The sequence below is a fragment of the Chryseobacterium aquifrigidense genome, assembly GCF_006716485.1.
In the GTDB taxonomy this organism is placed as follows: domain Bacteria; phylum Bacteroidota; class Bacteroidia; order Flavobacteriales; family Weeksellaceae; genus Chryseobacterium; species Chryseobacterium vietnamense.
Map to the genome: position 1 here is coordinate 3079081 of NZ_VFPD01000001.1, position 115343 is coordinate 3194423.

Consider the following 115343-nt stretch of genomic DNA (forward strand, 5'->3'; position numbering starts at 1 on the left):
CAAATTCATATGGGACACCGGAGTTAAAGTAAGAATCATTCCCGATTTTCTGGAAGTTTATTTCCCGATACAATCTTCTTTGGGATTTGAGCCTTCATTCAAGGATTATGGCAAGCGTATCAGATACACTTTGATTCTTAATCTCGGGTCAATTATTAATGCAGCGAGAAGAGGTTGGTATTAAGACTCTGAAAATAAAAAAAAAGGACAGCCTGTTATCGGTTGTCCTTTTTTATTTAAAAACTAATCTTTTATAATTTTCTGCGAAATAGGGATATTGTTAATCGTTCCTGTTACAATATAAGTTCCTTTCGGAAGTTCTGCAATATCAAGAGCTGAAGCCAGTTTAGTAGGTGATTTTTTAACAACCTGTCTGAATGTATCGTAAACTTTCACGTCTTTCACCTCTGTTCCGAATACTATTTTACTGTCTTTTATAAATGGATTCTGTACAAAGCCGGACTTCACGCTACCTTCGAGAGAGAAGTCTTCCCTATTATCATTATTTCCTACTAAATTTCTTTTGATAGCCGTGCTGGTAGTGGGAGAAGGAGCTGGCCCATCTCCTTTAAATTGATCTGCATTGGATCCATATCCTACAAAATCCAGAACATTAGATGCAGATGGTCCGGTAACCTGTACGATGTTTCCTGCTAACGCAACTTTTCCTGATACGTTGGATATTTTTAACCCGGAAGATTTGTTGGGAGTTCCATCAAAATTTACGATGGTAGTTGCAATGAAATCCGGTGTTGGCAGATTTTCTACGCCTCCTTCAATCGCTGATTCCTGAATTAAATAGGTTTCTTCCGGCCCTAAAGTAAAATCAGGCAGCGTGTGATATTCTGTAAAAGCACCTATCGCCGGAGCATATTGAATACTTGCTCCCGTTAAAGAAACCAAGGTATTTCCGATATTTTTAAGGACGATATAATTATTTTTCAAGACAGAGCCTGAATTGGCATCCCCACCATAGATTTCATTGATCACAATCTGGGCGTTTGAAAAAGAAACTAATACGGTAAGACCAACAAGAGTAAAGATTTTTTTCATCGTAATAATTTTAGAAATGGATTGTTTATAAAACATCAAAAACAATACCACCAAATTAAGAAAATATATAAGATAAAAATCTAAAAATCAGGAAATCATCACATAAAAAACCAGCTGGCTCAATTGAACCAGCTGGTTATATTTATTTAAAAGAGATTAATCTTTAAGTACTTTCTGAGAAACAGGCTTGTTGTTTACGGTACCTGTAATGATATAGTTTCCTTTTGCCAGTTCAGCAACGCTTACAGCTTCGTTTTGTTTTACAGAAGCTTCTTTTACAAGTTGTCCGAACGTATTGAAAACTTTCACATCTTTTACATCAGCTCCGAAAATGATCTCATTGTTTTTAACGAAAGAGTTCTTTACAAAGTTTCCTGATTTTACGTTTTTAGCATCAATAACAGCTAAAGTGGCACTGGACGAAGTCACCGTTAAAGAAATATCATCTATTCTCCAGTTGGCAGTACCCAAAGATGGAGTTCCTGTACCAGGACTGTCGCTTCCATAGATTCTTAAAGTAACCGGAGCAGATTCGGCACCTATAAGATTAGCCCCTGAAAAAGTAATACTATTCAATGTCCATGTACTGTTATTGTTAACATTTACAGTACCTATCGCCGTTGCATAGTTATCAATACTTGAATATACTGTGATCTTTCCAGGTCCTGTAGATGTTCCTCTTGATCCTAAATTTAAAGAATTTAAAGTTACTTTATTACCCGCAACCGGAGTAACAGTTACACTGAAATATGTACTTGTTGCAGTGGAAAGAGCCTCTTTAAAAGCTGCAGCACCAAAATTACTGGATCCGCTTGCTCCTGTATATCCCGAAGACACAGATGTAGTAGTAATTAAATTAGTAGTACCATTATTATTTCCCTGAGTTGCTGCAAATGCTACGCTTGAAATATTAGCATTGGTACCGGAAATGGGATTTACAGAACTACCATCCCAAAGGTAAATTGTTTGTGCAAAAGCAACCGCACTCATTACAATTGTTGCAAAAAGAGAATAAAGTTTTTTCATGATTTAATTTTTTTGTTAATAATTTTCTTTTCATAACAAAACTACATTCTAATTTTATTTTTGAGACAATAAAGAGGTTAAGTTTTTGTTAATTATAGTTGACCTCTTAATGTTAACATTTTTTAATTATTTTTACGAATTATTTTTAAAAGTTGCGGAATTTTATCATTCTTTTCGTTTTGTTCTTCTTAGGCATATTTTCAGGAAATGCTCAGGTATTTTCATGGAAAAATCCCAACGTGCCTGAAGACAGTATTAAAAGGGATAGTATTCTGGCAGCAAAGCTTGAACAGGACATCTTTGCAAAGGATACTCTGGATTTCATAAGAACGCACAATAAGATTATTATTGATGAAGCTGTACTGGCAAAAAATGACAAAAAAAGATTTTTAGGAGAGCTTAATTCAAAAGGGTCTATTATCCGTGGAATTACTTTTGGTAATAATCAGGGGCAATCTGTACAAAGTTCTATGGATCTTCAGATTTCGGGACGATTATCAAAAGACGTTACGATTTTGGCGAGTATTTCAGATCACAACCTACCGATTCAGGCTGATGGTTATACTCAAACTTTAGAGGAGTTTGACAAAATCTATATGCAGCTTAATATTAAGGATAAATCTATCCTCAGAGCAGGACATCTTGACCTTGTAGAAGCTAAGAATTATTTTGCCAAATACCAGAGAAGAAGTATGGGACTTCAGTTCCAGACAGAATTCGGGAAGGAGAACAAGACATTTGTAGATATCTCTGCTGGTGTTGCACGAAGTGAATTCCACAGAATCCGTTTTCAGGGGGTAGAAGGTAACCAGGGACCTTATCGTCTGACTGGTAAAAACGGAGAACAATTTATCACACTAATCTCTGGTTCTGAACAGGTTTTTATTGATGGAATTTTAATGAAGCGTGGTGAAAACCAGGATTATATTATCAATTACAATACCGGTGAAGTTACTTTTACCAGTTTCCGCCCTATTTTTCAGCAAAATTTCATCACGATTTCTTATAACTACGCCAACAGGAATTATTCAAGATATCTGTTTACAGGAAAGCTTGAGCATCAGAGAGAAAAATTCAAGGTTGGATTCAACTGGTTTATGGAAAATGACAATAAGAATGCTCCGCTTTCTTTAAATCTATCTAAAGAAGATGAGCAAATTCTTGCAGAAGCCGGAAATAATCCTGACTTAATGTATGCTCCATCAGGGGTGATAACGGAATATGATGTCAATAAAATTTTATACAAATTAAGTCCGGCAGGAAATTTCTATGAATATTCTACGGATTCAAGTTTAACACTTTATCAGGTTTCTTTTACGTATTTCGGAGCTAATCAGGGAGACTATAAAATAGCACAGACCACCAACAACGGACGTGTTTTTGAATATGTAGGCCCAAATGGTGGAGATTACAGAGCGGTAAGAAAACTTCCTTCTCCTCAGAAATCCCAGGTATATTCTCTGAATTCTGAATATCTGCTGAACGAAGGAAAAATAGGTGCTGATATCTCGTTGAGTAACTATGATGTCAATTTATTTTCTTCAAAAGATTCTGATCAGAATATGGGGTATGCATGGCGTATTTTTGGAAATAAAAGCTTCACAAAGAACACATGGAGAGGAACTCCAAGCTTTGAATATCAATATATAGACAGACAATTCCATATCCTGGACCGTATCAATGATGTGGAATTCTCCAGAGATTTCAACCTTACCCAGGAATTCAATAAAAAGACCCAGAACAGATTTATCTTCAGCTTCCTGAATAAATGGAATAATAAGTCTACTTTGAATTACCGTGTCAATTATCTGAATGAACAGGATTCTTATAAAGGGATTAAAAATGACCTTGATTTTGGCTGGCTGACAGGAAAATTCTATACTAAAGGTAATCTGTCTTATCTGAGTACCAATGCTACCCTTCAGGATACAAAGTTCATCCGCGGTGGAGTTTCAACAGAATTTACCGGTAAAAAAGGAAGCTGGGCCATTGGTGGAAGCATGGAACATAACGAGAAGAAGTATAACGATACTCAGCTTATGGATGTAACAAGTTTTAGCTGGAAAGAAATCTTTTTGCAAAAGAAAATAGGTGACAGTACAAGAACCAAATTATTGGCAAAAGTATATATGAGAGACAATGACTCGGTGCGTGATAACAGACTTCAGAATATGAACAATATTCTGGGGATCATGGCGGAAAGTCAGATTATCAAAACCGAAAGAACCAGTTTAAATGCTCTGATTCACTACCGAAAATTCTTCTATGCAGGTGCAGAAGGTGAAGTAACCCGTAATAATGATTTTGTTGTCGGAAACATTTTATACAATCAACAGCTGTTCAGAAACGGTATGCGTCTTCAGGCTTTCTATGAATTGGGTAACGGACAGGAAGCACAGAGGGAATTTCAGTACATTAAAGTAACAGACGGACAGGGTGTTTATAAATGGACGGATTATAACGGAGACGGCATTCAGCAGCTGGACGAATTTGAAATCGCTGAGTATTCTGATCTTGCCCAATACATCCGTGTATATACTAATTCTGTACGATATATTCCTTCCAATAAAAATAAACTGCAGTTAGCCTTATTTGTGAATCCGGCTATTGTTTTCAATTCTGAGAATGGATTTTTAAAACGTTGGAATTTCAATATTTCATTAAACTCTCAAAACTCATTCTACAAAAAGGAAAAAGTGCTTGTGCTGAATCCTTTTGAAAAAAACAGTGATCAGATCCTTAAAAATCAGAACATTCTTGCCTCTGTACAGTTTAATCCAACCGACAAATCAGGCTGGAACGGAAATTACAGATTCATCACCAATGACAATCTCATTAATGCCAATTTCAGTAATGAAGAACGTGAACAGACTTCTCATTTCCTGAATATAGGATATTGGTTCAATAAAGAATTCAGAGTGGATTGGGAAAACTCGGTTCATGATATCCAAAACTCTTCACAATTATTTCAAACAAGAGATTACCGTCTAAATAATTTTGAAACCAAGCCTAAAGCAACGTATAAATTTACAGATGCCATTCAGGCTGAATTATCTTCTGCCTTCCGTCAGAAACAAAGACTGGATGGCGAAGAACTTCTCAAAGCTTTTGATATTACAGGAACTATCCAATGGGAGCGCAGAAAGACATCTATCCGTGGAAACTTCTCGTTCATCAATAACAATTTTACAGGAAATAACTTCAGTATCGTAGGAAACCAGATGCTGGATGGGCTTAAGCCTGGAAAAAACCAGGTGTGGAGTGTATTTATCCAACAGGCTATCAACTCGTTTATCCAGCTGAACCTTAATTATGAAGGAAGAAACTCCGGTGACCGGACCATTCACATCGGAAGTATGCAGGTAAAAGCAAGCTTCTAGCAATGACCGTTATTTTTTACAATAAAAAAATCCCCGATAGTACTATTGGGGATTTTCTGGCTATTAGTTTATTTACTATTTTTTAATAATTTTCAAAGATTGTGATTCTTTTTCTGTATTTACTTTTACAATATAAACTCCTGCCGTGGCACCTCTCATATCTACAGAGCCTTTTTGAGCATTAATTGTTTCGCTAAGAATTCTCTGACCTGAAACATTATATACTTCCACCTCTTTGATTCTGTTATCATTATTGATATAAAGGAAATCTATAACCGGGTTTGGATAGGCGGTTACCGTGTTCTTTTTCGCTGCTTCATTTACTGCCAGTACTGTTGCCGTAAATTCAAAACTGCCGAGATCCGGTGTCAAAGCATTTCTGGTATTACCATCTGCATCTAATGTTACCTCAGCTACCGGAGTTCCCTTGTTGTCAAGAGCAGTATTTCCTGTAGCAGATAAATGGAAATCAGTTGCTGACATAAACACAGGCAGAACATTCAAAGAGTTCACATTACCTCCAAATCCTGCCTGGATATCAGCAAGAGTCGCTTTTGCGGCACCTCCGATATACCCCAGATTCGTTCCGGCAGAATAGAAATTATTATAGTTAATGGTAGAGAAAACACTGCTGGCTGCTCCGGCATAAATGGCATATCTTTCACCTGCCTGGGTTTGGGTATTGACAAAAAGATTATTTCTCACATCAATACCTCCAGCACCCGTTACCCCACTTGTGATATTTAAAGCGGATGGCCTTCCGGCAACAGTCTGGCTAACATCCATCACAACAGTATTATAATAAAGTTTATATCCACCTCCAGCGGTAATGATAATTCCGTTTCCGTTGTCATTTACACCTCCGGTGGTAGCATACCCATATCCGGCTACACCACTCACAATATTATTGGCAACCAGAGTATTGGAAGTAAGACTTGTTGTTGCTAAATATATTCCCTGTGCTCCATATCCGGATGTATTGGTATTTTTGATCCCGGTTATTTTATTATTGGTAATAGTCATGCCGGTCGTTAACGTACCTCCTGCATAAATTCCGGCAAACAGCGTTCCTGTTCCACTGGAATTAAAATTGGAGATCGTATTTCCTTTTACAATAATATTCGCAGCCGCAGAAGCTCCTGTACTCCCTGAGGTAATCGTTATTCCGGCAGCACCTCCTGCACCCGTTCCGGTATACCCAAGATTGGTAATGGTATTTGAAATAATTGAAGAATTGACTGTTGCTGTGGCAAACCAGATTCCTCTTTTAATTTCAGCATTGGTCGTTTCAAAATTACCTAACGTGTTGTTACTTACCGTTACTCCATCGGCACCCTGAACATAAATTCCTCCTAGACGGTTGGCATCTGCTCCCGAAGCACTTATATCATTACCTGTAACCAATGTATTAGCTCCATTACCAGCAGCTGTAGCAGCAAATAAATAAATTCCCATATAAGCTTTCTTCACCGCATTATTCTGAATGGTAACATTATTAAAGAAGCCTCCCGTAGGTGTTGTTGCTCCATCATACATTACCAAAGCTGACGAATTATTCATTCCGTTGATAATATTAAGATTTTTAATCATAATATTAGTATTGGCTGCTGCTGCAGAAGCTGCAATAAAGGTAATTACCTGCGGTGCCACAATAGAAGTATTGGTAAGCGTAAGATCTCTTGTTGTTCCTGAAGCTGTATTGCTTCCATCCAGGGTAATATTACTCCCCAGTATTCTTACTAAAGGGGCACTGGCAATATCACCGGAAATAGCCGCTGTAACTCCCGCTGCAGGTTTGATTGCAACTGAGGTGTAGCTTGTCGCTCCGCCGCTGGCATTCAGACTAGCGGTGGCTGTCTCTGTTGTGTTCGCTGTGATACTGATTGTAATAGCTCCCTGGTGTGTTCCCGCATTAATGGCATCAAATGCTCCTTTTAACGTGGTGTAGGTTCCTGTAGCAGTTCCTGCTGTGGCAGAAATATTCACTTGTGAATAAAAATTTGATGAAACCAAAATTGCCATCAAACAAAATAGAATTTTTCTCATGACATTAATTTTTATTATACTAAATATAAAAAATAATTATCAATAAAATTCAATAAACACTGATAATCAATTAAATATATTAATAAAAAATTAAACATAATATCATAAAATCCTTTAAATAACCTAACACAAATAAAACACAATACCACATATTAATTTATAAAATATTGTTTTTTAAGAATTTCGTAAATTTGCAGCATGATAAAAATAGGCAACATAGAACTGCCGGAATTTCCGCTTTTGCTGGCTCCAATGGAAGACGTAAGTGATCCTCCATTCAGACGTTTGTGTAAAATGCATGGTGCAGATTTAATGTATTCGGAATTTATTTCTTCCGAAGGGTTGATTCGTGACGCTATCAAGAGTCGTAAAAAACTGGATATTTTCGATTACGAAAGACCCGTTGGAATACAGATTTTTGGTGGAGACGAAGAAGCTATGGCTATGTCTGCTAGAATTGTGGAAACAGTAAATCCTGATCTGGTAGATATTAATTTCGGGTGTCCTGTAAAAAAAGTTGTCTGCAAAGGAGCAGGAGCTGGTGTTTTGAAAGATATTGACCTCATGGTACGTCTTACAAAAGCTGTTGTAAGCTCTACTCACCTTCCTGTCACGGTAAAAACCCGTTTAGGATGGGACAGTACCAGCATTAATATTGATGAAGTAGCAGAACGTTTGCAGGAAACAGGAATTAAAGCTCTTACGATCCATGCAAGAACCCGTGCTCAGATGTATAAGGGGGAAGCAGACTGGGAGCATATTTCAAGAATTAAACAAAATCCTAATATTGAGATTCCCATTTTTGGAAATGGTGATATCGACTCTGCAGAAAAAGCATTAGCGTATAAACAAAAGTATGCATGTGACGGTATTATGATCGGACGTGCTGCCATTGGATATCCATGGATCTTTAATGAAATCAAACATTTCTTTAATACAGGAGAGCATTTACCTGAACCGACCATTTCAGACCGACTGCTGGCTGTACGTCAACATGCTGAATGGAGTGCCGAATGGAAAGGAGAAAGATTAGGATTGGTAGAAATGAGACAGCATTACAGCAACTATTTCCGTGGAATCCCTCATTTTAAGGAGTTCAGAAAGAAATTCCTGGAAGTTTTCACCATGGAAGAAATGGACAGCTTGATTAAAGAAACCCATCAGTTCTACGAAGAATATCAGGCACAGCTATAAAAATAAAAACCATCAGCAAACTGATGGTTTTTTTTATATTGAGAATCTAATTTAGTATCCTTCTGATGAGGATTCGTTTTTAATTAATCCCAGCGCTGAAGAAGTTCCAATTCTTTTAACTCCCATTTTGATCATTTTCTCAGCATCTTCGGGAGTTCTTACTCCACCTGCTGCTTTTACGGGAAGTTTGCCAGCGTTGCTGAGCATAATTGTTATTCCTTCAAAGGTTGCTCCGTTTGGCTTTCCTTCGGCAGTCTGATAAAATCCTGTTGATGACTTGACAAAAATTTTCGACAATTCATTTTCAGAGAAATTTTCTTCTGCCCAGGTAGAAATCTTTTTGGTAAGATCTGCAATTTGTGCATCCGTTAATGCTGCAATTTCAATAATCCATTTTGCAATTTTATGATGCTCAAGTGATAATTGGGTACATTTTACAAATTCTTCTTTTACCAGTTCTAAATTCCCCTGTAGATAAGCCGTATAATTAATAACGAAATCTAATTCATCTGCTCCGTCTTCTATTGCTTTTAACGCTTCTGCAAGTTTCTCTTCAATAGAATACGTTCCTTCGTGGAAACCTATTACAGTTCCTACTACAACATTTGAATTTCTTTCCTGAATATATTTCTTGATCTCAGATACATAATCCGGTCGAATCATCACGGCAAAAATACCATTGTCTATTGCTTCCTGAGCAAGTTCTTTATCTTTTTGAAGTGTTTCTTCGTGGGAAATACCTGACTGTTCTGGAGTTTTCAGGTAAGTTGAATCCAAATATTGGGCTATGTTCATATTGTTATACTTTCAATTGTCTGTAAATACCTTGTTCTAAAGATATAAAAGTTTCTGTTCTCGTTACTCCCTTCAGCTTTTGAAGCTTACTAAGAATCTGCATTAAGTGATCATTGTCTTTACAAAGCACTTTCAGGAAAATAGTATAATTTCCTGTAGTATAGTGGGCCTCCACTACTTCGTTGATATCATGCAAAGACTTTACCACTTCCGGATAATGGCTTGGCTGATCCAAAAATACACCGATGTAGGAAATCACTTTGTATCCAATTTTCTTAGGGTTAAGAAATGATATTGAATTTTCAATAACTCCTGCATGTTCGAGTTTTTTGATTCTTTGATGCACTGCAGTGGTGGAAATTCCTACATTTTTTGAAATGTGGGCTAAAGAAGTTTTAGCATTATCCATCAACATGTAGATGATTTCTTTGTCAATAGAATCTAAATGGTAGCTTGTGTTGCTCGAATTTTTCATTTTCTACTTTTTTATTATTTATGTTTTTTAATGTAAATTTTTAAATTTTACAAAAACCGGAAAGTGATCGCTGTATCCTCCTAAATACCGTGTACCAGCATATGTTCGGAAAGGTCGTCCTTCAAAATTTCTGGTTCTGCTGCGGATTTTTTCAGAATTAAATATATGGGCATCCTGAAAAGCCAGCGTCTTATTATCAAGCAAAGATCTTGACATAATGATCTGATCATACAGCAATCCAGATTTATAATGAAAAGTAGAATAATTTCTTGTAGAAAACAATTGCTGAAAAGGGTTCATTAAAACCTTCTCATGGTCATTGTCATAGAGAATCTGTACTAAATTTTCATCATCCGGGTTTTCGTTAAAATCACCACACAATATAACATGCTCTTTATCAGCATTTATAATTTTCATAATCCGTTCCCGTACTTCATTCAATATAAAGGTTCTTTTAGGTTTATTGATATCTTTTTCGCGTTTAGAGGGAAGATGCGCGATAAAGACATTAATAATTTCCCCTTTATATTTTATTTTTGAAAAAAGTACGTCTCGGGTTGTGTCGTAATTTTCTGTGTTTTTATTTACTATTTCAAAAAAGAAAGTAATGGTTTCTGAGTCCAGTACCTCTACTTTATTTTTATCATATAACATGGCTACATCCACTTTTCTTTCGTCCATAGAATTGTAATGCACAATTCCATATTCCGAATTAAAGGGGTCCATCTCCACAAGATCTTCTAAGACTTTCCTTCCGGAAACTTCAGATAATCCTATTAAAAATGGTAATACATCATTCTCCTCCTTCATCAACTGAAATACGTGAGAGATCTTGAAAAGCTTATTTCTATATCTCTTTTCATCCCAATTCCTTAATCCTGACCGGGTAGGATCTAATTTGTGGACAGGTTTCGGATCGGGTAAAAATAAATTTTCAACATTATAAAAAGAGAACAGCTCCATCTACACTAATTTCTATACTTTTAATTTATTATGTTCTTTTTACTATGATGTAAATTTATTATTTTTTTTCAAATTTCCGTGATTTACCTCTAAAACGGTAAATCAATTTCCAATAAAAAACAATTCAAATATAGTAAAAAATACTAATGAAGTAAGTCATTATGAATTAATTTTTCAACTATCCTTTAGTTTCGATATATTAATCAAAATTGAGACAATATATAAAATCCGGGATAATAGAAATAAATTTTCAAATTAAAATCGAAAACATTAATATTTTTCGCACTTATCAAAATTACAACAAAAATTATTCCATTTATCTACAACAAATGGAATTAAATAAGGATGCCAAAATCAGACAAGTTCTGACAGTTTTCCTTTACAATAAATCAGGACGTTTTTCCTTTGTGATTCTTACGGCTTCATCATGGCGCCATTCTTCAATCTTTTTAAAATTCCCGCTCAGCAGGATCTTGGGAACATCCAGGCCTTTATAACTTTCAGGCCTTGTATAGATAGGTGGAGAAAGCAGATCATCCTGAAAACTGTCTGTCAATGCGCTCTGTTCATCATTCAAAACTCCGGGAAGCAATCTGATAATCGAGTCCGCCAAAACGCAGGCTGCCAGTTCTCCTCCGGTAAGAACATAATCTCCGATTGATATTTCTTTTGTAATATGAAGGTCTCTTACTCTTTGATCTATTCCCTTGTAGTGCCCGCAAAGAAAGATCAGATTGTCTTTGATAGAAAGTGAATTGGCAATTTTCTGGTTTAGAGTAACCCCATCCGGCGTCAGGTAAATAACCTCATCATAATTTCTTTGAGATTTAAGCTCTGAAATGCATTTATCCAGCGGTTCTACCATCATTACCATTCCTGCTCCGCCTCCGTACGGCTCATCATCTATCTGTCTGTGCTTATTGATTGCCCAGTCTCTCAAATGATGAAAATGTACTTCTACCAGCCCTTTATCCATTGCTCTTTTCAAAATAGAAGTTTGGAACGGACTTTCCATCAATTCCGGAAGTACGCTTATTATGTCAATTCTCATTGTAATGTTCCGTTTTTCTTAGTAGGTATAATAATTAATCTTAAAGAAGAATCTTTGTTGATATAGCTCCACATCCAGTTGAAGAATATGGCCAGCTTATTTCGAACGCTCAAAATTAGCATTAAATGGAGAAACATCCAGAAATACCATGCGAGAAATCCCTGAAATTTTATAAACGGCAGATCGACAACAGCTCTGTGCTTCCCAATAGTCGCTAATGAACCTTTGTCATCATACTCGTATTCTTTCCATTCTTCCTGACTTTTCTTTAAAAGATTTTTACCTAAATTTTTTGCCTGATTAATGGCTACGTTAGCTACCTGAGGATGTCCCTGTGGATATTTTGGTGTTTCCATATAGGCAATATCTCCGATGGCATAAATATTATCGTAACCCTGTATTTTATTATATCGATCTACAATATATCTGTTTCTTACTAATTTTTCTTCCGGGAAACCTCCTACTACATTTCCTGTCACTCCGGCTGCCCAGATGACATTATTGGATGGTATTTCTTTTCCGCTTCTGAGGTGTACTTTATCTCCGTCATAGTCTGTTACTACTTCTCCGCTCAAAAAAGTGACTCCGAGATCTTTGAGGTATTTCTCAGATTTTTCCTGTGCCTCGCTGCTCATTACAGCCAGTGGTTTTTCTGTGGAACTTACCAGGATAATCTTGAGATGATCAAAATTCATGTAAGGATAATCTCTTGGAAGGATGTCTTTTTTCATTTCAGCAAAAGCTCCTGCCAGTTCTACGCCGGTGGGGCCGCTTCCCACGATTACAATATTCCAGTTTCCGTCATCGCTCCGGCTTTTTTCAATAATCAGTTTTTCAAAGGTCGTCAAAACATGATTTCGGATACTGATGGCTTCCTGGGTATTTTTCATTCCGAAAGCTTTTCCTTCCAGATCTTTATTTCCGAAAAAATTAGTTTTACAGCCCGTTGCAATGATGAGTTTATCATAAGTAAATTCTGCTTCGTCGGTAATGACTTTATTGTTGGCAGGGTCTATTTCTTTCACCTCTGTCATACGGAACTGTGTGTTTCTGGATTGCTGAAAAATCTTTCTGAAGGGAAAAGAAATGTTGGAAGGTTCTATCCTTCCTGAGGCTACCTGATAAAAAAGCGGCTGAAACATATGGTGGTTCATCCGGTCGAGAACAATGACCTTTTTGTTCTTGTTATTCAATGTTTTTGCAAGCTGCAGCCCCGCAAATCCTCCTCCAATAATGATGATTTTTTCGCGTGTTTCCATAATACACAAATTTACTGATTTTATTTTAGCATTTGGCAGTGAAAAAAGTTAGTTTTGCAAAACTTTATGACACCTAAAAAGTACACCAAAAAAACTGCCAAACAAGTCCATAAATCGCGACGGAAGAAGTATTTTTTCCGAAGGTGGGTAATATTGGCAATTTTACTAATAGCATTAGTAGGAACAGGACTTTATTTAAGGCAGTCCGTCAGTTATTACTATGCCTTGTACTTTAATAAATTTAAGCATAAAAAACTTCATAACAGTGAAAAGGAGGCTGCAAGAATTCAGAGAATTTTGGCCAGCAACCTTGACAAGACCTACGGCTTTGATGTTTCGCATTATCAGAACCGGGAAGATATCAAATGGGACAGTCTCAGCATCGGAAATAAAACAATTCCACTGGAGTTTGTGGTAATGCGTGCAACGATGGGAAACCGAAGTGCCGACAAGCATTTTGATGAATTCTGGGAAAGTGCTAAAAAGCATGATCTGATCCGGGGTGCCTATCATTTTTACAGAGCTGATGAAGATCCTGTGATCCAGGCCAATAATTTTTTAGAGAATGTAAAACTTGAAAGTGGGGATCTTCCTCCGATTCTTGATATTGAAAAGATTCCGAAGCGTAAAACCAACAAAAAACTGATTGAAGACCTGAAAGTATGGTGTAAAATTGTAGAGGACGCCTATGGTGAAAAGCCCATCATCTATACGTACTACCATTACTATAAAGATTTTCTGAAAGGCGAGTTTGAAGGTTACCCTTTATGGCTTGCCAATTACAATGATGTTCCTTCTCCTTCACCTGATGATGAATGGGATTTCTGGCAGTTTACGGAAAACGGGATTGTTCACGGCATCAATGCTAAAGTGGATCTTGATATTTACAATGGTAATTCGTGGTCGTTAAAAAGGCTGACGCTGGATTAAAAGAAGAAAATGAAAGCAGAAAAACAGGAGTTGATAAAATTTCAATGAGTCAACTTATAGAAGCTGACTGATATCACTTCCAGCCTCCATCTTCCTGCTTCCAGCCTTTACTTATCTAATTACTTTTTCCTAAAAAATTGAGAATATCTGTATTGAGCTGATCTGCATTTTCAAAGGGAATCATATGGGTGGCATTGCTGTAGATTTTTAGTTCAGCATTGGGAATTTCTTTAGCAATAAGTTCGGTATGATCACGTTTGATAACATCATTATCACCTGCAATAACCAATACTTTATTTCCAATTTTATTTAAATCTTTCTTCGCGATACGCGGCTGTGTCAGCATAATTTTCAAAAGCCTTTGCTCATTAAACTGTTCTGGTTTTTTCAGTTCTTTCAACACCAGCATTTTATTTTCAAAATGATCCGTAAGCCTGTTGTCTACTCCATCAGGAAATGCATTGGCTCCAATTGTGATGAGCTTGTTCAGTTTTTCCGGATATTTCAGGGCAAATTCCAGTCCGGTATTTCCGCCGTCACTCCAACCTGCAATATTTACTTTATTGAGCTTTAATTGGTCTGCTACTGCTTTTACATCATCAGCAAACATTTTGTAAGTAAAATCTTTTTTAGAAGAATCGATGCTTTTCCCCTGCCCTCTCGTATCTATGGCAATTACTTTATACTGCTTTGATAAAACAGGAATCTGCTGATAGAAATCTTTAATACTTCCGGAATTGCCATGAAGCAGAATCAATGGTTCTCCTTCACCGTAGATTTCATAATACAGATTGGTATCCTGAAGTTTCAGATAATTTCCCACTGCCTTATTCTGGCCATATACTGTTTGCTCTGACTCCTGGATATATTTTGATACATCAGGCATCAGTGCTACTGCACTATCATCTACAAATCCGTTTTCATCATCCGTATTTTTATCTCCGTTTTTATCCATTTTCACGTCAATATTAATAGCAGGTGCAGCAATGGTCATTTTTTGCCAGTCACCATAAAATTCTCTTATAAATCCGGTTCTGAACAAAGCAGCACTGATTTTAATTCTTCCAGCAAAATCTTTTAAAAACTGTATCCCTATGAAAAATTTTCCATGCACCCAGATATTACGATCATTCACATCCAGTGTATAAGTTCCGTCCCTGATCATATTTTCAGTAAGTTCTACTGTAATCTCTTCTTCAAGAATATTCTTGTCCGGGAAACCGTTTTTCTCACTATAAATACTATACCTCATCAGAACCGGCTCGTTAGAAACATAACTGGCTATGTTCAGATTAATATTTTTAATTTTTGATCTCTTTTTAGCATTGAATTCCAATGCTGTTTCTCCGAGAAAATTTTTCTTATCAAATTCCGGATTAACGAAATAAGTAACGCTTTTCGTCTTTGTATTGACTCCCCAGTTTTTATCTACAAGTTTCTTCGCTTTAACGGTAATCTCTTTGATATTTTTAGTTTTCTCTGTTAAAAATATTTTTTGCTGATCATGTTTTTTAAAGTCCTGTACTGTTTCCTGATAAGAATCAAATCCCGGTACTTCTATTTTTATTTTCTGTTGGGGATCTGTATTGGAAAGATCCATTGAAAAGTTCCCTTTTTCATCTGAGATCGTTCCGATTGATTTCTTTTCAATTCCGATTTTCACATAAGGGATCGGTTGGTTTTCATTTTTAGAAATGATGGTTCCGGAAATAACCTGGGCATGGAAGGCTGAAGCTGCCAAAAGGAAGAATAAAGTATGGTATATTTTCATGTTAAAAGTTTGACGCAAACTTATTTATTTTCAACAGGCCGCTGTCACAATTCTTTATTAAATTTATTCTTCCCTTAGTTAAAATTCTTTTAAATAATTTTTGTTTTTTTACAATAATCATAAAAATATTTAAATTCCTTTCATTTAAAGAATACCCATAATTTCTTCCCATGAATGAACTCTTTCGTACGTTTCATTTTCTATCAGTTCATTATGAGGTTGGGTAAATATCAGTCTCTGCCCTGAAAAATGATCTAAATTTTTAGGATAATCATCAATCATGATATCTCCTGATACTACTTTTTTACTTCCACAAAGAACAATCTGTTCCCAGGTAATAAATGGAAAATGCTCTGCCAGCCAATCATACTTTTCTCTTAAGCTGTTCGGAAACTCCATTCCGGCCGAGACAATATAGAGTTCATATTTATTGTTCAGATATTCTATTGCTTCACGGCTTCCTTTCATTAAAGGCAGTGTTCTGAAAAACCCTATTTCGTTAACATGTTTTTTTCCATTCGGAAAAGACTCTATTTCAGGCTTACCAGCCAAATCACTGATTTCAATTTCTCTTCCGGTATCTCTTTTTTCGAATTCTACCAGCTGATGATATACATCCGCCATTACCCCGTCCATATCGACAATAACTTTTTTCATTGTTTCCATCAGATTCTTGTATTATGTATTACTGTTTTAAACTGTATATTTTATTGTTACTGATCAAATTTACTGATTAGTTTTTGCAGGCAAGGGACACAGTCTATTAAAAAATCATAAATATTCATTTTTATAAGAAGCGTTCCGGAAAGTTTTATGGCTACATTTTCGTATTTTTGCGACTTAGTTAAAAATTAAAATCAAACTATTAATTCCCAATGAATTACGTTTCTGCAGAAAATCTTACCAAATCTTACGGCATCAAAGTTTTGTTTAAAAATATTTCTTTCCACATCAATGAAGGAGATAAAATAGCTATTGTTGCCAAAAACGGAAGTGGAAAATCTACTCTTCTGAAAATATTAATGGGTAAAGAAATTGCAGACAGCGGAACTGCGATCATCAACAAAGATATCCAGGTGGTATTATTTGACCAGGAAATTGATTATGATCCAAAGCTCAGCATTGAAGAATTTATGATGGCGCTGGATTCGGAACCTATTCTTGCGCTTAAAAACTATCATCAGTCCCTTCATTCTACAGATAATGATTTTATTGAGAAAGCATTGGCTGATATGGAAGTTCATAAGGCTTGGGATCTGGAAAATGAAATGAAACAGATTCTTTCCCAGCTTAAAATTACTGACCTGAATGCTAAAATGGGCACTCTTTCCGGAGGGCAGATCAAACGTGTTGCTTTAGCTAAACTTTTAACGGAAACAAGAGCTGAGCACAGGCACACCCTTCTTATCATGGATGAACCTACCAACCACCTGGATGTGGATATGGTAGAATGGCTTGAAAATTATCTGAACAAGGCAAAAATCACCTTATTACTGGTAACCCACGACCGATATTTCCTTGACAGTGTTTGTGATATTATCTGGGAAATGGAGGATCAGAATCTTTATGTTCACAATGGTTCTTATGCTACTTACCTTGAGAACAAGATGATTCGTGAGGAAAACCTTAATGCTACAATTGACAAAGCCAACAACCTTTACCGAAAGGAACTGGAATGGATGCGCAGACAACCAAAAGCCAGAACCACTAAATCAAAAAGCAGAATTGATGCTTTCTATGAAACTGAAAAGGTTGCCAAAACCGATACCAGAAAAGACGGACTGGAACTGGATTTTGAAATGAAACGTCTCGGAAATAAAATTCTTGAACTCAAACATATTGACAAGAGCTTTGGACCTAAAGTTCTTTTAAAAGATTTCAGCTACCAGTTTCAACGTGGAGAAAAGGTGGGGATCATCGGGAAAAACGGGGCGGGAAAATCTACCCTGCTTAATATCATTCAAGGGTTGGAAAAAGCTGATAATGGTGAAATTGAAACCGGAGAAACTATTTCTTTCGGTTATTTCTCACAAAAAGGGCTTACCTATAAAGAAGATGAGCGTGTAATAGATTTCATCAAGGAAATTGCAGAATTCTATCCTTTAGCAAATGGTAAAAGCTTATCCGCATCACAGTTCTTAAGATTGTTCTTATTTGATGATCAGACACAATATTCTCCTATCTCCAAACTTTCGGGAGGTGAAAAGAGAAGACTTCACCTGATGTATATTTTGTATCAGAATCCTAATTTCCTGATTTTTGATGAGCCTACAAATGATCTTGATCTTCCCACGCTAACGGTTCTTGAAAACTTCCTTCAGCAATTCCAGGGATCTTTGATTATAGTTTCCCACGACAGATATTTCATGGACAGAATTGTAGATCATGTACTGGCTTTTGAGGGCAATGGAAAAATTCGTGATTTTGTAGGGAACTTCTCAGAATATAGAGAAGCCAGGAGCCGTGAAGAAGCATTAGAAAAAAATGCAGCGGTAAAACCTGAACCTGTAAAAGAAGCAATTTCTTCGGCAGAAGTTACTCAGTCTTCGAATTCTAAAAGAAAACTCACTTTTAAAGAGCAAAGAGAACTGGAAACCATTGAAAAAGAAATGCCTGAACTGGAAGCACAGCGCGCTAAAATTCTGGAGCAGCTCAATAACGAAGCTGATTATGAAAAAATCGCCACACTTTCTTCAGAGTTAGAAACGGTTTCAGAAAAACTGGAGAACCACGAAATGAGATGGCTGGAACTTCAGGAAATCCTTTAATAATGATGAGTTAAAAATTATGAATTATGAATGAATTTAAAGAGTTTGAGGGTTTGAGAGTAAACGAGTTGAAGGCTTCTAATCACAACCGTATCAACCTTGAACTTTAAACCTTAAACTTTGAATCTTGAATTCCTTCATAATTCATAACTTATCATTTATAATTGAATAACCCTTTCTTCTTTAGCACTTTCTAAGGAAGCATCAATGATTTTCATATTCTGAATAACTTCTTTTCCGGGAGATGGTAAAGCATATCCGAAAACAATGTGCTCGTAGATCTGCTGGTAATAATTCATATAGTTTCCCGCTTCACTGTAGGTAAGAATTCTTTCTGTTTCAGAATCATCATTCAGGTAGTTTAAAATTCCGTCCGGTTCTTTTAGCGGCTGTGTCCATTCTTTACCATATTCAGGAACGGCACCTGCAACCAGTTCATTTTCCTGATTATCGGTTCTTTCCTGCAGGAAAGTTCCTTTGTCTCCATGCACTGTATAGGCATAATGCCCTTCTTTACTGAAAACAGATGATTTCAGTCTTACTCTCAGATTATCTTTATAGAATAAGAGAATTTCAAAATAATCGTTAGCGAACTCAGCTCCTTTCATAGAAAATACATCGGCAAAAAGTTTTTCAGGATATCCAAAATACTGAACCGCCTGATCTACAAGATGTGCTCCCAGATCATGAAGTGATCCTGATCCCACCTGATCCGGACTTTCCTTATGCTGTTTTCCACTGGCAGTAGTACGGAACCTGTCAAAGCGGATTTCAGCTTCTTTAATATTCCCTGTTTTCTTATCATTCAGGATCTTTTGAACCTGTAGAAAATCACGGTCGAATCTTCTGTTTTGATATACACTCAAAAACAATCCTTTTTCTTCCGCCAATTGTACCAGCTCTTCTGCTTCGGCAACATTGACTGTAAAAGGTTTTTCTACAATAATATTTTTTCCTGCTTCCAGTGCTTTTTTGGCGTACTCATAATGGGTCTGAACCGGAGTATTGATAATCACCAATTCTACATCTGCCTGCTGAAGCATTTCTTCCACAGAACGGTAGATGGTTGCATCGGGGTATTTCTCCTTCGATTCTTCCTTACTTCTTTCTACTACCGCAGACATAAAAAATCCCGGATGTTCCTTTAAAAAGGGAGCATGGAATACTTTTCCACTCATTCCAAAGGCACAAAGCCCTGCTTTTACCAATTGCATATTATAATTTTTAAACAAATATATTCATAAAAAATTCTGTATTCCCCGGTCTAAAGGAGCTATAGAAATAATCCATCTCAGTAACTCTGAAAAATATGATTTAAATCATGAAATTATTTTTATCTATTCTAAACAAATACTTACATTTGCGCCTTATTTAAAACTGTTCTACATAAAAATAAAATGAAAAGACAATTACTTTCTTTAGGTCTTCTATTAATCGCTGTTTCAGCAAGTTCACAGCTGAAAAACGTTGAAGCAGATACTATCAGAACTCAGACCATTGAGGATATTAACCTTCACAAAACGGGAAATCCTAACCAGGCAAGACCATTATCAACAAAGTCAAATCTGACAGTAATGGAAAATCCTCAGCCTATTGCTATTGTAACGCACGAAATCATTGAGCAGCAGCAGGCAAAACAATTGAGTGATGTTCTTCAGAATGTAAACGGAATGTATGTTACTTCATCAAGAGGAAATTCTCAGGACAGCTTTGGCGGACGTGGTTTCATTTTAGGAAATGATAATATCTTCAAAAACGGAACAAGAGTAAACAGTGGGGTTTTTCCTGAAGTAAGTGGTCTGGAAAGAGTTGAAGTTTTAAAAGGGGCAAATGCAATGTTATTTGGTAATGCTGCAGCAGGTGGTATCATCAATATGATTACAAAGAAACCTAAATTCAATTTTGGAGGAAGTATTGGATTAAATGGCGGAAGCTGGAATTCTTACAAACCAACTGTTGATATTTATGGCCCTCTATCAAAAAATATTGCTTTCAGAGTAAATGGAGCTTACGAATATGCAGAAAGTTTCAGAGATGTTGTAGAATCAGAAAAATATTATTTCAATCCTTCATTCCTTTTCAATTTAAGCCCAAAATCACAATTGATCGTTGAGGCAGATTATCTTAAGAATAATTTTACTCCTGATTTCGGTCTTGGATCCATCACTAATCCTGATGGAAGTTATAAAATCAATGATCTTCTACCTAAAAATGCTTTCTTGGGAGCGGACTGGCAATATCAAAATGTAGAGCAAGTTTCTACCAATGTAACTTTTAATCACCAGTTCACTGATAAGTGGTCATTAAATGCTGTAGCTTCTTATCAGAACTATACTAAAGACTACTACTCTACTGAAAGAGTACAATGGGGATATGAAAAGAATACAAACCGTCTTTTCTGGCAAAGACCTTTAAATAAAACATTTAACGAACAAAATTACACTTCATTACAAGTTAATATTAATGGAGAGTTCAATACTGGAAAAATCAATCATAAGGTTTTAATTGGTACTGATGGAGACTACGGTGTTCAAAATAACTATACTTACACCAATCCAACAGTTTATGGGACTAATGGTAATACAGCTACCATTAATAATAACCTTTATTTAGATGATTCATCAACTTGGGCTAGTGGAAAAATGCCTGACGCATCCTTAAAAGATAGAACAAGAATCCCTACACAAAGATTTGGTATATATATTCAGGACTTCATAAGCCTTACCAAGCAACTTAAAGTAATTGCTGGTTTAAGATGGTCTTATTTGGAAACAATGACTAATACTAAAAATACATTTTCAAATGATCTTGGAGATGTTGATCAAAAAAATACAGCAATATCTGACAGAGCATTTTCGCCAAAAGCAGGTTTAGTATATATGCCAAACGATAACCTTTCCGTATTTGCAACCTATACCAATTCTTTTGCTCAAAATACAGGAAAAGATATTTATGAACAAGCATTAAAGCCTACTACTATTGATCAATATGAAGCAGGAGTAAAAAAGAATTTCTGGAATAATGCTTTAGCTGTAAACCTGACAGCATATCAAATTGTTTACAATAATTATTATCAAACCGCACCTCAATTAGCAAATGGGCAGGCCAATTCAGATTCATTCTATAAAGAATTCGCAGGAAAAATGAGAAGCCGTGGTGTTGAATTGGATATTACAGGAAACCCAACAGAAAATTTATCAATTATCGGTGGATTCTCTTATAACAACTCTGTATATCTTGATACACCAGACGGTTTTGGATATGTTGAGAAACAACGATTGGTAAGAACGCCAGCTACAACAGCAAACGCCTCTGTATTTTATAAATTCACGCGTTATGCAAAAGGACTTAAAGTAGGTGCAGGTGCATACTTTATCGGTGACAGATTAGCCGGATGGAATGATACAAAAAATGGTTCTACAGGCCTGGGTGCAAGAAACGGAATCAGCAGATCATTTGCTTTAAAGGATTACACTACCGTAATGGTATCTGTAGGATACGAGTGGAAAAAATTCTCCATCCAAGGGAAAGTGGGGAACCTGTTTAATGTCGAAAACTACAATGTTCACGAGAATTATTCAGTGAATCCGATTACACCTAGAAATTACTATTTCACATTAACATACAGACTCTAGAATTCTTTATAAAATAATTCTTTCATTAAAAGTGGAGATTGCATTTTTGCAGTTTCCACTTTTGAAATTTAAAACAAAAACAAAACAATAGGATATGGATAAGATTAAAGACACAAGAAGCTTCATGAGAATTACACACCGTTATCTGGGATATTTCCTTGCCGGAATTATGGCTGTATATTCGTTAAGCGGAATTCTTCTGGTGTACAGAGACACTGATTTTCTGAAAAGCGAAAAAAAGTATGAAAAAAATATCGCAGCCAATCTTTCAGAAAAAGAATTGAAAAAAGAGCTTAAGATGAAAGGCCTTGAAGTGGAAAAAACGGAAGGAAGCGTTCTTTATTTTAAACAGGGAACTTATGACAGTGCAACCGGAAAAGCGAAATACACTAAAAAGGAACTGCCTTTTGTATTGGATAAAATGGTTTCTCTTCACAAATCACAATCTAAAGATGCCATCTCTCCGCTAAGCGTATTCTTTGGAGTTTCCCTTTTCTTTTTCGTCATTTCAAGTTTCTGGATGTTTAATCCCAAGACAAAAGCTTTTAAACGAGGTATCAAATTTACGATTGCAGGGCTTATCATTTCTGTGATTCTTTTATTTATTTAAAAAATCAACATAAAATAAAGATTTTATATAATTAATGACATACCACCTGCTTTTATCATTTTATTCTTAAAACATTCATTTTATTTTCTTTATTATTACAACGTATGGAGTCAATAGGTTAAAAAAATAAACTATATCTCACTGAAAATCTTAACGTTTGTTTTGATAAATTACGTAAAATTAAGAGTCTGGCACATTTATTGTTTTTTCTATAATTCGTGAATAATAAACATTTAATTATTAAAATAATAAATTATGAAAAAACTTATTTTAACAGGAATATTAGCCGTAGCAGGCTTAACAGCAACTGCCAACGCTCAGATTCAAAAAGGTAATTGGATGGTAGGGGGTAACCTTGTAGGGGCAAATTTTGGTTTAAATGAAGGTGCGGGATACAACTTTGCAATTCAGCCAAAAGGAGCATATTTCATTGAAGATAATATCGCAGTTGGGGGATACGTAGATTTAGGTTTCAAAGGAGCTAAAGATGCACCCACTACTTTTACATACAATGTAGGAGCATTAGGACGTTACTATCTTAACCCGGGAGAGCAAGGAGTAAACAACTTACTACACCACGGAAGATGGTTTTTCGAAGGTAATGTAGGTGTTGGAGGAATGTCAATCTCTAAAGGAGGTTCTTCATCTAACGGACTTAACTTCGGATTCGGACCTGGTTATTCTTACTTTATCACTCCAAACATCGGATTGGAAGGTTTAGTGAAATATGATGCAAACGCGGGATTCGGAAGCGGTGGATATACTAACAAAATTACTTTTGGTTTAGGATTCCAGATTTACCTTCCAACGTCTAAAGCGAAACAAATCATCAACGACGTTAAGTAATCACAATACTTATAAAAAAATGAAAGCGCCCCGAAAAATAAATTTCGGGGCGCTTTTCGTACAAATTAAAACTAAACTATAAAAAATCAAATAAATCATGTATTGGGTTGAGGAGTATATCTCAGATACGGCTTTATTTCCGTTACCCCTTTTGGGAATATCTTCCGTGCTTCTTCTGTAGAAATCGTTGGCGGAACAATGACATCTTCTCCAGATTCCCAATTCACGGGAGTAGCCACACGATAGTTATCCACAAGCTGCAAGGAATCCAGCACTCTGAGGATTTCGTCAAAATTTCTTCCTGTAGAGGCCGGATAGGTAATAATCAGTCTTACTTTTTTGGAAGGATCAATAATAAGAAGAGACCGTACTGTAGCCGTAGCTGAAGCATTGGGATGGATAAAATCATACAGTTCTGAAACTTTTCTGTCCTTATCAGCAATAATGGGAAACTTTACTATGGTATTCTGAGTCTCATTAATGTCTTTCACCCAGTTTTGATGGTCTTCTACACCATCTACACTCAGGGCAATTACTTTTGTATTTCTGGCATCAAACTCAGACTGAAGTTTGGCGGTATATCCCAATTCCGTAGTGCATACCGGCGTATAATCTGCAGGATGCGAAAACAGAATTCCCCAGGAATCACCCAGATAATTATAAAAATTGATATCACCTGTTGATGATTCTGCCTGAAAGTTGGGTGCTGTATCTCCTAGTTTGATTGACATAATGCTTTATCTTTATAGTCTACAAATTTAGTAGACTTTTTGGAACTGGCAAATTTTTTGATGAAAATTTATATCTTTAATTAAAATTTTATTCATGGAGAAAACCGGACTCAGGTATGTTGATCTTGTTTACAAGGTATTGGAAAATTGGTACATCACATTTGCTGAACTGACCCCCAAGCTGATTGTTGGAATTTTAGTATTTACTTTTTTCCTGATTACCAGTAAATATTTAAGCCAGGCAGCCGTAAAAATCTTCCATAAATTCTTCCCGAAGAGCAAAAAAGAAAGCTCATTAGTAACCTTGATCAGTGTATTCAGATTTCTGATCATGCTGATGGGAACCTTTATTGCGCTGGAAATAATGGGCTTCAGTGGCTTCCTGTGGAAATTTATCGGAAGTTTAGGTGTTGCGGGGGTTATTGCCGGAGTCGCTCTGAAGGATCTTGTATCCAGTATTTTCTCAGGAATGCTGATTGGCATTGATAAGGCTTACAAGGTAGGAGATTATATTACTATTGGAGCCCATTCAGGAACCGTACAGGAAATCGGGTTTCTTACCACGAAAATCCTTACCGATGACGGAAAGAAAGCATATATTCCCAACCAGGTTGTTTTTAATGCTCCTTTTTACAATATTACGGCTTCTCCACAACGCAGAATTATTTTAAATTTTGAAATTCCTGCTGATGAAGATATCACTAAAGCTCAGAAAGGGATTCTTGATGTAGTTAAAAATCTCGATAATGTGGATAAGCTGGATACTGTAGAAGTAATTTTTACAGATTTAAAACAGGGTGCATTTAATCTTCAGGTAAAATTCTGGATAAAAGTAGGGGCCAATCTGGCGCAGGTAAGAAGCCAGGCTTATTTAGGAATCAAAGAGCGTTTTGATGTGGATAAAGTTCAGCTGGTAACGCCTACGAGCATCAGTATTACCAGTGGAGAGACCAACTTACCGGAAAACCATCAGGATAAGTAACAAAATAGATATAAAATAAAGATCATCTCAAACTGAGGTGGTCTTTTATATTGGTTGCTAAGCAAACCTAACAGGTTTTTGAAACCTGTTAGGTTTACGATAACACAATTCTCACTGAAGTTATAAAACTTTGCCCTTGCATTTGCACAAAAAAACCGCTCCAACAATGGAACGGTTTTCTTGTTTATTTAAAAAATTTCAGGTTATGCTAAAACTTCTTTTACTTTGTTTGCAGCTTCTTCTAAAGTAATTGCAGAGTGTACCGGAAGACCAGACTCATCAATTAATTTTTTAGCTTCTACAGCGTTAGTTCCCTGCAATCTTACGATCAATGGAACAGGAAGGCTACCCATAGCTTTGTAAGCATCTACAACCCCTTGAGCAACTCTGTCACATCTTACGATACCTCCGAAGATGTTGATCAAAATAGCTTTTACATTTGGATCTCTTAAGATAATTCCGAAAGCAGTCTGTACTCTCTGAGCATCTGCAGTACCACCTACGTCAAGGAAGTTAGCCGGGTTACCACCTGATAATTTGATGATATCCATAGTTGCCATTGCAAGACCAGCTCCGTTTACCATACAAGCAACGTTACCATCCAGTTTTACGAAGTTAAGACCCGCTTCACCAGCTTCTACATCCATTGGATCTTCTTCTCTTGTATCTCTAAGTTCAGCTAAGTCTTTGTGACGGAATAATGAGTTGTCATCCAAAGTTACTTTAGCATCTACAGCGATAATCTTGTTATCAGAAGTTTTTAATACAGGGTTGATTTCGAAAAGAGAAGCATCAATTCCTGTGTAAGCATTGTAAAGAGATGAAATAAATTTCACAAATTCTTTGAATGCATTTCCTTCAAGACCTAGGTTGAAAGCAATTTTTCTAGCCTGGAACCCCTGAAGACCGATAGCCGGATCAATAAGTTCATTGTGGATCAAATGAGGAGTTACTTCAGCAACGTGCTCAATATCCATACCACCTTCAGTAGAATATACGATTGTATTTTTTCCTTCAGCTCTATCTAAAAGAATAGAAACATAAAATTCTTTAGTTTCAGATTCTCCCGGATAATAAACATCTTCTGCAATCAAAACAGAGTGTACTTTTTTACCTTCAGCAGAAGTTTGAGGAGTTACCAACTGCATTCCGATGATATTCTGAGCGTTCTCTTTAAGTTTATCCATGTTTGGAGAAAACTTAACACCCCCACCTTTACCACGACCACCTGCGTGAATCTGTGCTTTTACAACCCAAGCCTGTGCTCCGGTTTCAGCAGTCAATTTTTCAGCAGCTGCTACAGCTTCATCTACGTTGTTTGCAACGAAACCACGTTGGATAGCTACTCCATACTTTGATAAAATCTCTTTTGATTGATACTCGTGAAGATTCATATTATTTTTATTATTTTATTTTAATATTTAAAGGTTGACAAATTTACTAAAAAGACACGGAAGTTCAAGTTTATTGACTTAAAAATTAAAGTCTGACCGACTTGATTTTTAACATATCTTTCCATTTTCCCTTATTCTTCCGTTAATTTCTCAGATTGAGATCCGATAAACGGAATTTTCGGAGCCAGGAAATATCCGGTAAGACTGGCAAACAATATCGGTACAAAATAAGTAAATCCGGTAAGCGTTCCCAGTATAATTGTAGTACTCATCGGCGTTCTTGTTACACAGGCATTGATGGCTGCCATACAACTTACAATAGCCAGCGTGGTATCAACACCCGGAAACAAATTGTGGATAATTAATCCCAATGTTGTCCCTACGAAGAACAATGGAATGATAAATCCTCCTCTCCATCCGGAAGTTACTGTAATAGCAATGGCCAGTATTTTAAAAACAAGGATTAAAACTAAAAAGTTCAGTCCGAAATTCCCCCCGATTAACTGGTTGATTTCGTTGTGTCCAAAGTATCTTGTAATGGGAAAATTATAGGCAATAATTCCTAAAATGATGCCCCCTACCAATGTTTTAATGTAAATCGGAAACTGTCTGTATTCAAAAATTTTTTTGAAAAATTTGACTACAAAAATGAAGATCCATCCAAATAAAGTACCCACAATTCCGAACAAGGTAGCATATAGAAAATCATATACTCCGGTATAATGATACGCTTTCAAATCCCATGTTGCCCCGATTCCCAGGTGGATAATCAGTGCAAACATCAGATAACTGAAACAGCTTGCTACCAACGCAGGAATAATGGCTTTGTAATATTCTACCGCATGTTTGTGATGAAGGATTTCCAGAGAGAAAAGACTTCCTCCCAGCGGAGCTCCAAACAAGGCTGTAAAACCGGAAGCCATTCCGGCAATACTTAAAGACCTCAGCTCTTCACCTTTCAGTCTGAAAATTTTTCCCAGCCACGTTCCGGTAGAGCCCGTTACTTGTACCAAAGGTGCTTCCGGTCCCAAACTTCCTCCTGACGCTACACAAAACAGCGAAGAAAGAATCATGGAAGGATTATTCTTAGGTTCCAGTTTTCCTTTATTGAATCTGATGTTATTAACGATCAAATGAATTTCTCCCGGATCACCGATAAAATGAATCACCAGCCCGGCCAGCAATCCACAGATTGCCATCGTTGGAATCACCTGCCATCCTTGAAACCCGGACAAGAATTCTGTAAAATGCTCCAGTACAATCCAATATCCTCCGGCGATAATACCACCTACAAGGCCTGTAACAGCCCACATAAAAAAAGTACGGCTGAATACAAACGGATTGAATCTGATAGGTTGATCTAAGAGATTGAATGTTCGTATTAACCGCCTCCTTCTGTGAATTTTCATTCTTAAATTCTGTTTTTAGCAAAATAAAAGATCAGCATTCCCCAGCTTAAGATCATCATCAGACCTCCAAGCGGAGTGATAGGTCCCAGGAATTTAAGATTCATTCCCCAATAATCCTGCATACTAAGAAAATAGATGCTTACTGAGAATAACAGGGTTCCTGCAATCATTAAAATGGAAGTCCATTTTTCAGCAGAAGTTTCAAATTTTAAGATATACCCGATAATCAGCAGAAAAAACGCTGCATACATCTGATATCTTACTCCTGTTTCAAAACTTTCCAGTCTTTCCACAGCTAATATTTTCTTTAAAGCGTGTGCTCCGAATGCTCCCAGGATTACAGAAACCATTCCGTAAACCGCTCCAAAAACTAAAGTAATTGTTTTCATTTTATAACTCTTCTAATTCTAGGGTTAAATATTTTTTTGTTTTATCATCCTGCCAGGTTCCCGAAATTGTATTCCCATTCAAATCTGCTTCTACAAAAGCTCTCGGAATCCATTTGCCGGCAGCTTCATCATAATGATCGTTCTCAGTAATGGAAATATGATTTCCCTTCATTTTACCATCCCACGGGATCAGTTTTTTATTCTTATCATACCAATAGAATGCAGTAAAGGAGCTTGTATCGTTTTCACTTTCACCTTTATATAACCGGCTGATAAAAACCGTAATGGGGTATTTCCCATCTATTTTCCCTTTGTAAAGCTTATTTCTGAAACTGGTTTTTTCTGTTTTTCCAGAACCTGAGATTAAATTTCTTGCGTAAGAACTCCAATGTTTTTCCAGCTCCTTATAAGAAAATTCTATTTCATGACTGTCGAGTTCATCTAATGCTCTCATGGCATGGTTGGAACATCTTCCGGCAACAAAAGTCAGTCTATCTTTCCCGAAGAAATATCTGATATCTTCCAATGTATGTTCTGTAAAGCAGTCTTCATACATAGCGATCTGGTCTTCAGTTTCCTCAGATGGATTTTTCTCTGCCTTCAGCTTGACCAGAAAGTCGGCAATCCTTTTCTTTACTCTTTTCTGAATGATACTTTCAACCATTTTCACGGAATTAGGTTGAAATAAATCTTCAGCATTAATAAAATTTCCTGTTCTCAGATCAAAATTCTTCCAGATAGAAAACCCTTCCGGATAAGCTCCTGAAGCTTCACCATCTATAGCAATACTTAGAATATTTTCAGGCGTTTCAATTTTATTCCAACTATAAAAATAAAGGTAGTTTGCATAGGAATTTGTTGCTGTAGAAGCCAGTTTAAAAGGGTTTCCACCAGATCCCGGAACATATTCCAGCTGATCTACCTGCAGAAATGTATTGATTTTATTTTCAACCCGTGGATTTTCAGGATAAGAGACAACCGGAAAAACGGTATCTTCAGTTTTAGGCTGCAGATTACTGATTTTCACTTTTTTCTGCTGTGAAAAACTTAAACCGGAAATCAATAAAAAAAATACAATACTCTTTTTCAACTATTTTGATTTTAAGTACATTAAAATGAACTTGGCCACCAGTGTAGAAATCCCCAGTATGATAAACATATTGGCGAATCTCTTGGAGCTTCTGAAACCTTCATTGTTTGTTTTTTTCAGAAAAAACCCAAAAAGAAGGAATACGATAGGCAAAATGATCTGCAGCATTAGTTTCCTCTCATTCTGTTAAACTCATTGATCACCTCATGATGGCTCACTGTCTTATCTTTGAAATACGTTACAAAGTGCTGCTTTTCTTCTTCGGTAGCGCCCAACTGGTTCAGAATATTCAATAAGTGCATTTTCATATGTCCTTTCTGAATTCCGGTAGTTACCAATGAACGTAATGCTCCAAAGTTCTGTGCAAGACCTGAAACAGCAAGAATGCTCATCAGTTCCTGTGCAGAAGGTTTTCCAAGGAGTGCTAACGAGAATTTTACCAGAGGATGAAGATTGGTAAGCCCTCCTACAACTCCTACAGAAATAGGAAGATCAATCCAGAATCTGAACACTCCGTTATCTGTTGTACAGTGTGTTAAAGATCTGTACTGTCCGTCTCTCGCTGCATAGGCGTGTGCACAAGCTTCAGTAGCTCTGAAATCATTTCCTGTAGCAATTACAACTGCATCTACTCCATTCATGACTCCTTTATTATGAGTGGTCGCACGGTAAGGTTCAATTTCTGCAATGGTAACTGCCTGTTTGAATTTAGAAGCAAATTCTTCAGGAGAAATTCCGCTGTCGTCTTTTAAATCTTCCATTTTACATGAAACCTCAGCTCTTACGATACAGTCAGGGGTAAAGTTGGAAAGAATATTCATAACAATCTGTAATGAATTCTTTTCTTCCTGAGTAAAGTCTTCGCTGGTAGCCACTTCCTGTCTCAGGGTTTTTCCAAACTGCTCAAGACATGAATTGATAAAGTTTGCTCCCATTGAATCTACTGTATCAAAGCTTGCTTTCAGCTGGTAATAATTCGGCATTTCTGCGGTCTTATCCACCAGGCTGATATTTAAAATACCTCCGCCACGTTTTCTCATGTTGGATGTAATATCCTCAGTGGTTTCAAATAATTTTTTCTTTAAACTGAAATTAAAGAAATGTAATAATTTGTGGGGTTCTACATTAAAAATAAAGTGGGTGTGCCCCAGCTTTTCAGTGTTGATAATGGTTGTTTTAAAACCTCCTTTGTCGATCCAGAATTTTGCAGCCTTGGAAGCGGCAGCCACTACAGAACTTTCTTCAACGGCCATTGGAAGTGCCAACAATTTTCCATCGATTAAAAAGTTCGGAGCAATTCCGTACGGCATATAAAAGTTGGAAATGGTGTTTTCAGAAAATTCTTCGTGAAGCTTCTGAAGATCTGCATCATCATTCCAGTATTGTTTTAATATATTTTGATATTCCTGGTTTCCTTCAAGATATTCGTTTACGAGCCATTCGATTTTCCCCTGCTTTGGAAGCTTGGAAAAACCTTCGATTGGTTTATGATTCATGATATAAACTTTAATGAGCCGTAAATATAATGATTTTGAGACTCTTTTTTGTTGATAACTTCTATGAAAAAAGATTGACTTTTATCAATTTTGGAACTAAATTTGAACAAAATTAAAATACAGTTCAGATACAAAACATATCAAATCATTTTAAATATGAATTTTGACCGTCTTAAAGAAAAGCTTGAAATCCTTGCTGATGCAGCAAAATACGATGTTTCCTGTTCATCAAGCGGAGGGACAAGAAAGAATAAAAAAGGAGCGTTAGGAGATAGTTCTGCAAGCGGAATCTGTCATACCTATACAGAAGACGGACGATGTGTTTCGCTGCTTAAAGTTTTGTTGACCAACCATTGTATTTACGATTGTGCTTACTGCGTTTCCAGAAGTTCCAACGATATTAAAAGAGCTGCTTTTACGGTAGAAGAAGTGGTAGACCTTACCATTAACTTTTACCGCAGGAATTATATTGAAGGTTTATTCCTGAGTTCAGGAATTTTCAAAAATGCAGATACTACAATGGAAAGATTGGTAAGAGTGGCCAAAAAGCTGCGTCTGGAAGAAAACTTTAACGGATATATTCATTTGAAATCTATTCCCGGAGCAAGTGATGATCTGATGCAGGAGGCCGCGTTGTATGCAGACCGTTTATCCGTCAATATTGAAATTCCTACGGAAAGCGGATTAAAACTGCTGGCTCCGGAAAAGAACAGACAGGATATGATCAGCCCGATGCGGTATATTCAAAAAGGGATCATTCAATATAAGGATGAAAAGAAAATTCTGAAAAAAGTTCCCAAGTTTGCTCCGGCCGGACAGTCTACCCAGATGATTGTGGGGGCAACCAATGAAAATGATCTGCAGATCATTAAAGTTGCGGATCACTTTTATAAAAACTTTAATCTGAAAAGGGTTTATTATTCCGGGTATGTTCCGGTGCTGGAAGATCAGAGATTACCTTCTTTAACCACTGAAGTTCCTATGCTTAGGGAAAACCGATTGTATCAGTCGGACTGGCTGATGAGATTTTATGGTTTTAAAGCGGAAGAAATTTTAGATCCGAATGTTCCTTTCCTTGATCTGGAGGTAGATCCGAAATTGAGCTGGGCATTGCGGAATCTGGATCAGTTCCCGGTGAATCTTCAGACTGCCGAATACCGGACGATTTTAAGAATTCCCGGAATCGGAGTGAAAACAGCTCAGAAAATTGTAAGCGCAAGGCGTTTTCAGGTTTTAACGATGGATCATTTGAAAAAACTGGGAGCGGCTGTTAACCGGGCAAAATATTTTATTGATTTTGCTGCGGGAAATGCCTATCTGAAATATTTAACGGATAAAAATTTCAGGAAACTGCTCATAGGCGGAAGCTCATCCAAATTTCATAACCAGTTTTCGCAACAGCTGACTTTGTTTTAATGATCTGTTTAAATGTTATTTTTTGAAACATTAAGATTCTATTAAGGTGTTGAGAGTATTAAGATGAGCTTTGCTTTAAGCTTAAAAACCAGAATGATTTATCTTAACTTTACTTTATTTCTTAAATCATTCTTAATGGTTTTAATATTTCTGAACAGTTTTAATAAACACTAATGACACTAATGTTTTTCACAAATGGTCATTAATTTATTATGCAAAAACATAGCAGCATTATTGTCATTCTGACAAAGGAAGAATCTCTAGATTCTTCACTTCATTTTATTTCGTTCAGAATGACAACCCAACCAAACTTTAAATTTTTACACTCAACACATGACAACCCTACTCTATGATGGAAGTTTCGATGGTCTTTTCACTACGGTATTTGAAGTTTTCGAATACCGTTATAAAGAGGTGGAGATTGCAAGCAGAGAAAGATTTCATCAGGAAAATATTTTTGCAGAAATACATGAAGTAATTACTCAACCGGACAAGTCGGAAAGAGTTTTAAATAAACTGGAGCAGAATATAGGAAAACAGGGCGTTTACAAACTTTTAAAAGTTTTTTTATCCGAGGATCCTGAACTGGAAAACCTTATCTTATCTGCGGTAAGGCAGTCTGTAAAACATCCGCAAGATAATATTCTGGAGAACTTTGCTGACGCTGATATTTTAAAAATTTCAAAAATCTGCAAGTCGGTAGATAGGGAAAGGCACAGAATGACTGCTTTTGTGCGCTTTGAAAAAATGCAGGATGGTGTTTTTTTCTCCAAAATAGATCCCGATTTTAATGTTCTTCCTTTAATCAGAAAACATTTTAAAAATCGTTATCAGGATCAGAAGTGGATGATCTACGATCTCCGGAGAAACTATGGCCTCCTGTATGACCTCAACGATTGCGAATTTTTCTACCCTGATGAAAAAATTGATTTCAATAATTATCAGCAAAAGTTTGATGATGAAGAAAAAAGTTACCAGGTTCTATGGCAGCGTTATTTCACAAAAACCAATATTGTAGAAAGAAAAAATATGAAACTCCATATTCAGCATGTTCCAAAAAGATACTGGAAATATCTGACGGAAAAATGGTAACCGCATTCTCAAAAAATTCAATACTGTTTCACACTGATTGAGCGGATAACGCAGACTTTTATCAATAAAACGATCCTGAGATTCTCATGATACATCAATCCAACATTGAATCAATAATTCCATATTGTGGATAACTTTTTATTTCGGCGAAAAAACACGTGATTTCAAGTCCTTTTTTCGGGAACATTATTTAACCCTCTCATTTTATGAAAGATATAATCCACATTCATCGAAAACTCATATTGTGGATAACTTTTTTCAGTTAACATTCCGTTAACATAAGATTTTTTTCACTCTTATTTTCATTCAAAAATCACGTAGATAATTAGCTATTCAACGATGATGTGGGGTTTGAAAACACAATTTAAACACCTGAAAATATGCTATATACATACTAAGATAATATATCAATATTTTTGTTTTGTGGATAACTCTCACCTTTTAAGGGTTCGCAGAGCTTTCTTTACAATATACTGCGTCTCTTTTGTAGGACTTTCCCGAAGCCATTCATCACAGATTTCCACTACAAATTCAGGTTGTGATTTGCTGGCATCATTGAGCCAATTTCCAACACTGTCCTGTACATATCTGGAGGAATCTGACCGTAATGGTTCCAGAATTTCCAGTCCTAGCCCGGGATTTTGTTTTAAAGCATCAATATGCTCACACCAAACTCCTCTCGGTCTTGTAGATTCACTGGCAAATCGTCTCACGTTTTCATTCTTATGTACCGTCCATGCTGATAAAATATCTATACTTTCCTCTAGATTTCTGGCGATATCCGGTCGTACTGTCATCCAGCAGATTTCCCTTACTCCAAAATGAGTGTCTGAAGCGAATGATTGAATTTTGTCTAATTTTTCTTTAAGCTGTAAACTATTATTTCTTCCAATGGTATAAGCTGCCCAGCAACGAACAAGATCTGCCTGATGAACAGATAATTTTAATAGAAATTGATCATCTTTATTTTTTACAGCAAGATCTAGTAAACCGATTCCTATTGTTTCATTAATAGAATTAACAGTCTGTTTTTTCAGCTGGTTTACATTTTCTAAAACAGGTATAAGATATTCTTTACGATTATTTTGCAAAAGCAGATTTTCCAGCAGCAGCTTTTGGTCTACAGCCAGCCATTCTGTGAGATTGGCGGTTTCGATTTCTCCTCTGTTCAGCTGATCCAGAATATCCGGTGGAATATCTTTGATGGAACGGGCTCCTTTTCGTTTTTCTGTCATACTATTTAATGATTATCTTTACAAAAGTCTGAAAGTAGGCGGATAAAAACAATACCGCATATTTTTCACCCATAGGGATAAAAAAGTCAATTTTATGGAAATAAAGGAAAGAGCTGAAGAAAATAAAATCTGTCCGTTGGAAGTTGCTGTCAATACCATCAGCGGAAAATGGAAAATTCCTATTGTCTGGCAGATTAATGAAGGAAAAAAACGTCCCAGCGAATTTTTACGAGGCATTGCAAAAGTAGACCGAAGGGTTTTAAATCAACAACTGACTGAGATGGTAGATGATGGTATTTTAACCAAACAGTCTTTTAATGAACTTCCCCCAAGGGTTGAATATACGTTGACAGAACTTGGTGAAAAACTGGTGAAGATCCTCTGGCATCTGAATGATTGGGGCAAATTACTGATTCCTGAACATAAAGAAGCATAAAACGGGTTTACATATTGCAGATTTTCAGATCTTCTATTTGCCGGTACGTGAAAAAAAAGAGATATTTGTTTCAACTAAAAAACGCATGAAAAAAGTTATCACAGGAATCACTGCTATTCTCATCTTCACTGGCTGTACAAAAGAAAAACTCTCAGACCGTTTACTTCCGGAACCGGATAAAAATGAGCACTTAATTGCTGAAAACGCTTTAAAAATCAATAAAAATAAAAATACTATCCGGGAGAGATTTTCTCCTCCTGAAGGCTACGAATGGATTGATGAAAAATCTGGTTCTTTCGGCCATTTTATTGAAAATTTTAAGTTGAAACCTTATGGCAGCCAGATTGTAAAATATGATGGAACACCTATTTCTACTCAGCATCTTCATGAAGCAGTCTTTGATATTGATACCGGAAATAAAGATCTACAACAATGTGCTGATGCGGTAATCCGTATGAGAGCTGAATATCTTTATAAAGCGAAAAAATTTAACGAAATTAAATTTCATTTCACCAGTGGTGATCTTTTCAGCTGGAATGATTATAAAAACGGAACAAGAGCTTTTGTCAGCGGAAATTCTGTGAGCTTCAGAAAAGCCGCAGCTTCTGATGATTCTTATCAGAGTTTCAGAAATTATCTGGATGTCATTTTTAATTATGCAGGAACGATTTCATTAAATAAAGAAACAAAACCGGTTACTAAAAATTCAGATCTGAAGACAGGAGATATACTGATTACACCGGGAAGTCCCGGCCATATTGTTTTTATTTCCGGTGTCTGCCGGAATAAAGAAGGAAAAAGATTATTCTTATTAAGTGAAGGATTCACTCCGGCACAATCGATTCATGTGCTTTCAAATCCTTTTAATCCCTATTTTACACCTTGGTACGACCTTGATGTGAATGCTTCGGAAACAAAAACTGCGCGATATTTTTTTAAACCTACAAACTTCAGAAGCTTTTAATAATTTATATTCAAAACTATTGGAAACTTACTACGATTATCTGAACTTGTTTTTGTAAATTTGTGTTCGAAATTTTTTACTTGATGAAAGAGAGTGCTGTAAAAAAAATTGCAGTTCTTACTTCAGGAGGTGACTCTCCGGGTATGAATGCGGCGTTAAGAGCGGTAGTAAGAACCGCCAACTACTATGATATCGAATGCTATGGGGTGAGAGAAGGCTACAACGGCCTTATCAATGATGATTTCCTGAAAATGGGAGCTCGTTCCGTAAAAAATATAATCAACCAGGGTGGAACGATTCTAAAATCTGCCAGATCCGCTGAGTTCAGAACAAAAGAAGGCCGTCAGAAAGCTTACGACAATTGTGTAAAGCTGGGAATTGACGGATTGGTTTGTATTGGAGGAGACGGAACCTTTACTGGTGCCAAAATCTTTAATGAAGAGTTCGGAATCAGAGTAATCGGTATCCCGGGAACGATCGATAATGATATTTTCGGAACTGATAATACCATCGGATACGACACGGCACTGAATACTGCAATGGATGCCATTGATAAGATCCGTGACACGGCAACTTCTCACAACAGAGTTTTCTTTGTGGAAGTAATGGGTCGTGATGCTGGTTTTATTGCTTTAAACAGTGGATTGGCTGCCGGAGCACTGGATATTCTAATTCCTGAGAAAAAAGACAGTATCGATGAGCTTTTCACAAAATTCAGAAATGCTGAAAAAACAGGAAAATCATCCAGTATTGTTGTGGTAGCGGAAGGTGAAAAGCTAGCCAATGTTTACGAACTTGCAGAAAAAACCAAACAGACCTTCCCTGATTATGACATCCGTGTAGCTATTCTGGGACATATGCAGAGAGGAGGTTCTCCAAGCTGTGCAGACCGTGTTTTGGCAAGCAGACTTGGTTATGGTGCTGTAACAGGACTTATGGAAGGACAAACCAATGTAATGGCAGGAATGCGTTCCAATGATCTGACGTATACGCCGATTGAAGAAGCCATTAAAAAGCATAATGAAATCAATAAAGATCTTTTACTGATTTCAGAAATTTTAGCAATCTAATTATTTTTATAATCTAATAAAAACAAACTATTATGTCAACAATTAAAGTAGGTATCAACGGTTTTGGTAGAATTGGACGTCTTGTTTTCAGAGCAATGACTGAAAGAGACAACATTGAAGTTGTAGGAATCAATGACCTAATCAATGCAGAATACATGGCTTACATGTTAAAATATGACTCTGTACACGGTATTTTCCCAGGTGAGGTTTCTGTAGAAGGAAACGATCTTGTAGTAAACGGGAAAAGAATCAGAGTAACTGCTGAAAAAGATCCAAGCAACCTAAAATGGAATGAAATCGGTGCAGATTACGTAGTAGAATCTACTGGTTTATTCCTGGATAAAGAAAGCGCTGCAAAACATATTACAGCAGGTGCTAAGAAAGTGATCCTTTCTGCTCCTTCTAAAGATGATACTCCAATGTTTGTAATGGGTGTAAACCACAAGGAACTTACTGATGATATCAAAATTTTATCAAACGCTTCTTGTACTACAAACTGTTTAGCTCCTTTAGCTAAAGTAATCCACGATAACTTCGGAATCGTAGAAGGTTTAATGACCACTGTACACGCTACAACAGCTACTCAGAAAACTGTTGACGGTCCTTCAATGAAAGACTGGAGAGGTGGTAGAGCTGCTCTGAACAACATCATTCCTTCTTCTACAGGTGCTGCTAAAGCGGTAGGAAAAGTAATCCCTTCATTAAACGGAAAATTAACAGGTATGTCTTTCAGAGTACCAACTGTTGATGTTTCTGTAGTAGATTTAACAGTGAGAATTGAAAAGGCTGCTTCTTATGAAGAAATCTGTTCAGTAATCAAAGCTGCTTCTGAAGGTGAATTGAAAGGTATCCTAGGATATACTGAAGAAGCTGTAGTATCTCAGGACTTCGTTGGAGATAAGAGAACTTCTATCTTCGACAAAGATGCTGGTATCATGCTTTCTCCTAACTTCGTGAAACTTGTTTCTTGGTATGACAACGAAATGGGTTACTCTAACAAGTTAGTGGATATGCTTGTACACGCTGCTTCTTTATAATAAGTAATAAGCGATAAGCAATATAAAAACCTTCCCGATGGGAAGGTTTTTTTGTTTTGGCTTTGTATTTTTACTTTAAATATAGAATTTCCTTTTTTATTGTATCCTTATCATTTTCTATTTTAGCCTCTTACAAACGTAGAAAGAAAAAATCAGTTTTTAACTGATTTTTTAATATTTCAAATCATACAATGCTATCAAAATTAGTTATTTCAAATAGGAATGTTGTATAACTTCGATTTCTACGTTATGATTTTCGTTATTAGGTTCACTTTTGTGATGATCCCTATCTTCCTCCGCTTGTATGCGTGTCGTTTTTTTACCTACATACTTGCGACAATCAAGACAATCCGCACGATAAAGGATTCTGTCTTTCCGTTTGTTTTTTGTCGTTTTTGCCATAATAAAATATTTTAAAAATTAAGAAATGCTACTGGAATTGATAATCTTAGCCCAATTTCGTTTCGCTTTAAAAAAGCTAACTCTGAATCGTTGGAATTAGTTAGATCAATAAGATTGAAATAAAGTTCTACATGCAGCTTAGATTTATCTTTTTTCAAATCCTTAAATGAGTATAGTAACCCTATTCCTGCATCATATTGTGGTTTACTTTCTTCTTTAAATGTACTTTGTGGATAAATGTGTAATGCCATTGTATTTTCTAAAAAAAACCTGTAATAATCAATATACAATTTGCTATATGATAGATTTGTTTTGTATGTTCCTTGATAAGCATTAAATTTTTTGGTTGAGGTTCTTTGTCCTGATGAAGTTTCCCCATAATTGTAAGATTCATTAATTTCAGTTTTAGACAAATCAGAAAAATTATCATCAATCCCTCCTGAAAAGCCTATCAACAAATAATGAGTTGGTTTGCTGTACTGATTCCACTCATAATAATTGTATTCAATTGAACCTTTCCAACCCACATAATTCTTTTTAGTTATTTGATTTTCGTAAGATAAAGATGGAGTAAAATAGTTGAAATTATTATTCTGAAATCCTGCTCCTAAGCTTATCCAATGAAAGAAGATACCAGTATAATTAAAGTTATCAATGGCATTAGCTACACTGTTTTTTTCCTTAGATATACTTAAGGTTTCTATTTCTTTTAAAGACGGAAGTGACTCTTTCTTTAATAAAAGAGAATCGGTCTGCATATTTTTCAAAGCTATTTGATACTCATACCTTGCCTTTGCAGTAGGATCTACATTGGCTGCTTTCAGTCTTTCCTGAATGTCAGAGATTTCTGACCTTAATAGCTTCAATTTTGAAAATAGTAATATTGAATCTTTTATGTATAATGATTTTGTGACATTAGCTTGTGATGTAGCAATAGATTTTTTCTTAGATAAATTTTTGATTTCTCTTTCATGAAATGAAATAGAAGATGATTTTAATCTCACATTATATTTGAAATTGACACCGACATTGCTATTTATTTTTGATTGATTAAATATTGCAAAAAAACCATCTGTAACACTTCCACTTGCATTTACTGAAAGCATATCTCCATTTTTAAAATTCTTTGTTGCATTAAAAACCAAACGCCCATCGTTGATATCTGTTGCAGCATAATTTCCAATTGTAGTTTTACCACTACTATTCATAACAGAATTAAATTTTTTATTAACAATTTTTTTAAATTCATCCTTAGATAATAAGGTCTCAATTTCAGGTATTGTCAATTGAGTTGTAATTGAGTCTATTTTGTCTTTTTTTTGTCCAAACGCCATCCCCACCCATCCGAGCACAAACAGCAATATAATTTTTGTTTTCATGATTTTATTTTTCTGGTTAAGTTTTTTGAATTTGAGAATAAGTTTATCATTGTAGAAAAACTAACTGTTTTTATAATTGAGCTTCCATGGTCATTAGTTTTGTTTTGCACAAAGTTTCAAATTATATAAACACAAGTAAATTACCCGTTTGTGGTATTTCAAGAAAGTTCTTCTTGGATAGCTGACAAATCTCACCAAAACATTTCAGCATAAAACTTGTATTTTTATAGGTAAAGGAATGAACATGATACAACCCCGTTTTAAAGACGCTCCCCACTTCAGAGACTTTTGGGGACATGGCAACGGAAAACAGCTTATTGAATTTTCCGGAGCTGAAGTGAGTTTTGAGCATTTTGAAAAATTTGCGCCCTATTTTCATCATGTGGATGAAACCGGTGACGAGGTGGTAAGAGATGTTTATTTCACTAAAAAATTTCATGAAGCTTCGAAAGAAATCGAGCAATACATCAGAAACGGGGTTTCGGAAACTGATGATGTTCCTGAAAGTGTAAAAAAATTGTTCCGCCAGACCCAAAAAGTTCCTCAATGGCTGGATTATAACCTTCTCAAAAGCGGAGCTGAACTTTGTATGAGAAGCAACCTCGATTCTCTGATCTCGCTGAGAGATTATTGTCTGATCGGTGGTTACGATTATGCTTACCTCAACAAACCGCTTATTGTTACAGAAGCATTGAAGAAAGGTGCTGTGAAACGTCTTTCAGAAACATTGGATTTCTGGGTGAATGCCACCCGCTACAATGCACTGGAAGTTCATGCAAAAGGGTATGAATTTGCTATAAAAACCCGTCTGATTCATTCTTACGCAAGACTTTCTATTAAAAAACATTATAAAGACTGGGATACAGAAAACTGGGGAGAACCTATCAATTCATGGGACATGATGGCAACATATATCGGGTTCAGTCTGGTATTCCTTCATAGCCTTAAAAAATTAGGAAATAGTTTTTCTGTTGAAGAGGAACAGGGAATTTTTCATCTCTGGAAATATGTAGGTTATCTTTTGGGAATTCCGGAGCAGCTTCTTCCTGATGATAAGAAACAGGCAACGGAATATTTTTATTTATGGACTTCTGTTCAGCCGCCTTCGGATAAAGATTCTGTTCTTCTGGCTCATTCTCTGCTGGATGAATCATTGGAAAATCCTATTTTAAAATATGAATTTCAAAGAAAAAATTTGAAATATCTACACGTCTGCTGCACCTGGTTTTTGTTGGATGACGAGGTGTGTAAAAGATTACAAATTCCGGAAGTTCCTTTCAGAAATCTGTTTCCAAAATCTAAAATACTTTTCAACAAAATTTATGACAGTCTTGTAAGCCGCAATGTCAGAATACAAAGAGGAAATAAGGACCAGATGAAAGTACTGGAAGATTATCTTGCCATCACTAAAAACTCAAATTTTCATTAAGGTAATAAGTCAGGAAGCTGGAAGTTTATATTGGACTATAAATCTCACTTAGTAAAAGTAATAGCTAAGTTCAATATATTTTACAGACATCAATAACTCCTTTCTTCCAGCTTCCAGCATCCCAACCTACCTAATAGATCGCAATTTTTTCCATCACCCATACCACATTATGCATCTGCTTCGTTATGAAGGAGATCACTTATAAAATTTTATCATTTTTTAACTCTAAAAACAGCTTTCAGAGACAAATAATATTAGTTTTTGATATATAAATTATGTATTTTTGAGAAATTATTTTAATAGAGATGAGTAACATTGACGATAAGAAAAAAGCACTTGCTTTAGTGCTTGACAAGCTAGATAAAACATATGGAAAGGGAACAGTAATGACTTTAGGTGATGAATCTATAGACAATACTATTGAAGTAATTCCTTCCGGTTCTTTAGGTTTGGATATTGCCTTAGGTATTGGCGGATATCCAAAGGGAAGAATCATTGAAATATATGGTCCGGAATCTTCAGGTAAAACAACATTAACCCTTCATGCTATTGCTGAGGCTCAAAAAGCAGGTGGTATTGCAGCATTCATTGATGCAGAGCACGCTTTCGACAGAACTTATGCTGCAAAATTAGGAATTGATCTTGAAAACCTGATCATTTCTCAGCCAGACAACGGTGAGCAAGCTTTAGAAATTGCAGATAACCTTATCCGTTCAGGAGCTATTGATATCGTTGTCATTGACTCTGTGGCTGCTCTTACCCCAAAAGCAGAAATTGAAGGTGAAATGGGAGATTCTAAAATGGGTCTTCATGCAAGATTAATGTCTCAGGCATTGAGAAAGCTTACAGCTACTATTTCAAGAACAAAATGTACAGTGATTTTCATCAACCAGTTGAGAGAAAAGATTGGTGTTATGTTCGGAAACCCTGAAACGACTACCGGAGGTAATGCTTTGAAGTTCTATGCTTCTGTAAGAATTGATATCAGAAAAGCAAGTGCACCTATCAAACAAGGTGATGAAGCTATCGGTAGCCGTGTGAAAGTGAAAATTGTGAAAAACAAAGTAGCACCTCCTTTCAAGCAGGCAGAATTCGATATCATGTATGGTGAAGGAGTTTCTAAAGTAGGAGAAATTCTTGATACTGCAGTAGATATGGGAATCGTAAAGAAAAGCGGATCTTGGTTCAGCTACGAAGAGACTAAACTAGGTCAGGGACGTGATGCTGTAAAAGATGTTTTAAGAGACAATCCGGATCTTGCTGAAGAATTGGAAGGTAAGATCAAGGAAGAAATGAAAAACAAATAATTTTTCAGAAAAATATAGAAAAGGCAGTCTTAGGACTGCCTTTTTTGTTTCAAATATTTTTTAAAACGCAAAGCTTTTATTTATTCATGGTATAATTTTAGAGAGAGCAAAGGTGGAATCAATTTCATTGACCCTTTTAAGCAAATGTATAATCCCAAAACTTAATCAGCGACAAAGCCGCAACGCTTTGCATCCCTGGAACCAACTTTCGGATCTCATAATTAAAAGAGGTTATTCCGTAGAACAACCTCTTGAATTTTATGTTTTAAAAATTATCCGGCAATTTTACCTTGAAGCTGAAGAGCTCCGGTTACCTTCATTCCTTTTGTAAGCGTTTCCATTCTCATATTCTCTTTGTTCACAAAAGCATCAATGGTAAAGAAATCTTCATTCTCTTCATGGGTGATGAGCTTCAGTTTCAAAATATATCCTTTAACACTTTTATCTTCAAGCAATTCAGTTTCTTTAAAGTCTACAAGCTGAGCAATAAAGTCAAAGCATGCATAATTAGGAAGATCCTGACTTGGGGCATAGGTAGTGAAATCGTCACTCATTTTAGTACCATCAGGTAAATCCGTGTTCGTATGAACGTCAAGGATGAATACAATTCCACTGACATTTACCTTCAGATGAGGCTGTGTCATGTAGGTATTTTTGTTTTCAGCATAATCTGTCGCAAAGAACCAAACCCCAAAAGTTTCTCTGGCAGGTCCTGCTACAATCGCCTGTAAATTCAAGGCATTTTCCCATTCTCTGATGGATCTTGTTTCAAAATCCAGAGTATAATCCGTTTTTACTTCCGGAATGATAATGCTTAGTTCCTCCGTTAAAGTAGTTTTAAATGTTACCCCATTAAATTCTGTTTTGCTCTTCATATCAACTGATGGATCAGAAGATTCAGACTGTGTCAAAATAGCATTAAGATACTGACCGTAATCTTTAGTCTGGAAATTCTGATGACCAAAAATTCCACTCCATGTATTCATCAGGTTATGAACATTCGATTTTCTGATGATGATTCCTGCTTCATTAGTCGTTTCAGGAGCTGCAATTCCTTCCGTATTCTGGAAATAATTTTGTCCGTCAATCAACTGATGATTCATGATTGCATTATTTTCTTCATGAGAAAACTCTGCGAAACCTTTATAAGTGATATTCTGGTTTTCGAAAATATAAGGCAACCCTGTTTTCTTCTTCTGATCACCAGCAAAGTGATAAGCAAGAGAAATTCCCTTGAACTCCCCTTCCTGCATGGCCGGAGTGTGATTACCGTTATGATCAAACTGAGAATGATACAGGATCATATACGATTTAATCTTACCTTCCTGAAGCTCACTTTCAAACTTTTCTTCCATTTTTGCAATTGCCTGCTGTGGAGAAAGTGCATAAGCATCTTCAGTAACCATATATGCAAAGCCTTCTACTTCACCGTTTTCTTTTTCAAAAGCTGAAAGAGGCGTATACTCACCTCTTAGCTGAAGGGCTATAGAATACACGATATAATCATTATAAATCCTGATTTTTCCATATTCTTCACTTACTTTCGGCTCTTCTACCGGCTGCGAAGGGATTTCCGGTATTGTTTCCACAACTTCTTCCGCCACTTCCTCTACTATTTTTTCTTCCGGCATTTCCATTTCCTGAACCGGAGTGCTTACATTTTCCTGACTGTTATTTTTCTTCTTAAAAAAATCAAAGATTCCCATACTGTTATTTATAATTGGCGGTAAATATAATAAAAGTGCTGAACAGGCCCATCATAAAAAAAATGCCATTGTGTCAGTTTCTTTTTCATTGCTTTTATAATAAAAAATTCCGGCGGAGCCTTTGGCTCCGCCGGAATTTTATTAATTAGGCTTATCATCTGTCAGCTCAAATCCCCAATCTTTTCCTTTTTGGGTTGCCGGGATGCCTTTTGTCATCCAGACCGGAGCTTTTGCCCCTTTAAGATAATAATCAAAAAACTGCTGTTCGCGGATTTGAATATCTTTTCTGTTCTGGCGTTTTATAAGGTTATGATCATCACCATTATAATTCAGAAGCCATACGGGTTTTCCGAGACGGCGTAATGCGGTAAACATTTCAATTCCCTGATACCAGGGCACTGCTCCATCTTTATCATTACTCATAATAACTACCGGTGTTTTTACCTGATTAATGGTAAAGAGCGGAGAGTTCTTAATATAAAGATCCGGAGCATCCCACAGATTCTTTCCTAGCCTGCTCTGCGATTTTTCATACTGGAACTGTCTGTTCATTCCGGAAGTCCATCGGATTCCTCCATAGGCAGAAGTCATGTTGACAACAGGAGCACCACTCCATGCTGCGGCATACATATTCGTGTGTGCAATAAGATAGGCTACCTGGTAACCTCCCCAACTTTGTCCCTGAATTCCTATTTTAGTACCATCCACCCAGGAATTTTGCTTTAGCTTTTCAACTCCAGAATTAATGTATTCCATGGCAGATTCTCCCGGGAAACCATCTGTGTAAGAAATATCAGGAGTAAAAACCAGATATCCGTTACTCACAAAATAAGAAATATTTAATCTTGAAGGTGTTGGAGCAGGTGCTACATAACGGTTTAAGTTATCTGAAAGCTTTTCGTAGAAATAAACAATCATCGGATATTTTTTATTCGGATTGAAATCTTCCGGTTTGTATAAAACTCCTGTAGAAGTATTTCCTTTGGGTGTAGTCCAGTTTACCAATTCATCTGTTCCCCAGTTATATTGATTTTGCTGTGGATTGGTATTGCTCAGTTTTTGCTGTTCTGAGAAATCTGATGTTGCAAAAACATTGGGTGAATCTGTGTATGATTCCTTTACCAAAATATATTTCTCAGCATTCTTTGCTTTTTGAAGAGTTCGATACCCCCATACATTTTCCATTTGAATTTTTACAGGGTCAGTGTCTGAGTGAATGGATGTTTTAAAAATTCCGTTCGCCTTGGATGTATTATCAAATGCTGATAAATAAATGGCTGATTTTCTGTTTAAGCTTTTAATATCTTTATCCAGATCATAAGTATCAAATGTTATTTTATGTTTACGTCCGAATCCATTGGTAATATTTCTCGGCTTTTTTGAACCGTTCAGGAAAAACTCCCAAAGATCATAACGGTCTCTGATAATCACAGATTCATCATTATCGGTCCAGGATGCAATACCATAAGAATTTGGAAAATCCGGCATATCAAATTCCTCGTCAACAAAGGAAACAGGTAGGCTGCTATTTAATGGAAGGGTTTGTTTTGTTTTCACATTATAGCTCAGCCACTTTCCTTTTTCTCTGTCAAAGATTACGACAAATTTACCAAGCGGAGATACAGCTGCTGCTCCATTCAGATTTTGAATAATTTCAGTTCTGTCTCCCGTTTTATTATCAATCAGGAAATACGTTTTCTTTGTAGCGCCTTCCCATTGTGAAGAAATACGGTTGTTCAAGCTTGTAATACCAAGTGCAAATTCAGCATTCCCTTCATTTACCAAGCGTAAAGTGTCCAAGTCTTCTCCATCAATATTTCTGAAGAAATCCGGTTTTTCTGTTTGCATTACTGCAGCATATGATTTCTTCAGGTCATTTTTCAATTCTTTTAGCTGTACCGTTTGCAGATAATCATCTCTATAGTTCCACACATCTACTACAGCATGGTCATTCGCAATCATTGCTGTATCTTTTGCAACAGGTTTGGGAGCAACACCGAAATACAGCTGTTTCCCATTTTTACTGAACAGAGGCAACCGATTTTCAGAAATCACCCAATTTTTTTTCATCTGAGCATTTTCATTGGTAACAATTTCTTTTTTGTTTCCTTTAAAATTAAAGTAATACAGCTGATACAGTTTTACCAGGTCATTCTGTGCAGAAGAAGTTCCCACATAAGCCAATTGACTTCCTTCTTCATCAAAAGACAACTGCGAAAAATCGCCTTCCATTTCAGAAATTTTATTTACAGTTCCTTTTTGCAGATCAACTACCTGCACGGTTTGAAATGCATATTTTTTCGGCTTTGACTTGTCTGTATCTTTTTTATCTGCAGATTTTTCATCTGCTGAGTCTTTCCCTTCTTTCTTATCTTTTTTCTCGTCTGGCTTTTTTGTCACAAAAACAAGCTGCTTCCCATTTTTACTGAACTCATAACGTACCACATTATCATAGGTTGTACTTTTTCCATCCAATAAATTTCGTACTACCAATTGTAATGGTTTTACATTTTTGTCCTCATCTTTGCTTTCGTCTCCATCATCTTTATCAGCATTGTCATCTGCAGATTTATCCTTTGTATTTTCAAGAAGATAAGCAACGTAGGAACCTGCCTTTTCAGGAATTTTAAATCCTTTTACATTAGGAATCTTCTCTGTTTTATCATTGAAGAAATCAACGATAGCAAGGCTGTCTTTCGTTAATTTATTTTTCTTCAGTTTTTTATCTTTTACTGCTTTTATATCTTTATACTGCGGACGGATCTGAAAAACAGCAAATCTGGAATCATTGGTAAAGTCCACTTTTGCAGCTCTTGCAAACTTTTTTGTGGTCTTATTTTTAACGGAATATAAAGAAAGCTCAGAATTTCCTTCCTGAGCATCTACCGAATAGGCAATCCATTTTCCATCATTTGAGATTTTTCTTGATCCTATATTCTGCCAACTGTCATAAACAGAGTGATCTAAAGGCTTCTTCTGCCCATATACCCAGGAGGCCATGATGAGCAGAATAAAAACTGTACATTTCAACTTCATTTTTAAAATATTTTAAGAATTAAAAGTAAGATATTTCTTTGACAAAATCATACGACAAGACCACATCAGGTTGAAAAAATGTCATTCTGTCACTTTCTTCTTCATGGTATTTTTTTTGAGAAGTATTTTGAACAATTAAAATATAAAATATGATGACTAAAGGAAATATTAATGTATCTGTGGAAAACATTTTCCCCCTTATTAAAAAATTTCTTTACAGTGACCACGAAATATTCTTAAGAGAATTGATTTCCAATGCTACTGATGCTACTTTAAAATTAAAACATTTAACAAGCATTGGTGAAGCAAAAGTAGAGTACGGAAATCCGAAACTTGAAGTTAAAATTGATAAAGACCAGAAAACTTTACGCATCATTGACCAGGGTATTGGGATGACGGCTGAAGAAGTTGAAAAATACATCAACCAGGTTGCTTTCTCAGGAGCTGAAGAGTTTCTGGAAAAATATAAGGATTCTGCTAAAGATTCAGGGATTATCGGACATTTCGGTCTTGGATTTTACTCTGCATTTATGGTGGCAGAAAAGGTAGAAATTCTTACAAAATCTTATAAAGATGAGCCGGCAGTACGTTGGATTTGTGACGGAAGTCCGGAATTTACACTTGAGGAAACTACCGATAAAACTGACAGAGGAACAGAAATTATTCTTCATATTGCTGAAGATTCGGTAGAGTTTTTAGAAGAAACAAAAATCCGTGAACTGTTATTAAAGTATAACAAATTTATGCCTGTTCCGATTAAATTCGGGACAAAAACACATACACTTCCATTACCGGAAGATGCTCCGGAGGATGCGGTAGCTGAAACGGAAGAGGTAGACAATATTATCAACAATCCGGTACCAGCATGGACAATCGCTCCAAGCGAACTAACCAATGAGGATTATATGAAGTTCTATCATGAACTGTATCCAATGCAGTTTGAAGAACCATTATTCAACATCCACCTGAATGTTGATTATCCTTTCAATCTTACCGGAATTCTGTTCTTTCCTAAGTTGAGCAACAACCTGAATATCGACAAAGATAAAATTCAATTATATCAAAACCAGGTATTCGTAACGGATGAAGTAAAAGGGATCGTTCCGGACTTCCTGATGCTTCTGAGAGGAGTTATTGATTCTCCGGATATTCCATTGAACGTTTCCCGTTCTTATCTTCAGGCAGATGGTGCGGTAAAGAAAATTTCATCTTACATCACGAAAAAAGTAGCCGACAAAATGGCTTCTTTAATCAATGAAAACCGTGAAGACTATGAGAAAAAATGGAACGACATTAAAATCGTAATCGAGTACGGAATCATTACTGAAGAGAAATTTGCTGAAAAGGCAGACAAATTCACATTGTATCCTACAACCGACGGTAAATATTTCCTTTGGGATGAACTGGTAGAAAAAATAAAGCCAAGCCAAACCGATAAAGATAACAAACTGGTTGTATTGTATGCTACCAATGCTGATGAGCAGCACAGCTACATCCAGTCTGCAAGAGATAAAGGATATGAAGTTCTGTTATTAGACTCTCCTATCATTTCACACGTGATTCAGAAACTGGAAGCTTCAAAAGAAAATATTTCATTTGCAAGAGTAGATGCTGATCATGTTAATAACCTTATCAAAAAAGACGAGCCGGTAATTTCAAAACTGAATGAAACGGAAAAAGAGTCATTAAAAAAGAATGTAGAAGAAGCTATTCAGGATTCTAAATTTACGGTTCAGCTTGAAGACCTTGACAGCAATGATGCTCCGTTCACCATTACCCAGCCTGAATTCATGAGAAGAATGAAGGAAATGCAGGCTACAGGTGGAGGCGGCATGTTTGGAATGGGCGGTTTCCCGGAGATGTACAATCTTGTGGTGAACTCCAACAGCGAGCTTTCCAATCAGATCTTAAAAACTGAGAATACTGAAGAGAAAGAAAACTTAATCAAATATGCGCTGGATCTTGCCAAGCTTTCACAAAACTTACTGAAAGGAAAAGACCTGACAGATTTTATACAGAGAAGCTATAAGCAACTGGAAAAATAATATAAAAAAGACTGTTTCATTTTGAAGCAGTCTTTTTTTATCTGAAGAAAGGTTGGAAAAACGCAGAGGCACTATTTTTTTGAATACTATGTATTGTAAGGCTCAAGGATTTTATCCCCGATAAAACTGCAGGCTGTGTTTTTATTCTTTATCTCGCTGATTTGCTGATTACGCAGATAATAAAAATCTGTGCAATTCGTGTGATCTGCGGGAATATTTTAATAAAGATTAAGCTCCCGTCCTTGCTGAAAATCTAATATTGAGCGAAGTCGGAATGTTCTTGTTCATTAAATTTTCATAATGAATAAAAACCTTATAGGTTTAAATACCTACTCTTACCAACAATCTTTGATCAATCGGAAGTTATTGCGAAATAAATGGCTAGTACGAAGAAAATTTTCAACAATTACATAGGATAATATTTGTGTTTTTAAGTCTGGCTTCCTTTTATCTTTAATCTTATTCTTTATCACATATTTTTTTCTACTTTTTATTGTATAGCTTCTGCTTTTTTGCCATTTTTGTATAAAATGTCGGTCATGCAAAAAGAAAAATTACGCGTCATCAGAAAGCAAAAAGGCTACACTCAACAGCAGGTAGCTGACTTTATAGCAACGGATGTATCCAATTACAGCAGAAAAGAAAGTGGTGATGTAAGGATCGTAAAAGATGAATGGGACAAGCTTGCCCGTTTTCTGGATGTACCTTTTGAGGACATTTATGAAGAGGATGAACCTGCAGTAATTATCAATAATGATCACCCTGTATTTAATGACAGGTCATCTTCTGCTGGTGTAATTACCAACCAGAATAACTATGATAATATTCCGGGGGCTATTATTGAAAACTTACAAAACTATATCGCTCTGTTAAAAGAAGAAAACGAAAAGCTTAAAGAAGAACTGAAAGGTCTGCCGAGAGGAAGAAAATAAGACAGTTGAAACTTTAAAAATATTGGTGTCACTCCTATTCAGTTATGGAGTGACATTTTTTTGTGATGGAAATATTGATGCAAGAATTTCCGACACAAGTACTTAATGATTCGAATCTTTTATTTCAGGAGGCGAAGAGGTGCGACTTTGTCGCTGATGAAGCTTTGTGATGAATGATACGTTCGCTTAGAAAGAATCAATTTCATTGATTCTGCCTTTGCTCCCTCAAAAATATTACAGTTTATAAATAAAAACTTTGCGTTACAAAAATACTTTGAAATTTACAATTCCTCCAACGGATCCCAGAACAGCTTTTTGAAATTTTTTATTCTAAGATTTTCCACAGTGATTCCTTCAGCTTCCAGCTTAGGCTGAAACTCCGGAACAGACAGAACTCCTGAACTGGAAATTACCCGATGAGCAGGAACATCCTTAGGACATCCTCCCATTGCTTTTCCCACATGTCTGGAATGATTTGGATAGCCAACTGCTTTTGCGATGGCGCCATACGTAGAAACTCTTCCTTTGGGAATAAGCCTTGCCACTTCGTAGACCTGTTGTTTGAAAATTTCGTCCATATCAATTAACTGTTTTAGCAGACTATCTTTTTTTGCATCATTTTTGAACTCTCTTAAGCTCAATGATGTTTCATTAAAAGATAAAGATATGAAAAAATCATTTTTCAGGCTGTTGAATGCCGTTAATAAAAAGGTGCTACCGAAGCTGAGTACTAAAGATCCTAATCATCTGACCAAGATTGAAAAGGGAATTCTGGCGTATCGTTATTTTGTGCTGGTGAATTCTTTGGATTGATTTTATTTTCCCACAGATTGCACAGATTTTCACAAATGCTTATGTATTATATCTTTTGGAAAACGCAAAAGTGCTTGTTCTTTGAAACGGCTAATACGACATAGTTTTATCTCTCGCAGATTACGCAGATCGTAAAAATCTGTGCAATTCGTGGGATCTGTGGGAATACTGTATACCAATTTTTAACCATTAAGAAAATGAAGATGGGAAGAATCATTAAGTTTCATCTTTGATGAAAAGTAAAGCATGCGGATAAATAAAATAGCTTTAGCTATTTCTCTTAATACCCTTTAAAACTTAAATAATCTTAATGGTTCAAATTATTTTAGTTTTCAAAACAATTCTATTTTTACATCCTAAAAATAAAAAAGCGCTTCAAATGAATTGAAGCGCTGGTATTTTAATCTCTTTTGAGAATTTTGTTCTTAGTTTTCTAAGATATAAGAGAACATCAATGGTGCACAGATGGTTGCATCACTTTCAACGATAAATTTCGGTGTAGTGATATCCAGTTTACCCCAAGTGATTTTTTCATTTGGCACTGCTCCTGAGTATGAACCGTAAGAGGTTGTAGAGTCAGAAATCTGGCAGAAATAAGACCAGAAAGGAATATCATGCATTTCCATATCCTGATATAGCATTGGTACTACACAGATAGGAAAATCTCCTGCGATACCTCCACCAATCTGGAAGAACCCAACTCCTTTTCCTCCTGAATTTTTAGTATACCAGTCGGCAAGGTAAGTCATATATTCGATTCCTGATTTCATTGTAGTCGCTTTAAGCTCTCCTTTGATGCAGTAAGAAGCGAAGATGTTACCCATTGTAGAATCTTCCCATCCCGGTACTACGATTGGTAGGTTAGCTTCTGCAGCAGCAATCATCCAGGAGTTTTCTCTAGGAATTTCGTAGTACTGCTCCAATACTCCTGAAAGGATCATTTTGTACATGAATTCGTGAGGGAAATATCTTTCTCCTTTAGCTTCTGCATCTTTCCAGATCTCTACGATATGTTTTTGTAATCTTCTGAAAGCTTCTTCTTCAGGGATACAAGTATCTGTAACTCTGTTCAGACCTCTTTCCAAAAGATCCCACTCATCCTGAGCTGTTAAATCTCTATAATGAGGAACTCTTTCATAGTGAGAGTGTGCTACAAGGTTCATTAAATCTTCTTCAAGGTTAGCCCCTGTACAAGAGATGAAATCTACTTTTCCCTGACGGATCATTTCAGCAAGAATCTTCCCTAATTCAGCAGTAGACATTGCTCCTGCCAAAGTAATCATCATTTTTCCGCCATCTTTAAGATGTGCAACATATCCTTTAGAAGCATCCACCAATGCAGCTGCGTTGAAGTGCAGGTAATACTTTTCTATGAATTCAGTTATCGGTTTGCTCATTTTTTTAATTTTTGCAAAGATAAAACTTAAAAACGGAATGCAGCGAAAGCACCTGAAGAAAGTGTAACAGAGAAGTCTTTTTTTATCATTTGTTAAATTAAGAAGGTATCATTTTCTCACAGATCACACAGATTTTTATATGATCTGCAAAATCAACGTGAGATCACTTATACAGTATAAAATTTTATCGAAGATAAAATCCTTGCGTCTTACAACTATTTAGTATTTAAAAAATTTGCACCCTTGCGTTTTCCAACACATTACTATAAAAAAGCGCGACCCATACGAGCCACGCTTTCACTAACAATCAACTTACTAATATTCTTCAAAGATTTATCCTTCCCAGGCTTCCACTTTCAGGATTTCGATTTTTCTTTCTCCGTCTCGGAAAGGCCAGTTAATAACATCTCCTACTCTATATCCTACTACTGCAAGAGCAATATCAGACAGGATGGAATGTTTATTCTTTTTAAGTTTTGCTTTGGTAGACGGCACAAAAATATACTCGTGTTCAAAATCTAAGGTATGGTCTTTTAATGTTACTTTTCTTTCTACCGTTACAATATCAGCAGGAAGATCTCTTCTCCGCACTTGCTTTGCATTTCTAAGCTCTTCAGTTAATCTTTTCTCTTCCCCGATACTCACTTTTTTTCTTCTAAGGGTATCTTTTATAGCATCATAAATTCCGGTTGTTACAATAATATGATTAGACATTTTTCATTTTTTTAAATTAAAATGCAGTTATTCTCTGACGATCCAATATAGAATACAGACGTATGACAGTCTTCTTCTCCGGAAAACTGCAAAAAAGCAATATATATAAAAGTCGGAATGAGTCCCTGTCTTGGATCCTGACAGGGCTTAAATAATGAAGTCCTTAGAACTTTTCAGAAAAGAATCTGTGTGTAGATAAAGTAAAGACAGCAGCAATCCTGACCGGCGGTATTCTGCAGATAAAAAGATTGTTGCTGTCATTATCAATTATTATTAATTCTAACAAAGATACTGCTTAAAAACGGAATGTAGCGGCTGCACTTAAAGAAACTCTATGTAAACCTTCTTTCTGATCATCATCAAATTTATAAGTCACACCGTTATACTTCATTTTACTCAAGGTTCCGCCACTTAAACCTACTTTTGGTCCTATCATAAAATTCTTGCTTACCTGATATTGATATCCAAGGTCCACTTCTGCCCCAAAAGTACTTCCTGTGCCTTTTACAGATCCTGTTTTTGTAGTATAAGACATGACTCCCAATGCTACATCTGCAAATACCTTATGTCTTGTATCCAGATGATTATTTGAAATAAGTCCGGAGAAACCGAAAAATGTAATATGATCTTTTGTCGTTACAGGAACGGATACTGGTGTTCCATTTACATAACCAAGCAGAAATCCGTCACTGGACGCACTGTAGTTGGAGTATTTTACTCCGAACGCAAGGCCGTTCTTCACTTCATAATGGGCAGCAACATCAATGTTCAACCCATTTTTCAGGTCTTTTACATATTCTTTTTCTTCTTTACTAAGTCCGGAAACTGTTTTTGCAGTTCTCCATGCGTACCCCACTGAAGGTCTGATAGAAAATTTCTGAGCGAAAGACATGATGGAGATTGAAAAAACTCCAATTAAGATTATTTTTTTTATCATGGTTTTAAAAGTTTCCGGCAAAAATAAAATTTTCTACCGGAGAAACCAATTAAAACCTGAAACGTCTGCTTTCTTTTTTATCTGAAAGCTTTTTCTTGTTATCCAGTCTTTTTTGTTTCTGTCCTTTTGAAGGCTTGGTGGCCGTTCTTTTTTTGGGAACAATGAGAGCTTTGTTTACCATTTCAAGTATTTTTTCAATGGCTTTATTTTTATTCATCAGCTGGGTTCTGCTTTCCGAAACTGAAAGGAATAAAAAACCCTCTGCATTGATTCTGTTTTTCAGTTTATGCTGAATCAATGTTTTTTCATCTTCATTGAAAAATTCTGATGCATCTACTTTCCAAAGTACGGTAACAGCAGTCTCCACTTTATTGACGTTTTGTCCTCCTGCGCCGCTGCTGCGGGAAGTTTTGAAGCTGAGTTCTTTTGAAAAGTCTTTCATTGTTTTAAGATTTTGAGATACCGGAATCCACTAGAGATCTCTATTTAAATTTTTATATAATTCTAATCTGTTTACCTTCCCGTTGGGAGTTCTCGGAATTTCTCTGATGAAAATAATTTCTTTTGGCCTGTGGAAATTTTTCTCAAATGGAATTTCTGAAATTTTCCTTTTCACCTCATCAGATTCATTTCCTTCTATAATTAATATCAATTTCTGGCCCAAACTTTCATCCGGCAGTCCCATAAACACGGCTTCGTTTGTGAGTTCTTTTTTAACTAAAGCTTCAAGGGTTTCCGGGAAAATTTTTGCACCTCCGGAGTTTATTACATTATCAATCCTTCCAAGGAATTTAAACTGCTTTTCATTCTTAATATCAACTAAATCATTAGTTTGCAGTTCTTCACCATTTACATTGGGAGCGAAGATCTTCAGGCATCCTCTGCCATCTAAAGAGATGGTTACATTTTCAAAAACGGTGAAATAATCTTCCTGCTCCGGCATCAATTGTTTTAAGCCAATATGGGAAAGGGTTTCAGACATCCCATAGGTTTCAAAAATACGGTTTGAAGGACTAAGGTTCATCTGCAGAATTTTATTTTTCAGGCTTTCTGAAACAGCAGCACCACCAATGATGAGGTTTTTTATCAGGTGAAGCTTTTCCAGTGAATTTTCTACCTGAAGGGGTGTCATAGCACAAAAATCTATTTCTTCATCCAGATTTTCAACAGGTTGTAAAGATGGCTCGGTAATTTTTAATCGTAATTTTCTTTCTATAGAACGAACGATCATCATTTTCCCGGAGATATATTCCACAGGGAGACAGAGTAATGCGGTATCACCTTCCTTTAATCCCAAAAAATTACAGGTCATTACAGCAGAGTTGACCATTTTCTTTTTTTCAATTTCAAAAATTTTTGGTACTCCCGTGGAACCAGAAGTCTGGACGTTTACTCCTGTTTTTTCCGAAAACCATTCTTCCAGAAAAATTTTCACTTTCTTTTCAAATTCAGTATCGAATGATAATTGATTAATTTTGAGATTATTGAAGTCTATCAGCATATTTTCCGTAAATAAATTCTACAGTAAATTTAAAAAAAAATTCAAAAAGTTCTTGTATATAAAGAAAAAAGCTGTAAATTTGCACCACTAAAACAAACAGAGACTCATGGTGTAGCGGTAACACTACTGATTTTGGTTCAGTCATCTGGGGTTCGAATCCCTGTGAGTCTACAAACCATCCTTTTTTAAGGATGGTTTTTGTTTTTATTACTATCTTTTATTTTTGGGTAAAATCAGAATAAACAATTTAAAACTATAACTATGAAAAAACATTATTTCCTATTATTTTCTATTGTCACCATTTTTTTGAATGCACAAAGCGTTAGTTTAGATCCTACCTTTGGAAATGGCGGCTATTGTATGTTTGACAATTTCGATTTGATGTCTGATGCTGTATTGCTTCCGGATGGGCAGTTCATTACTGCAACATCAACCGGTGCTATCACCATCAGAAAGGTAAACCAGGTCGGGGTTCTGGATACGTCTTTTGGAACAAAAAACCATAATATGGATACCAGTACCATTGATAAAAGTGAATCTGTCAAAAGAATGATTTTAAACAATAATAAAATATTGATCTATGGAAGGGTAAACGCTACGCCAACTCACAGCTTATATGATTGGTTTTTAACCAGAATTAATCTGGACGGGTCTCTGGACACCAGCTTTGGTACCAATGGTTTTACGACTCAATCTGTGGGTCAAAATGGTACAGTAAGTGACTTTGCAGTAGATCAGAATGGCAACAGCTACCTTCTTGTTTCCAACATGGGTTCTTATATGGTAAAAGTAAACCAGAATGGTGTAATTGATAATAATTTCGGCACCAATGGAAAGTTATCGCTTACTACGTTTTATCCTAAACAATTCTACATACAAAATGACGGAAAACTGGTAATGGCAGGAACCAAAACCAATACATTAACTTACACTGAAGACTCTTACATTGAAAGAAGACTGCCTGATGGCACGTACGATTCTACATTTGGTACTAATGGTTCTGTTTTTATTCCTGATACGCAAGGTTCTGTTGCCAGAAATTTTGAATATAATTATACTGATAATTCCATCTTAGTGCTGCATAGTAAAAATACTATATATGGGGGGACTTTCTTTTTGTCTAAAATTCAGATTTCAGATGGCGCCTCTGTTTCCGGATTTTCCAATAACGGAAGAACACCTGATTATAGCTTTACCACTGCAAAGCAATTGTCATTGGGACAAATTACCGTATTACCCAATTCAAAAATAATAGTGACCGGAGGTATAACGAATATGTACAATGGTACCCCGAATCTTATTGCACAATTATTTGTAACCAGACTGAATGCTAACGGAACTGTAGACTATACTACTACAAGTGCGGGCTTTCAATATTTTATGGCAGCACCTCCTACGACTTCGTTAAGGGCCGATTATATTCATAAATTGTTTAATCTGAATGATGGTTCACTTGTGCTTTGTTATTCCGGAGGCAGTGTAACACATGGTGATAAATCTTTTTTAACGAAGCTTAACAGCGGTTTTCTGGGACTGAATGACGTTTCTGTTCAAGATCACAGTAATACTTTTACCCTTTATCCTAATCCGGCTGGGGATCATATTATCCTACAAAGTAAAAAACAGGGTAATGAAAGTTTTGAGTACAGTATTTTTGATATGTCCGGGAAAAAAATTCAGAGTGGTTCTTCGATCTTCAATGAAAAAATCAATATTCAGAGATTAGAAAAAGGAAATTACATGATCCGGTTTGGGACTAAAAAAGGAGACAGGCAATCTTTAAAATTAATAAAGAAATAAAAGCAATATAACCTTTTAGATATTAAAAAACTGCATTGGAAAAAGTAAGAATTATCTTTTATAAGTGATAATACTCCTGGAACCAGTTCTATTCAAAATTTGAGTTTTCAGACATAAATGCTTGATTCAAAAAAAGACCTCTATTCGAGGCCTTTTTTTGTTTATAATGTAAATTGTGTTATTTTTTAAGTTCATCAATTTCTTCCTGGATAGACTTAATTTTATCCCTTAATTCCTGGCTTACCCTTCCTGGAATTTTTTTAATTTTTCTCAGATCTAAAGCCAGCATAATGGAAGCTATTCCCATGAAAATGAAAGCAACCCCGGTAAGAGTAACTAATGATAATCCTGTAAATACCGGATTAAATATCAGCAGTAGAGCAAATATAATTCCTCCGACACTGGCAAGGGCAACATTTCCCCAGCTCATTATTCTCATGCTTTTCAGGTCAAATGCGAAGCCCAGTAATTGAAATGAGCGGAACAACAAGGTAAATCCAATCACAAACGGAAGTACTGTCATGGAAATCTGAGGGTTTGCAACTAGGTAAACGCCTATTGCGGTTGTTAATAATCCGCTTACAAGAAACCAGCCCCAGCCCTGCAGGGATTTACTGTTTTGTAAGGAAAAAAATATTTCGGTAATTCCCGAAAATAAAAAAGAAACACTGAAAAAAATGGAGAGTGTAACATAGGTTGCCAGAGGCACACTGAATACATAAAAACCACAGATAAGGAAAAGAATTCCGAAGATTAATGGAATATACCAATGTTTTACGGTATTGGTAAGGGTTTGAAATAAATTGGCCATAAGTGTCTTTTTTGGTCATGCCTACTTTTTTGTAACGGTTTTCGGCTTCTCCGCAGGTATTTCAAACAGATTATAATTTTCACCTGAATTTGAAATATAACCTCTTACTAATGTACGAAAAATACAGGAAAATATGAAATACACATCCAATGATTTTTATCTGTTCCTTTATTTGGAAAGTACCTTAAAAGATTCTTAGTAACAAAGAGGTGAAAATCATTTGATTTTCACCTCTCCAAAACATGTATAGATCTCTTTTAAATTTTTATTTCGGCTTGTACAATTTATACATCACGAACAAAAAGCCAATCCATATCGGAATCAGAATTACCTGAATTTCCATTCCTGTGATGCTCATCAGTCCTAAGATCAGGATCAAGAATGCAATACAGATATAATTGGATATCGGATAAAATATAGATGGAAATTTGGATTGAACTCCCTCTGCATTTATTGATTTTTTAAACTTTAAATGGGTGTAGCATATCATCAGCCAGTTGATAATCAACGTAGATACCACTAAAGCCATCAGGTATTCAAAAGCTTTTTCCGGTACCAGTTTATTGATAATAATACAGATCCCTGCAAAGCACGAAGATATAATGATCGCATTGGTAGGAACAGAATTTTTGTTCAGTTTTTTCAGAAATTTTGGAGCATTTCCCTGCTGAGCCAATCCGAAAAGCATTCTGCTGTTACTATATACACTACTGTTGTACACTGATAAAGCAGCAGTCAAAACAATAAGGTTAAGAATATTTGCAATTAATGTATTGAACTGAATTACTTTACCAAAAAGGCTGAATTCAAGACCATTCAGGTTTTGAAACACCATAACAAACGGGCTTGATCCTTCTGTAATATCTCTCCATGGGCTTAATGAAAACAGGATTACCAAAGCACCTACATAGAAAATAAGAATTCTGTAGATCACCTGATTGGTAGCCTGCGGAATTGTTTTTTCAGGGTTCTTTGCTTCTGCCGCTGTAATTCCGATAAGCTCAAGTCCACCGAAAGAGAACATGATCATCGCCATTGCTGCAAACAATCCTGAATATCCGTTCTCTGTTTTATTAAATAATCCTTTGGGAAAAAAACCTCCATCATTCCAAAGGTTAGTGATCGTTGCTTTTTCTCCTCCTGTACCGCTTATTAAAAGATATACCCCGAAAATAATCATTGCAATAATGGCCACTACTTTGATGATGGAAAACCAGAATTCTGTTTCTCCATACACCTTTACGGAAGCGAGGTTAAGTGCATTGATTACCACAAAGAAGAATAAACTGGAAACCCAGAGTGGTATTTCCGGCCACCAAAAATGAATATAATGTCCGATTGCGGTAAGTTCCGCCATACTTACCAGAATATAGAGAATCCAGTAGTTCCATCCGGAGGCAAATCCCGGAAAATTTCCCCAATATTTGTAGGCAAAGTAGCTAAAACTTCCCGAAACGGGTTCCTGAACTACCATTTCTCCCAGCTGACGCATAATAAAAAAGGCAATAATTCCTGCTAAAGCATAGCCTAAGATTACAGAGGGTCCTGCCAGTACGGCAGCGGGCCCAATTCCCAGAAATAACCCTGTTCCTATGGCTCCTCCAAGGGCAATTAATTGTATGTGTCGATTTGTTAATCCTCTAACTAAAGTCTCGTTTTGTCCTGTTTTATTTTCGTTGCTCATTGAATGAATTATTCGGTCGCTAAATATATAAAAACTTTTCAGAGAAATTCACATTCTATGGGGTAAAACCCATAATGAAATATTTACTCCACCAAAATTTTTGTCTACAAATATTTAAATTCAATCATATCATATTTGTTAGAAATATCTTTAAATTGGTAAACAAAATAACACTATGAAAAATATACCAGATGACAATGATTTCTTTAATGGAAAAAATCTGACGCGTTTTATTGTATTATTTGCAATATTCATTATAATTTTATTATCATACATATATATTGCATCACATCTGAATTGGGGATTTAACATGAACGATAAAAACCAAATCGGGGATGCAATTGGAGGAATATCTGCTCCCTTCATTGGAATAACTACATGTATTTTAACATTCATTGCATTCTATGTACAGTATGACTTTAATAAAAAACAATCAACATTCATAAAAAAACAGCATGTCAACGATTTTGTAGCAGAATTCAATCAAACTTTTAACTTAATTAAAACTAACAACCACATATCTGATACAATGACAGTTATGGAAATTAATAATATAATCAATGAATTTATTGAAAGTTTTACTGAAGAAAAAATTGAATTAATAAGGAAGGAAGGCGGACTCAATATTAATATAATATTAAACTTACTAAACGCTAAAGGTTTATATTATATTACCCAAATGGATAAATGGTTTATGTATTATAACCCTTGCAGGAAATTCATTATCTTCATAGATATCCTAATACGTGAGATCTCCCAACTTGGAATAAGCGAAGAAGAGCAATTAAATATTATAAACAATTTTATAATAAAATTTGAAATTGCAACTACGCCTGAAATAATCAACTTCCTAACTTATAATGTTTTGATAACCAACACAAACGTAATTAAGAATAAAGACTTTATAATTAAGAGCCTACAACAGCATTATGGTGTAAATAAAGCAATATTTAACATCTATAAACAGATTCATAATGTTCATTAATATCTGCTATTAATCTTAACTTTATCATTAATTAAAGGTATTCTTTCGGAATGGAAATATCATTTTTTTTCATGTATTCCAGGAGATTTTGGTATTTATCTTCATAGCCATCAGTTCCACACTTATGGGAAATACTACAGATGTCAGATGGCTTGATGTCTAAAATATCGGATATTTTAGTCAGTATTTCCAGATTGATCTTCACCTTGGAATTCTCAATATCGGAATACGCCTTTTGGGAAATGCCCATTTCAAAAGCCATGTATTCCTGTGTAAGATCTCTGCTCCTACGTATTTTCCTGATATTTTGTCCACATACTTTCATCGTTTTTGTTTTAGTAGTTTTCGGTATATTTTAGAAGATTATCTATTAGCCTCCAACAAAGTTAATAAATACCTTTGGCAAAACATTATACACGTTACATGATATTTATTTTCAACATAGAAAAGACTTAAAAATACATCTTTTTTCAGAGAAAATATCACTTCGGTAAACACTATTGGAATTTATGGAGACGCAAAAATTTAATTATGACAATAATATTGTCAGAGCATTCCTCTATGCGACTATCGCATTCGGACTTGTGGGATTTCTGCTGGGGCTTACAGCTGCACTGATGCTTTTTTATCCTGAATTGCCTGAATTTTTATTCGGTACGGATGATACAACTATTAAAAGCTTAGCTTCAGGTAATATTCAGGGGCTGATTAATACTCAGGGAGCCATGGGCTTCGGAAGAATCAGAATGCTTCATACCAGTGCTGTAATTTTTGCTTTCGTATGTAACTCCTTTTTCTGTGGTGCATACTACAGTATGCAGAGACTTCTTAAAACCAGAATGTACAGTGATACCCTTTCATGGATTCACTTCTGGTCATGGCAGTTAATGATTGTTAGCGTGGTTATTACATTCCTTATGGGAATCAATACTTCTAAAGAATATGCTGAACATGAATGGCCTATTGATATCTTAATTGCCTTCTCATGGATCATTTTCGGAATCAATATGTTCGGAACTATTGCTAAGAGAAGAGTAAGACATTTGTATGTAGCGATCTGGTTCTATCTGGCAACATGGATTGCTGTTGCAATGCTTCACATCTTCAATAATCTTGAAGTTCCGTTATCTTTCACAAGCTGGAAATCTTATTCTGTATATGCAGGTGTAAAAGATGCATTAGTACAATGGTGGTATGGGCACAATGCAGTAGCATTCGTATTAACCACCCCTGTATTAGGTCTGATGTATTACTTTATGCCAAAGGCAGCTCAGCGGCCGGTATTCTCATACAAACTATCTATTATTCACTTCTGGTCGCTGATCTTTGTATATCTTTGGGCCGGGCCTCACCACCTGCAATATACAGCTTTACCTGCATGGGCTCAGGCGGTAGGAACAGGATTCTCTATCATGCTGATTGCACCGTCATGGGGAGGAATGCTGAATGGTCTTCTTACGCTAAGAGGAGCATGGGATAAAGTAAGAGAAAATCCGATTCTTAAATTCTTTGTAGTAGCGGTTACATGCTATGGTATGGCTACTTTCGAAGGACCTTTATTGGCAACAAAATCATTAAATAAAATTGGTCACTATACCGACTGGGTTATCGGCCACGTACACTTAGGTGCTCTCGGATGGAATGGTTTCATGGCATTCGGAGTGGTATATTATCTGGTTCCGATCATGTGGAGAACATCCCTTTGGTCTAAAAAACTGGCCAACTGGCACTTCTGGTTGGGAACATTAGGAATTATCTTCTACGCCGTACCTATGTATATTTCAGGATTTACTCAGGGATTAATGTGGAAACAATTCAATCCGGACGGAACATTATTGTGGAAAAACTGGCTGGATACAGTAACTGCAATTATTCCTTACTTTAAAATGAGATTCTTAGGAGGAGTGCTTTATCTGTCCGGAGCGATTTTAATGGTGATTAATGTGATCAAAACGATTAAAGCCGGTTCATTCCAGAAAGAAGTTCCTGCAGAAGCTCCTGCATTGGCCAACATCGGCACTTCAAGAAAAGAAGGCGAAGGTGTACACCTTTGGTTGGAAAGAACTCCTACTCTGCTTTCTGTATTAGCTTTTGTTACCATAGCAATCGGTGGATTGGTGGAAATTGTTCCTACACTGTCACTGAAGCAAAGCGTTCCGACAATTACCGCAGTAAAACCATACACACCGCTGGAACTGGAAGGGAGGGACTTATATATCCGTGAAGGATGTAACTCCTGTCACTCACAGATGATCAGACCATTCCGTGATGAAGTGGTAAGATTTGAAGGAAAAAACGGACAGTATTCCAAGGCTGGAGAATTCGTATACGACAGGCCATTTTTATGGGGATCTAAAAGAACAGGTCCGGATTTACATAGAGAAGGAGGAAGAAACCCGGATTCATGGCACTTCAAACATATGTATAACCCAAGAATTACGTCCGCCGGTTCTATTATGCCACGTTTCCCATGGCTGATTACCAATAAACTGGACCGCGATCAGATGGTTGATAAAATGAAACTGATGAAAAATGCTTTCGATGTTCCTTATACAAAGTCTCAGATAGATTCGGCCAACCAATGGGCAGATAATCAGTCAAAAGCAATTGTACAGAGAATTTACGCTGAAGCAACAGATGTAAAAGATCAGATGGCCAAAGAAAAAATAGCAAAAGGATCAGCGTATGTGCCGCTTGAACAAAGAGAAATTGTAGCAATGATCGCTTACCTGCAAAGACTAGGTACAGATATTAAAACAACACAGGTACAGACTGCAAGCGTAGAATAATATTTAAAATTAAACTGCAATGAAAACGAGAACCCCCATTTCAATATATATCGCCACAACGATAGGTTTAACGATCATGGCCTTTGAAATGTTCGCCGGAGATTCAGGATATTTTTCTTCTCCTTTTTTCTGGGCGCTGATATTAATCGCCACTATCCTATTGCTGATCATGAACTCTATCGGAGATCTGGTGGAAAATGAAAGTTTCAACAGATTATCCGAGGAACAGAAAAAACAATATCTGGAAGAAAAAAAAGTTCCTTATTACCAAAAATTATGGAACTCAGCATTCAAAAAACAAACCGCTACAGAAGAAAAAGATATTCTTATTGACCACGGTTTTGACGGAATTACAGAGCTTGACAACTCTCTTCCGAAATGGTGGATCGGCCTGTTCTGGTTCGGATGTATTTTCTGTGCAGTCTATCTGTTTGCCTTTTCTTTTACAGATTATGCCCATCCGGAAGCAGAATACACCAAAGAAACAAAAACCATGTTAGCATCTATTGCAGAGTATGAGAAAACTGCTCCTCAGATCAATCTGGAATCTGCAAAATACAGTGCTGATAATATTGCCGAAGGACAGGAACTTTTCAAAACGAATTGCGTTACCTGCCATGGAGACGGTGGAAAAGGAGGTATAGGTCCAAACCTAACCGATACCCACTGGATCAATATCAAAGAAAAAAGTTTATTTAAAAATGTATTCTGGATGCTTGAAAACGGCTCGCCCAATAATCCTACCATGAGACCTTTCATCAAGGAAGGAACCATCACAGGAAGAGATGCAGAGAAAATTGCCGCTTACATTTATCACATCAACCAGGAAACCGCTCCTATCACACCGGCACAAGGTGGTGCCGCTCCTCAGGGAGAAGAAGTGAAATGGGAAAACGGAAACAACTAAAATTATTATTATCTATCATATAAACCATGCCACGCCCCCATCACAACTACTAACATTTGAATTTTCATTTTTGCTAACTAACCTTTTCAACATTAAAAAATGATAAAAGGGGGCGTTTTTTAAAATAACAATCCCTGCCTTGGCCCGTCTTATTCAACTATTCACTTGACAACTACAAACTAGAAATTCCATAAAAAGACAGCCAAGGCAGGATTTTTGCATTCGCAAAAGGGTACCACAACAAAGACCAAATAAAATAGTATTATTATCTTTGTTAGAAACCTCATCGCATTTGAAACTGAAAATCAACACCACAAAACTTTTAAGGCGTATTGCAATAACCTTTATTTCAATATTGGTTCTTCTTACCCTGTTGATCCTAAGCTTAAGGCTTCCTGCCGTTCAAAACTTTATCAAAGACAAGCTGATTGTTTATCTGGAAAAAAAGATCAAAACTCCCGTAAGCCTTGAAAGAGTCTATATAGGATTTCCCAACAGCCTTGTTATGGAGAATCTCTATCTCAAAGGACAGGATGTAGATACGCTTCTTGCCGTGAAAAAGCTGGATGTAGGGTTACATATGCTGAAGCTTCTTAATTCTACCGCAGATATTACGTCTGTTGAAATGCAGGGAGCACGTGCCAATGTGGTACGGAAACCGGACGGTAGATTCAATTTTGACTATATTATAGATGCTTTTGCTTCCAGTGATAAAGAAGAAAGTCCTTCCAAACCATTCATTATTTCTCTTGATAAAATTAATTTAAAAGATGTTGGGGTCACCTTCAATGACCAACAGTCGAAGAATGATATTCAGCTTTATTTTAAGTCTTTCGATACAAGGGTTAAAACTTTTGACCTTAGCAAAAACAAGTATGCGGTCAATGATATCAATCTTGACGGATTAAAATTAAAGTTAAAGCAGGGACTTGTAGAAGAAGTTGCTAAAAAAGTAGAGAAAAAAGTAGATTCTCTTAATGAAAAGAAGCCCATGAATATTGGGTTAAGAGGAATCAAGCTTACTCATTTTGATATTGACTACGGTGACGAAAATACCAAAACATTCGCAAAAGTTATATTCAAAGAGCTGAGCACAAAGGTTAACAAACTGGATCTGGAAAATAATGCTTTCAACGTAGCCAATGTATTTCTTTCCGGAGCGGATATTGATGCCAATCTTTATCTTCCTGCTCAGAATGCCAATCCGAAAAAGGACAAAGAACCTGAAGTTTCTAAAGTTTCCGATCAGGATAAAGCGATGAAACTTCTTTTAGGAAAGCTTGTTTTGAATGATGTAAAGGTAAATTATAACAATACTGCTATCGCCCCAACTAAACAGGGAATGGATTTCAACCACCTTAATTTTTCCAAAATGAATGTGGAAGTAAGAAGCTTCAAAATGGAAAACAACACCTTTGCAGGAACAGTGAATTCTGCAGAAATCAAAGAAGGCAGAGGACTGGATATCCAAAAATTCAATACCGATTTCGTGTATGCAGAAAAGGAAGCATACCTGAAAGATCTTTATCTTCAAACTCCAAAAACCCTATTGCGTGATGAGGTTATTTTAAACTATAACTCAATCGATCAACTTAGTTCAAACTTAGGCGCTGTAAAGATTTCAGCCAACATCAAAGATTCAAAAATAGGATTCTCTGACATTTTGAATCTTGTTCCGACGTTGAAAAATACTGTCCCGTTTAATAAATATCCTAACGCTATTCTCAATGTAAACGCTAATGTAAAAGGGAGCGTGAATGATCTTTTAATTCAGGATCTTAAAGTTTCAGGCCTGGATCAGCTGAGGGTAATGGCATCCGGAAAGATCAAAAATGCAATGAATCCTGATCAGTTATATTATGATCTGAGAATCGGGGAGCTTTCATCCAATGCCAAGACAATATTCAATCTTGTCCCTAAAAATACAATTCCTTCCAATGTTTCCCTTCCTTCCCATTTCAGTATCAAAGGAAATGCAAAAGGAACAACCAAAGTGGTGAATACAGATCTAAACCTGTACTCTACTTTGGGGAATGCGGCTGTTATCGCACAGGTAGACATGCGCAGAAAGAATCATGAACTGTATAATATAAAGGCTAATCTGCAGGGAATTCAGGTTGGAAAAATTATTCAGAATAAAGATATCGGTGCTATCACCGCACAGATTGCTGCCAAGGGAGAAAGTTTTGATTTTAAAAATGCCAATGCGGACTTAAAAGGACATGTTGCTTCTGCTGTCTACAAAGGATACCGTTATCAAAACATGAATCTTACCGGAAAGATCAACAAAGGAGCATATCATGTTATTCTGGACTCAAAAGATCCGAATGCCAGTTTACAGCTGACCGCTTCCGGGGTGTATGATGAAAAAAATCCTACGGTAAAAGTGAATGGAGAAGTCATCAAACTGGATGTCAACAAGCTTGGCTTCTATGAAAAACCAATGATTATTGCCGGAAAAATTGATGGAGATTTCACCAGTCTGGATCCTAATAATCTGAACGGATATTTAAACCTTAAAGATTTTGCATTTTCAGATACCAAAGAAGTATATCCTGTACAGGAAGTCAATCTGAAAGCTTCTTCCACTCAGGATTCTACCCAGATTGTTTTCAATTCTCAGGTGGCAGATGTGGAGCTGAAAGGCAAATATAAACTCACCCAGATTTTTGGTGCGTTAACGAAAACTGTGAATCAGTATTATCAGTTCCAGAAGCCGGATAAAAGCCAGAAAATTGATCCGGGACAGCATTTTACCCTTACTGCAAAAATCAAAAATGATGATCTGATCAGGAAATTTGTTCCGAATCTGAAAGATTTTGAAACAATTAATCTGACAGGAAATTATGATGCAGATTCTCAGAAAATAGAGATTGACGGACAAATTCCAAGGTTATTATATGGTGAAAATACCATTGAAAAAGGAGCTTTAAAAGTAACGAATGAAAATCAGGCATTACAGTACAGTCTGAATGTTGCCGCACTGAAAAGCTCAAGTTTTTCTTTAAACAAAATCAATATCGACGGAGATATTGCAGACAACACGATACGATATAATGTTACCACAAAAGACGAAAAAGATGCCACCCAATTCCTGATTGCCGGAAATGCAAAATCGTTGAATGATATTACAGAAATATCTCTGAACCCGAATGGCTTAAAACTCAACTATACGGATTGGAATGTGGCTGAAAACAACAAAATCCAGATCAGCAATAAAGGAATTCTGGCTGATAATTTCATTCTCTCCAATGGAAACAGTGAAATTGCCGTTCAGTCCGAAAGCAGCAGCCCAAGCAGTCCTCTGAATATTTCGTTGAAAGATTTCAAGATTGAAACCATTACAGAACTTATTAAAAAAGATACGGTTCTGGCAAGAGGAACTATTAACGGAACCGCACAGCTTCGTGATGTGACTAAAAATATGACCTTTACTTCGGACCTGAATATTTCTGATTTGATCGTCTATGGAAGCCCTGTCGGAAATCTTGCAGTAAAAGTGAACAATGCTTCACCAAAGGTTTTAAATGCTGACATTGCACTTTCCGGAAATAATAATGATGTAAAAATCCTGGGAGATTATAATACCTCTTCCAGTACTTTCGACCTGAATATGGCGATCAATCAGCTTCAGATGAAGAGTATTCAAGGGTTTTCTATGAATGCAATTACCAATACGGAAGGTTATCTTTCAGGAAATTTAAAGATCACCGGAACTACTGATAAGCCTAATATTTTAGGAAAAGTAAAATTCAATGATGCAGGATTGGAAATTGCCAAAACCGGAAGTGATTTCAGACACCTGAGTGATGAAATAGATTTTACAAGCCAGGGAATCGAATTTGATAAATTTAAAATTAAAGATAAAGACGGAAATGCTCTTGTTGTAGATGGCCAGGTTCTGACACAGACATACAGAGATTTCGCCTTTAACCTGAATGTGAATGCTAAAGACTTTAAAGTAGTCAATTCAGAAAAATCCAATGATGCAATCATGTATGGTGTTCTTGCTATTGATGCCGGACTTCATATCCGCGGAAACCTTGATCTTCCAAAAGTAGATGGAAGACTGAGCGTGGCAGACAATACGGATTTCACTTTTGTTCTTCCTCAATCCAGTCCTACTTTACAGGAAAGAGATGGTATTGTAGAATTTGTAGATCAGGATCAGGTGGTTTTAAATAAAACGATCAAAGCAGATTCTCTTAATGCACAAAGCCGTATCAAAGGAATGGATGTAAGCGTTAATATTGAAGTCAGCAAAGAAGCAAAACTGTCGCTTATCATTGATAAAGCCAATGGTGATTTTGTACAGCTTCAGGGTGAAGCAGAATTAACCGGAGGAATAGACCCGTCAGGAAAGACCACATTGGTTGGTGTATATGAAGTGGAAAAAGGTAGTTATGATCTTTCGGTGAGTTTCCTGAAACGTAAATTTGACATCCAGAAAGGCAGCACCATCACCTGGACCGGTGAACCTACAACGGCTCAAATGGACATTACTGCAGTTTATAAAACAGAAGCACCGCCTATTGACCTTGTAGAACAGCAGATCAGTGGAGAAAGTGCTTCAACATTGAATCAGTTTAAGCAGAGAGTTCCTTTCAATGCTTTATTAAAAATGAAAGGGGAATTATTAAAACCTCAGCTTACTTTTGATATTACTACAGATGAAAAAAACAACTCTGTATCTACCAATGTAAAAGATGTTGTAGATCAGAAGCTTGCCCAAATCAGAACTCAGGAGTCTGAGCTGAATAAGCAAGTGTTTGCATTATTACTTCTGAACCGTTTCATCGGAGAAAATCCTTTTGAAAGCGGAGCCGGAATGTCTGCAGAGACCATGGCGAGACAGAGCGTGAGTAAAATTCTTTCTCAGCAGCTGAACAATCTTGCGGCAGGTTTGATTAAAGGGGTAGATCTTAATTTTGGGTTGGATTCTACAGAAGATTATTCCACTGGAGAGAAAAATACAAGAACCGATCTGAATGTTGACATCAGTAAAAAATTATTGAATGACCGTCTCAAAGTAACGGTAGGAAGTAATTTCGGACTGGAAGGTCAGGCGCGCCAGAATGAAAACATGACCAATATTGCGGGTAATGTTTCCGTAGATTACAGCCTTTCCAAAGATGGAAGGTATATGCTGCGTGCTTACCGTAAAGATGAATATCAGGTAGCTCTTCAGGGGCAGATCATAGAAACCGGAGTTGGATTTATCATTACATTGGATTATGACAAATTCCGGGAGATTTTCCAGAAATCTAAAGACAAGAAGCCGAAAAAGAATCAAAATAATCAAGTGGTAGAATTTAAATAATGAGTAATAAGTTCCATATATATTGTAAGTATCTGTTGGTTTCCGGAATGGCATCCACTGTGGTCTCGTGCAGCAATACAAGGTTTTTGAAAGAAGGCCAGATGCTTTACACCGGGGCCAAAGTAAAGATTGAAAATGATACAATTTCTAAAAAGGAAAAGAAAGATCTTCAGGCTGCATTAGAAGCCAATCTTACCCCAAAGCCCAATTCTACGTTTTTAGGACTGCGCCCAAAGCTGTATTTTTATAATATTGCCAAAGAACCGAAAAAAGATAAAGGTTTTAATTACTGGCTTAAATATAAAGTGGGTGAAAAACCTGTGTTGTTAGGTGATGTAGACCGTGAATTCAATAAAGATATTATTGTCAATTATTCTGAAAACAAAGGCTACTTCAATGCAAAAGCTTCTTATGATACGGTTTCAAAGAATAAAAAAGCTCAGGTTATTTATACGGTAAAGCCAGGTTCCAGATATCTGATTGATGGTGTAAAATTCCAGAAAGATTCTACACTGGTCAATCAGGAAATTCAAAGCCTTACTGATAAAACCCTTCTTAAAAACGGAAGACCGTTTGACCTGGATGTCATCAAAGCTGAAAGAGACAGAATTGACAACAGGTTAAAAGAAAGAGGTTTTTATTATTTCCATCCTGATAATATTATTGTTCAGGCGGACAGTACGGTGAGCAAAAATCATAAGGTTGAGCTTAATGTAAAGCTGAAGGACAATACGCCGGATCTAGCAACTCAACAGTTCAGTATTGATAATGTTATTGTATTTCCCAATTACAACATTCAGGATGTAAAAGATGGTAAATACAGTATACCGATGGACAAAGATTCTCTTTCTAAATATCGTTTCGACGACATTTACGTTATTGATCCGCAACATAAGTTTAAACCGAAAATTTTTGACAGAGCCTTATATTTCAAAAAAGGAGATCTTTATAACCGTTCCAACCACAATCTGACCCTGAACCGATTGATCAGTCTGGGTGTATTCAAATTTGTAAAGAATGAGTTTATCGTATCTGATTCTTTAAGCCATAAATTTGATGCGTATTATTTATTGACTCCAAGACAGGTCCAGTCGCTTCGTCTGGAAGCATTGGGAAGAACAAACTCTGCCAACTATGCAGGTAGTGAGTTGAACCTGAACTGGACCCACCGAAATTTTTTCCGTGGTGCAGAACAATTCAAAGCAGCCATCTTCGGAGCTTTTGATTTCCAGATGGGAGGCGCTCAGAATGCCAATAATATTTTCCGTGCAGGAACGAATGTACAGCTTTCCATCCCGAGAATTGTGGCACCGTTCCGTTTTCATTCTTCCAGTGAGTTTGTTCCCAGAACAAATATTACATTGGGATATGAATTCCAGAACAGAACACAATATTATACCCTTAATAATTTTACCGGATCATTCGGATATGTATGGAAAGAAAATGCAAGAAAAGAACATGATCTGAAAGTGATTGATATTACATTGGTATCCCCGGCAAATGTTACGGAAGAATACCAAATTAAAGCTGATGCAAACCCAGCGATGGCAAGAGTTGTAGCAAAGCAGCTTATTTTCGGTCCGACCTATTCTTATACCTATACCAATACTATGCTTCCTAAGACCAATACCGTTTATTATAAGGGAACGCTTGATCTTGCAGGAAATATCACGGGATTGGTTACCGGAGCAGATGTAAAAAAAGATAAGGAAAAGAAAATATTTGGAATTCCTTTCAGCCAGTATGTAAAAATTGAAAACGATTTCAGGTTCTATCATAAGTTCACGGAAAAGTCTTCATTGGCTACGAGATTTATCGGAGGAATTGCTTATCCATACGGAAACTCAGAATTTATTCCTTTCTCCAAACAGTTTTTCTCAGGAGGTAGTAACAGTATCAGGGCATTCCGTGCAAGAACATTAGGACCGGGAAGTTTTGACCCGAGAACGATAGATCCAGGGACTTATTTTGACCAGTCCGGAGATATCAAACTGGAATTAAATGCGGAATACCGTGCCAATCTTTATAAATTTTTAAATGCTGCCGTTTTTGTAGATGCCGGAAATATCTGGCTGCTTCACGACGACAAAGACAGACCGGGAGCAAAGTTTTCAAAAGACTTTTTAAATGAAATTGCGGTGGGAGCCGGAGTAGGTCTGAGACTGGATTTTTCTATCCTGATTCTAAGACTGGACCTTGCCATGCCATTGAGAGTTCCTTACTATCAGAAAGGAGACAGATGGGCCTTCGATAAAATTAATTTCGGAGACTCTAACTGGAGAAAAGATAATCTTGTTTTAAATATTGCCATCGGATATCCATTTTAATATGATTAAAAATGCTAAATTTTTCTGGGAGGTTCTGAAAGATACATTTACTGAATGGAACAATTCTTCTGCATCAAAAGATTCAGCAAGTCTTGCCTATTATGCCATCTTTTCCATTCCCGGATTATTGATCATTATTATCTGGGTACTGGGAAATTTCTTTGGTGAAGAAGCTATCCGTGGGCAGATCAGCTCACAGATCAGCGGTATTATGGGTCCGGATGTGGCTAAAAGTATTGAAGGAATGCTGGCTGGTGCTCTTATTGACAAAAAGAATATTTTTATGAAGGCTGTTGGGGTAGGATCTTTGGTTTTTGGTTCTACTACCCTGTTCTTTCAGCTTCAACATTCATTAAATACACTTTGGGAAGTTGAGGCCGCCCCTAAAAAGGCATTAGTGAAATTCTTACTGGACAGAGCGAATTCCCTGGGAATGATTCTTATTCTGGGATTTCTTCTGATGATCACCATGATTTTATCTTCTCTGATCAGCCTGTTTAATACGATTATCACCCAATATTTTGGTTTTGAAACCTATATGCTGGTAGAAACTGTGAATTTCGCCGTAGGTTTCGGTCTGGTTATGCTTTTATTTGCTTTAATGTTTAAAGTTCTGCCCGATGTTTTGGTCAGCTGGAAACCAGTATGGAAAGGTGCATTTCTGACTACTGTTTTATTTACATTGGGAAAATTTTTATTAAGTCTTTATTTTAATCAGGTAAAACCTACCTCAGCCTTTGGTGCTGCCGGAACTGTTATTCTGATTATGATGTGGATCAATTATTCTTGTATGCTGATATTCTTTGGTGCCGAATTCACCAAAGTGTATACCTACAAAAAAGGCTACAAACTAATTCTTTCCAAACATGCACGATGGATTCCTGCTAAACTGTATGCGGATAGTCTGAAGCAGATGAGTGGTGAGAGTAATGATAAGGCGTAGATTCGGGTTGCGGGTTTCGAGATTTTGAGATTCGGGTTATTTCCCGCAAGACCAGATTATTAATTTATATACAAAAAAGCCTCCTGAATTTTTCAGGAGGCTTTCTGTTTTACATTCTGTTTACGGTTCCGATTCCCAGCAACTCTAACGATTTTTTGATCGTCTTTGCTGTGATATCTGAAATATTTAAACGGAATTGTTTTACATTTTCATCTTCCTGATTCAGGATCGGATTATTCTGATAGAAAGAGTTGTATGCTTTCACAAGGTCATAAACATAGTTGGCAACCAAAGCAGGGCTTAAGGTTTCTGCAGATTTAGCCACTATAGTTTTAAAGTTGGTCAGTTGCATAATCAATTCTTTTTCAGATTGATTCAATTCAATATTAGCAGTTTCTGTCTGTAAAGCACCTGCTTTTGACAATAATGACTGAATACGTGCATAAGTATATTGGATAAACGGACCTGTATTCCCATTAAAATCAATACTTTCTGCAGGGTTGAAAAGCATTTTTTTCTTAGGATCTACTTTAAGCATGAAATATTTCAATGCTCCCAATCCTACCGTTTCATAAGATGCTTCTTTCTCTTCATCTGAAAGGGTTTCTAATTTTCCTAATTCCTGAGCTTTAGATTTTGCCGTTTCATACATTTCCTGCATCAGGTCATCTGCATCAACTACAGTTCCTTCACGGGATTTCATTTTACCTTCAGGAAGCTCTACCATTCCGTAAGAAAGGTGGAATAACTGATCTGCCCATTCATATCCCAGTTTTTTCAGGATTTTAAATAAAACCTGGAAGTGGTAATCCTGTTCATTTCCAACAGTGTAAATCAGCTTTTGAATATTGTTTTGTTTAAAACGTTCAACTGCTGTTCCAAGATCCTGAGTCATGTAGACTGAGGTACCGTCTGAACGTAGTAACAGTTTCTGGTCAAGTCCTTCATCGGTAAGGTCACACCAAACAGAGCCGTCTTCTTTCTGATACAGAACTCCCTTATCCAAACCTGCCTGAATAAGATCTTTCCCTAAAATATAGGTATTGCTTTCATATTGAACCTGGTCAAAATCAACACCTAATCTTTTATAGGTTTCGTTGAATCCTTTATAAACCCATGAGTTCATTTCTGCCCAAAGCGCTCTTACTGTTTCATCTCCATTTTCCCAGTCCAGAAGCATTTTCTGAGCTTCCTTCATCACCAGAGCTTCTTTTTTTGCCTGCTCCTCTCCTACACCCTGCTCTACAAGCTCTGCAATTTCTTTTTTGTAGTTTTTATCAAATTCTACATAATAGTTTCCTACAAATTTATCACCTTTGGTATTCGTTGTTTCAGGAGTTTCTCCTTTACCGAATTTCTCCCAGGCCAGCATGGATTTACAGATATGAATCCCTCTATCATTGATAATCTGAGTTTTGATTACGTCATATCCTGCTTCCTTTAAAATCTGAGCTACAGAGAATCCTAATAAATTATTTCTGATATGCCCTAAATGCAATGGTTTATTGGTATTCGGTGACGAATATTCTACCATTACTGTAGCATTTTTCTTTTCTATAGTGGAGAAATTCCTGCTTACAGATCTGAAGTTATCTACAAACAATTGGTTTTTCACTTTAACATTCAGGAAGCCTTTTACTACATTAAAGCTTTCAAAAATTTCCGTCTGCTCTGTTAAAGCTTCACCTAATTCAACCCCGATACTTTCAGGATTTTTTTTCAATTGTTTTACCAAAGGGAAGGTAACAATGGTAAAATCACCCTCAAATTCCGTTTTATTTTCCTGAACTTCCAGTTTGATGTCTTTTAACTGATATACATTTAAAATAATTTCTGAAAGTTTTTGCTCTATGATATCTTTAATATTCATTTCAAAATTTTGAAGTACAAATATACGGAAATAAAAAAACCGCCCGAAGGCGGCTTAAAAGTTTAATAATTTTAGTTATCCCACCAAACGGGTATACTCACATCACTCACAACTGTTGCATTGTTATTTAATGTTCTCTCAGCTTTAGGAGTTATTAATCTTAATGGTATTTTTTTAGATTGGCTATTCTGGTTAGGCGCTAATATAGGGAAACCTGTACGTCTCCAATCATTATAAGGCTCCATTGTGGTAAACAAGGAAGAGTATTTTTGAGTAATAATGTTCTGTAATGTTACTGAGGCTGAAGCTGTAGTTGCAAAAGCTTGGTTATCAACACCTGTAACATCTAACAGAGATGCACTTACAGCAGCTTTCAAAGCAGTTTGAGCAGCTCCAGTATTTCCTAGTCTGAATTGTGCTTCTGCTTCTATGAATTTAATTTCACTATAACTAAATATTATATTTGGTGTACTTGCACTTCCTGCAAAATAGCTTCCAAATGGAGAAGCATCCGTGTTACTATCTTCCGGAGCTGATCCAGAATAGCCACCAGATGCATCTAATGCAGCATAATAAGGTAGCCTTGGATCACTACTATTTTTTAAAAGATCTATAAAATATTTCCCCATAGACATGTAACCTGATCTTTGATTATCAAATGCAAACCAAAGATTTTGATTATTTCCTCCATCAAAATTAGCAACTAAATTATCATCTTTAGAACTAAAAGAATTTTTTAAATAATTTAAAGCTTTCTCTGCAGCAACTGTACTACCCTCCCGCTGAGTAAGTCTTAGTGCATATCTTGCTTTTATAGCATATGCTAATTTTTTCCATTTGTCTATATTTCCTGCATAAAAAATATCATCACCTGCCGGTAGCCCTAAATTAGCACTACTAGGTTTTGATAAATCTACTATTGCACTATCAAGATAACTTTGAATTTGAGCAATAACATTTTGCTGAGTATCAAACTTTGGAGAAAAATTATCCACTCCTTGAAAAGCCTCTGAAAAAGGTACATCTCCCCACGTATCAGTTGCATAACCTATATTTAAGGTTAATAAAATCTTAGCCATACCTGAATAGTAAGGATATTTATCCCCAAACTGAGTAATAATTTGATGAAGATTTACTCCAGTCTTATAAATATTAGACCAATCTGTTTCATTATCCAATTCAGTTAAAAAATAATTGGTATAATCTAATGACTGAAACAGATTACCATTAGTGTGCTGAGTCAGCAAACTTATTTGTCTTGTCAGATTACCTGTTGAATTATTAATTGTTCCTACTTCTGTACCCGTAAATAAAGTTTTAGGAGATGTAACTTGTGTAGGATTATTGGGATTATCATTAAATGTATCTAGCTCATGCTGACAAGAATTGAGAAATAATCCGGCAATAATTATAGGTATGTATATAATTTTTTTCATAATTAAAAAGTAAATTTAAATGATAGTGTATAACTTCTTGTCCCTGGATTATTGAAGTAATCAAATCCATTAGTATTAGAACCTGCACCAGCAATAGAAGTTTCAGGGTCTACACCTTTGTAGTTAGTAATTAAAAATAAGTTTCTAGCCGAAAAAGTAACCTGAGCATCTCTTATAAAAGATAGAGTTTGGGTATTCGATAAAATTTTACCAAAATTATACGATAGGCTTACGTCTCTAAGTCTAAGCCAATTTATATCTTTTTCCATCTGTTGTTCATTCGCACTACCTGATCCGTCTCCTAAAAAGCTTGAATAATACAGTTTGTTATTAATTGTTTTCGTATTAGGAGCACCTGTTTCAGTAACACCAGGTATTGTATACATAGATGATCTGTCATCAGCAGAAACTTGTGTCATTCCTAACCTATTTAACCTCGCTAATGTTCCATTCCAAATGTCTCCACCTTTACGTATATCTAACAAAAAGCTTAATGACAAATTTTTATAACTAAAATTATTTCTAATTCCTCCTAACCAATCAGGATTAGGATTTCCTATAATTTGAGATTCTGCTGATACTAATGGTAAACCGTCAGATCCTATAATTAAATTTTCAGACATATCTCTTTCCCAAGCTGTTCCATAAAAAACACCCAAAGGCTGTCCTTTAATAATAGCGGGAACAACATTTCCCGAAAAGAAATCACCTCCTTCACTAGAGAAATTTAGATTGTCTTGTATTTCAACTACCTTATTTACGTTTTTAGCCCAGTTGAGGTTTACACTCCAGTTAAAGTTTTGATTTTTAAGAATATCATACCCTAGTTCTACCTCTAAACCTTTATTTTCAACTGTAGGGCCGTTGGTAAAATAATTTTGAAATCCAGAAGATGGTGCAACAGGAGCTTGAATGATTAGATCATAATTGGTTGATTTATAAGCGCTCGCATTTAAGTGTAATCTCTTAAATAATTCTAGTTCTAAACCAACTTCAAATTCGTCATTACGCTCAGGCTTTAAATTTGGATTTTTTGCAATGGTAGTTAGACCATAGGCTCCAACCCCCATGTATGGAGAAGTTAACTGTGGTCCAAATGTATCAAAATAAGCTGGAGTTCCATAAGTGTTAACAATATTGTATGGGTTAGCAGATGCAAAAGTTTTTGCATAAGCGACTCTTACTTTTCCTAAATTAACCAATTTGGGTAAATTTAATGTCTTATTAAACAGCCAAGATCCTGAAACAGAAGGATAAAAATAGGAACTATTTTGTTTTGGCAATGTACTGCTCCAATCATTTCTACCTGTTAATGTTAAATAAAACTGGTCATAAAATCCTAATTCTGCTGAAGCCAATATCCCTCTTTTGATTTGTTTAAAATCTGTATTATTGGCGACAAAAGTGGTAAAGTTAGAAAGGTTGAATTGATTCGGTTCCAACATTGTAGACCCTTGAGTATATTGATCATTTCCAAATTTAGAAATAATCTGCCCTCCAAAACTATAATTCAAATTAATGTTATCAGTAAAGTTAACTAACCCACTAAAGATTAAATCTAAATTATATTGACTTTGTGTATATGTATCTATAACAACCTGCCCGGTGCGGTCAGCCGTTGAATTACCATTACTTGAAAATGAATAATTCTGCTGAGCATGAGTTGTATAGGTATCAACTCCAGCTCTTAATAATACATTCAAAGCTTTATTATAATTATAAGTTAGGTAACCACTAATAATGGACCTGTTTGTCTCATCTTTATATGGATTATTATATACTGTATAATATTGATTATCATACGCTGCAAAATAATTTTTATTATATCCTTGTACAGTCTGATAATCTCTCAGATCATATGTTACTGGTGTTCTGAGTAATGACAACATTACCCCAGCAGTATTACTCCCTTTCTGAGCTCTTAATCCATTAGTATTTGAATACTTTACATCAGCACCAGCTTTTAGTTTATCGGTTAACTTAAATTCAGAATTTACACCAAAACTTGTCTTTTTAAGTGATGTATTCGGAATAATCCCCGTTTGATCAATATGTCCAAATGAGGCTCTGAAATTACCATAATCCCCACCACCTGAAAAAGCCAGGTTATAATTTTGTGTAGTACCTGTTTCAAAAAAGTGTTTAGCATTATCATAGGCCTTCAAACCAGATACATTCGAAATTAATGGTCCCCAACTTTGATTGGTTCCCCCTGTGATAGGAATACCATCAGAGCCATATTGAGCAGGTGCAATATAGGTGACTCCATTAGTCCCAGCGGCATACGTATTTTGAAGTTTCGGCAAGCGAGTAATCATATCAAAAGATACAGCTGTAGAGAAATCAATTCCAATTCCTTTTCTTTTTCTACCTTTCTTACTTGTATAAATAATGACACCATTTCTTGCGTTTTCTCCATATAACGCAGCTGCAGCACCTCCTTTCAAAATTGATACACTCTCAATATCATCCGGATTTATATCAATAGCTCTGTTTGAATCATCTACTCCCGCCAAATTACTACCCTGCCCTGCATTATTATTGACAGAGTTATCAATGATCTGACCATCTAAAACTATAATAGGCTGGCTTGAAAGATTAATTGACTTTTGGCCTCTAATCAGAATTTTACTTGATGCTCCAGGAGTCCCAGATGAACCTGTAACTTGAATCCCTGCTGCCTTTCCCGCTAAGCCTTGAATAATATTTGCCTCTCCTGATTTTTTTAAATCATCTCCATTGACTTGTGATGTAGCATACCCTATTGTCTTTTTCTCCTTTTTAATCCCAAGTGCAGTTACCACCACACCTTCAATCTCTTTTGTCTGTGTAGTAGTATCTTTTTTCTTCTGTTGAGCATTTACAATAGCAACAGAAGAAGACAATACCACAACAAGCAGACTCATTGTTAGTTTCTTCATATGAAAATTAATTTTTACTTAGCAAAATTGTATTTTTGTTAACAATTCAACAAGTAAAACTTAAAAAAAATAAAAATAAACCAATTAAAAGAAGTAAAAACCAATAAAACAATTAAAAAAAAACGTCAAAAATTAAAATTTAAATAAAAAAAATAACATCAATTTTCCAATTGATGCCATTAAATCGACTTCTCAAAAATGAATCATAACACACTGAATAAGTGTCTAATATGAATGTAAAAAACAAATTTAATTCACAAAATCCTTTATAAAAACGATTGCAAATAAAAAAAAACCGCCAAATGGCGGTTTTTATACATAAACAAGAATATTTATTCTTTTCTAAAAACTAAGACTGCCTCGTCATTCCCAGGCGTATTGTCCAAGTTTTTACTATTATCATTAATTCTAAGTTCAGAATCTGAATATGATTGTACCTGTTTCTTCATTGTTTTAGTAACTCCAGCATCTGTATACGTGATTGTAAGAGTATTATATAACTTATCATAAGTCCATTTTCCTACAAAAGAATCTGATAAATTACAATTCCCTGAAGCACTTGATTCATATCGATCATAAGCTCCTGAGAAATCTGCATTAATCATAATTACACCTTTGTCTTCACAATCATTCAATGTAATATTTTTACCTCTGAATTCATATTTAAATGGTCGCCAGGTTCCATTTATACTTGCATCATTTGTCACAACATTGTTATCATCATCATTAGAACATGAGGCTACTCCCATTAATAAAAGAATTCCAATAAAATATTTCATAATTAAGTATTTTCTATATCCGGCTAATACTATTACCATTAACCGGATTATTATTCAAATTAAAACTTATCCCAGAAGATCTTCGTTGACACTTTATCTCCTCCTATTTTTGCAGCTGCTGCGTTTACGTTGGTAGCATTCAACAGATATTCCTGATCAGAATAACGCATTCTAACTGGAACTGCTTCTACTCTGGAGTTTGAAGGATTTACGAATACTGGGAAGTCTAGTCTTCTTGCAAAGTTCCATGCCTGGAAACCTTTATTAAACATTGCAACCCATGATTGCTCTCCAATGGATTTTTTCCAATTAACAGCATCATATGGATTAGCCAAAACGTATGCTTCAGTGTTGACACTACTTACCCCATATTCAGTCATGGAAGCTCTAATTGCATCAGCATATAAAGTGGCTGCTGCACCTCCCACACTGAACCCTCTTTGTGCAGCTTCAGCTCTTAAAAACATAATTTCTGTATAATCCAACAAGAAACCTTGAGCGTTTTCTCCTGAAATAGCATTTGTAAAATGAGAATACTGTCCGAAAACGTTTTGCTTAGCATATTTTCCTCCGATATATGCGCCTCCCACAGTTGTAAACCAAATAGCTCTTCTTGGGTCATTCTTACCATTCATAAAATTCATTAAGACATCAGATGGTAAAAAGTCATTTCTACCAGATTGAATTACATCCTGATAAACAGGGTTTGATAATAACCCTGAAGGGAAAGTCTGTAAACCGAAGTTGTCTAATTTATCAGTAAATAACCCTCCTGAATATGCTGCTTCAGCATACGTTTTAGCCAGAGCGGGTTCTACATCTGAAAGAGCAACTGCCAGTCTAAACTTCAAAGAATTTCCCATTTTCTTCCATTTGGACATGTCTCCTTTATAAATCAGATCATTGGAATATCCTGTATCTGAAGTATCAATCATAGCAAGAGCAGCATCTATTCTTTTTATTAAATCAAGATAAACAGTCTTTGCATCATCATAAGGAATTTCTGAATTCCCAGGATTATCTGCTGTTGCCTTAAGAGCTCCAAAATAAGGGATATCTCCGTAGGTATCTACTAAATTGGCCCATGCATACACATTTACCAATTCAATCATAGCAATATTATTTTTCTTCTTAGCAGTAGCCACTCCTTCATCTTCAAGAAATTTTCTGGCATCTCTCAGTGCTGAAAGAACTCCCGGAGAATTTACTGTAGCTGAAGAAGAAGACATCATACGGTTGTAATGATTTCTCGGGATAGGTCTTGAAACCATGTCATATCTTGATTCGTCAATATATGTTGTTTCTGACCATTGCTGTGTAAAAAATCTCGAAATATTTCGGTTAACATTAACGTTCAATATCTGATCCAGTAAAACCTGTTCAGCACTTGCAAAAAGTACTCCGGAAGGCACTACTGTCGGGTGCTTAGGATCTTCATTCAATGAGGTAATATCTCTTTCACAAGAGGTAAAAGTTAATGATAATGAAGCCAAGCCTATAATTAAAAATATTTTTTTCATTTTTTAGAATTTTAAAGTTATATCTATTCCAATATCACGAGTCGTTGGAAGTACCCCAATAGACTGTCCTTTTGCAGCTAAACCGTTACCTGTACCTGCTTCCGGATCAGCGTATGGTAAATTCTTGTGGATGATCCATAAGTTTCTACCTACAATAGATATTTTTGCATCTCGAATAGAAGTATTCGCTAAAATAGATTTTGGCAATGAATATCCTATACTAGCTTCTCTTAATTTCACGTAGGAAGCATCATATACAAATCTCTTATTTGGCATCACACCATATCCATCCACACTACCTGCAGAAGTAGGGTCACCTGCAACAGTAGTATTTACATTTCCATTTGGATTAACTCCCGGATTGATTATTCCACTTTCTCTGTAATAAGCAGTCTCTTCATATAATCCGGTTGCAGTACCATAGGCCATATCCGGAGAATATACATCTCCTCCCTGTTTTACATCAATAAGGAAACTTAAAGAGAAATCTTTATAACGGAAACTGTTTCTGATACCTCCTACCCAATCTGGGGTGATATTTCCGATAACCTGGTTATTATTTCTAAGATAATTTCCGCTCACCGGATCAACAATTTTGTTACCATTAGCATCATATTGATAGTCTGATCCTACCAATGCTCCAAAAGCTTGTCCTACACGGGCATTCAGGGAAACTCCATTCTGATAGGTTGCCATTAGATAATTCTGTGAATTACCATTCAATGCAATAACTTTATTTTCGTTCTTAGACCAGTTTACATTCACATCCCAGGTAAAGTTATCCGATTTAAATGGAGTACCATTCAATTGAACTTCGATACCTTTATTATCAATTTGACCTGCATTTACAAGGAATGTACGATATCCTGTAGCTGAAGATACCGGTAGATTAATGATCTGGTCGATAGTTTTGGTTTTATAAATAGCGATATCAAATCCTAATCTATTTTTGAAGAACTGGGCCTCCATACCAAATTCGGTTTCTTTAGACCTTTGAGGTTTCAAATTAGGGTTCGCCAGGAAGTAAGGCTGATCAAATAATCCTTCTCCTCTTGCTTTAAATGTATTTGCTAATCTGTAGTTAGATGTTGAAGAACCTACCTCTGCATAGTTCCCTCTTACTTTCCAGAAGCTAAGCCATGGTTGCTTTACGAATTCTGATAAAATAAGGGATCCTGTTGCTGAATAATAATCATAGCTATTATTTCCTTTTGGCAAGTTAGACGATTGGTCCACACGATAAGTACCATCTACAAATAAGAAGTTCTTATATCCAAATGATGCTGTTGCATATAAACTGGAAGTAACCCATTTTGCATAATTTTCATCAGGTGGGAGTATAGTTCTTATTGAATTGGAAATTGCAAACAGTCCTGGTTTAGACAAGCCTCCTTCCGTACTCATATAAATATTGTCAATAAGGTTTCGTCTAACGTTACCTCCAAAAATACCACTAACATTTAGGTCAGGAGTAATATCAAATTTATAGTTAGCAAATAAGTCAAAATTCATTTCTGAATTTTTAACATTTGTTCTTGCATACCCAGAGCCCACATTAAGACCTGAAGCACCAAATACCTGTGGCAATGATCCGTTCATTAATCTTTCTTCTACAACCATCTGTAGATCATCATAAGATAATTTCCCGGTAATACCAAAGTTTTTGGAAACGTCATACTTTAATTGTGCATAGCTAAAGATTCTTGTTCTGTCATCTGACTGATAACTCTGATATCTTTGGAAATAAGGGTTATTCCAATATTGAGGAGTTCCATCAGCTGCTGAAGTTCTGTTCCAGCTAAAATTACTGTTGCCATTATTTTGATAGGCATTTCTTAATGCAGCTACATCCACATTGGTTTGCCACCATTGTCTGAAACCAGAAACAATATTATCTGAATAACCTGTTTCATTACGTCCTCTTGTACCTTGTAATGTTAAAGTAGTAAAGACTGAAGCGTGTAGTTTATCTGTAAAATCATGACTGAATTTTGCAGAAATTGTATTTTTTCTTAGTTCTGAATTTGGCATCAGACCATTGGAAAGCATATTGGAATATGATAAGGAAAGATTTGAAGTTTTATTTCCTTTTTCAATGGTAAGTGTATTAACGTATGTGACTGGTGTTTCAAAGAATTTGATTGGTCCGTTTTTTGCGGCTACCCAAGGTGTTGCTTTACCATAATTAGGGGAAGATGGATCAAAAGAATCCCACTGGTAAACAAGAGAATTAGGATTAAATACAGGACCATAAGATGCATCATCTCCAAAGTTTGCATAATTGTATCCTCCTGGCCCCGGATCTTCATTCCAGGATTCTCCTCCATATCCAGCTCCATATTTAGTCTGATATTTTGGGAATGTAGATTTATCAATAAAGCCAGCTGTAATTCCAGAATTTAAAGTAACTCCCCAGCTTCCATCATTGCCCCCTCTACCACTCTTGGTAACAATAAGGATAACTCCATCACTACCTCTTTCTCCGTATAACGCGGAAGCTGCTGCTCCTTTTAGTACGTTAATGGATTCAATATCTTCCTGATTGATATCCGACAAGAAATTACCATAATCAAATGGAGCACCTGTTGTTACAGTGGTATTGTTAACAGGTGATCCGTCAATTACAATAAGTGGAGTTCCTCCATTTAAAGATTTATATCCTCTGATCAAAAGGTTTGCAGATCCGCCAAAGTTGTTATTAGTATTTACCTGTAGTCCGGCTACCTTACCCGAAAGAAGAGATGCGACGTTTCCGGTATTAGTAGTTCCACCAGTTAATTCCGCAGCTTTAACTTCTTCAGAAGCATAACCAAGAGATTTTTTCTCTCTTTTAATCCCGAGTGCGGTTACAACCACTCCCTCAATTTCTTTTGTTTTAATAGTGTCATTCTTTTGCTGGGCGTTAGCGACAGCTATCGAAGAAGACATTACTAGAACAAGAAGACTTGCTGTTAGTTTCTTCATATCAAATTAATTTTTGTGACCTTACAAATTTGTAAAACTTTCTTAATACCACAAAGCAAAATGTGAAAAAATTACAACTTATTCAATAATTTTAAAAAAAGCAAGTCAATAAATTATTAAAATAAGTTAAAAGCAAAACATTTAACAAAAACACAACATTTAAAACTTAGTTTTTTTTAAGAAATAATAACAATCACTTAAATTGATATAATCTATATTATAAATTCAATTATCAATGTAAATAAATTGAATATCAATAAATTAAAAACAAAAAATAGTAAAACAAATAAAAACCGACAGGTAATACTATGCAAAGCATATTTCTATGAATGAAGAAATATTTTCATTTTTCAAGCAAGAATAACTGCAGGAAGGTGATAAAATGAATTAAAATTTCAATATTTAAGTAAGATAAATTTCTCTGCTACAAAATAACATTGGACCCAAAAATTTAAAGATAAAACGTAAGTTCACTCTTGCCGGTATAAATTCATTTCAGCTTTTAGCTTTCTGTCTTTTCTTTTAACATTCAACATAGTAACATCATTATTTTTTGTCAAAGTATGAGCACAATAAAAACACCCTAAATATCTTCCTTCAAAATTTTATATTTTTGCAGTATAGAAACAATTCATGGAGCTAATAAAAAACTGGTCGAATCTTTATATTGAGGCCGGATGTGATGAAGTAGGAAGAGGATGTTTAAGTGGTCCGGTGGTAGCTGCAGCAGTAATTTTAGATGATGATTTCAAACAAAATCTGGTGAATGATTCCAAAAAATTAACGTTCAAAACACGTATGGAACTGGACAGTTATATCAAAGACAATGTAAAAAATTATGCTATCGCAGAATTACCACCTTCCTTTATTGATGAACATAATATTCTCAATGCGAGTATTCATGCGATGCATCGTGCACTGGATCAATTGACCATAACTCCTGAGCTTATTTTGGTGGATGGAAATAAATTTCATCCGTATAACTACATCCCGCATCAATGCATTATCAAAGGAGACTCCAAGGTTTTATCTATTGCTGCAGCCTCTATTCTTGCCAAAAATTACAGGGACCAACTCATGATTCAACTGCACGAAGAACATCCTGAATATGGTTGGGACACCAATTTTGGCTATGCCACAAAAAAACATCAGGAAGCTCTTATAAAATATGGTCCGACACATCATCACAGACAATCTTTCAGACTTAAATATGATTGAAAACACTTATTTTCAATTATTAAATTAGCAGTGGGATAGAAATTTAAAATCTTTGTAAACAAAATTTAAAATAAAAAAAGAGAAGCAATTATCAAATTGCTTCTCTTTTTTAGCTTATAGTTTAAGAATTATTTCTTCTTATTTCTTTGTTGCTCCTGAGTTTTTTGCTGCTCCTGAGCCTTCTCCATCATTTCTCTCATTCTCTTCTGGAATTTACCTTCTGCTTTCGGTTTCTCCTTGTTAGACTGAATCTGAGCGTGAATTTTCTTCTCATCCAGAATCACGTATTTAATAACCAAGATGATAAGGATGTTAATCGCATTGGATACGAAATAATACCATGAAAGACCAGAAGCCGAAGTATTAAGGAAGAATAGGAATGTAACCGGGAAGATGTACATTAACACTTTCATATTTGGCATTCCTTCCTGTTGAGGCTGCTGCATATTTCCTGAAGTCATTACCGTATAGATTAAGATAACTACTGTACAAGCTAAAGCAAAAATACTTAAGTGATCTCCAAGGAAAGGAACTTTAAACGGAAGCTTGATCAAATCATCATACGCCGTTAAGTCTTTTGCAAACCAGAACCCTTGTCCTCTAAGATCAATAAAGTTCGGGAAGAAACGGAATAAGGCATAGAAAATTGGAATCTGAACTAAAGCCGGTAAACATCCCGCCATCTGATTTACTCCAGCCTTTCTGTAAACCTCCATGGTAGCCTGCTGTTTCTTCATTGGATCTGCATCCTTGAACTTAGCATTTACTTCATCAATTTCCGGACGGATTACCTTCATCATTGCACTTAATTTGTGCTGCTTATACATAATTGGTGATAAGATCAACTTTACGATGATCGTCATTACGAAAATTACCCAACCTGCTGATAATCCCCACGCAGCGATAATGCTATATAACCACATGAAGAAATAACGGTTCATGGCCCCAATGAATGACCAGCCTAACGGAAGAATCTCATCAAAGTTTTTATCATAAGATTTAAGCAATGGTAAATCCAATGGCATAAAATACCATGTGAAATCCTGGTTTAGCTCACTTCCTGTCATCTGAACAAAACCTTCATAGTTGAATTTCTTCAGATATTCTCCTTCTTCAACATTATCCTGGTTTCCTTTGCTTTGGGTAAATCCGTTTTTAGCTTCGATTACTGAAGAGAAAAACTGCTGCTTTACACCAATCCAGTTAAGGGTTTCCTTTTCCTCTTCCATTGTGGTTCTTCCATCATAATCATAATCTTTATAATTATTGAAAGCATAAGAAAACTCAGAGTGAGACTGCTCCTGAGCTCTACCTTTTTCAAGATTTCTTACGTTATAATCCCAGATGAAATCTGCTTTGTTATCAGAAGTAATTTTAGAAAGTCCCTGAGTTCTTACTTTAAAATCAAGGGTATATTTTGGAAGCAGTGTGTAAATGAATTGAATTACAGCACCATTATAATCTGCAGTTAAGGTTACCGCATTTCCATTAACAGCTGGTGAGAAAACTAAATCTTTAGTATTAACAATCTTCCCTGTTTTATCTTTAAACTGAAAACCGTAGTTTGAGTTATTTTTAGTAATCAGATAAAGTGGCTGATCTGCATTGTCTGTTTTGTGGTTGTAGGCTTTATATTTTAAAAGCTCTACTTTGGAAACCTGTCCTCCTAAGCTTGAAAATTCAAGTTTCAGTTCATTATTTCCAAGACTTGCTGTCTGGATTGCATTAGGAGTTACATTTGGATTGATATTGTTTGCCTGAGTTTGCTTTACGGCATTTTTAGCCTGTTCCGTTTTTTGCTCCTGAGCTTTCAACTCCGCTTCTTTCGTTTGTTTGTTCTGGAAGTAGAACATAAAACCGAAGAGAACAAGGCATAAAACCGCGAAACTAATCATTTGCTTCTTATCGATTCCGTTGTTTTGTTGCATTTTATTTTATATTAAAATTTTAAATTTAAAATGTACGTACTGGTGTACGTAATTTGAGCTGACAAAAATACTGTTTTTTTATCAAAACTCTATGCTTTACGTTGTTACTATATAATAAACTCAAGCTGAGAATAATCAGCCTGAGTTTATGTGTAGACGTTTATGATAAAATTTTACCTTATTTCTTTTCGCAAGCCTTAATGAAAGCTCTGAATAGCGGATGCGGTGTTGCTACCGTACTCTTATATTCCGGGTGATACTGAACCCCTACATAGAACGGGTGATCAGGAAGTTCCAGCGCTTCTACCAGGCCTGTTTCAGGGTTGGTACCTGTAGCAAGGAAGCCATTTTTTTCAAATTCCTGAAGATAATCACTATTGAATTCATAACGGTGACGGTGTCTTTCAGAGATATTTTTGATTCCGTAGATATCGTTTAATTTAGATCCGTTTTTCAAAGAACACTTCCACGCTCCAAGACGCATCGTTCCACCTTTATCTACTACATTTTTCTGTTCTTCCATCAAAGAAATTACAGGATCAGGAGTAGCAGTATCAAATTCCATAGAGTTCGCTTTGGTATGTCCTAAAACATTTCTTGCAAATTCAATGGTCATAATCTGCATTCCTAAACAGATTCCCAACATTGGAATTTTATTTTCTCTTGCATATTTTGCGGTAAGAACTTTTCCTTCAATTCCTCTGTCTCCGAAACCTGGAGCTACAAGAATACCATTCACACCTTTCAGTGTATCTTTGATATTTTCTTCCGTAATATCTCCACTGTAAACCCATCTTACCTTTACTTCAGTTTCAAGATCGGCTCCGGCATGTTTGAATGCTTCAGCAATAGAAATATAAGAATCCTGAAGGGAAACATATTTTCCAACCAAAGCAATTTCAACAGTTTTCTTAGGATTCTGGAATTTTTTAAGGAAACTCTTCCAGTCTTTAAGATCAGCATCTTTATCACTTTTCAGATCCAGTTCTTTCAAAACTACATCATCAAAGTTCTGCTTCTGAAGATACATTGGAACTTCATAAATAGTTTCAAGATCTTTACATTCGATGACATTATCTAAAGGAACGTTACAGAACTGAGCCAGTTTTGCTCTCTGATCTTTAGGAATTTTATGTTCTGTTCTGCACACTAAAACATCTGCCATAATTCCGCTTTCCATCAACTGACGAACGGAATGCTGGGACGGTTTTGTTTTCAGTTCTCCACTTGAAGCCAGGTATGGCAATAGAGTCAGGTGAATCACCATAGAATTGCTCTCTCCCAATTCCCACTTCAACTGACGTACAGTTTCAATGTATGGTAAAGATTCGATATCCCCTACTGTTCCTCCGATCTCAGTAATAATGATATCGTAGTTCTGTTTTGAAAGGATTTTAATTCTACGTTTGATTTCGTTAGTAATATGAGGAATTACCTGAACTGTTTTTCCAAGGAAGTCTCCTTTTCTTTCTTTTTCAATTACAGTCTGGTAGATTTTTCCTGTAGTAACGTTGTTATTTTGGGATGTAGGAGCATCAAGGTAACGCTCGTAGTGGCCTAAATCCAGATCCGTCTCTGCACCATCTTCAGTCACATAACACTCTCCGTGCTCATAAGGATTCAAAGTTCCTGGGTCGATATTGATATAAGGATCTAATTTTTGGATCGTTACATTAAAGCCGCGTGATTTTAGTAGAAGTCCCAGAGAAGCAGAAACGATTCCCTTTCCCAAAGATGAAGTTACACCTCCTGTCACAAAGATGTACTTTGTATTCTTTTTACTCATTAGATTAGGTTTGTGCAAAGTTATGGGAAAAAGAGATACAAAGCAATCTTTTACATTTTGAAAATGATAAAACCCGCTTCAAACAATTATAAAACCTGATAAAATTTTTTATCTATATTTGATGTAAGCAAATGAAACAAAGCTATAACCAACATGATTTCCGTCTATAAACTAAAACCAAAATTCCAGCAGCTCCTCATGCCTGTTCTATTATTTTTCCACAGAAATAATATTACAGCCAATCAGATTACCATAAGTTCTATTCTGTTATCTTTAGTTATTGGAATAATGTTTTGGAATGCGGATATTTCGAAATGGTTCTTCCTAAGTCTTCCTGTCGGGCTGCTTCTGAGAATGGCATTAAATGCTTTGGACGGAATGATGGCCAGAAAATTCAATCAGACCAGTAAACTTGGGGAGGTTTTAAATGAAGTGGGTGATATTATTTCCGATGTCATTATATTTTTTCCTCTTCTTAAATTTCAGCCTGAGAGTTTATATCTTATCATTGTCTTTATCGTTCTTGGTATTATTAATGAGTTTGCAGGATTAATGGGAAAAATTGTAGGGAAAGAACGACGTTATGAAGGTCCTATGGGAAAAAGTGACCGTGCTCTGATCCTTGGATTATATGGCTTATTAATGCTTTTCGGAATTAGTATTGCGGGTATTTCCCAATATATTTTTGAAATTATCATTGCTCTGCTCCTGATCAGTACTTATATCCGACTTAAGAAATCTCTGCATGAAGCCTGAAGACAATAAATTTGCAGATGTTCCTTTAAGGGTAAAAACATGGATCTACATCATTATTGTTTTTGCACTGGGAATTTCACATCCTGTTGCCATGACTATTTTTGTTTCTTGGATCAGCTATCAGTGTTTTTTTGAGTTTTCGAGAATGTTTAAAATTTATGCATCGCCTGTTTTCCCTTCACTATTGATAGGTTTTCTACAATTTTTTCTGCTCTACTTTTTCAATATCGAATCTTACTTTCTGTATAGCTTTCTCATATCAATACTTATTTTTTGTCGTTTTATGTTGTCGGGAACACCTAAAAAGCAATTGTACGGAATTTCATTAGCTTTATTAATCTGCTTTTTCGCTTTTCCCCATTTATTGTGGGTAAGGGATAAATTTGATGGATTGGCTGCCATTATATTTATTGTCGTTGTGACCGAACTGAACGATGTATTTCAATATCTGATGGGAAAATTTTTCGGGAAACATAAAATAACGCCCCACGTCAGTCCCAACAAAACCCTGGAAGGCCTTATCGGCGGTGTTTTTCTGACCATTATTTTGAGCAATATTTTAGGCTACTTTTTGCTTGAAACAAGTATTCTTAACAAAAGTATCCTGGGACTCGTTTTGGGAATTTCAGGATTTTTTGGGGATATTTTTATGTCTTATGTAAAAAGAAAAACAGGTGTAAAAGACACAGGAACCCTTCTTCCGGGACATGGTGGTCTTCTTGACAGAATGGACAGTCTCGTTTTTAATGCACCATTATTCTTCTGGCTATTTCCTCTTCTGATAAAATAGTAAAGCAATGAATGAAAAATTTAAAAAAGCAGTTATCTTTTCAGGAGGTGGAACCAGACTGATGATTTATCTCGGGATTTTTGCTGCTCTGGAAGAACTCGATCTCAAACCAGATCTCCTGATTGCTTCCTGTGGCGGTTCATTTGCTGCTACCATCATTAATGCATTTCCCGATCATCTTTCCCGAAAAGAATATCTACAATCAGAAGAATATTTTCACTTTGTTTCAGGTACTGTATTGACCAATCAAAAAAAACTTTCAAAAATGGGACTTTTCTCGATGAAGAAGATATTGGATAAAAGAAAAGCACCATTCATTGAAGATGTTTTCAACAGATATCTTGTTGAAATGCCTCAGGACTTATCCCAGTGTTTTCCATCTCTTAAAAACGTTCATTTTTCAAAAGAAATTCCTACTATCATTATAGGTTCTGAACTTCTTTTTACCCCAAAAGAATGTGGACAAAAGAGAAATGAAAGAAAATTATATCAAAAAGCAATCTTCACAGATCCTGAAACGGCAAAGAAAATTATCCCGGAACAAATCATCACCAATGCTCAAAGTTTACAAAACAGCGCTGTTGAAGAATCTGTAAAAGTAATCACCAACTTTTCCTTGCTTGAAAGCACCCGGGCTTCGGTTTCCGATATGTTTTATGTAGAACCTGCATTTCTTCATGGAAAATATTTTGCTGGTGGCGCTATAGATCTTGTTCCCGCAGAAATAAGCCGACATCTGGCACAGGAGGTTATTACCGAAAAAAAACATTCTTACAATGCTGTTGAAGAAGCACTTGTTCGTTCTGTACTTGGATTCAGTGGAAATGAAAGGCTTGCAGAAACCAACCAACTTTTATCCGGCGTGCAGATTGATACGACGAATATAAAACAGGATCTGGAAGGACATTATCTGAAAAAAGGAATTGACTGGAAAAAATATGAGGTCAGTTTTTCATTCCCTAAAAGTTATCCACAATTCGTGAAAGATATGGAAATACAATGGCAGTATGGATATGATCAAACAATGAAAAGTATTAAAAAGTGATGACAAATCCTCCAACTGAAGACGGAAAGATCCCCCTTCTCCGGAGGGGTGTCAAAAATTCTTTGAATTTTTGACGGGGTGGTTTTTAACACATAATTTTAAGTTTCGGCTAAAGCCACTGGAAATGTTTTATTTTTATTTAAACGGGCTAAAGCCCGTGCCTATTGAATATCTTAGTTTTATAAATAATACTAAAACCATTAAGAAAGTTTAAGAAATAAAGTATAGTTGAGATAAATCATCCTGATTTTTAAGCTTAAAGCAAAGCTCATCTTCATATTCTAAACATCTTAAAAAAATCTTAATGTTTCAATCGTTAAAAACATTCACCCTATTTTCACTTTTAAAATCTATTTTTACATAAAATTGAAAACCACAAAACACTCATGAACGTTTTTATTGCAGGCGGAACTTCAGGGATTGGCTACGCATTGGCCAGACATTATCTTGAGAAAGGATATTGTGTAGGAGTTTGCGGACGCAACCTGAATAAAATTCCGGAGAACAATTACAAGAATTTAAAAGCCTTCCAAACCGATGTCTGTGATATGAATGCTGTGTTATCCACAATACAGTCTTTTCTTGTGGATAAAAACGAACTTGATATTTTCATTAACTGCGCAGGAAGCTATACTGAAGATGTAGCAGGAAAAATTTCCTATGAAGAGGCTGAAGAGATGCTTCAAACCAATATTCTGGGAACGGTAAACTGTTTCGAGGCAGCCAGAAAGGTAATGAAGAACCAGAAAAAAGGAAATATAGCGGTAATTGCTTCTGTTTCAGGGATATTGGAATATGAAAATTCAAGTCTTTATACAAAAACAAAACGTTCAGTAATACAAATTGCCGATGCGTATTACCGGGCATTGAAACCTTTTGGAATTTCGGTTACTACCATTGCACCAGGATATATTGATACTGAAAAACTAAGACAGCTTAATCAAAATGATTTAGGCAAAAAACCGTTTCTTACTGATGTAGAAACGGCCGTCACTGTGATCTCGGAAGCGATAGAAAAACAGAAAAAGCTTATTATTTTTCCTGTAAAAATGAAGTGGATGATGAAATCACTTTCCCTACTTCCTTCTTCTTTATTAAACATTATCATGTTCAGAAAAGCAAAATGGATGAAAAACGACTGACCCTACTACAAAAACTGTACGCCTTAACGCTTTGTACCATTGTATTTATGATGGTTTATAATTTTGCGGCATGGTATGCTTCAAACCTGACCGGAGTCCCTTCTTTTGTTTTTGATTTCGAAAAACACATCCCATTTATTCCCTGGAGCATTATTCCTTATATGACAAGCGGCATCTTTTTCTGCACCGTTTTTTTCTTCTGTCAAAATAGAGAAGAGCTTAAGGTTTTAACAAAAAGAATGCTCTTTGCCACTCTTGTTGCAGGAGTTTTCTTTCTCTTATTTCCTTTACAGTTTTCTTTGCTAAAACCTGAGGTCAGCAGTTCTGCGCTGGGGTATCCTTTTCAGTTTCTAAAAATATTTGATTCTCCTTTTAATCAGGCACCATCACTACATATTGCCTATGCTTTTATTTTCTGGTCTGTTTTCAGAAATATAAAAAGAGGAAGAACCTTTTTAATGCTGTGGCTTATCCTGCTTGGAATTTCTACCTTAACGACTTATCAGCATCATTTCATTGATATCATCACCGGAGGCATTCTTGCTCATTTGAGTTTTATTATTTTTCCTTACAGAAAAAATGATTTCCTGTACAGAAATTTTCATGTAGCCAATATCTATTTTTTATCGGGATGGATTCTTATTCTAACAGCACTACTCATGAATCAATTTGTTGGAAAAGCAGTATTGCTGCTGCTTTGGCCGGGTTTTATGATTCTTCTGATTGGGTATCATTATCAGAAAAACGACATTTTCTTTTTAAAAAATAAAGAAGGAAATATTCCATGGTTTAAAAAGCTTTTCTATGGCCCGTATTTGTTATTATATACTCTTTTTTGGAGGTTTCTTCGGGAAAACCGAACACCTTTGGAAGTAATTCCCAGATTATATATTTCATCCAGGCCTGATCATGAAAGCCTTAAGAACTTTGAGCTTTCCCAAAAAACAATTGTTTACGATCTATCAGCCGAAATGGAAGAGCTTACCATTATAAAGAATACAACAGCCTATCATACGGTTCCGTTTCTGGACATTGGAACATTGGATATTCATGAAACCCAAAAGTTGGTTTCGGAAATTACCGAAAAACACAAACAACTTCCTCCGGATGGAAAGATTCTGATTCACTGTACCATGGGATTCACCAGAAGTTCAGTAATCGGGATTTTAGTAATCAAAAATATTTTATCTTTACCTCTTACAGAAGCAATAACCATTATGAAAACCCACAATAAGCATGCTGTGATACCTACTTATCTGGAGGATTTTCTGAAAAAATTTTAACCTATGAACAGTGGACATTTTAAAAGTTTTGACAACAGTGAAATTTTTTATCGAGAATGGAATTACCAGCCTCATCAGAAAAGTATCATCATGATCCACCGCGGACATGAACATTCTGAAAGACTGAATGATATTGCACAATCTACCCGGTTTTCAAAATACAATATCTTCGCATTCGACCTTAGGGGACATGGACATACAAAAACCCAGACCTCATCCGTTTTTATGGATTATGTAAGAGATCTTGATGCTTTTTCTAAATTTATCTGCTCGCAATACAATATAAGAACATCAGATATTTTTGTTGTAGCCAACAGTATTGGTGGTGTGATTGCATCTGCGTGGGTCCATGATTTTGCACCTCCCTTCGCAGGGATGGCACTTCTGGCTCCTGCTTTTAAAATCAACCTCATCGTTCCTTTTGCTAATGAAATGATTACTTTAGGAACAAAACTTAAAAAAGGCCTGATTATTAAAAGCTACGTGAAATCTAAAATGCTGACTCATGATCCTGAACAGCAGCAGGCGTATGACACCGATCCGCTGATCTCAAGATCTATTGATGCCGAACTCCTTATTGATCTTGCAAAAGCCGGAAAACGTCTGGTAGAAGATGCTGATGCCATAGATACTCCAACTTTAATTCTGGCTGCAGAAAAAGATCATGTAGTTTTCAATAAGGAACAAAAAATATTCCATGAAAAACTGGATACGGATTTGAAACACTATGAAGTTCTCCCTGATTTTTTCCATGGTATTTTATTCGATACCGGAAAGGAAAAAGTCTATGATAAAATTGTAGATTTTGCCGACAAATGTTTCAACAGGCCTATTCAACAAGCCTCTCTTTCTGCTGACCGCTTTTCTGTAAAAGAATATCAGGATCTGCAAAATAATGTGGGGAATACCCTGAATTTTAAAATGCAGAAACTGTCTCTTGGAAAAATCGGAAAAATAAGCAATGGAATGGCTATTGGCTTAAAATATGGCTTCGATTCCGGAGCTTCCCTGGATTATGTGTACCAGAATGAGCCGAAAGGAAAATTAGGATTCGGAAAAATGATGGATAAGAATTACCTCAACGCGATTGGCTGGAAGGGAATTCGTATCAGAAAACAGCATCTGTTACAACTTTTAGAAAAAAACATACAAACTCTGAAACACCAGGGCAGGTCTGTTAAGATACTTGATATTGCTGGCGGAACAGGAAATTATTTGTTTGATATTAAAGAAAAGCATCCTGATGTTGAAATTGTAATCAACGAATTTGTAAAATCTAATATTGAAATAGGAGAAAAGGTTATTAAAGAAAAGAATTATCAGAATATCAGATTTACAAACTTCGACTGTTTTGATCCACAAACCTATCAGAAATTGAATTTTGAACCTAATATTACTATTGTTTCTGGAATTCTTGAGCTTTTCGGGGATAACGAAATGGCAAGTAAAGCTATTCAGGGTGTAAATTCTATTTCTGAAGAAAATTCATACATCGTTTATACCGGACAGCCATGGCATCCTCAACTAAAAATGATTGCCTATGTATTAAATAATCATCAGAATAAAGACTGGATCATGAGAAGACGCTCACAGAAGGAACTGGACAGAATGATGGCTTTTAACCATATTCAGAAAGAAAATATGCTGATCGATGACTTTGGAATTTTTACTGTTTCTTCGGGAAAAGTGAATGTTTCAAACTAAAAATAGTTTAGTGCTCCCGCATATTTTGCTGATAGCAAAGATTTTTTATCAGTTACAAACAAAAAGGGTTTTCATTTTAGTGAAAACCCTTTTTTATATTATACAACCTGCTCTTATTGCTTTACAAGCTCAAAGTAAGCCGTAATTTCAACATCTTTTGCAATACCTGCTCCTGACGGATCATATTTAATTCCATAATCCAGACGATTCACTGTAAATTTTGTCTGAATTCCCATTACTTCTTTTCCGTCTTTATTCTTGGTGATTCCTCCAAGTGTAACCGGAGCAGTGATCTCTTTTTCCACGCCTTTTATTGTCAGTTTCCCTTTTACGATGTAATTGTTATTCTTATCTTTTGTAACAGAAGAACTCTTAAATTCAATAGTAGGATATTTGGCAACATCAAAAAACTCCTCACTGATAAGATGTCTGTCTCTCATGTCCACTCCGGTATTAATGGAAGGAACACTGATAGAAAAGCTTAAATCGGCATTATCCAGATTAGCACCACCTGTGGCTGCTTTTCCATCAAATTTATCAAACCTTCCCTGTACAAAGCTAATCCCCATGTGCTTGATATTAAAATTGACTGATGAATGCATCTGGTCTACCTGCCACGTTCCCTGTGCAAAAGCAACAATACTTACAAGCGTAAATACGAAAGATAAAAATACTTTTTTCATTGTAATGATATTTTACATTAATATTTTAATTAAAGAAAGCTAAGATAAGAAAGATATTCCTACCGCAGACCTATTAGTTTTTGAATATTAAATTCAATTAGATTCTGAAAAAAAAATGCTTTTTTATAACTTCGCAGTATGGCAAAACTGAAAACAGCATATTTCTGTCAAAACTGCGGAACCCAGTATCCTCAATGGCTGGGACAATGTAAAAATTGTGGAGAGTGGAATACTTTAGTAGAAGAGGTGGTAGAAAAACCTTCTCACAAAACACCTCCTTTTTCAAAAACCAAGCAACATGTCATCAATATCGTTGAAGTGGAAACCAGCGAAGAACCGAGAATTAAAACACCTTCCGAAGAACTGAACCGTGTTTTGGGAGGCGGAATTGTTTTGGGGTCTGTAACTTTGATTGGTGGCGAGCCCGGAATCGGAAAATCTACCCTTCTGCTTCAGCTTGCTTTGAAAATGAAGAAAAAAGTCTTCTATGTTTCCGGTGAAGAAAGTGCTTCTCAGATAAAAATGAGAGCGGACAGGCTAACGGATATTCAAAATCCGAACTGCTTCCTTTTCACTGAAACATCTTTAGAAAAAATTCTTCATGAGGCCAAAAAACTGGAACCGGATTTTATGATCATTGATTCTATTCAGACGCTGCAGTCTCAGCTGATAGAAAGTTCTCCGGGAACCGTATCCCAGATCCGGGAATGTTCCAATGAGATCATCAAATATGCCAAAGAAAATAACACTCCGGTATTCCTTGTGGGACACATCACCAAAGACGGACAAATTGCCGGACCAAAGGTGCTGGAGCATATGGTGGACGTAGTTCTGAATTTTGACGGAGACCGAAATCATCTTTTCAGATTATTGAGAGCGAATAAAAACCGTTTTGGTTCTACCTCTGAAATTGGAATTTATGAAATGATTTCCCAGGGATTAAAAGAAATTAAAAATCCGTCTGAAATTCTGATCACCAAAAAATTTGAAGAGCTTTCCGGTAATTCCGTAGCAGTAACCCTTGAAGGAAACAGGCCTATGCTTCTGGAAATTCAGGCATTGGTAAGTACAGCAGTTTATGGTACTCCTCAAAGAAGCTGTACCGGTTTTGATTCCAAAAGACTGAATATGCTTTTAGCTGTCCTGGAAAAAAGAGCAGGTTTTCAATTGGGAGCGAAAGACGTCTTCCTGAATATCACCGGAGGAATAAAGACAGATGATCCGGCACTGGATCTGGCGGTGATTGCTTCTGTTCTTTCCTCTAATGAAGATATTGCTATTTCAGAGCATTACTGCTTTGCCGGAGAAATTGGACTGAGTGGAGAAATACGCCCGGTAGCACAGATTGAGCAGAGAATTACTGAGGCTGAAAAACTGGGTTATGAGAAAATATTTGTTTCCAATCTTAATAAGATCCCGAAAAGAAAATTTGGAATCAAGATTGAAGAAGTGAGCAAGATTGAAGACTTTCATGAGAGACTGTTCTAATGTGAATGGTCAATTTTGCCAGCAAGTCAATCGTCAATTGGAATGTGGATAAAAAATTCACAAGCAAAGCGGATTCACTATTCACCATTCACTTTTATCAAACATTCACTTTTAATTCATACCTTTAATTTATGAATTATCTGGCGCATTCTTTTCTTTCTTTTACCGACGGTCAGATCGTGGGGCAATTTCTCGAAGACTTTATCCGTAACAGAGATCGTTTCTCTTTTCCGAAAGATATTCAGGACGGAATTACCCTGCACAGGGCTATCGATACTTTTACAGACTCTCATCCAGCTATTCATGAAGCCAAAAAAGTGTTTGCCCCTTTGGTAAGACTATATGCAGGGGCATTTGTAGATGTTTCTATGGATCATTTTGTAGCCCGGGATCTTTCCCTGAATTCTCTGGCAGAATGGAAAGCGCATTCCCTTAAAGTTTACCGTGTTTTGAATGCCCATGAACAATGGCTTCCTGAAAATTTCAAAAAGATGCTTGTCAAAATGGAACAGGACGACTGGCTCTATAATTACCGTGAAGACTGGGGAATTAAATTCAGTATTCAGAATGTACTGAATAAAGCGAAATACCTGGATAAAGATATTCCTGTTTTTGAAGCTTTTTTAAAGAACAAGGATCATCTTCAGCAATGCTATGATGATTTTTTCCCTGATCTGCTGGCTCACGCAAAAGGAATCAATACGTTGCTTCAGCTAGAAAATTAATAAACTTTAAATTTGTCTTATTTTATACGCTGAAATCTTTGCGTGAAATTACAATATACTAAATATATATTCTTAGAATTGTTTATAGAGATAGCGATTTGGATAAGTAAGTTTTTCACTGTTTCTCTGGCCGTTTACAATGATATGAACAATATTGATCTGATCATCAAAAAGATTATACAGAAAACTGACAGCAGTTTCTACTTTTTTAGGGGTGGCTACCGGTTCAGACTCAAGGAAGATATCTACAGATTCCTGGTCTTCTTCATAGCCGATATAATTTACTTTCAAAAATTTGCTGTCAGCTTTTAATTTAAAATATTCTGCACAGTATTTTTGCAGGGCATCATTCAATTTTGCTTTATATTTTTCATCGTTAAAATGAAAAGCTCCTCCATATTTTTTTCCCAGGCCATTTTCCATGTCATCAAGAAAGAATCTTCCGGTTACTTCAAATGTTCTGGATTTTGAATTATAATTAATTTCTACAGAACCTACATGATAGGGGTGAAAAGCTTCACTCGCTGTAAAACTCTGAAAAGTCATTATTAATACGAAAAGAAAACTCCAAAAAAACTTACCTGACATAAATCTTATTTTACAGCAAATATAAAAAAAGCAACAGTTATAGAAACTGTTGCTTTTCATTGAATATCATAGATGAAGATTTATTGCTTCATTACTTTTTTTGTGATTTTTGTGTTATCCTCCAATGTAATGGTAAACAGGTATGTTCCTCTTACAAGTTCTGAAACATCAATTCTACCGGAATTCTTATCTACATTAACGGTTTTAATCAGTTTTCCAGAAGCATCATAAACACTTACTGCACCTTTGGAATGTCTGCCTAACGATACGTTTACAAAATCTTTCGCAGGATTCGGAGTAATGTTCACTTCTGAATTTATTTTAACATCCGCTGTTCCTAATGTTGTTCCTGTTTTAACAAAATATCCGCCAAAACCAGTCGTCTGAAAACTCACTTCCCAGTATTGGTAGGTATCATTCCAGATAATATCTGCGATATCAGGAGTAATAACTGTGGCGGTTCCTCCAAAAGAAGCTACGGTTCCTGTAGTACTTGTTCCGCTATATTTTTCAATAAGAAGATTGGCTTTGTTAGCAACATCAGTGGGTGAAGTAGGTAATTTCACTCCATTGGTCAGATTATAAGCATCGAAATCACTCTGTTTGAAATATAAAGTGACCTTTCCGGTGGCCGTAGTAGTATTTGCATCTGAATTGATTTCATATCTTCTGGCAACATAATTGGGCTGTGCATTATCTACCCATACTTTTGACGTTACATTTCCTGTTACTGTACTGGCTGTTTCTTTTTCCAGCCTTGAGATAAGCTGGCAGGAATTTGTAAAGTAGTTATAACCATTCGATACCATACTGGCTTTCGTCTGGTTAGAAGTTGCTAAATTCTTTACTTCGGCAACATTTTCATAGACTATAGCTCTCATTTTAAGATCAAATGTTCTTGAAGTCCATGCAGTACCGTCTGTAGAGGTCTTTGATCTGTTATTTACTACTGCATTCTCAGCTTTCATGGCAATCCTTCCGCCTAATCCATTGATGACAATATAAAATTCTTTTCCGGTTACCATCTGTACATTCAAATCTGAAAGGTTTACATAGTTCCAGGTAAATCTTTGAGAACTATTAAGCCATGAAGTGATGGTTTTAGTAGCAATAATATCACCTGGATTTCCGCTGGCATTCACTTTTCTGATTTGAATATCAACCGGAATATCCGACGGAAGTGAAGTCCCCGTTAAAAATGAAAAACCTCCCAACTTCCCTGTTAATGTCGGTGTATATCTTACTGCCAGAGCAATATTGTCAAAGTAATAATTAGATTCTGTATTGGCAATAATATAAGGTTCATCATATCCTACGGTCTCAAAATTAGATTTCACACATCCTAATTCATCGGTAACCGCTTTATAAATGTCCAGTTTACCATATCCCCATCTCATATTAGGTACGGTTCCTGTAGCTCCATCCACTCTTGCATTAGCCGTAAGACGTGCTTTTACCTGTGCCGCCGTTAATGAAGGATTAGCCTGAAGCAACAACCCGACAGCGCCTGCTACACCTGGTGAAGACATGCTTGTCCCCTGGTTTTTTACGTAATAATTGGTTCCTGCAATAATATCTGTTGCCCCGGGAGCGGAATCAGCCGATCTGGAAGAAATTACATTCTGGCCTGAACCTGCAATATCAGGTTTCTGGACGCCATCTACCCTTGGTCCCTGTGCACTGAATGAAGAGATGGATTCCTGTGGAGTAAGAGTAAAATAACCACTTGTTCCGCTATACCAGCTGGCTCTTCCCATGTATGAAGCTACTGTAATTGCATTGGAAGCATTTCCCGGCGATCCTACAATATATTCATTATCCCCGTTTTGCAAGGTGGTTTGCACTCCCTGACTATACAGCCAGCCGTGGGCAGAGATCTGCTGTGTACCGTTATTGGTAATTTCCAATGTATAATTCCCCTGAACATTGGTAGTCCCTGAAGTTCTGGTAACAACCAGCTGAACATACCTTTTGTTGTTATCATTGCTCCAATAGTTATACATGGTTGCTGTAAGGCCTCCTCCCAATATGGTGTGAGCTGTAGTGGTACTGATATTCTGCGTATACTGTTGGCCGTCTGGTGTAGTCAGCTTGGCAGTAACAGGAGTATTATCATTGGCATACATAATGAATGAAAATACTGAAGTAGCAGAAGTATTGCTTGCTACGGTAAAATTATAGGTCTGTGCCGCACCAACTGCAATATCTACTTTTCTGTGAAGGTTAGCTCCATAATCATTACCTGCTGAAATAACAACGACTCTCCCCGCTCCTGAAGTGGTAAAATTATTAACCGCTACTTCGTGGCTGGAAGTTCCATCATGAGCACTACTCTGTCCGCCAATACTCATATTGACAACAATAGGCTTATTAAGCGCTGTTGCCACATTTTTGAAATAGGTTAAAGCATTAATGGTATTTGTTGTAGGAAAAGATCCGTTTCCGCCTTTTACAAAAACAATATCTGCATCGGATGAAAAACCTTTATGTCTTTTATCCGTAAAAGCAGAACCATTTCCAGCGGCAGTACCTGAGACGTGAGTTCCATGACCGTTGATATCATTTTCACGAACGAAACCAGTTGGTGTTCCGTCCAGTTCATCTTCGATCTGTGCTCTTGTATATTCTACACCAGTAGCAAACCCTACCGGGGCGGTTTCTCCCGCCTGGGCAGTTAATGTCTGATCCCAGATGGAAACAATTCTGCTTTTGGTCTGATCATCGGCTTTTCTGAAATCCGGATGCTTCCAGTCTATTCCACTATCATAGATTCCTACTAAAACTCCTGTTCCGTTATAAGCAGTATTATTGAAAACACCATCCTGTAAAAGGCTTGCTCCGGACTGAGCTCTGCTCACATCATTATGAAGTGCATCAAATTCCGGTGCCATTACAGAGGTTACATAGGGAAGATGAATCAGTCTTTCAATGTCTTCAATAGAGACTAAAGCGGTGGAAAAAGCAGGAAATTGGCTTTGTACCAGAAATCCGTCTTCTTTTAGTTTTTCAGGCTCTTTAGTGTAAACAATGCATGAATACATGGTCTGCGCTCCCTTTGAAGTCACCACCAGGTGCTGGTCAAGTTTCATATCAGGACGTTCCAGTTCTTTTACCGCTCTTCCGTTAGCAATATTTTCTTTATTTTTCAATACAATATCAAACCGGGAATCCAGTTTTTGTACCTGCCCGTAAAAAGCGTAGGAATACAATCCCAAAAAGGCTGCTGTTGCATTTCTGAGAAGCTTCGCTCCTCCATGTGAAATGTTTACATTTGTAAAAAATAATTTTTTAATATCCATATTTTATTTTTAAGCAATACAATTATACAATTTTTATTTAAAACATAAATTAAACAAAATATTAATAAAGATTAAGTGTAAAAATTAAATTAAATCATATAATTAATAATATTTTAACAATATATTCAAAATATAAATTTTTTTAATCAAAATGCAGGATTTCATTTTTTATTTAAACCTTGGATGGGAACATATCATTTCTCTGGATGCTCTGGATCATCAACTTTTTGTGTTGGCTTTGATTGCTGTTTATTCTTACAGTGACTGGAAAAAGATCCTGATTCTTGTTACTGCATTTACAATCGGACATTCCATTACCTTGGCATTAAGTATTCTGGATGTTTTCAGAGTTCCTTCTGACTGGGTTGAGTTTTTAATTCCTTTAACCATTGTTCTGACTTGCTTAGATAATATTATCATGAAAAATCAGAAACAGACTTTGATGCGGGCTAATTATTATCTTGCGCTTATCTTTGGTCTGGTTCATGGAATGGGATTCGCCAACACAGCAAGAGTAATGATTGCTAAAAGCCAAAATATTGCTTTACCTCTCCTCGGGTTTAATATTGGTCTGGAACTTGGACAGATTGTAATTGTTGCTGCGATTTTAATCATCCTGTTTATTTCACTCAATCTTTTTAAAGTGAATAAAAAAGACTGGATACTTTTTGTTTCTTCAGGGGTATTTGCTTTATCCTTAAAAATGACTTTGGAAAGAATTCCTTTTTAAAAGTTAAATATTCTTAAGAATTCAACAGGTAATTACTATCTTTGATCATTAAAAAATCATTTCGGTTATGAAACTAAAAGTTGTTATACTTTCACTTTCTGTATTTGCATATACAGGTTTCACCGCACAAAATATTCAGAATAACCCGGGCAGCAACCATGGTAACAGGTTTGAGCAGCTGGGAACTATTCTCCCAACACCCAACATCTACAGAACGGCTTCAGGAGCTCCCGGTCACGGATACTGGCAGAACAGAGCCGATTATAACATTACCGCTTATCTGGATGAAGACAAAAGAAATCTGAAGGGTTCAGAAACGGTGACTTACTACAATAATTCTCCCGATGATCTGGACTATATCTGGCTGCAGCTTGATGAAAACGAACATTCAAGCATCAGAAACGCCGGATATGATACTTCATCTGTGCTTCGCTCTTCAACTACAGACCAGCAGCTAAAAGTTTCTGAGCTTCCTGTAAAAGATAACGGCTATGGCGTAAGTCTTGAAAAAGTAACAGATGCTTCAGGTAATCCATTGAAGTATACCGTCAACAAAACCATGATGCGTATAGACCTTCCTAAAATTTTGAAAAAGGGTGAGAAATTCGTTTTCAAAGTAGACTGGAACTATAATATCTCCAACAGAATGAAGATGGGTGGCCGTGGTGGCTATGAAAACTTCCCTGAAGACGGAAATGATCTGTATACGATGACCCAATGGTATCCAAGAATGTGCGTGTATAGTGACTTCCAGGGCTGGCAAAACCACCAGTTTACCGGAAGGGGAGAATTTGCGCTGGTTTTCGGAGACTTTAAAGTATCTATGAATGTTCCTTCCGATCATATTGTAGGCGGAACAGGAGAATGTAAAAATTATGATCAGGTATTAACGTCTGATCAGCTATCAAGATACAGAAAAGCTGAAAATGCCTCTGAACCTATTGAAATCGTAACGTTGGATGAAGCTAAAAGAGCAGAGAAAAATCATTCAAAACAAAGAAAAACATGGGTTTTTGAAGCAAAAGACGTTCGTGATTTTGCATGGACTTCTTCGAGAAAGTTTGTATGGGATGGAATGCGTGTAACCATTCCGGAAAACAACAATAAAGTGATGGCAATGAGTTTCTATCCAAAAGAATCTTATGGTCTTTACAGAAAGTTTTCCACAAAAGCGGTTGCTCATACGATTAAAACGTATTCAGAATTTACGATTCCTTATCCATATCCTGTGGCACAGTCTGTAGAAGCAGCCAACGGAATGGAATATCCAATGATCTGTTTCAATTTCGGAAGAACTGAAAAAGACGGAACCTATTCTGAAGGAACCAAAAATGGAATGCTTGGAGTAATCATCCACGAAGTTGGACACAATTTCTTCCCAATGATCATTAATTCTGATGAAAGACAATGGGCATGGATGGACGAAGGTCTGAATACCTTTACAGAATATCTTACAGAAGAAAAATGGGATAATAAATTCCCGTCCAAAAGAGGACCGGCATGGACAATCGTAGATTATATGAAGCTTCCGAAAGATCAGCTGGAACCTATCATGAGTAACTCTGAAAATATTGTTCAGTATGGCCCGAACGCCTATTCAAAACCTGCTACAGGACTGAATATTCTTCGTGAAACGATTATGGGAAGAGAGCTTTTCGACAAAGCATTTAAAACTTATGCTAAAAGATGGGCTTTCAAACATCCTGAACCTGCGGATTTATTCCGCACCATGGAAGATGCCAGTGGTGAAGATCTTGACTGGTTCTGGAGAGGCTGGTTCTACGGTACAGATCCTGTAGATATTGCGATTGATAAAGTAACCGTTGCTGTTCCTAATCTTGAGAGCGATCCTAAAGCTGCTGCTGAAGTGAAATATCAGGTTGAAAAACCATTGGTAAACAGTTTTGAAGATCTTTCAAAAATCAGAAACAGAGAAGATAAGAATATTAAATTCTATGTAGACGGTGATAAAGATGTTCAGGATTTCTATTACAGATATGACAGAGGTCAGGAAAAGGTGGATAATAACAAGGAATACACCATCAAAACAGAGGCTGGTCTTCCTTTAGATGCCAGGGATAAAGAGAAATTCAAAAATATTACAGGATATCAGATCGATTTTGTGAACAAAGGTGGTCTGGTAATGCCTATCATTCTTGAGTTCACTTTTGAAGACGGATCAAAAGTATATGATAAATCTGCAGCACAGATCTGGAGACTGAATGAGCAAAAAGTTTCCAAGACCTATTATTTTGATAAGAAAGTAAAATCTATTCAGCTTGACCCAATGAGAGAAACTGCTGATATAGACACAACCAATAATTTCTGGAGCAGCGCCGGAACGGGTACTGAAACTTCAAAATTCCAGCTCTTTAAACAAAAACAGGGAGGTGGTTCTGTAAGAGGAGGTTCAACCGGAAAGGTTAATCCAATGCAGGCCGCAGGAAAAAGTTAAAAGCAAAAGGTTGTACCTTTTAAGTAATACAGCACTACTCCATATTAAAAAGGGAAAGAATACTTCTTATCATCTTTTTAATATGGAGTATTTTTTTTGCTTAAACCTCTTCGTCCACAGTTCATCCATCTATTGAACTACCTTCCGATACCAACACCTTTCTTTCGTCTACAAAAAATATAACAACCTGACTTAAAAAGTTTTATATTTGATTTATCATAACACCAAATGTCAAAAACCTGATTGACAATAAATGTTCAGGATTTTAAAAAAAACAAAATATTACTTATGAAAAATGCCAAATTACTAAGCAGAGATGCTCAGAAAACCATCAATGGCGGACTTGCTGCCAGACTTGTATGCTGCGAACGCGACGACAACGGAAAATGTACTTTATGGATCGGACCTGGACAAAACTGTCCTTAGTTCTGTCATCTGATAACAATTTTGATAAAGCCGGAAATTTCCGGCTTTATCTTTTTATATTCTCAACATCAAAATTCATTAATAACTGATAATCAAAATTTTATTTTAAAAAATAGCAATAAAATATATCACATGACATGGAAAAACAGTATCTTTGATCCACTTCTTTTACACCAAATGTCAAAATCCTGATTGACTTTAAATGTTCAGGAACGTACAAACAAAATATTATTAACTATGAAAAACGCTAAATTATTAAGCAGAGATGCTCAGAAATCAATCAATGGCGGAGCAGCAGGACGTTTTTGCTGTGAGTACAATTACAAAGGACAATGTATCCTTTGGATCGGACCGGGACAATATTGCCCATAGTTCAGTCCTTAGATAACAATTTAAGATAAAGCTGGAAATATTCCGGCTTTATTTTTTAACTTAAATGTTCCTTTACATTCTTTTTATAGGTTCTCCCCAAAGGAAGCTCATCACCGTTTTTCAAAAAAACATGGCTGGAATTATACGAATTGATATGTTCTGATAATACAATATAAGACTTGTGAATTCTGATAAATCCGAAGTGCTGAAACTTCTCTTCAAAATTGGACATTCTTTCCAGAATCATATACTTCTTCAACGGCGTCATCAGCACAATATATTCCCCGAATCCCTGTATCCAAAGAATATCTTTAAGGAAAACTTTATTCATCACATAATTGGATTTGAACATAATAAAGTCTTCTTGTTGCTGACTACCGGCTGAGCTTTTAAACTGAACAAAATCCCTTGCTTTATTGATTGCTTTTTTAAAGGTATCAAAATCCACAGGTTTGATAAGATAATGAACCACATCCAGTTCAAAAGCTTTCACTGCATATTTTGTTTCCAGCGTAAGAAAAATACACAGCGGCGGATCAGGAAGCTGCTGCAAAAGCTCTACTCCATTGATCCCGGGCATATTGATATCGAAAACAACAAGATCTACTTTATTGGCTTTCAGAAATGCCAGTGCTTCCTCCGGTTTCTGAAATGAAGCCAGCAGTTCAACCTCTTCAAGCTGATCGCAATATTGTTTTACAAGCTGCAATGCAGGATATTCATCATCTACATTAACGATAGTCAGATTAGCCATTGATAGTAATTGTTAAAGCAATTTTATATTGATCATTTTCTTTCGGCCCGGAATAAAATTCATACTGATCAGGATAAAATTTTTCCAATATATGAATAATTGCTTCATTACCCAATCCGTGATAATCAGATTCAGCCAAACGAGTTCTATCTTTCCCGACAGAATTTATAATTTCAAAATACAGTTCAGAGCGCTCAATATGACAGAATAATTTTATAAAACCATGAGCATCCTCTCCTATTGCTGAATGTTTTAATGCATTTTCAAATAAAGTGAGAAGTATAGCAGACGGGATTTCGGCAATGTCAAATTCTTCCTGATCTTCAATATCCATGGCAATATCAAGCTGGTTATTATATTTAAGCTGATACAACGCAGCAAGTGCTTTTAATGAAGAAAATTCCTGAGAAACGGTTACTTTATCTTTTCCACTGTCATAAATAATATATTTCAGAAGTTTACTCAACTGCAAAATAGAATCCGATGTTTTCTCTGAATGCGTAAAACTGTTGGCATATATATTATTAAGCGTATTCAGCAAAAAATGAGGATTCAGTTTAGACTTCAGCAAATCGAGATAAAGCTGATCTTTCTCTTCTCCAAGGCTGATCACATCCTGCTCTATTAAAAATTTGTCTTTGGTAATTCCCAGAAAAGAGCCCACCAGAATAATGATCCCCTGCGAGATGTACACATTATACAGAAACCCGACATGGTAACCTTTTCCACTGAAATCCATTTGAAAAATGGCAGGCTCCCAAAGAATTCTGAAAAGGCTGGACCCTAAAAAAAGGATTAAAGCATAGAGAATAAACTCCGGATACTTATTCGATAAATAAAATCTGGGCACCAGATAATAGTACACCAGATAATAAATTCCCACATTGAAAACTGTATTCAAAATAATGCTTATCACCAACTGATTTGAATCCAGGAAGTAGTTTTCGGTGAAATAAGTCATCAAAATGAAGATAAAAAGGAAAAAAATATGCTGAAACCTCAACAAAAACTTCCAACGGTACGTCATAAGGCTTTCCAGAATTTTACCACTAAATAAAATCCTGATAATCAATAATATAATAATAAAATTAATGATTAAAAACATAGTCCATACCTTATTTTGAAACGCATCAAATATAATATCTTTTTGTCTCAAAATGCAGTTCGTTGAGAAAAACTGTCATTGATTGAAAAATTCCAGAGCCGCTCCTTCTAATAAATATATTTGAAAAAGTACAATATTAACCCAATATTATATGAAAATCAATATAAAATTAACCCTTATTTTATCATTATGCTTATTCAATGGACTTTATAGTCAGAGTAAAGATAATTACAATATGTGGTTTCAGTACCTGATGTCGGCAAAGCTTACCGATAAAAGTACTTTAACCGCACTTACCCAGTACCGTTCCTTCGACCTGGCTTATGACACAAGACTCTTTCTGGTAAATGCCTATGTAGATTATGAAGTGGCAGACAATATAAGACCTGCCGCAGGAGCCATGTTTCTGATTCTTGAATCTTATAATGCTGACGATTCTAAAAAAATACGATATGAAAAAAGACCTTTTCAACAGGTAACCGCTGATTACTTCATTGGGAGAACGTCAATCTCCAACCGCCTCAGAGTGGAAGAACGATTTCTAAGCAATCCGGATGAGTTTGAGGTAAGGATCCGCTATCTGATCTCCGTCAGAATTCCTTTCAATAAAAAAGGAGAAAAAGAAAAGCTTTATGGTATTCTTAAAAATGAGATAAGAATGAATATGGATAAATCAGAACCTTTCGACAGCAATCGTATTACGGCAGGACTTGGAATAAAACTGGGAAAAAACTCTGCACTGGAGCTTGCTTTTATCAATCAAATGGAAACCGGGAAAACAAGCAATTACGGATTCATAGGCTTCAGAAACAGCTTTGACTGGAGAAAAAAGAAACAACAATAACTTTATTAATATCTACATATAACGATGCTTACATTTCTTGGTTTTTTAATGATTTTCATCTTCATGATCCTCATCATGAACAAAAAGATGACTCCGCTTACCGCTTTGGTCATTGTGCCCGTAACCATAGCCCTTTTTGCAGGTTTTGGCCCTCAGCTGGGAGATATGATGAAAAACGGTGTGAAAGAAATAGCGCTTACCGGCGTTATGCTGATTTTTGCCATTCTCTATTTCAGTTTAATGATAGATACAGGACTTTTTGAGCCCTTAGTGAATATAATTCTAAAAGCCGTTGGAGATAATCCCATCAAAACAACAATAGGGACTGCCGTTCTTACGGCATTGGTTTCATTGGATGGAGACGGCTCATCTACCTATTTAATTGTAGTAGCCGCTATGCTTCCGCTGTATAAAAGACAAGGGATGAATCCACTTATTCTTACCTGTATTATTATGCTTGCCGGACAGATTATGAATATCCTTCCCTGGGGAGGTCCTACTGCAAGGGTAATGAGTTCCCTGAAACTGGGGCACACGGAAATATTTGTGCCTATGATTCCTATTATGGCTATCGGTATCCTGTGGGTGATATTTGTTGCCTACATTTTGGGAAGAAGAGAAAAAAACAGGATTGCCAGGCATGGAAAATTTACCGGCTACAACAACAATGATATTATTGGAGAGGCAGATCCTGCACTCCGCCGCCCGAAACTTATCCTGATCAATCTCGCTCTTACAATTACCCTTTTGGTAGTTATGATCCTGGATATTGTTCCTTTAGGGATTGCCTTTATGATTGCTTTCTGCATTGCCTCCATCATCAATTATCCAAAATTAAAAGACCAGCAGAAAATCATTTCCAAACATGCAGGAAATGCTTTATCAGTGGCAGGAATGATCTTTGGAGCAGGAATTTTCACAGGAATTCTTAACGGATCAGGGATTATGCAGGCGATGGGAAACAGTATGATAGAAATAGTTCCTAAAAGCTGGGGTGGTTATATGAATATCGTCACCGCTTTATTCAGTATACCGTTTACTTTTTTTCTGTCCAATGATGCCTATTATTTTGGAATATTGCCTATTATAGTTGCTACCGGTCATCAATTGGGAATTTCGCCGGAAATATTAGGAAGAGCAAGTCTTATCGGGCAGGGCTCTCACCTTCTGAGCCCACTGGTTCCGTCTACTTATCTGCTGGTATCGCTGGCCGGTGTAGAATTTTCAGATCATCTAAAATATACGTTAAAGTGGGCCTTAGGATCATCAGTGATCATGTTGTTGAGCGCTTTGATTCTTGGTATTATATAAGGTTATATCTTTGAATATTGTAATCTTACCATCTATAAAAAGTGAATGATGAAAACTGCCAAGCAAAAAACATTTACCGATTCTTATCTAAGAAACCTTACGCTTTATGTGTTCACAGCGATTATCTGTGGAGCATTAACGGGTTATTATTTTCCGGAAGTCGCTAAACCGCTGGAAAAGGTAAGCAGTTACTTTTTTATGCTTCTTGAAGTTTTGATTATTCCTGTTATTTTCATTGCAGTAACCTATGGGGTAAGTTATATTTTCAGTACTAAAAATGCTTTTAAAATTGTAAGCCAGATGGTTCTGTATTTTGTAATCATTACCTCTGTAAGTATTTTATTGGGAATCGGATCTGGTCTTCTTTTAAAACCGGGTGCCAATACAGGAATTATTATTTCTTCTCATAAAGAACTTCCTGAAAGATTTTTAACAACAACTACGAATCCATTGCATATCAGCAACTATGTCCTTTTTCTTTTCATATCCATTTCTGCAGGAGTCGTGATCGGTCTTTCAAAGAAGAGAAATAATATCTTTAAAGCTTTAGATGCGGGAAGAAATTTGTTTTTCAGGCTCATCAAATATGTTTATTTATTTCTTCCGATCGTCATTTTCTCTAATATCGCCTACGGAATCTCAGTCTATGGAATTAATACCTTGCTGCCATTAAGTAAAATTGTTGCCACGGTATATCTTACCAGTGTATTCTTCATTTTCGGGATATTAGGTGTTATAACGGCTTACTTTAAAATTAATCTTTGGGATTTTCTGATCAGCATCAAAGAAGAAATCATTCTTGTAGTGGCAACATCTTCTTCAAAAACAGCCTTCCCAATGATCTTTGACAAAATGGAATCCCAGGGCTATGACCGGAAAATTCTTCGACTGATTATTCCTCTCGGATATAATTTTAATCTGGCAGGAGCCTGTATTTATCTTTCCATTTCATGTATTTTCCTCGTTCAGCTTTACAATATTTCCCTTACGCCAATGGATTATTTCTGGCTTTTTATAACAATTTCCATTGCTTCCAAAACCGCTTCAGGAGTTCCCGGATCAGGCTTCCTTGCGCTGATGTTCACCCTAAGCAGGTTTGGAAAAATTCCTACCACAGATCTTGCCCTTTTATACAGCATAGACCGTTTTATGAACGAAGCGAGATCGGTTACCAATTTCATTGGCATTTCAGTTTCTGCTGCCATTATTTCAAAACTTAATCAAAATTCTATTCCCTTAAAAAATGATATTTCCTGATTTTACACACCTTCTCAATGACATCGTAGAAAACCCGGCAAAATCGATCGCTATTATCGGCAATCTTATCCTTATCGAAAGCCTTCTTTCTGTAGATAATGCAGCAGTATTGGCAACCATCGTCATGGATCTGCCCGAACATCAAAGAAAAAAAGCCCTGAAATACGGAATCCTTGGAGCTTATATATTTCGCGGACTAGCCCTTATTTTTGCATCCGTCCTGATTTCCGTATGGTGGCTGAAACCATTGGGAGGACTGTACCTGCTCTATATTTCTGTTGACTGGTTTATCAAAAAAATAAAAAACACAGATGATGAAGAAAATCAGGAGGAAAATCCTGATAAAGAATCCAGCTGGCTGTATAAAAATTCGATTGGATTATTGGGTCAGTTCTGGGCAACGGTTGCTATTGTGGAAGTAATGGATCTTGCTTTTTCTATCGATAATGTCTTTGCAGCCGTAGCGTTTTCAGATAATTTACTTTTGATTACGCTGGGTGTATTTATAGGAATTTTGGCTATGAGATTTATTGCACAGTGGTTTGTCCGCCTGATGCAGGTTTTTCCTTTTCTGGAAACTGCCGCTTTTATTGTCATTGCTATTTTAGGTATTAAACTAAGTTTTTCGTTATATGAACACTTCTACCCTGCTACAGCTTTTGCTCAGTTTTTAGCCAGTCATACCATGGAAATTCTGGTTTCCGCCATTACTGTTCTTTTGTTTGTAGTGCCTGTAGCTACCAGTTATCTCTTCGGATTTCCGGCCCGCAAAAAATAATTTTTCTGCCAATTTTTCACATTCGGAAATAAAAATCTGCCATTTCATCCATCAGCGTCTCATGGCATACATTTAGAGAATTAGAAGACAGAAATAATTAAAAAATTAAATATATTATGTCAGTAAACTTTAAACCATTGGCAGACAGAGTTCTGGTAGAGCCAATCGCAGCAGAAACTAAAACAGCTTCAGGTATTATCATCCCGGATACTGCAAAGGAAAAGCCGCAAGAAGGTACTGTAGTAGCAGTAGGTCCTGGTAAAAAAGACGAGCCTACAACGGTTCAGGTAGGTGACAAAGTTCTTTATGGAAAATATTCAGGAGCTGAATTAAAGCTTGAAGGAAAAGACTATTTAATCGTAAGAGAAGCTGATTTATTAGGAATTATTGGCTAAGATTTAAGATCACAGACATCAGATTTCAGATTAAAAAAATCAAATTAAAAAACTTTTGTTAGCTGTCTAATATCTGACATCTAACATCTAATATCTAATCAAAATGGCAAAAGAAATAAAATTCGATATTGAATCAAGAGACGCTCTAAAGAGAGGAGTAGATGCATTGGCTAATGCAGTAAAAGTAACTTTAGGTCCTAAAGGGAGAAATGTAGTAATCGAAAAATCTTTCGGTGCTCCACACGTAACTAAGGATGGTGTGTCTGTTGCAAAAGAAATTGAACTTGAAGACAGAGTAGAAAATATGGGAGCGCAAATGGTAAAAGAAGTTGCGTCCAAAACTAATGATATCGCAGGAGACGGTACTACTACCGCTACTGTATTGGCACAGGCTATCGTAAGAGAAGGTCTTAAGAACGTAGCGGCAGGTGCTAACCCAATGGATCTTAAAAGAGGAATCGACAAAGCGGTAACTGCTGTTGTTGAAAACCTTAAAGCACAGTCTCAGGCTGTGGGAGATTCTACAGATAAAGTAAAGCAAGTAGCTTCTGTATCTGCTAACAATGACGAAACTATCGGTGCTTTGATCGCTGAAGCTTTCGGAAAAGTTGGAAAAGAAGGAGTAATCACTGTAGAAGAAGCTAAAGGTATCGATACAACGGTAGATGTTGTAGAAGGTATGCAGTTCGACAGAGGATACCAGTCACCTTACTTCGTGACTAACCCTGAGAAAATGTTAGCTGAACTAGAAAACCCATATATCCTTTTAGTAGAGAAGAAAATCTCTTCAATGAAAGAATTGCTACCGGTTCTTGAGCCAATTGCACAAGGTGGTAAGTCTCTATTAATCATCTCTGAAGAAGTTGAGGGTGAAGCTTTAGCTACTTTGGTAGTAAACAAACTAAGAGGTTCTCTTAAAATTGCTGCTGTAAAAGCTCCAGGATTTGGAGACAGAAGAAAAGCAATGTTGGAAGATATCGCAATCCTTACAGGTGGACAGGTGATCTCTGAAGAGCAAGGTTTCACTATGGAAAACATCTCTTTAGATATGCTTGGAACTGCTGAGAAAGTTACGATCGACAAAGACAACACAACTGTTGTAAACGGTGGTGGTGACGAAGCGAAAATCAAAGGAAGAGTAGCTCAGATCAAAGCTCAGATGGAAACGACAACTTCTGACTACGACAGAGAGAAACTTCAGGAAAGACTAGCTAAGTTAGCTGGTGGTGTTGCTGTACTTTACGTAGGTGCTGCTTCTGAAGTAGAAATGAAAGAGAAAAAAGA

General features: G+C 36.2%; 89 protein-coding genes and 1 tRNA gene (2 of these 90 only partly in view). 47 read left to right on the forward strand and 43 right to left on the reverse strand.

Features of this window, described 5'->3' with window-relative positions; genetic code table 11:
* Window positions 1-184, forward strand: partial view of a gluzincin family metallopeptidase gene (locus tag FB551_RS13790; protein ID WP_226798694.1) — the end only. The gene continues 2639 nt to the left of window position 1, outside the view; only the last 184 of its 2823 coding nucleotides appear in the window; its start codon lies off the left edge, out of view; the stop codon is at window positions 182-184.
* Between the two features lie 59 nt (window positions 185-243).
* On the opposite strand, the gene FB551_RS13795 is transcribed toward FB551_RS13790, so the two are convergent.
* Together FB551_RS13795 and FB551_RS13800 are read right to left on the reverse strand one after the other, a co-directional pair.
* Window positions 244-1053 (reverse strand): T9SS type A sorting domain-containing protein, encoded by an 810-nt coding sequence (locus FB551_RS13795; RefSeq protein WP_047435899.1) that lies wholly within the window; start codon window positions 1051-1053, stop codon window positions 244-246.
* A 156-nt stretch (window positions 1054-1209) separates the two neighbouring features.
* Window positions 1210-2079, reverse strand: coding sequence for a T9SS type A sorting domain-containing protein (locus tag FB551_RS13800; RefSeq protein WP_142017895.1), 870 nt, complete (start codon window positions 2077-2079; stop codon window positions 1210-1212).
* Between the two features lie 152 nt (window positions 2080-2231).
* Between FB551_RS13800 and FB551_RS13805 the strand changes: the two genes are divergently transcribed.
* Window positions 2232-5459: a hypothetical protein gene (locus FB551_RS13805; RefSeq protein WP_142017896.1), complete on the forward strand. Its 3228-nt coding sequence runs from the start codon at window positions 2232-2234 to the stop codon at window positions 5457-5459.
* A 75-nt stretch (window positions 5460-5534) separates the two neighbouring features.
* Here FB551_RS13805 and FB551_RS13810 read toward each other — a convergent pair whose 3' ends face one another.
* Window positions 5535-7505, reverse strand: a complete 1971-nt coding sequence (locus FB551_RS13810) for a T9SS type A sorting domain-containing protein (protein WP_142017897.1) — start codon at window positions 7503-7505, stop codon at window positions 5535-5537.
* 198 nt (window positions 7506-7703) lie between these two features.
* On the opposite strand from FB551_RS13810, the gene dusB reads away from it, so the two are divergent.
* Window positions 7704-8699, forward strand: a complete 996-nt coding sequence (gene dusB, locus FB551_RS13815) for a tRNA dihydrouridine synthase DusB (protein ID WP_142017898.1) — start codon at window positions 7704-7706, stop codon at window positions 8697-8699.
* Window positions 8700-8750: 51 nt separating this feature from the next.
* Here dusB and deoC read toward each other — a convergent pair whose 3' ends face one another.
* The 5 genes from deoC to FB551_RS13840 all read right to left on the reverse strand — a co-directional run bounded on the left by deoC (window position 8751) and on the right by FB551_RS13840 (window position 13242).
* Window positions 8751-9494, reverse strand: coding sequence for a deoxyribose-phosphate aldolase (gene deoC, locus FB551_RS13820; RefSeq protein ID WP_142017899.1), 744 nt, complete (start codon window positions 9492-9494; stop codon window positions 8751-8753).
* Between the two features lie 4 nt (window positions 9495-9498).
* A complete protein-coding gene (locus FB551_RS13825) occupies window positions 9499-9969 on the reverse strand; it encodes an Lrp/AsnC ligand binding domain-containing protein (RefSeq protein ID WP_002976659.1) in 471 nt (156 codons plus the stop codon).
* Between the two features lie 27 nt (window positions 9970-9996).
* The gene (locus FB551_RS13830) at window positions 9997-10932 is read right to left on the reverse strand and encodes an endonuclease/exonuclease/phosphatase family protein (protein WP_047435043.1); all 936 of its coding nucleotides are present in this window, start codon (window positions 10930-10932) and stop codon (window positions 9997-9999) included.
* Window positions 10933-11311: 379 nt separating this feature from the next.
* Window positions 11312-11983, reverse strand: coding sequence for a tRNA (guanosine(37)-N1)-methyltransferase TrmD (gene trmD, locus FB551_RS13835; protein ID WP_047435045.1), 672 nt, complete (start codon window positions 11981-11983; stop codon window positions 11312-11314).
* Entirely contained in the window at window positions 11980-13242 is a 1263-nt protein-coding gene (locus tag FB551_RS13840; RefSeq protein ID WP_047435048.1) for an NAD(P)/FAD-dependent oxidoreductase, read from the reverse strand. Before FB551_RS13840 ends, trmD begins: the two co-directional genes overlap by 4 nt.
* 66 nt (window positions 13243-13308) lie before the next feature.
* On the opposite strand from FB551_RS13840, the gene FB551_RS13845 reads away from it, so the two are divergent.
* Window positions 13309-14172, forward strand: coding sequence for a glycoside hydrolase family 25 protein (locus tag FB551_RS13845; RefSeq protein ID WP_047435049.1), 864 nt, complete (start codon window positions 13309-13311; stop codon window positions 14170-14172).
* A gap of 115 nt (window positions 14173-14287) precedes the next feature.
* Here the strand turns inward: FB551_RS13845 and FB551_RS13850 are convergent, their stop codons facing one another.
* Both FB551_RS13850 and FB551_RS13855 read right to left on the reverse strand, forming a co-directional pair.
* Complete coding sequence (locus FB551_RS13850) at window positions 14288-15943, reverse strand: alpha/beta fold hydrolase (protein ID WP_142017900.1); 1656 nt, start codon at window positions 15941-15943, stop codon at window positions 14288-14290.
* Between the two features lie 144 nt (window positions 15944-16087).
* Window positions 16088-16600: a 5' nucleotidase, NT5C type gene (locus FB551_RS13855; RefSeq protein WP_142017901.1), complete on the reverse strand. Its 513-nt coding sequence runs from the start codon at window positions 16598-16600 to the stop codon at window positions 16088-16090.
* A 218-nt stretch (window positions 16601-16818) separates the two neighbouring features.
* Between FB551_RS13855 and FB551_RS13860 the strand changes: the two genes are divergently transcribed.
* Window positions 16819-18711: an ABC-F family ATP-binding cassette domain-containing protein gene (locus tag FB551_RS13860; protein WP_142017902.1), complete on the forward strand. Its 1893-nt coding sequence runs from the start codon at window positions 16819-16821 to the stop codon at window positions 18709-18711.
* Between the two features lie 158 nt (window positions 18712-18869).
* Here the strand turns inward: FB551_RS13860 and FB551_RS13865 are convergent, their stop codons facing one another.
* Window positions 18870-19925, reverse strand: a complete 1056-nt coding sequence (locus FB551_RS13865; protein ID WP_142017903.1) for a Gfo/Idh/MocA family oxidoreductase — start codon at window positions 19923-19925, stop codon at window positions 18870-18872.
* A gap of 183 nt (window positions 19926-20108) precedes the next feature.
* Here FB551_RS13865 and FB551_RS13870 point away from each other — a divergent pair, with 183 nt between their 5' ends.
* From FB551_RS13870 to FB551_RS13880, 3 genes are all read left to right on the forward strand, one after another.
* The gene (locus FB551_RS13870; RefSeq protein ID WP_142017904.1) at window positions 20109-22346 is read left to right on the forward strand and encodes a TonB-dependent siderophore receptor; all 2238 of its coding nucleotides are present in this window, start codon (window positions 20109-20111) and stop codon (window positions 22344-22346) included.
* Window positions 22347-22440: 94 nt separating this feature from the next.
* Window positions 22441-22956, forward strand: coding sequence for a membrane protein (locus FB551_RS13875; protein WP_047435058.1), 516 nt, complete (start codon window positions 22441-22443; stop codon window positions 22954-22956).
* A gap of 255 nt (window positions 22957-23211) precedes the next feature.
* Complete coding sequence (locus tag FB551_RS13880) at window positions 23212-23802, forward strand: outer membrane beta-barrel protein (protein ID WP_047435061.1); 591 nt, start codon at window positions 23212-23214, stop codon at window positions 23800-23802.
* Window positions 23803-23897: 95 nt separating this feature from the next.
* Here FB551_RS13880 and FB551_RS13885 read toward each other — a convergent pair whose 3' ends face one another.
* Complete coding sequence (locus FB551_RS13885) at window positions 23898-24533, reverse strand: peroxiredoxin (RefSeq protein WP_142017905.1); 636 nt, start codon at window positions 24531-24533, stop codon at window positions 23898-23900.
* 94 nt (window positions 24534-24627) lie between these two features.
* On the opposite strand from FB551_RS13885, the gene FB551_RS13890 reads away from it, so the two are divergent.
* On the forward strand, window positions 24628-25515 hold the full coding sequence (locus FB551_RS13890; protein WP_047435067.1) for a mechanosensitive ion channel family protein: 888 nt from the start codon (window positions 24628-24630) through the stop codon (window positions 25513-25515).
* A gap of 203 nt (window positions 25516-25718) precedes the next feature.
* Here FB551_RS13890 and sucC read toward each other — a convergent pair whose 3' ends face one another.
* The 5 genes from sucC to FB551_RS13915 all read right to left on the reverse strand — a co-directional run bounded on the left by sucC (window position 25719) and on the right by FB551_RS13915 (window position 31293).
* Window positions 25719-26909, reverse strand: coding sequence for an ADP-forming succinate--CoA ligase subunit beta (sucC, locus tag FB551_RS13895; protein WP_045500844.1), 1191 nt, complete (start codon window positions 26907-26909; stop codon window positions 25719-25721).
* 131 nt (window positions 26910-27040) lie between these two features.
* The gene (locus FB551_RS13900; RefSeq protein WP_142017906.1) at window positions 27041-28318 is read right to left on the reverse strand and encodes a chloride channel protein; all 1278 of its coding nucleotides are present in this window, start codon (window positions 28316-28318) and stop codon (window positions 27041-27043) included.
* 2 nt (window positions 28319-28320) lie between these two features.
* Complete coding sequence (locus tag FB551_RS13905; protein ID WP_142017907.1) at window positions 28321-28707, reverse strand: DUF423 domain-containing protein; 387 nt, start codon at window positions 28705-28707, stop codon at window positions 28321-28323.
* Between the two features lies 1 nt (window position 28708).
* Window positions 28709-29797, reverse strand: coding sequence for a hypothetical protein (locus FB551_RS13910; RefSeq protein WP_142017908.1), 1089 nt, complete (start codon window positions 29795-29797; stop codon window positions 28709-28711).
* Window positions 29798-29964: 167 nt separating this feature from the next.
* Window positions 29965-31293 (reverse strand): hydroxymethylglutaryl-CoA reductase, degradative, encoded by a 1329-nt coding sequence (locus tag FB551_RS13915; protein ID WP_047435076.1) that lies wholly within the window; start codon window positions 31291-31293, stop codon window positions 29965-29967.
* A 156-nt stretch (window positions 31294-31449) separates the two neighbouring features.
* Between FB551_RS13915 and FB551_RS13920 the strand changes: the two genes are divergently transcribed.
* Window positions 31450-32709, forward strand: a complete 1260-nt coding sequence (locus FB551_RS13920) for a putative DNA modification/repair radical SAM protein (RefSeq protein ID WP_142017909.1) — start codon at window positions 31450-31452, stop codon at window positions 32707-32709.
* Window positions 32710-33042: 333 nt separating this feature from the next.
* Complete coding sequence (locus FB551_RS13925) at window positions 33043-33801, forward strand: TIGR03915 family putative DNA repair protein (RefSeq protein WP_142017910.1); 759 nt, start codon at window positions 33043-33045, stop codon at window positions 33799-33801.
* Between the two features lie 434 nt (window positions 33802-34235).
* Here the strand turns inward: FB551_RS13925 and FB551_RS13930 are convergent, their stop codons facing one another.
* Window positions 34236-35036 carry a DNA alkylation repair protein gene (locus FB551_RS13930; protein WP_142017911.1) on the reverse strand — a complete coding sequence of 267 codons (801 nt, stop codon included), beginning with the start codon at window positions 35034-35036 and terminating at the stop codon, window positions 34236-34238.
* A gap of 94 nt (window positions 35037-35130) precedes the next feature.
* Here FB551_RS13930 and FB551_RS13935 point away from each other — a divergent pair, with 94 nt between their 5' ends.
* The 4 genes from FB551_RS13935 (at window position 35131) to gap (ending at window position 38543) form a co-directional block, all read left to right on the forward strand.
* The gene (locus tag FB551_RS13935) at window positions 35131-35472 is read left to right on the forward strand and encodes a winged helix-turn-helix transcriptional regulator (protein WP_047435087.1); all 342 of its coding nucleotides are present in this window, start codon (window positions 35131-35133) and stop codon (window positions 35470-35472) included.
* 85 nt (window positions 35473-35557) lie between these two features.
* Window positions 35558-36436, forward strand: coding sequence for a DUF4846 domain-containing protein (locus FB551_RS13940; protein ID WP_142017912.1), 879 nt, complete (start codon window positions 35558-35560; stop codon window positions 36434-36436).
* A gap of 83 nt (window positions 36437-36519) precedes the next feature.
* Complete coding sequence (pfkA, locus tag FB551_RS13945; protein ID WP_034694860.1) at window positions 36520-37506, forward strand: 6-phosphofructokinase; 987 nt, start codon at window positions 36520-36522, stop codon at window positions 37504-37506.
* A 32-nt stretch (window positions 37507-37538) separates the two neighbouring features.
* Complete coding sequence (gene gap, locus FB551_RS13950) at window positions 37539-38543, forward strand: type I glyceraldehyde-3-phosphate dehydrogenase (RefSeq protein ID WP_034694859.1); 1005 nt, start codon at window positions 37539-37541, stop codon at window positions 38541-38543.
* A gap of 413 nt (window positions 38544-38956) precedes the next feature.
* Here gap and FB551_RS13955 read toward each other — a convergent pair whose 3' ends face one another.
* Window positions 38957-40324: a hypothetical protein gene (locus tag FB551_RS13955; protein WP_142017913.1), complete on the reverse strand. Its 1368-nt coding sequence runs from the start codon at window positions 40322-40324 to the stop codon at window positions 38957-38959.
* Window positions 40325-40568: 244 nt separating this feature from the next.
* Here FB551_RS13955 and FB551_RS13960 point away from each other — a divergent pair, with 244 nt between their 5' ends.
* On the forward strand, window positions 40569-41753 hold the full coding sequence (locus FB551_RS13960) for an oxygenase MpaB family protein (RefSeq protein WP_226798695.1): 1185 nt from the start codon (window positions 40569-40571) through the stop codon (window positions 41751-41753).
* 305 nt (window positions 41754-42058) lie between these two features.
* The gene (recA, locus tag FB551_RS13965; RefSeq protein WP_034694853.1) at window positions 42059-43060 is read left to right on the forward strand and encodes a recombinase RecA; all 1002 of its coding nucleotides are present in this window, start codon (window positions 42059-42061) and stop codon (window positions 43058-43060) included.
* Between the two features lie 272 nt (window positions 43061-43332).
* On the opposite strand, the gene FB551_RS13970 is transcribed toward recA, so the two are convergent.
* A complete protein-coding gene (locus tag FB551_RS13970; RefSeq protein ID WP_142017915.1) occupies window positions 43333-44766 on the reverse strand; it encodes a hypothetical protein in 1434 nt (477 codons plus the stop codon).
* A 141-nt stretch (window positions 44767-44907) separates the two neighbouring features.
* Entirely contained in the window at window positions 44908-47802 is a 2895-nt protein-coding gene (locus FB551_RS13975; RefSeq protein WP_142017916.1) for an alpha/beta hydrolase family protein, read from the reverse strand.
* A gap of 152 nt (window positions 47803-47954) precedes the next feature.
* Between FB551_RS13975 and htpG the strand changes: the two genes are divergently transcribed.
* Both htpG and FB551_RS13985 read left to right on the forward strand, forming a co-directional pair.
* The gene (htpG, locus tag FB551_RS13980) at window positions 47955-49847 is read left to right on the forward strand and encodes a molecular chaperone HtpG (RefSeq protein WP_142018117.1); all 1893 of its coding nucleotides are present in this window, start codon (window positions 47955-47957) and stop codon (window positions 49845-49847) included.
* Between the two features lie 539 nt (window positions 49848-50386).
* Window positions 50387-50779: a helix-turn-helix transcriptional regulator gene (locus FB551_RS13985; RefSeq protein ID WP_047435112.1), complete on the forward strand. Its 393-nt coding sequence runs from the start codon at window positions 50387-50389 to the stop codon at window positions 50777-50779.
* 281 nt (window positions 50780-51060) lie between these two features.
* On the opposite strand, the gene FB551_RS13990 is transcribed toward FB551_RS13985, so the two are convergent.
* On the reverse strand, window positions 51061-51357 hold the full coding sequence (locus FB551_RS13990) for an MGMT family protein (protein ID WP_034697384.1): 297 nt from the start codon (window positions 51355-51357) through the stop codon (window positions 51061-51063).
* Window positions 51358-51445: 88 nt separating this feature from the next.
* Between FB551_RS13990 and FB551_RS23305 the strand changes: the two genes are divergently transcribed.
* Complete coding sequence (locus FB551_RS23305) at window positions 51446-51592, forward strand: hypothetical protein (RefSeq protein ID WP_167497854.1); 147 nt, start codon at window positions 51446-51448, stop codon at window positions 51590-51592.
* 425 nt (window positions 51593-52017) lie between these two features.
* On the opposite strand, the gene FB551_RS13995 is transcribed toward FB551_RS23305, so the two are convergent.
* From FB551_RS13995 to FB551_RS14015, 5 genes are all read right to left on the reverse strand, one after another.
* On the reverse strand, window positions 52018-52989 hold the full coding sequence (locus FB551_RS13995; protein ID WP_034673009.1) for a deoxyhypusine synthase family protein: 972 nt from the start codon (window positions 52987-52989) through the stop codon (window positions 52018-52020).
* A gap of 333 nt (window positions 52990-53322) precedes the next feature.
* The gene (locus FB551_RS14000) at window positions 53323-53703 is read right to left on the reverse strand and encodes a GreA/GreB family elongation factor (RefSeq protein WP_047435119.1); all 381 of its coding nucleotides are present in this window, start codon (window positions 53701-53703) and stop codon (window positions 53323-53325) included.
* Window positions 53704-53998: 295 nt separating this feature from the next.
* Window positions 53999-54640 carry a hypothetical protein gene (locus FB551_RS14005; RefSeq protein ID WP_047435121.1) on the reverse strand — a complete coding sequence of 214 codons (642 nt, stop codon included), beginning with the start codon at window positions 54638-54640 and terminating at the stop codon, window positions 53999-54001.
* Window positions 54641-54689: 49 nt separating this feature from the next.
* On the reverse strand, window positions 54690-55082 hold the full coding sequence (gene arfB / locus FB551_RS14010) for an alternative ribosome rescue aminoacyl-tRNA hydrolase ArfB (RefSeq protein ID WP_142017917.1): 393 nt from the start codon (window positions 55080-55082) through the stop codon (window positions 54690-54692).
* Between the two features lie 30 nt (window positions 55083-55112).
* Entirely contained in the window at window positions 55113-56141 is a 1029-nt protein-coding gene (locus tag FB551_RS14015) for an AMP-binding protein (RefSeq protein WP_142017918.1), read from the reverse strand.
* Window positions 56142-56241: 100 nt separating this feature from the next.
* On the opposite strand from FB551_RS14015, the gene FB551_RS14020 reads away from it, so the two are divergent.
* Window positions 56242-56312, forward strand: a tRNA-Gln gene (locus tag FB551_RS14020).
* Window positions 56313-56402: 90 nt separating this feature from the next.
* Window positions 56403-57941, forward strand: coding sequence for a T9SS type A sorting domain-containing protein (locus FB551_RS14025; protein WP_142017919.1), 1539 nt, complete (start codon window positions 56403-56405; stop codon window positions 57939-57941).
* A gap of 178 nt (window positions 57942-58119) precedes the next feature.
* Here the strand turns inward: FB551_RS14025 and FB551_RS14030 are convergent, their stop codons facing one another.
* Both FB551_RS14030 and FB551_RS14035 read right to left on the reverse strand, forming a co-directional pair.
* Window positions 58120-58752 (reverse strand): HdeD family acid-resistance protein, encoded by a 633-nt coding sequence (locus tag FB551_RS14030; protein ID WP_047435132.1) that lies wholly within the window; start codon window positions 58750-58752, stop codon window positions 58120-58122.
* Between the two features lie 265 nt (window positions 58753-59017).
* Window positions 59018-60436 (reverse strand): amino acid permease, encoded by a 1419-nt coding sequence (locus FB551_RS14035; RefSeq protein ID WP_142017920.1) that lies wholly within the window; start codon window positions 60434-60436, stop codon window positions 59018-59020.
* 175 nt (window positions 60437-60611) lie between these two features.
* On the opposite strand from FB551_RS14035, the gene FB551_RS14040 reads away from it, so the two are divergent.
* Window positions 60612-61421, forward strand: a complete 810-nt coding sequence (locus FB551_RS14040) for a hypothetical protein (RefSeq protein WP_142017921.1) — start codon at window positions 60612-60614, stop codon at window positions 61419-61421.
* Between the two features lie 31 nt (window positions 61422-61452).
* Here the strand turns inward: FB551_RS14040 and FB551_RS14045 are convergent, their stop codons facing one another.
* Window positions 61453-61746 carry a helix-turn-helix domain-containing protein gene (locus FB551_RS14045; RefSeq protein ID WP_142017922.1) on the reverse strand — a complete coding sequence of 98 codons (294 nt, stop codon included), beginning with the start codon at window positions 61744-61746 and terminating at the stop codon, window positions 61453-61455.
* A 184-nt stretch (window positions 61747-61930) separates the two neighbouring features.
* Here FB551_RS14045 and ccoN point away from each other — a divergent pair, with 184 nt between their 5' ends.
* From ccoN to FB551_RS14070, 5 genes are all read left to right on the forward strand, one after another.
* Complete coding sequence (gene ccoN, locus FB551_RS14050; RefSeq protein ID WP_047435907.1) at window positions 61931-64210, forward strand: cytochrome-c oxidase, cbb3-type subunit I; 2280 nt, start codon at window positions 61931-61933, stop codon at window positions 64208-64210.
* Window positions 64211-64229: 19 nt separating this feature from the next.
* Window positions 64230-65117 carry a cbb3-type cytochrome c oxidase N-terminal domain-containing protein gene (locus tag FB551_RS14055; protein ID WP_142017923.1) on the forward strand — a complete coding sequence of 296 codons (888 nt, stop codon included), beginning with the start codon at window positions 64230-64232 and terminating at the stop codon, window positions 65115-65117.
* Between the two features lie 292 nt (window positions 65118-65409).
* Window positions 65410-70437: a translocation/assembly module TamB domain-containing protein gene (locus FB551_RS14060; RefSeq protein WP_142017924.1), complete on the forward strand. Its 5028-nt coding sequence runs from the start codon at window positions 65410-65412 to the stop codon at window positions 70435-70437.
* Window positions 70437-72764, forward strand: coding sequence for a translocation and assembly module lipoprotein TamL (gene tamL / locus FB551_RS14065; protein ID WP_142017925.1), 2328 nt, complete (start codon window positions 70437-70439; stop codon window positions 72762-72764). Before FB551_RS14060 ends, tamL begins: the two co-directional genes overlap by 1 nt.
* 1 nt (window position 72765) lies before the next feature.
* The gene (locus tag FB551_RS14070) at window positions 72766-73707 is read left to right on the forward strand and encodes a YihY/virulence factor BrkB family protein (RefSeq protein ID WP_142017926.1); all 942 of its coding nucleotides are present in this window, start codon (window positions 72766-72768) and stop codon (window positions 73705-73707) included.
* 109 nt (window positions 73708-73816) lie between these two features.
* Here the strand turns inward: FB551_RS14070 and argS are convergent, their stop codons facing one another.
* The 6 genes from argS to FB551_RS14100 form a co-directional block, all read right to left on the reverse strand.
* Window positions 73817-75577, reverse strand: coding sequence for an arginine--tRNA ligase (argS, locus tag FB551_RS14075; RefSeq protein ID WP_142017927.1), 1761 nt, complete (start codon window positions 75575-75577; stop codon window positions 73817-73819).
* A 71-nt stretch (window positions 75578-75648) separates the two neighbouring features.
* The gene (locus FB551_RS14080; RefSeq protein ID WP_142017928.1) at window positions 75649-77013 is read right to left on the reverse strand and encodes a SusD/RagB family nutrient-binding outer membrane lipoprotein; all 1365 of its coding nucleotides are present in this window, start codon (window positions 77011-77013) and stop codon (window positions 75649-75651) included.
* Between the two features lie 2 nt (window positions 77014-77015).
* Window positions 77016-79934 (reverse strand): SusC/RagA family TonB-linked outer membrane protein, encoded by a 2919-nt coding sequence (locus FB551_RS14085; RefSeq protein WP_142017929.1) that lies wholly within the window; start codon window positions 79932-79934, stop codon window positions 77016-77018.
* 332 nt (window positions 79935-80266) lie between these two features.
* Window positions 80267-80713, reverse strand: a complete 447-nt coding sequence (locus tag FB551_RS14090; RefSeq protein ID WP_167497855.1) for a lipocalin-like domain-containing protein — start codon at window positions 80711-80713, stop codon at window positions 80267-80269.
* 59 nt (window positions 80714-80772) lie between these two features.
* A complete protein-coding gene (locus FB551_RS14095; RefSeq protein ID WP_047435160.1) occupies window positions 80773-82233 on the reverse strand; it encodes a SusD/RagB family nutrient-binding outer membrane lipoprotein in 1461 nt (486 codons plus the stop codon).
* Window positions 82234-82236: 3 nt separating this feature from the next.
* Entirely contained in the window at window positions 82237-85197 is a 2961-nt protein-coding gene (locus FB551_RS14100) for a SusC/RagA family TonB-linked outer membrane protein (protein WP_047435162.1), read from the reverse strand.
* Window positions 85198-85830: 633 nt separating this feature from the next.
* Between FB551_RS14100 and FB551_RS14105 the strand changes: the two genes are divergently transcribed.
* A complete protein-coding gene (locus FB551_RS14105; RefSeq protein WP_047435165.1) occupies window positions 85831-86415 on the forward strand; it encodes a ribonuclease HII in 585 nt (194 codons plus the stop codon).
* A gap of 128 nt (window positions 86416-86543) precedes the next feature.
* Here the strand turns inward: FB551_RS14105 and yidC are convergent, their stop codons facing one another.
* Complete coding sequence (gene yidC / locus FB551_RS14110; RefSeq protein ID WP_142017930.1) at window positions 86544-88343, reverse strand: membrane protein insertase YidC; 1800 nt, start codon at window positions 88341-88343, stop codon at window positions 86544-86546.
* A 178-nt stretch (window positions 88344-88521) separates the two neighbouring features.
* Window positions 88522-90129: a CTP synthase gene (locus tag FB551_RS14115; RefSeq protein ID WP_047435171.1), complete on the reverse strand. Its 1608-nt coding sequence runs from the start codon at window positions 90127-90129 to the stop codon at window positions 88522-88524.
* Between the two features lie 153 nt (window positions 90130-90282).
* Between FB551_RS14115 and FB551_RS14120 the strand changes: the two genes are divergently transcribed.
* The 6 genes from FB551_RS14120 to FB551_RS14145 all read left to right on the forward strand — a co-directional run bounded on the left by FB551_RS14120 (window position 90283) and on the right by FB551_RS14145 (window position 96849).
* Window positions 90283-90885 (forward strand): CDP-alcohol phosphatidyltransferase family protein, encoded by a 603-nt coding sequence (locus FB551_RS14120; protein ID WP_142017931.1) that lies wholly within the window; start codon window positions 90283-90285, stop codon window positions 90883-90885.
* Window positions 90875-91675, forward strand: a complete 801-nt coding sequence (locus FB551_RS14125; RefSeq protein ID WP_142017932.1) for a phosphatidate cytidylyltransferase — start codon at window positions 90875-90877, stop codon at window positions 91673-91675. Before FB551_RS14120 ends, FB551_RS14125 begins: the two co-directional genes overlap by 11 nt.
* Window positions 91676-91682: 7 nt before the next feature.
* On the forward strand, window positions 91683-92720 hold the full coding sequence (locus FB551_RS14130; RefSeq protein ID WP_142017933.1) for a patatin-like phospholipase family protein: 1038 nt from the start codon (window positions 91683-91685) through the stop codon (window positions 92718-92720).
* A 386-nt stretch (window positions 92721-93106) separates the two neighbouring features.
* Window positions 93107-93862, forward strand: a complete 756-nt coding sequence (locus tag FB551_RS14135; RefSeq protein ID WP_142017934.1) for an SDR family NAD(P)-dependent oxidoreductase — start codon at window positions 93107-93109, stop codon at window positions 93860-93862.
* Window positions 93844-95145 (forward strand): phosphatase PAP2 family protein, encoded by a 1302-nt coding sequence (locus FB551_RS14140; RefSeq protein ID WP_142017935.1) that lies wholly within the window; start codon window positions 93844-93846, stop codon window positions 95143-95145. The genes FB551_RS14135 and FB551_RS14140 overlap by 19 nt, the downstream gene beginning before the upstream one ends.
* A 3-nt stretch (window positions 95146-95148) precedes the next feature.
* On the forward strand, window positions 95149-96849 hold the full coding sequence (locus FB551_RS14145; protein WP_142017936.1) for a bifunctional alpha/beta hydrolase/class I SAM-dependent methyltransferase: 1701 nt from the start codon (window positions 95149-95151) through the stop codon (window positions 96847-96849).
* Window positions 96850-96962: 113 nt separating this feature from the next.
* Here FB551_RS14145 and FB551_RS14150 read toward each other — a convergent pair whose 3' ends face one another.
* Window positions 96963-97532, reverse strand: a complete 570-nt coding sequence (locus FB551_RS14150) for a YceI family protein (protein ID WP_142017937.1) — start codon at window positions 97530-97532, stop codon at window positions 96963-96965.
* A gap of 138 nt (window positions 97533-97670) precedes the next feature.
* On the opposite strand from FB551_RS14150, the gene radA reads away from it, so the two are divergent.
* Together radA and FB551_RS14160 are read left to right on the forward strand one after the other, a co-directional pair.
* Complete coding sequence (gene radA / locus FB551_RS14155; protein WP_142017938.1) at window positions 97671-99020, forward strand: DNA repair protein RadA; 1350 nt, start codon at window positions 97671-97673, stop codon at window positions 99018-99020.
* A gap of 131 nt (window positions 99021-99151) precedes the next feature.
* The gene (locus FB551_RS14160; protein ID WP_142017939.1) at window positions 99152-99745 is read left to right on the forward strand and encodes an acyl carrier protein phosphodiesterase; all 594 of its coding nucleotides are present in this window, start codon (window positions 99152-99154) and stop codon (window positions 99743-99745) included.
* Between the two features lie 72 nt (window positions 99746-99817).
* Here FB551_RS14160 and FB551_RS14165 read toward each other — a convergent pair whose 3' ends face one another.
* A complete protein-coding gene (locus tag FB551_RS14165; RefSeq protein ID WP_226798696.1) occupies window positions 99818-100291 on the reverse strand; it encodes a DUF6702 family protein in 474 nt (157 codons plus the stop codon).
* Between the two features lie 122 nt (window positions 100292-100413).
* Complete coding sequence (locus FB551_RS14170) at window positions 100414-103632, reverse strand: S8/S53 family peptidase (RefSeq protein ID WP_142017941.1); 3219 nt, start codon at window positions 103630-103632, stop codon at window positions 100414-100416.
* Window positions 103633-103783: 151 nt separating this feature from the next.
* On the opposite strand from FB551_RS14170, the gene FB551_RS14175 reads away from it, so the two are divergent.
* The 4 genes from FB551_RS14175 (at window position 103784) to FB551_RS23600 (ending at window position 107615) form a co-directional block, all read left to right on the forward strand.
* Complete coding sequence (locus FB551_RS14175) at window positions 103784-104362, forward strand: HupE/UreJ family protein (protein ID WP_142017942.1); 579 nt, start codon at window positions 103784-103786, stop codon at window positions 104360-104362.
* Window positions 104363-104429: 67 nt separating this feature from the next.
* The gene (locus tag FB551_RS14180) at window positions 104430-106817 is read left to right on the forward strand and encodes a M1 family metallopeptidase (protein WP_142017943.1); all 2388 of its coding nucleotides are present in this window, start codon (window positions 104430-104432) and stop codon (window positions 106815-106817) included.
* Window positions 106818-107105: 288 nt separating this feature from the next.
* The gene (locus tag FB551_RS23310; RefSeq protein ID WP_167348788.1) at window positions 107106-107243 is read left to right on the forward strand and encodes a hypothetical protein; all 138 of its coding nucleotides are present in this window, start codon (window positions 107106-107108) and stop codon (window positions 107241-107243) included.
* A 237-nt stretch (window positions 107244-107480) separates the two neighbouring features.
* Window positions 107481-107615 (forward strand): hypothetical protein, encoded by a 135-nt coding sequence (locus tag FB551_RS23600; RefSeq protein WP_262484685.1) that lies wholly within the window; start codon window positions 107481-107483, stop codon window positions 107613-107615.
* Between the two features lie 55 nt (window positions 107616-107670).
* Here the strand turns inward: FB551_RS23600 and FB551_RS14185 are convergent, their stop codons facing one another.
* Together FB551_RS14185 and FB551_RS14190 are read right to left on the reverse strand one after the other, a co-directional pair.
* Window positions 107671-108369, reverse strand: coding sequence for a LytR/AlgR family response regulator transcription factor (locus FB551_RS14185; protein ID WP_142017944.1), 699 nt, complete (start codon window positions 108367-108369; stop codon window positions 107671-107673).
* Window positions 108362-109330, reverse strand: a complete 969-nt coding sequence (locus FB551_RS14190) for a sensor histidine kinase (protein WP_226798697.1) — start codon at window positions 109328-109330, stop codon at window positions 108362-108364. Before FB551_RS14190 ends, FB551_RS14185 begins: the two co-directional genes overlap by 8 nt.
* A gap of 295 nt (window positions 109331-109625) precedes the next feature.
* Here FB551_RS14190 and FB551_RS14195 point away from each other — a divergent pair, with 295 nt between their 5' ends.
* The 6 genes from FB551_RS14195 to groL all read left to right on the forward strand — a co-directional run.
* A complete protein-coding gene (locus FB551_RS14195; RefSeq protein ID WP_047435213.1) occupies window positions 109626-110318 on the forward strand; it encodes a DUF2490 domain-containing protein in 693 nt (230 codons plus the stop codon).
* Window positions 110319-110342: 24 nt separating this feature from the next.
* A complete protein-coding gene (locus FB551_RS14200) occupies window positions 110343-111629 on the forward strand; it encodes a CitMHS family transporter (protein ID WP_047435216.1) in 1287 nt (428 codons plus the stop codon).
* Window positions 111630-111677: 48 nt separating this feature from the next.
* Window positions 111678-112886: a cation:dicarboxylate symporter family transporter gene (locus FB551_RS14205; RefSeq protein ID WP_185097568.1), complete on the forward strand. Its 1209-nt coding sequence runs from the start codon at window positions 111678-111680 to the stop codon at window positions 112884-112886.
* Window positions 112873-113664, forward strand: a complete 792-nt coding sequence (locus FB551_RS14210) for a TerC family protein (protein ID WP_142017945.1) — start codon at window positions 112873-112875, stop codon at window positions 113662-113664. The genes FB551_RS14205 and FB551_RS14210 overlap by 14 nt, the downstream gene beginning before the upstream one ends.
* Before the next feature lie 116 nt (window positions 113665-113780).
* Complete coding sequence (locus FB551_RS14215; protein ID WP_034696138.1) at window positions 113781-114059, forward strand: co-chaperone GroES; 279 nt, start codon at window positions 113781-113783, stop codon at window positions 114057-114059.
* 103 nt (window positions 114060-114162) lie between these two features.
* Window positions 114163-115343, forward strand: the 5' portion of a protein-coding gene (gene groL / locus FB551_RS14220; protein WP_047435225.1) for a chaperonin GroEL. It continues 445 nt past the right edge of the window; 1181 of the gene's 1626 nt are visible here — the first part of the coding sequence; the start codon lies at window positions 114163-114165; the stop codon falls past the right edge of the window.

Excerpts from the sequence above, each read along its gene's own strand:
- FB551_RS14095 (WP_047435160.1), bottom strand. The coding sequence starts at position 82,233 with ATGAAAAAAATATTTTTAATTATAGGCTTGGCTTCATTATCATTAACT.
- FB551_RS14215 (WP_034696138.1), top strand. The coding sequence starts at position 113,781 with ATGTCAGTAAACTTTAAACCATTGGCAGACAGAGTTCTGGTAGAGCCA.
- sucC (WP_045500844.1), bottom strand. The coding sequence starts at position 26,909 with ATGAATCTTCACGAGTATCAATCAAAAGAGATTTTATCAAAGTATGGA.
- FB551_RS13860 (WP_142017902.1), top strand. The coding sequence starts at position 16,819 with ATGAATTACGTTTCTGCAGAAAATCTTACCAAATCTTACGGCATCAAA.
- FB551_RS13955 (WP_142017913.1), bottom strand. The coding sequence starts at position 40,324 with ATGAAAACAAAAATTATATTGCTGTTTGTGCTCGGATGGGTGGGGATG.
- trmD (WP_047435045.1), bottom strand. The coding sequence starts at position 11,983 with ATGAGAATTGACATAATAAGCGTACTTCCGGAATTGATGGAAAGTCCG.
- FB551_RS23310 (WP_167348788.1), top strand. The coding sequence starts at position 107,106 with ATGAAAAATGCCAAATTACTAAGCAGAGATGCTCAGAAAACCATCAAT.
- FB551_RS14190 (WP_226798697.1), bottom strand. The coding sequence starts at position 109,330 with ATGACTTATTTCACCGAAAACTACTTCCTGGATTCAAATCAGTTGGTG.
- FB551_RS13970 (WP_142017915.1), bottom strand. The coding sequence starts at position 44,766 with ATGGGAATCTTTGATTTTTTTAAGAAGAAAAATAACAGTCAGGAAAAT.
- FB551_RS13830 (WP_047435043.1), bottom strand. The coding sequence starts at position 10,932 with ATGGAGCTGTTCTCTTTTTATAATGTTGAAAATTTATTTTTACCCGAT.
- FB551_RS13935 (WP_047435087.1), top strand. The coding sequence starts at position 35,131 with ATGGAAATAAAGGAAAGAGCTGAAGAAAATAAAATCTGTCCGTTGGAA.
- ccoN (WP_047435907.1), top strand. The coding sequence starts at position 61,931 with ATGGAGACGCAAAAATTTAATTATGACAATAATATTGTCAGAGCATTC.
- FB551_RS13885 (WP_142017905.1), bottom strand. The coding sequence starts at position 24,533 with ATGTCAATCAAACTAGGAGATACAGCACCCAACTTTCAGGCAGAATCA.
- FB551_RS13920 (WP_142017909.1), top strand. The coding sequence starts at position 31,450 with ATGAATTTTGACCGTCTTAAAGAAAAGCTTGAAATCCTTGCTGATGCA.
- FB551_RS13855 (WP_142017901.1), bottom strand. The coding sequence starts at position 16,600 with ATGAAAAAAGTTATTGTCGATATGGACGGGGTAATGGCGGATGTATAT.
- FB551_RS13840 (WP_047435048.1), bottom strand. The coding sequence starts at position 13,242 with ATGGAAACACGCGAAAAAATCATCATTATTGGAGGAGGATTTGCGGGG.
- FB551_RS13975 (WP_142017916.1), bottom strand. The coding sequence starts at position 47,802 with ATGAAGTTGAAATGTACAGTTTTTATTCTGCTCATCATGGCCTCCTGG.
- FB551_RS13915 (WP_047435076.1), bottom strand. The coding sequence starts at position 31,293 with ATGAATCATAAACCAATCGAAGGTTTTTCCAAGCTTCCAAAGCAGGGG.
- FB551_RS13795 (WP_047435899.1), bottom strand. The coding sequence starts at position 1,053 with ATGAAAAAAATCTTTACTCTTGTTGGTCTTACCGTATTAGTTTCTTTT.
- FB551_RS13960 (WP_226798695.1), top strand. The coding sequence starts at position 40,569 with ATGATACAACCCCGTTTTAAAGACGCTCCCCACTTCAGAGACTTTTGG.
- FB551_RS14090 (WP_167497855.1), bottom strand. The coding sequence starts at position 80,713 with ATGAAATATTTTATTGGAATTCTTTTATTAATGGGAGTAGCCTCATGT.
- FB551_RS13930 (WP_142017911.1), bottom strand. The coding sequence starts at position 35,036 with ATGACAGAAAAACGAAAAGGAGCCCGTTCCATCAAAGATATTCCACCG.
- FB551_RS13850 (WP_142017900.1), bottom strand. The coding sequence starts at position 15,943 with ATGAAAATATACCATACTTTATTCTTCCTTTTGGCAGCTTCAGCCTTC.
- FB551_RS13940 (WP_142017912.1), top strand. The coding sequence starts at position 35,558 with ATGAAAAAAGTTATCACAGGAATCACTGCTATTCTCATCTTCACTGGC.
- FB551_RS13985 (WP_047435112.1), top strand. The coding sequence starts at position 50,387 with ATGCAAAAAGAAAAATTACGCGTCATCAGAAAGCAAAAAGGCTACACT.
- FB551_RS14170 (WP_142017941.1), bottom strand. The coding sequence starts at position 103,632 with ATGGATATTAAAAAATTATTTTTTACAAATGTAAACATTTCACATGGA.
- FB551_RS14130 (WP_142017933.1), top strand. The coding sequence starts at position 91,683 with ATGAATGAAAAATTTAAAAAAGCAGTTATCTTTTCAGGAGGTGGAACC.
- FB551_RS13870 (WP_142017904.1), top strand. The coding sequence starts at position 20,109 with ATGAAAAGACAATTACTTTCTTTAGGTCTTCTATTAATCGCTGTTTCA.
- FB551_RS13900 (WP_142017906.1), bottom strand. The coding sequence starts at position 28,318 with ATGAAAATTCACAGAAGGAGGCGGTTAATACGAACATTCAATCTCTTA.
- FB551_RS14140 (WP_142017935.1), top strand. The coding sequence starts at position 93,844 with ATGGATGAAAAACGACTGACCCTACTACAAAAACTGTACGCCTTAACG.
- tamL (WP_142017925.1), top strand. The coding sequence starts at position 70,437 with ATGAGTAATAAGTTCCATATATATTGTAAGTATCTGTTGGTTTCCGGA.
- FB551_RS14210 (WP_142017945.1), top strand. The coding sequence starts at position 112,873 with ATGATATTTCCTGATTTTACACACCTTCTCAATGACATCGTAGAAAAC.
- FB551_RS14100 (WP_047435162.1), bottom strand. The coding sequence starts at position 85,197 with ATGAAGAAACTAACAGCAAGTCTTCTTGTTCTAGTAATGTCTTCTTCG.
- FB551_RS23305 (WP_167497854.1), top strand. The coding sequence starts at position 51,446 with ATGAAAAAATCATTTTTCAGGCTGTTGAATGCCGTTAATAAAAAGGTG.
- FB551_RS14145 (WP_142017936.1), top strand. The coding sequence starts at position 95,149 with ATGAACAGTGGACATTTTAAAAGTTTTGACAACAGTGAAATTTTTTAT.
- FB551_RS13995 (WP_034673009.1), bottom strand. The coding sequence starts at position 52,989 with ATGAGCAAACCGATAACTGAATTCATAGAAAAGTATTACCTGCACTTC.
- FB551_RS14040 (WP_142017921.1), top strand. The coding sequence starts at position 60,612 with ATGAAAAATATACCAGATGACAATGATTTCTTTAATGGAAAAAATCTG.
- FB551_RS13810 (WP_142017897.1), bottom strand. The coding sequence starts at position 7,505 with ATGAGAAAAATTCTATTTTGTTTGATGGCAATTTTGGTTTCATCAAAT.
- FB551_RS13890 (WP_047435067.1), top strand. The coding sequence starts at position 24,628 with ATGGAGAAAACCGGACTCAGGTATGTTGATCTTGTTTACAAGGTATTG.
- FB551_RS14165 (WP_226798696.1), bottom strand. The coding sequence starts at position 100,291 with ATGACTTTTCAGAGTTTTACAGCGAGTGAAGCTTTTCACCCCTATCAT.
- FB551_RS14070 (WP_142017926.1), top strand. The coding sequence starts at position 72,766 with ATGATTAAAAATGCTAAATTTTTCTGGGAGGTTCTGAAAGATACATTT.
- radA (WP_142017938.1), top strand. The coding sequence starts at position 97,671 with ATGGCAAAACTGAAAACAGCATATTTCTGTCAAAACTGCGGAACCCAG.
- FB551_RS13825 (WP_002976659.1), bottom strand. The coding sequence starts at position 9,969 with ATGAAAAATTCGAGCAACACAAGCTACCATTTAGATTCTATTGACAAA.
- FB551_RS13905 (WP_142017907.1), bottom strand. The coding sequence starts at position 28,707 with ATGAAAACAATTACTTTAGTTTTTGGAGCGGTTTACGGAATGGTTTCT.
- FB551_RS14125 (WP_142017932.1), top strand. The coding sequence starts at position 90,875 with ATGAAGCCTGAAGACAATAAATTTGCAGATGTTCCTTTAAGGGTAAAA.
- FB551_RS13865 (WP_142017903.1), bottom strand. The coding sequence starts at position 19,925 with ATGCAATTGGTAAAAGCAGGGCTTTGTGCCTTTGGAATGAGTGGAAAA.
- FB551_RS13800 (WP_142017895.1), bottom strand. The coding sequence starts at position 2,079 with ATGAAAAAACTTTATTCTCTTTTTGCAACAATTGTAATGAGTGCGGTT.
- FB551_RS14180 (WP_142017943.1), top strand. The coding sequence starts at position 104,430 with ATGAAACTAAAAGTTGTTATACTTTCACTTTCTGTATTTGCATATACA.
- FB551_RS14045 (WP_142017922.1), bottom strand. The coding sequence starts at position 61,746 with ATGAAAGTATGTGGACAAAATATCAGGAAAATACGTAGGAGCAGAGAT.
- pfkA (WP_034694860.1), top strand. The coding sequence starts at position 36,520 with ATGAAAGAGAGTGCTGTAAAAAAAATTGCAGTTCTTACTTCAGGAGGT.
- FB551_RS14055 (WP_142017923.1), top strand. The coding sequence starts at position 64,230 with ATGAAAACGAGAACCCCCATTTCAATATATATCGCCACAACGATAGGT.
- dusB (WP_142017898.1), top strand. The coding sequence starts at position 7,704 with ATGATAAAAATAGGCAACATAGAACTGCCGGAATTTCCGCTTTTGCTG.
- FB551_RS14175 (WP_142017942.1), top strand. The coding sequence starts at position 103,784 with ATGCAGGATTTCATTTTTTATTTAAACCTTGGATGGGAACATATCATT.
- FB551_RS14085 (WP_142017929.1), bottom strand. The coding sequence starts at position 79,934 with ATGAAGAAACTAACAATGAGTCTGCTTGTTGTGGTATTGTCTTCTTCT.
- FB551_RS13990 (WP_034697384.1), bottom strand. The coding sequence starts at position 51,357 with ATGGACGAAATTTTCAAACAACAGGTCTACGAAGTGGCAAGGCTTATT.
- FB551_RS13925 (WP_142017910.1), top strand. The coding sequence starts at position 33,043 with ATGACAACCCTACTCTATGATGGAAGTTTCGATGGTCTTTTCACTACG.
- argS (WP_142017927.1), bottom strand. The coding sequence starts at position 75,577 with ATGAATATTAAAGATATCATAGAGCAAAAACTTTCAGAAATTATTTTA.
- deoC (WP_142017899.1), bottom strand. The coding sequence starts at position 9,494 with ATGAACATAGCCCAATATTTGGATTCAACTTACCTGAAAACTCCAGAA.
- FB551_RS14120 (WP_142017931.1), top strand. The coding sequence starts at position 90,283 with ATGATTTCCGTCTATAAACTAAAACCAAAATTCCAGCAGCTCCTCATG.
- FB551_RS14195 (WP_047435213.1), top strand. The coding sequence starts at position 109,626 with ATGAAAATCAATATAAAATTAACCCTTATTTTATCATTATGCTTATTC.
- FB551_RS14015 (WP_142017918.1), bottom strand. The coding sequence starts at position 56,141 with ATGCTGATAGACTTCAATAATCTCAAAATTAATCAATTATCATTCGAT.
- FB551_RS14200 (WP_047435216.1), top strand. The coding sequence starts at position 110,343 with ATGCTTACATTTCTTGGTTTTTTAATGATTTTCATCTTCATGATCCTC.
- yidC (WP_142017930.1), bottom strand. The coding sequence starts at position 88,343 with ATGCAACAAAACAACGGAATCGATAAGAAGCAAATGATTAGTTTCGCG.
- FB551_RS14135 (WP_142017934.1), top strand. The coding sequence starts at position 93,107 with ATGAACGTTTTTATTGCAGGCGGAACTTCAGGGATTGGCTACGCATTG.
- FB551_RS14035 (WP_142017920.1), bottom strand. The coding sequence starts at position 60,436 with ATGAGCAACGAAAATAAAACAGGACAAAACGAGACTTTAGTTAGAGGA.
- FB551_RS14080 (WP_142017928.1), bottom strand. The coding sequence starts at position 77,013 with ATGAAAAAAATTATATACATACCTATAATTATTGCCGGATTATTTCTC.
- FB551_RS14160 (WP_142017939.1), top strand. The coding sequence starts at position 99,152 with ATGAATTATCTGGCGCATTCTTTTCTTTCTTTTACCGACGGTCAGATC.
- FB551_RS14030 (WP_047435132.1), bottom strand. The coding sequence starts at position 58,752 with ATGGCCAATTTATTTCAAACCCTTACCAATACCGTAAAACATTGGTAT.
- FB551_RS13875 (WP_047435058.1), top strand. The coding sequence starts at position 22,441 with ATGGATAAGATTAAAGACACAAGAAGCTTCATGAGAATTACACACCGT.
- FB551_RS13880 (WP_047435061.1), top strand. The coding sequence starts at position 23,212 with ATGAAAAAACTTATTTTAACAGGAATATTAGCCGTAGCAGGCTTAACA.
- FB551_RS14025 (WP_142017919.1), top strand. The coding sequence starts at position 56,403 with ATGAAAAAACATTATTTCCTATTATTTTCTATTGTCACCATTTTTTTG.
- gap (WP_034694859.1), top strand. The coding sequence starts at position 37,539 with ATGTCAACAATTAAAGTAGGTATCAACGGTTTTGGTAGAATTGGACGT.
- arfB (WP_142017917.1), bottom strand. The coding sequence starts at position 55,082 with ATGAAAGACTTTTCAAAAGAACTCAGCTTCAAAACTTCCCGCAGCAGC.
- FB551_RS13845 (WP_047435049.1), top strand. The coding sequence starts at position 13,309 with ATGACACCTAAAAAGTACACCAAAAAAACTGCCAAACAAGTCCATAAA.
- FB551_RS23600 (WP_262484685.1), top strand. The coding sequence starts at position 107,481 with ATGAAAAACGCTAAATTATTAAGCAGAGATGCTCAGAAATCAATCAAT.
- FB551_RS14205 (WP_185097568.1), top strand. The coding sequence starts at position 111,678 with ATGAAAACTGCCAAGCAAAAAACATTTACCGATTCTTATCTAAGAAAC.
- FB551_RS14000 (WP_047435119.1), bottom strand. The coding sequence starts at position 53,703 with ATGTCTAATCATATTATTGTAACAACCGGAATTTATGATGCTATAAAA.
- htpG (WP_142018117.1), top strand. The coding sequence starts at position 47,955 with ATGACTAAAGGAAATATTAATGTATCTGTGGAAAACATTTTCCCCCTT.
- FB551_RS14150 (WP_142017937.1), bottom strand. The coding sequence starts at position 97,532 with ATGAAAAAAGTATTTTTATCTTTCGTATTTACGCTTGTAAGTATTGTT.
- FB551_RS14115 (WP_047435171.1), bottom strand. The coding sequence starts at position 90,129 with ATGAGTAAAAAGAATACAAAGTACATCTTTGTGACAGGAGGTGTAACT.
- FB551_RS14105 (WP_047435165.1), top strand. The coding sequence starts at position 85,831 with ATGGAGCTAATAAAAAACTGGTCGAATCTTTATATTGAGGCCGGATGT.
- FB551_RS14185 (WP_142017944.1), bottom strand. The coding sequence starts at position 108,369 with ATGGCTAATCTGACTATCGTTAATGTAGATGATGAATATCCTGCATTG.
- FB551_RS14005 (WP_047435121.1), bottom strand. The coding sequence starts at position 54,640 with ATGATAAAAAAAATAATCTTAATTGGAGTTTTTTCAATCTCCATCATG.
- recA (WP_034694853.1), top strand. The coding sequence starts at position 42,059 with ATGAGTAACATTGACGATAAGAAAAAAGCACTTGCTTTAGTGCTTGAC.